Below are 115,343 nucleotides of genomic sequence, written 5' to 3' on the forward strand. Positions count from 1 at the left end.
ATCCCGACGGGCCTCGACCGCCAACCGGGTCGCACGCTCACGCAGCTCATCGTTGTACTTCTTCGGTGCAGGCATCGCTGGTGTTCCTCCCAGGTTTCGATGTCTCCATCAAACCCGGGGCGGGACAGAACACCCGACCCCGCCAAACGCTGGGCTGGGCCACCCCAGCCCAGCGACTAGCCGAACTCATCACGCCCTAACAATTGCACTCACCACTTGACGCCACCAGATCGAAAAGGCCGCCAACCTCATGATCAACGGGGTAGAGGGGGACGGGACCGGGGGACGGTCAGGCTACGTTTCGTTGGGCTGGGACCGTTGCCTTGTGGGGTCGGCCGAGCCGGGCTTCCAGCCGGGCCACGTCGACCCGGGTGTGGCGCCGGTCGGCCAGGTCCTCCCAGCCGATGGCGAGCAGCCGCAGCCGCTCGGACTCGCTGAAGCCACCCCACACGCCGTACGGCTCCCGGACCGAGAGGGCGTGCGCGGCGCACTCGGCCCGCACGGGGCAGGTACGGCAGACCGCCTTCGCTCCGGACTCCCGGCGCAGCCGGGAGGAGCCCCGCTCGCCGTCGGGGTGGAAGAACTGGGCGCTGTCCCGCCCTCGGCAGGCGCCGAGCCGCTGCCAGTCCCAGAGATCGACGATGGGTCCGGGCAGTCTACGTACGTTCGACATCAGCACCCCTCCTCCCGCGCGGCACCGCGAGATACTCATGGCCGGCCTCCGGGCGGCGGGCCGCACAGGCGCACCGATCCCGGCCTGGATCTCCCGGTACCCGGGTGCCGCGCGACTCACACGTGTGTGATCCAAAACCTCTGACGACTTGCGGCATATGCCCCATCTGTCGGAAAAGTTCGGAGGATTGCCGGGAACCTCCTCCCCGAGCGACCCCGTCGTGGTCTGCTCGTTGGCGGAGAGGAGACCACAGTGCGTACCGTTCTTGTGTGCGTCCGGACACCGCTCGCGGCGCAACATCTCACCTCCGCGGCGGCCCGGCTCGGACTGTCCGCGGTCGTCCGTACCGCCGTCTCCGATCCCGAGGTGATGCTGCGCCTCGCCGAGCGGCAACCGGACGTCGTACTCGCCGACACCGCGCTCACCCGCCCGGACAGCGCCGGCTTCGTCCGCCGGGTGCTGGCCCGCGCGCCGCAGGCCGCCGTGCTGCTGTTCGGGGCCGAGGAGTCCGAGGCGGCCGCGGCGACCATCAACGCCGGCGCCCGCGGGCTGATCCAGGGCGCCGACCACGACCTCACGAGCGCCGTCGCCAAGGCGCTGCTGCTGCTCTCGGCGCCCGGCCGGGCGGCCCGCCACCGGGTCACCGACCCGGCCCGCGACACCGCGGCGGTCGGCGGCCCGGCCCGCTCGACGCCGCCCGGCCGCAGCGGCGGGGACCCCGGTCCGGGCTGGTCCGCCGGCCCCGCCGAGGGACCGGGCGGCGCGCCGGCGGTGGTGCCGGTGCAGCGCGGCGACGACGGGGCCGAGGGCAACGGCGGCGAGCCGGAGGGTACGCCGCCCGACGGGCAGCGGCCGGCGGCGAACGTACGCGCCGCGCGGGCGTCGGTGGGGCTGACGGAGCGGGAACTCCAAGTGCTGCTCGGCATGGCCGAGGGCAAGAGCAACGCCGAGATCGGGCGGGAGCTGTTCGTCTCCGAGGACACCGTCAAGACGCACGCCCGCCGGCTCTTCCGCAAGCTGGGCGCGCGGGACCGGGCGCACGCCGTGGCCGCCGGCTTCCGGGCCGGACTGGTGGCCTGACCGAGGGTCCGCCGGGATCGGGCCGTCGCCTTCGACCCGGACACCGCCGGCACGAGCGAACGGTCAGGAGCGCTCGGCGGACTCCTCCTCGTCGCCGCCGTCGGTCAGCGTGTCGTGCACACCGTCCGCGTAGCCCCGGGCGTACTCCCAGGTGACGTAGTGGTCCGGATCCGGGTCGTACGCCGGCTCGTGCACTCGCGGCCGGCCGGAGCTGAGCAGGTGCCGGAGGTTGCCCCGAAGCAGGTCCCAGTCGAAGTAGTGCGGCTCGCGGCAGTCCTCGCACTCGATCACCAGCCCGCGGACCCCCACGGGAGCCAGCAGGGCCTGGTAGATCTCCAGGTCGGCGAGATCCTCCAGCACGTCCTGCCGCTCGACGTCGGTCAGCGGGTCCAGCTGTGCGTCGCCCGGGTCGTGCAGCCCCGCCGCCGGGTCGGCCGGGTCGCCGTTGAACGGGTCGATGGGCTCGTCGTGCACCCCCTCACCGTAGACCGAAGACCGCGCTCACGCCCGCCCCGCACGCGCGCCGACCGGCCCGGCGCGACGAGGGGCCGCCCACCTGCACGGGTACGATGGGAGGACGCGCCGCGTGCGGCGTTCCTCCGGTGCCCGCCGCGCCACCTCGCCGAAGCCCGTTCGACCAGCTCAGGGGAGCAATCGTGGAAATTTCGCCCAGCACCGATCTTCCGGCCGGCGCCGATCACGGCGAGCTGGGCGGCCACCTGCCGGAACTGCCGGCCGGTTCGGCCCGGGTGGTGCCGCTCGGCCTCACCTTCGACGACGTGCTCCTCCAGCCCGGCGAGTCGGACGTGGTGCCGAGCCGGGTGAACACCGTCACGCGGATGACCCGCAACGTCACCCTCTCCGTACCGCTGCTGTCCAGCGCCATGGACACGGTGACCGAGGCCCGGATGGCGATCGCCATGGCTCGCCAGGGCGGCATCGGCGTGCTGCACCGCAACCTCTCGGTGGAGGACCAGGCGCTCCAGGTCGACCTGGTGAAGCGCTCCGAGTCCGGCATGATCACCAACCCGGTGACCGCCAGCCCGGAGGACACGCTGCGCGACGTCGACGCGCTCTGCGGCCGCTACCGGATCTCCGGCGTCCCGGTGGTCGACGGCGACGGCCAGCTCGTGGGCATCGTGACCAACCGGGACATGCGGTTCGTCTCCGACCCGTCCACCCCGGTCCGCGAGATCATGACGCGGGCCCCGCTGATCACCGCGCCGGTCGGGGTGAGCAAGGACGAGGCGCTCACGCTGCTGCGCCAGCACAAGATCGAGAAGCTGCCGATCGTCGACGGCTCGGGCCGGCTGCGCGGCCTCATCACGGTGAAGGACTTCACCAAGAGCGAGCAGTACCCGAACGCCACCAAGGACGAGGCGGGCCGGCTCCGCGTCGCCGCCGCGATCGGTGTGGGCGAGGACGCGTACAAGCGCGCCCGGACGCTGGTCGACGCGGGCGTGGACGTGCTCGTCGTGGACACCGCGCACGGCCACCAGCGGGCCGTGCTGGACATGGTCCGCCGGCTCAAGAAGGACGTGGCCGTCGACGTGGTCGGCGGCAACATCGCCACGTACGCGGGCGCGAAGGCCCTCGTCGACGCGGGCGCCGACGGCGTGAAGGTCGGTGTCGGCCCGGGCGCCATCTGCACCACCCGGATCGTGGCCGGCGTCGGTGTGCCGCAGATCACCGCGATCATGGAGGCGGCCCGGGCCGCCCGTCCGGCCGGCGTGCCGGTGATCGGCGACGGCGGCATCCAGTACTCGGGCGACATCGCGAAGGCCCTCGTCGCCGGCGCCGACACGGTGATGCTCGGCAGCCTGCTGGCCGGCTGCGAGGAGAGCCCCGGCGAGCTGATCTTCGTGAACGGCAAGCAGTACAAGGCGTACCGGGGGATGGGCTCGCTCGGCGCCATGCAGTCCCGCGGGCAGGCCAAGTCGTACTCGAAGGACCGCTACTTCCAGCAGGACGTGACCAGCGACGAGAAGCTGGTCCCCGAGGGCGTCGAGGGCCAGGTGCCGTACCGGGGGCCGCTGTCCCGGGTCGCCCACCAGCTCGTCGGCGGCCTGCGGCTCGCGATGGGGTACGCCGGCGCGGAGAGCATCCCCGAACTCCACGAGCGCGGCCAGCTGATCCGGATCACCGCGGCCGGGCTCAAGGAGAGCCACCCGCACGACATCCAGATGACCGTCGAGGCGCCCAACTACCACACCCGGTGACCCCCCACCACCACCCCCGACACCAGCAGGAGTGAGCCATGCGTGACGTGGTCGAGATCGGGTTGGGCAAGACCGCGCAACGCGGCTACCACCTGGACGACATCGCGATCGTGCCGAGCCGCCGGACCAGGGACGTCGACGACGTCTCCACGGCCTGGCAGCTCGACGCGTACCAGTTCGGCATCCCGTGCGTCGGGCACCCCTCCGACGCCACGATGAGCCCGGCCTCCGCCGTGCGGCTGGGGCAGCTCGGCGGTCTCGGCGTCCTCAACGTCGAAGGGCTGTGGACCCGCTACGAGAACCCCACGAAGGTGCTGGAGGAGCTGGCCGGGCTCGACGAGGACGCCCGCGCCACCAAGCGGCTCCAGGAGGTGTACGCCGAGCCGATCCGCCCCGACCTCATTGCCGAGCGGGTGCGCGAGCTGCGGGCCGGCGGCGGCACGGTGGCCGTGCGGGTCTCCCCGCAGCACACCCTGGCGCTCGCCCCGGTGATCCTCGACGCCGGCGTGGACATCCTGGTCATCCAGGGCACGATCGTCTCCGCCGAGCACGTCTCGACCACCGACGAGCCGCTGAACCTCAAGGAGTTCATCGCCGACCTCGACCTGCCGGTCATCGTGGGCGGCTGCACCGACTACAAGACGGCGCTGCACCTCATGCGGACGGGCGCGGCCGGCGTCATCGTCGGCATCGGCGGCGACGACTGGTCGACCACCGAGTCGGTGCTCGGCATCCGGGTGCCGATGGCCACCGCCATCGCCGACGCCGCGGCGGCCCGCCGGGACTACCTGGACGAGACCGGCGGCCGGTACGTGCACCTGATCGCCGACGGCGACATCCGGACCTCCGGCGACATCGCGAAGGCGCTGGGCTGCGGTGCGGACGCCGTGATGCTCGGCGAGCCGCTCTCCCGGTGCACCGAGGCGCCCGCCGGCGGGGCCTGGTGGCACTCGGCGGCCAGCCACCCGTCGCTGCCCCGAGGCGCGTTCTCCGTCGCCAGCGAGCCGCTCGGCTCGATGGAGCAGGTCCTCTCCGGCCCGGCCGACGAGCCGGACGGCCAGCTGAACCTGTTCGGCGGGCTGCGCCGCGCGATGGCCAAGTGCGGCTACCGCGACCTCAAGGAGTTCCAGAAGGTCGGCCTGGTCCTGGACCGCTGACCTGCGCGAACCCGCCGTACCGCACCGGCCGCGCCGATAGGCTCGGCCGGTGCGACGTATCTACCGGCCCGTGCTCGCCGCCGCGTTGGTGGTGGTGCTCGCGGCCAGCGGGTGCACCCGGTCCGATGAGGACCACGCGTTCCGGCCGGGCGGCGCGGACGCGGGCGACCCGTACGTGCCGGGGCGCGGCAACGGCGGGTACGACGTGGCGCACTACGCCCTCGACGTGCGGTACGACCCGGCGAGCGACCGGCTGACCGGGAACGCCACGGTGACCGCCACCGCCACCCAGGGACTGTCCCGGTTCAACCTGGACCTCGCGGGGCTGGACGTCGCGCGGGTGACCGTCGACGGCGCCGCCGCCGCGCACCGGCGGACCGGGGAGGAACTGGTCGTCACCCCGGCCCGCGGGCTGCCGCGGGGCGCCCGCTTCACCGTCGAGGTGGCGTACGCCGGGGTGCCGGCCGCCGTCGCCGACGGCGCCCTGGGTTCCGGCGGTTTCCTCCACACCGACGACGGCGCGATCGCCCTCGGCCAGCCGGACTCGGCGGCGACCTGGTTCCCGGTCAACGACCACCCCTCGGACAAGGCCACCTACGACATCGCCGTCACCGTCCCGGATGGCCTGGCGGCGCTCAGCAACGGAGTTCCCGGGCCGCGGAGCAGCGCCGACGGGTGGACCACCTGGCGGTGGAGCGAGCGCGCACCGATGGCCAGCTACCTGACCACGTTGGTGATCGGCGACTACCGGGTCAGCACGGGCACGCACGCGGGTCGGCCCATGGTCACCGCGGTGCCCGCGGGCGAGCCGGCCACCGGGCCCGCCGCCGTCTCGCTCGCCCGCACCGGCGCGATCGCCGACTTCCTGGCCAGCCGCTTCGGGCCGTACCCCTTCGACTCGTACGGGGGGATCGCGGTCGCCGACGAGCGGATCGGGTACGCGCTGGAGACCCAGTCCCGACCCGTGTACGGGCCGGGGTTCTTCGCCGACGGCCGGCCCAACCCGACGGTGGTGGCGCACGAACTGGCCCACCAGTGGTTCGGGGACAGCGTCTCGCTGCACCGGTGGAGCGACATCTGGCTCAACGAGGGCTTCGCCACGTACGCCGAATGGCTCTGGGAGGAGCACGACGGCGGGCGGAGCGTGCAGCGCCAGTTCGAGGCGCAGTACGCGACCACCGACTGGTCGCAGCCCTCCGTGGACCCGGGCCGGGACGGCATGTTCGGCAACGCCGTCTACCGGCGCGGCGCGCTGGCCGTGCACGCCCTGCGCCGCACCGTCGGCGACGACGCGTTCTTCCGCATCCTCCGCGAGTGGACGGCGCAGCGGCGCGGCGGCAACGGCACGACCGCGGACCTGGTCGCCCTCGCCGAGCGGGTCTCCGGCCGGCAGGTGCGGCCGGTCCTCGACGCCTGGCTCGTCGGCGCCAGCCCACCGGCCCTGCCGTGACGGGCCCGTGATGGTCGCTCGGTAGGCTGCCGCGGACGGACCGGGCGGGGCGCCGGTGCGCTCGACCGGCGCGCCGGGGCGGGCGCGCGGCCCGTCGGCGACAGCGGGAGGGCGAGGCGATGAGGCAGCCACGGCGGTCTCTGGGTGCGGGTGTCGGTCTGCTGCTGGTCGGGGGACTGCTCGCCGCGTGCGGCTCGGCGCCCGACGACACCGGCGCCGATCCCGTGGCCGGCACGTCGTCGCCGGCCGAGCGGCGTTTCACCCCCGGTGCGGCGGGCGCGGGCGACCCGTACTTCCCCAGCTACGGCAACGGCGGCTACGACGTCGACCGCTACACCGTCAAGGTGCGGTACGACCCGGCGAAGGACCGGCTCACCGGCACCACCACCGTGCACGCCTCCGCGACCAGCGACCTGTCCGCGTTCAACCTGGACCTCGCGGGACTGACCGTGCGCTCGGTGACCGTCGACGGCGCCGCCGCGAAGCACGCCCGCAAGGGCGACGAGCTGGTGGTCACGCCGGCCCGCGGCCTCATCGCGGGCAACGGCTTCGTCGCCGAGATCGCGTACGAGGGTGAGCCCGAGCCGCTGGCGAACGAGGCGCTCGGCGAGGGCGGCTTCATCCACACCTCGGACGGCGCGATCGCGCTCGGCCAGCCCGAGTCCGCGAGCACCTGGTTCCCGGTCAACGACCACCCGTCGGACAAGGCCACGTACGACTTCGAGATCACCGTCCCGGAGGGACTGACGGCGGTCAGCAACGGGGTGCCGGGCGGAAAGTCGAGCGCGGACGGCTGGACCACCTGGAAGTGGTCCGAGCGGGCGCCCATGGCCAGCTACCTGAGCTTCGTGATGATCGGCGAGCTGCGCGTGACCACGGGGAAGCACAAGGGGCGGCCCGTCTACAGCGCGATCGACGCCGACGTGCCCGAGGGTGCGGCGGACGAGTCGATCGAGGACACCGTGGAGGTCGCCGACTACCTGGAGACCGTCTTCGGGCCGTACCCGTTCGAGGCGTACGGCGGGGTGGTGGTCTCCGACAGCCGGATCCGGTACGCGCTGGAGACGCAGTCCCGGCCGGTCTACTCGGTGAGCTTCTTCCGGCAGGGCGTCAACACGGAGGTGGTGGCGCACGAGCTCGCGCACCAGTGGTTCGGCGACAGCGTCTCGCTGAACCGGTGGGGCGACATCTGGCTCAACGAGGGCCTCGCCACGTACGCCGAGTGGCTCTGGACCGAGCACCGGGGCGGCCGGAGCGCGGAGGAGTCGTTCATCGACCGGTACCACGGATCGTCCACCCAGCTCTGGCGTACGCCGCCGGGCCGGCCGGGCGTGGAGAACCTGTTCAGCAACTCCGTCTACCAGCGGGGCGGGATGACCGTGCACGCCCTGCGGGTGGCCGTCGGCGACGACGCGTTCTTCAAGATCCTGAAGACCTGGGCGGCGGAGAAGCGCAACGGCAACGGCACCACGGCCGAGTTCGTGGCGCTCGCCGAGCGCGTCTCGGGCAAGAAGCTCGACGCCCTGTTCGACGCCTGGCTCTACGGCACCGAACGCCCCGCCGAGCCCAAACCCCTGTAACCCCGCGCGCCCCCGTCCCTCTTCCCCCGCGATCTTGCACTTTGTGCCCCGGCATTCCGGGCAAAAGCCACGAACGAGGGGCCGAAACTGCAAGATCGCGGGGGAGAGGGGGCGGGGGCGCGGGGAGGGGAGCGCGGGGAGGGTTAGGTTTTGACTTTCAGGGTTGGGTGTTTTGTCAGGTAGGCGTCGGCGCGGCCGGCGCGTAGTTCGGTGAGGAAGCGGCGGCCGACCGTGGTCAGCTGCTCGCCCCGGTAGGAGCCGCCCGAGCCCACCGACGAGCCGGGCAGGCCGACCAGCACGAACCTGTCGGCGGGCAGGCCGCCCAGGGCGTACGCGAACTCGACAAGCCGCCGCCCGCCCCCGGCGTAGACGAGCGTGTCGCCGAGGGCGTCGACGACCTGCTGCACCTGGTCGGGGTCGCGGGCCAACCCCTGGTCGAGGATCTTCCGAGCCAGCGCCCGGATCAGCTGCTGCTGATGGCGTTGCCGGCTGTAGTCACCGCCCGGGATGTAGCGCTGCCGCGCGTAGTCCAGCGCCTGCCAGCCGGTCAGGTGGCGCCGGCCCTTCTCGTACACCATCTGCGGCCCCGTGTAGCCGCCGGGCGCGCTCGCCCGGTGCCGGCCGTCGGGCTGCCGGTGCCGCGAGACGACCCGCTGGTCGACGTAGATGTCGACCCCGCCGAGGCTGTCGACCAGCCGGTCGAAGCCGTTGAAGGTGAGCACCGCCCCGGCGTCGATCCGCAGCCCCGTGTAGCCGCTCACCGTGCTCCGCAGCAGCTCGTACCCCTGGGCGGTGTCCGGCTGCTTCGGACGGCCCGGCACCCTGCTGCCGTAGCTCATGGCGTGGGTGAGCTTGGTGCGCCCGCCCCGGTAGCCCGCCTTCGGGAAGGCCGGGATGTCGACCACCAGGTCGCGGGGGAGGGAGAAGAGGTACGCCCTGCCCAGCCCGCGCGGCACGTGCAGGACGAGCACGGCGTCGGCGTGCGGCTCCCAGCCGGGGACGCTGACCCGGGTGTCCACGCCCACCAGCAGCAGGTTGAGCGGCCCGGTGATGTCGGCCCCCGGAGGCGGTGGCGGCGGGCTCGGTGTCGTGCTGGGCGAGGCCGGTGTGGACGGACCGGGCGTGAGCACGGGCGTCGCCCCGCGGTCCGTACGCGGTCCACCCACCAGTCGCGTGGCCACGACGCCGCCCGCCACGACGAGCACGACGGCCGCCAGCAGCGCCACGAGCAGCAACCGGCGGCGCGGCACGGCCGAACCGAGGACCATCTGGCCACCCCCTCCACCGTGGGACGACGGGTGCCTCCGGTTGCCTCCCGGTGGCGCCGGTACGGCCCGGTGCTGTGGATGATCGCGCGAAACTGACCCTGGCGCGACAGCTACCGACCGGTAATGATGCGGTGATGCGGTACGACGTGCTCGTCATCGGGTCGGGCTTCGGCGGTAGCGTCACCGCGCTCCGCCTGGCCGAGAAGGGCTACTCGGTCGGGGTCCTCGAAGCGGGCCGGCGTTTCGCCGACGACGAGTTCCCCGAGACGTCGTGGCGGGTGCGGCGGTTCCTCTGGGCGCCGAAGCTCGGCTGCTACGGCATCCAGCGGATCACGCTGTTGCGGGCGGCCGACCGGCGCGCGGGCGGCGGGGTGCTGGTGCTCTCCGGCGCGGGGGTGGGCGGCGGCTCGCTGGTCTACGCCAACACGCTCTACGAGCCCCTGCCCGCGTTCTACACCGACCCGCAGTGGCGGGACATCACCGACTGGCGCGACGAGCTGGCCCGCCACTACGACCAGGCCAAGCGGATGCTCGGCGTCACCACGTACCCGGTGGACACCGGCGCGGACCGGGTGATGCGGGCGGTGGCCGAGCGGATGGGCGTCGGCCACACCGTGCACGCCACCCCGGTCGGCGTGCACATCGGTCGCCCCGGCGAGCGGGTGGCCGACCCGTACTTCGGCGGCGCCGGCCCCGAGCGCACCGGCTGCACGCACTGCGGTTCGTGCATGACGGGCTGCCGGCACGGGGCGAAGAACACGCTGGTGAAGAACTACCTCTGGCTGGCCGAGCGGCTGGGGGCCCGGGTGCATCCGCTCACCACGGTGACCGCCGTGCGCCCGCATCCCGAGGGCGGCTACGAGGTGCACACCGTACGCACGGGCGCGTGGCTGCGCCGGCGGCGGCAGGTCTTCCGGGCCGACCAGGTCGTGTTCGCCGCGGGCGCGCTCGGCACCCAGCGGCTGCTGCACGAGATGAAGGCGACCGGAGCGCTGCCCGCGCTCTCGCCCCGGCTCGGGGAGCTGACCCGGACCAACTCGGAGGCGATCCTCGGCGCGTCGGTGCCCCGCCGGCAGGCCCGGGCCGCGGGACTCGACTTCACCGAGGGTGTGGCCATCACCAGCTCGTTCCACCCCGACCCGCAGACCCACATCGAGCCGGTGCGCTACGGGCGGGGCTCCAACGCCATGGGCCTGCTCCAGTCGCTGCTGGTCGAGGGCGGGCCGCACCGCGTCCGGCGCTGGTTCGGCACGCTGCTGCGCCAGCCCGGTCTCGCCGCGCGGATGGTGTCCGTACGCGGGTGGTCCGAGCGGACGGTCATCGCCCTGGTCATGCAGTCGGCCGACAACTCCCTCACCACCCGGTGGCACCGGGGGCCGCTGCGCCGGCGGCTGGTCAGCGGGCCGGGGCACGGCACACCGAACCCGACCTGGATCCCCGCCGGCCACACCGCGGCCCGGCTGCTCGCCGAGGAGATCGGTGGTACGCCGGGCGGCGCGATGACCGAGCCGTTCGACATCCCGATGACCGCGCACATCCTCGGCGGGGCGGTGATCGGCGCCACCCCCGACGACGGGGTGATCGACCCGTACCACCGGGTCTTCGGCCACCCCGGCCTGCACGTCGTGGACGGGGCGGCCGTCTCGGCGAACCTCGGGGTGAACCCGTCGCTGACGATCACCGCCCAGGCCGAGCGGGCCATGTCGTTCTGGCCCAACAAGGGTGAGGAGGATCCCCGGCCGCCGCTGGGCTCCCCGTACCGGCGGCTGGCCCCGGTGCCGCCCCGCAACCCGGCCGTGCCCGCCGGCGCCCCCGCTGCCCTGCGGTGACAGGACCCCTACCCGGTGCCCGGCGTGGAGCGCGGGCCCCCTGTTAACAGGCTCACCCCGCCCACGGCACGGGGCGCGGCCGGCGGGGCCGTGACAGTCGGTAGGCTTTGTGCGCATGAGCACGCCTCGCCCCGTCCTCGTGGTGGACTTCGGAGCCCAGTACGCCCAGCTCATCGCGCGCCGGGTACGCGAGGCGAAGGTCTACTCCGAGATCGTCCCGCACACCATGCCGGTCGCCGAGATGCTGGCGAAGGACCCGGCGGCGATCATCCTCTCCGGTGGCCCGGCCAGCGTCTACGCGCCCGGCGCGCCGCAGGTCGACGCCGGCATGTTCACGGCCGGGGTGCCCGTCTTCGGCATCTGCTACGGCTTCCAGGCCATGGCGCAGGCGCTCGGCGGCACGGTGGCCCACACCGGCAACCGCGAGTACGGCGGCACCCCGCTGCGCACCCGCCCGGACGCCGGGGTGCTGCTCCGGGACCTCCCCGACGACCTGCCGGTCTGGATGAGCCACGGCGACTGCGTCACCGAGGCCCCGGCCGGCTTCACGGTCACCGCCGAGTCGGCCGGCGCGCCGGTCGCCGCCTTCGAGGACCTGGCGGGCCGGCGGGCCGGCGTGCAGTTCCACCCGGAGGTGGGGCACACCGCCCACGGGCAGGAGATGCTCACCCGCTTCCTCTACGACGTCGCCGGCATCGAGCCCACCTGGACGCCGGAGAACATCATCGACGAGCAGGTGGCCCGGATCCGCGAGCAGGTCGGCGACAAGGAGGTCATCTGCGCCCTCTCCGGGGGTGTCGACTCCGCGGTGGCCGCCGCGCTGGTGCACAGGGCCGTCGGTGACCAGCTCACCTGCGTGTTCGTGGACCACGGCCTGCTGCGGGCCGGCGAGGCCGAGCAGGTGGAGAAGGACTACGTGGCGGCCACCGGCATCAAGCTCAAGGTGGTCGACGCCCGGGAGCGGTTCCTCGGCGCGCTCGCCGGGGTCACCGACCCGGAGCAGAAGCGCAAGATCATCGGTCGTGAGTTCATCCGGGTGTTCGAGGCGGCCGCCCGGGAGGTCGCCGCGCACGGTGACGTCGAGTTCCTGGTGCAGGGCACCCTCTACCCGGACGTCGTGGAGTCCGGCGGCGGCACCGGCACCGCCAACATCAAGAGCCACCACAACGTCGGCGGGCTCCCGGAGGACCTGAAGTTCTCCCTGGTCGAGCCGCTGCGCACGCTCTTCAAGGACGAGGTGCGGGCGCTCGGCCTGCAGCTCGGGCTGCCCGAGGCGATGGTCTGGCGGCACCCGTTCCCCGGCCCGGGCCTCGCCATCCGGATCATCGGCGCGGTCGACGAGGAGCGTCTCGCCGTGCTCCGCAAGGCGGATCTCATCGCCCGGCAGGAGCTGAGCGCCTCCGGCCTCGACCGGGGTGTCTGGCAGTTCCCGGTGGTGCTCCTGGCCGACGTACGCAGTGTCGGCGTGCAGGGTGACGGGCGCAGCTACGGGCATCCCGTGGTGCTGCGCCCGGTCTCGAGCGAGGACGCGATGACGGCCGACTGGTCCCGGCTCCCCTACGAGCTGATCGCGAAGATCTCGACGCGGATCACCAACGAGGTGGCCGAGGTGAACCGGGTGGTGCTGGACGTGACCAGCAAGCCGCCGGGCACCATCGAGTGGGAGTGATCCGGGCTCAGGCCGCCGTCGGCGGCTGAGGCCCGGCCGGCGGGACCGGCGCCGTCGGCGGAACCTGCCCGGTCGGCGGGACTGGTGCAATGGGTCCGGCCGGCGGGAACGGTCCGGCCGGCGGAGGTTGCGGCGCGGTGCCCGTCGGGCGCGGCCAGGCGGGCGCGCCGGCCGGCTCCTCGGGCATCAGGAACCACATGATCGGGTACGCGAGCAGCGCGAGCCCGCCGGTCAGCAGGCCGGCGACCGCGAAGATCACGCGTACCAGGGTCGGGTCGACGTCGAAGTAGCGGCCGAGGCCGCTGGCGACACCGGCCACCATGCGGTCGGTGGTGGGTCGCCGGAGCTGCTTGTACGGGGGCTGGGGAGGGACGGTCGCTGTCATGCCTCCACGGTCCGCGCCGGGCGCGTCCACGGCCTCGGTGAGTGCCCGGATCCCTACCCTGACCACCCCCTGAGGGGCGAGCGTTGAGTCAGCAATCCGACTCTTTTCGATGCCGGTAACCCGCCCGGGGGAGAATTTTGTCCCGTGACCACCACGCTGACGCCGCTTCGCAGGATCGCGGCATACGCAGTTTGTGCTGATTCCGCCGGCCGGGTGCTGCTCGTCCGCGCCTCGAAGCACTCCGGCACACCCGGCACATGGTCCCTGCCCGGCGGGGCGGTCGATCACGGTGAGGACCCGAACCACACGGTCGTCCGGGAGACCGCGGCCGAGACCGGGTTGTCGGTGGCCGTGACCGGGCTCCAGGACGTGCTGGCGGACATGCGGGCGTTGCCCGAGCGTGGCATCACGATCCACACCGACCGGCTCGTCTACCGGGTCTCCGTACGGGGCGGCACCCTCACCGACCGGGTCGACCGGCCGACCGACCTGGCCCGCTGGTTCACCCGCGAGGAAGCGGCCAGGCTGCCGCTGCGCTCGTTCACGGCGCGCGCCCTCGACCTGCCCGCGTCCTCTGCCGACGTGGTCCCCGACGAGCCTCCGGAGTTCCCCTCCTTCTACGCCGTGCCCGGTCCCGACGGGCTGCACCGGGCGCAGCGCTTCGCCGCGTACGCGGTCTGCACCGACCCGGACGGCCGGGTGCTGCTCACCCGGGTCGCCGACGGCTACCCGGGCGCCGGCTGCTGGCACCTGCCGGGTGGCGGCACCGACTACGGGGAGCAGCCCGGCGCGGCCCTGATCCGTGAGCTGGCCGAGGAGACCGGGCAGACGGGTCGGCTGGTCGGCCTCCTGGGGGTGGCGAGCCACCGGGACGCCGCCTCGCTCGGCCCCGAGGGCTACCCGATCGACTGGCACGGCGTGCGCGCGTTCTACCGGGTGGTGGTCGACAAGCCGGCCCCGCCGCGGGTGACCGACATCGGCGGCTCCACGTGCGAGGCCCGCTGGTTCGCTCGCGAGGAGCTGGGCGCCCTCCCGGCCGACCGCCTCACGGAGGTCACCGCCGAAGCCGTCCAAGCCGCCAACCTGACCTAACCCCGACCCCCACCCCCTCCCTCCCCTCCCGTCCCGCTCACCCCGCTCCGCTCCGAGCGGTGATCATGAAGTTATTGTCGGGACACGCCGGGATGGACGGCGATAACTTCATGATCGACCGGTGCAGGCGGATCGGCGGACGGCCGGCGGGCGGGGTGGGAGGGCACGGGATGCGGGAGCGGCGGCGGGTCGGTGCGTACGGGGTGTGCCGGCACGACGGGCGGGTGCTGCTGGCCCGCGGCTCCGCTGTCTCCCCGTTCCCCGGGGTCTGGCAGTTGCCGGGCGGCGGGGTGGAGCACGCCGAGCATCCGGCGCACGCGGTGGTGCGGACGTTCGCCGAGGAGACCGGCCTCGCCGTCGAGGTGACCGGGCTGCGGGCCGTACTCGCCGACGTGACCACCTTCCGCGACCCGGACGTCTCGATGCACACCGACCGGGTCGTCTTCGACGTCACGGCGTCCGACGCCGAGCCGCGGCCAGAGGCGGGCGGCGGCAGTGACCGCCTCGCCTGGTTCACTCCCGCCGAGGCGGCGGAGGTGCCGCTGATGCCGTTCACCGCCGAACTGCTCGGCCTCCCCGTCACGCCCCTGCCGCCGGGTGTGCCCCGGTCGCTGCCGGCCGACCAGGTCGCCCCGCCGCCGCCGGACCGCCGGCTGCGCTTCGGGGCGTACGGGCTGGTCACCGACCCGGACGGCCGGGTGCTGCTCACGATGATCGCCGACGGGTATCCCGGAGCGGGCCGGTGGCACCTGCCCGGGGGTGGCACGGACCACGGCGAGCAGCCGGTCCCCGCGCTCCTGCGGGAACTGGTTGAGGAGTCCGGCCAGCTGGGCCGGGTGACGGGGCTCATCGGGGTGGACAACCTGCACAACCCGGCCGCTCTCGGCCCCGAGGGCCGGCCGCTGGACTGGCACGGCGTACGCGTCATCTACCGGGTGGTGGTCGAGGCACCCACCGAGGCCCGCGTCACCGAGCTGGCCGGCGGCTCGACCGCCCGGGCCGCCTGGTTCACGCCGGACCAGGTGGCCGGCCTGCGGCTCACCGAGATCGCCGCCCGCGCCCTCGGCCGGCGGGGCGGGTGACACCCGCCCGGGAGACCGTCCTGGGGCGGCTGGGCTACAGTCGAGGTAGGGAATGATGGATAACGGGCGATGACGCCCGGGTTGCGAACGACAGCGCCGTTCGGGCGGTATATGGAGATATAAAGCCCGCCGACAGCTATCGCCAAGCGCCCTTCCCTGTGCAATGGTGTACTCCGCACAACGGCTGCCGGGCCGGGAAGGGTCCGGCACGAGACAGCCGGATGCCCCGCTTCGGTAAGCGGCGAGCCGTTCCGGTGATGGAGGAAGCGTGCCGAGAGCCCCATGGCGCCGGCGTCGTACGACTGACAGCCCGCGCCCCGCAGGCCCTCGTTGGGCCGGCCGACTGCGCCGTAGCGGCGCCTTCGCCCGGCAGGTGCTGCTGGTCCGGGTGGGCCGCCGCGACGGTGACCTCACCGTCGCCGCCGAGGCGGCGCTGGCCGAGCCCCGCTACGCCGACCGGCGCCGCCGCCGCTACGGGCTGGCGCGGACACGGCGGGCCGAGGTCGAGGCCGTCATGCCGGTCAGCCCGGCCCTGGCGCCGGTCGCCGCGCCGGACGACGACAGCGTGGCCGGGACGATCCCGCTGCTCCCCGGCGAGCGCAGCGCCAGCCGGCGGATGAAGTTCGCCGTGGTCAACGCGTGCACACTGAGCAGCCTGACGCTGGGCGTCCTGGCCATCTTCCTGGCCATGCAGGGCGAGGTACGCGTCGCTGCCATCTGCCTCATGGCCTGCGTCGCGTTCGACGGGCTCGACGGTGCGCTGGCCCGCAAGCTCGGCGTGGCGAGCCCGTTCGGCGCCCAGATGGACTCGCTGGCCGACATGTGCTCCTTCGGCCTCGCCGCCCCCGTGGTGGTCTACGCCTCGCTCGCCGGCTCCGTACCGACGGCGGCCGCCGCCGTGGCGTGCGCCCTCGTCGCGGCCTGCGCCGCGATCCGGCTCGCCCGGTTCAACGTCTCGCCGAAGGACGGCCGGTTCTTCTGCGGCGTACCCACCACGATGGCGGCCGCCGTGCTCGCGGTGACCGTCGCGATCGGCCTGCCGGTGCCCGGGCCGGTGCTGCTGGCAGGGGTGGCGCTGCTCGCCTTCGCGATGGTGTCCAGCTTCCCGTACGCGAAGCTCGCCCGGCTCGTGAAGCTGCCGCCGTGGCTGTGGCTGGCGCCCGTGGTCGGCGCGCTGATCGACGTCCGGCTCACGTTCGCGCTGATCGTGGCGGGCTACCTGGTCAGCGGGCCGGTGCTGTGGCTCCGCCAGCGCCGCGCCGCCTGATCCCGCGGCCGACACCGCCGTACGCGAAGGGGGGCGCCGCGAGTCCGCGGCGCCCCCCTTGGTGCCGGCTCAGCGCCAGCGGGCGATCACGGTGGCCCCGCCGACCACCTTGTCGCCGGGACCGACCAGCGGTTCCGCGGCGTCGGCCGGCAGGTAGACGTCGGTGCGCGAGCCGAACCGGATGAGCCCGAAGCGCTCGCCCCGCGCCAGCAGCGTGCCGACCGGCGCCCGCTGCACGATCCGCCGGGCGATCAGCCCCGTCCGCTGCGCGACCACCACCGTGCCGTGGACGGTGTCCAGCACCGTGTACGCGGCCACGTTGTGCTCGGCCTCCGGCTTCATGGCGTTGGCGAACCCGCCGTCGGCCACGAAGTAGTCCACCACCTTGCCGGCCACCGGTGCGCGGTTGACGTGCACGTCGAGCACCGACAGGAAGACCGCCACGCGCAGCCACTCCCCGTCGCCGAAACGCTCGTCGTGCAGGCGTTGCACCGACAGGACCTGGCCGTCCGCGGCGGCCACCACGGCCGACGGGTCCTCGGGCACGTCCCGTTCCGGGTCCCGGAAGAACGCGGCGACCGGTGCGGCGGCGAGCGCCGGCAGGAGCCAGAGCTTGGAGCCCGGCCGGGTCAGGCGGGCCAGCGCGGCCAGGCCGAGGCTGATGCCGGCCGCGGCCACGCCGTTGGAGTCGATGTGCATGGTCCGGGTCAGCGGCACGCTGGACGGCCGGTGAGCGGGGGCGAGCCGCACCGCCGTGGCCGGGTCCGCCGGGGTGAACCGGAGCCGGTACAGCCGCACCGGCGGGGAGTTGCGCAGCACCAGGTCGCGCCCGACGCCGTGCAGCGCGTCCTGCCGCTCCAACTCGGCCGCCGCGCCGGCGGTCCGGCCCGGTGCCGCGGCGGTCGCGACGCTGAGCACCCCTCCGTCGGCGAGGTACTTGGTGAGGGCCTCGATGGTCGTACGCGTCTCCTCGGCCGTCCCGAGCAGGGGCTCGGCGGCGATCACCACCTCGGCCGGGTCGGCCTCGGCGAGGGAGTCGACCACCCGCACCCGGTCGGCGACCCATCTGCCCTGTGCGGTGACGTGGTCGCGCAGCGCGGCGGCGGACCCGCCCTCCGCGGGCACCACGGTGAGCCGGTCACCGGGCAGCAACGCCTCGATCGCCGCGGCCAGCACCGCGGACTGCGAGGTCGCACCGGCCAGCAGCGCGGCCTTCGAGTCGTTGAGTCGAGCGAGTTCGGTGACGAGGGTGCGGGCGGCTCGCTCGCCGATGCGGACCGGACCGGGCCGGCCGGGGGTACGCACGGCGGGGGACTGGGTCATGTCGGACGGACTCCTGACGGGGTAGGCACGGCAAGCGCGACGGGGCCACCGCGAGGGCGCGGGATCGGCTCACGGGACGCGAACTCCATCGGCCAGCATAGGCGTCCCGGCTCCCGCCGGCACCGCCGCCGTCGGCCGTCGGGCACCCCGTGCCGTACGCGGTGAGCCGGCCGCCCCGGATCAGCGGCGGGGCCGCTCCTCGTCGTCGGAGGCCGCCGGCCACGGGTCCGCGCCGCCGCCCGGGCCGCTGCTCGGCCGCTCCTCCACGGCCTCGACCGGCGCGTCCGTGATCGCCTCGGTCGGCCGCTCGTCGCCCCCACCGGGCGCGGTGCCACCCACCCGTCCGAGGTCGCTCGTGTCCGCGTCCCGGAGGCCCGCGAGGTCGACCGTCGCGTCCGGCGTGCTCACCGGCTCGGTCCGCTCCGGCGTGGCCTCGGGTCGGTCCACCTGCCAGGCCGGGTGGATCCCGCCCGTCGACCCCGACTCCCACGACGGACGGGAGCCGCCGAGCGTCGCAGGCTCCGGCTCCCAGCCGGGGAGGATGCCGCCCGAGGTGGGCCGGTCCGGGTGCCAACCCGGGTCGCCGCCGGAGACCGGCGGGGCGGCGCCCCATCCGCCGCCGGACGCGGGCTCCTCCGGCGCGGTCGGGTGGGCCGGTCCGGCGGCCGGCCCGCCCGCCGCTGTCGCGTTCTGGTCGGCGTGCCGGCTGGAGCGCAGGGCGCCGACCAGGCCCAGCACGCCGATGAGGATCGCCGCGCCGGCCAGGAACCAGCCGACCGGGGGCAGCACGAGCCCGAGGATCTGGGCCGACAGCCACCAGGCGGAGAGCGCCAGGAAGAGCAGCCCGAAGGCGAACGAGACGAGGTCCGTACGATGAGCCTTCATCGGGTCACCACCAGGCTTCCGGCGTTGATGTGGGCGAAGAGGCGCAGCGTCCCGCCGCCGGCGCCGTCCGGGCCGAGGTCGGTGATCTCGCGGGACCGCCCGGCCGGCCCGGGCTGGTGCTGGCCGAAGACGGTGGCGTCGCCGGCGTTGACGTCCGCCACGGTGGTCACGTCGACGTTCGGCGGCACCACGATGGTGCCCGTGCCGAAGTTGACCGAGACCGTGATCTCCGTGTTCTTCCCGCGGAAGTCGACCGCGCGCAGGTCCAGCGTCGCGTCCCCGAAGCTGTTCTCGTACCGGGTGGCGAGGTCCTGGTAGCTCGCGGGAGCCCAGGTCACCGCCCCGTCCACACCCCGGAACCGGTCGTACGACTCGGCGACCGTCCCGACGGCCAACGCGGCGGCCGTCACGAGGCCGAGCGCGATGAGCCAGCGGGCCCGGCCGAACCAGGTGCCCACCAGCAGCCCGAGGCCGATGGTGGCCAACGCCGCGGCGAAGTACGCCGACGCGCCCACCTCGACGACGTTCATGAGGTCGAGGACGGCCACCACGCCCAGGGCGAGGAAGATCAGTGAGAACGTCACGGCACCGAGCGCGGACCGTTCCTTCGGCCGCTTGGGCGGCTTCGGCGGCTTCGGGGGGCGCGGCGGCGGGTACCCGCCCGACTGCTTCGCGTACGGGCCGTGCGGCGCGAACGGCGGCCGGTAGCCGGCCGGCGGCAGGGGCGCCGTCGGGGCGTACGCCGTCCCGCCCGGCTGCCCGGCCCCGGACGCGGGGGCCGACGGACCACCGGAACTCGCCGCCGGCCAGCCGGGCGCGGCGCTCGGGCCGGCGTACGCCGCGGGAGGCCAGGTGGGCTGCGCGGCGGTGCGCTCGGCGGGCTGGCCGGAGACCGGCGCGTAGCCGCCGGCCGGTGCGCCCGCGGAGACCGGAGTGTCGCCGTGCGGAGCGCTCCCCCCGTGCGGAGCGCTCACGACGGTCGCGGGCGGGTGGTACGCCGGGGCGGCCCCGGGCGCGGGCGCGCCGGGCGTGGCGGCCACGTCGACGGTGGGCGGCGCGGCGTAGCGGTCGGGCGCCGGGTAGGCGACCGGTGGCACCGGGCCGACCGGCCCGGCGGGCGGCGGCGCGGTCGCCGGGGCCGCGCCCGCGGCCCGGTGCTCGCGGTTGAGCAGCAGCGCGCCACCGATCAGGATGGCCGCGCCGAGCAGCACCGCCCGGAACGCGTCGGTGACGATGTAGCCGAAGCCCACCGCGGCCACGATGCTGAGCACGATCACCGTGACGGGAGACATGCTGGACCGGCCGCGGCCGAGCATCGACTCGATCGGCGAGGCGCTGTCGCCCTCGCCGGGGATGATCAGCCACGCGGCGATGTAGACGAGGATGCCCACCCCGCCGAAGAACCCGAGGACGGCGAGCAGCACCCGCCAGAGCACCGGGTCGGTGTTGGTGGCCCGGCCGATGGCCGCGCAGACCCCGGCGAGGTAGCGCCCGTCGCGAGGCCGGACCAGGCCGTACCGCGAGGTGAAGCCGGCCGCGCCGGGTGGCGGGCCGCCCGGCCCACCGGGCGGGGGCGTACCACCGCCCGTCGGCCCACCCGGCGGCGGCGTACCACCGCCACCGCCGCCCGTCGCGCCGTACCCGAAGGGTGGCGCGGCGGCGGGGTCCGGTCCCGGTCCGGCCGCCCGCGGGTCCGGCCCGTACCCGGCCGGGCCCGAGCCGAGATCCGGCCCGGCCGGGCGCGGCTCGGGCGCGGCGCTCCCGGGCCCGGCGGGGGCCGCCGGCGGCGGTGGTGCCCCACCCGGCGGTGCCGCGTCCGGGCGGGGCGACTGGGCAGCTTCCTCGGTCATGCTCCGATCCTGCTGCGTCACCCGCCGGAGCGACCTCAGGACCCGACCCTGACCCCACCCTGAGATCCGCGCCCCCGGAATGTCCGGGGCGTCCCCGTGGCCGCTGCGACGCGCAGCGTGTGACGATCGGACCGGTACCGGCGCCACCCCGCCGGCCACCCGACGTCACCCACCGCGACCAGGGAGCCACCGATCAGCATCCCCAGCCCGCCGCCGCGCCTCTACCGGGCCCCGGAGCACCGGATGGCCGCCGGCGTCGCCGCCGGCATCGCCGAGCACCTCGGCATCTCGGTCCTGCGCGTCCGGGTGGCCTTCATGGTCCTGCTCGGGCTGAGCGGGCTCGGCCTGCTGCTCTACGCGGCCTTCTGGGCGGTGGTGCCGCTGCGGCCCGGTGACACGAGCGTGCCGCCCCGCCGCGACGTCGGCCAGCTGCTGCCGTTCGTGGCGATAGGGCTCGGCGTCCTGCTCATGCAGGTGATCGTCTTCGACTCGATCGGTGCGGCGGGCACCGCCGGATGGCTCGTGGCGATCATCGCGGTCGGCGCCGGCGTCATCTGGCACCAGTCCGCACCGGAACGGCGCCGGCAGTGGGGCGAGTCCCTGGCGGTGCCGTGGCTCGGCGCGGTGGTCGAGGAGAGCGACCGGCGCGCCTTCGTGCTCCGCTTCATCGGCGGCGGGGTGCTCGTCGCCGTCGGGATCATCGGCGTGGCCGCGGTCTACTCGCCGGCGCAGAACCTCGACGCGGTGATCAACGGGATCATCTTCGCGTTCGTGGGCCTCGCCGGGGTGGGCGTGGTCGCCGCGCCGGTGCTGTGGCGGACGTACAACCAGCTCCGGTCGGAGCGCGAGGGGCGCATCCGCGAGCAGGAGCGGGCCGAGCTGGCCGCCATGGTGCACGACCAGGTGCTGCACACGCTGGCCCTGATCCAGCGCAACGCCAGCGACGTCAAGACCGTCCAGCGGCTCGCCCGGGGCCAGGAACGCTCGCTGCGCAACTGGCTCTACAAGCCCACCGCGTCGCCCACGGAACGGTTCGCCGCCGCCCTGGAGCAGGCCGCCGCCGAGGTCGAGGACACCTTCGCGATCACCGTGGAGGCGGTGGTGGTCGGCGACCGGGAGACGGACGAGAGGGTCGGCGCCCTGGTCGCGGCTGCGCGGGAGGCGCTGGTGAACGCGGCCCGGCACGCCGGGGTGCAGACCGTCTCGCTCTACGCCGAGGTGGAACCCGACCAGGTCAGCGTCTTCGTGCGGGACCGGGGGAAGGGATTCGACCCGGATACGGTGGAGGACCACCGGCACGGCGTCCGTGGTTCGATCATCGGGCGCATGAAGCGGCACGGCGGTCGGGCCGAGATCCGGTCCGGGCCGGGGGAGGGTACGGAGATCAGGTTGATCCTCCCGACCTCCCGGGACTCGTCAGCGGAAAGGGACAGATGACGATGGCCGACCAGTCGATGGAGCCGGTCGAGGGAGCGGGTGTCCGCGCCGAGCGGCTGCGCGTGTTCCTCGTGGACGACCACGCCATGTTCCGCGCCGGCGTACGGGCCGAGCTCGGCGCGCACGTCGAGGTGGTGGGCGAGGCGAGCACGGTGGCCGAGGCGGTCAATCGGATCGCCGCGACCGTGCCGGACGTGGTCCTGCTCGACGTCCACATGCCCGACGGCGGCGGCCGCGCGGTGCTGGAGGCGATGCGGCGTACGCACCCGCAGGTCAAGTTCCTGGCGCTGAGCGTCTCCGACGCCGCCGAGGACGTGATCGGGCTGATCCGGGCCGGCGCCCGCGGCTACGTCACCAAGACGATCTCGCCGGACGAGCTGACCGCGGCGATCCGCCGGGTGGCCGACGGCGACGCGGTGTTCAGCCCCCGCCTGGCCGGGTTCGTGCTGGACGCGTTCGCGGCCCGGCCGGACGCGCCGGTCGCCGACCCGGAGCTGGACCAGCTCACCAACCGGGAGCGTGAGGTGCTGCGGCTGCTCGCGCGCGGGTACGCGTACAAGGAGATCGCCAAGGAGCTGTTCATCTCGATCAAGACGGTCGAGACGCACGTGTCGAACGTGCTGCGCAAGCTCCAGATGTCCAACCGGTACGAGCTGTCCCGCTGGGCGGCCGACCGCCGGCTGGTCTGAACGTCTCACTCCGTCCGCAGCACCGTGAACGCCTCGGCCAGCCGTCCCGGCGGCAGGCCGGCGTTGTCGGCGACGGTGGTGAGCCGGTCCCGTACCCAGCCCTCCACGTCGAAGTGCCCGGTCTGTGAGCGGTGGGCCCGCATCGCGGCGACCTTCCGGTCGAAGCGCTCGGTGATGTCGACCGTGTGGTCCGGGGCGGGCCCGCCCGCGTACCAGACCTCCCGGACCACCCACGGCTCCAGCCCTTCGGCCAGCAGGTCGGGGTGGGCGAAGCGGTTGCGCGCGTCGGGGTAGATGGCGCAGGTGGTGGCCTCGCCGACGGCGAGGTGGTCGGGGTGGCTGGGCCCGGAGAGCTGTTCCCAGCGGCGCAGGGGCGAACTGGTCAGCACCCGGTCCGGCCGGAAGCGGCGGATGGCCGCGGTGATGTCGCGGCGCAGCGCCATGCTCGGGGTGAGCGCGCCGTCGGGGTAGCCGTCGAGGAAGTGCACCCGCCGGACGCCGACCGCCGCGGCGGCGGCCCGCTGCTCCGCCTCGCGCAGCCGGGGCATCTCCTCCCGGGCGGTCTCGTCGAATCCGCCCGCGTCCCCCCGGGTGGCGATGAGGTACGCGACTTCGATACCCTCATCCACCCAGCCGGCGATCGTGCCCGCACAGCCGAACTCGACATCGTCCGGATGGGCAAAAACTGCCAGCGCGCGGTGGACGTCGTCGAGGGCCGGGGCGGACGGGGGGAAGCTCACAGGCCCCGAGCGTACGCCGTCGGTCGCAACGGTGAGACGAGGTCTTACCTGGTCAGAGCGGCATGAGCTGCGTGTTTCATGATCTTTTCTCAAGTATCGGCAACGTGGCGGGCAACTAACGTCTTGATAACGGCACCTTCACGGAACCGGCTGGTCAGTGTCACAGTTGCTTGCACCTCGCCCCCCGTGTGAGGCACTCCGTACGGCCTGACGACCACGCCCGCCGCTGTCGGCTGCGGTCCGTGGAAGCGACGCCTGCGCGGTGTCGAGCGCGACCGGGCGGGGGCCCGGCGGATCGGTGCACCAGGGGGGTGTCCCGACCCCCAAGTGGTGTTCGGCGGTCGTGCTACCAGGGCCGCCGGTGACGTCACCCCCAGACGTGCGTGAAACCCACGACGGAACCAGGTTAGAAAGAGGAGGCCCCTCGGAATGAGAGTCTCGAAGCGGACGAGCAGCGCGGTCGCGCTGAGCGCGGCGGTCGCGCTCATCGCGTCCGGATGCTCGGGCAGCGACGACGGCGGCGACGCCGGCACCAGCACGGACGGCGCCATCGTCATCGACGGTACCCAGCCGGAGGTTCCCCTGGTTCCGGCGAACACCACCGAGACCGGTGGTGGCGCGATCATCGACTACCTGTGGACCGGGCTCGTCGAGTACCCGAACAACGGTGGCGCGCCGCAGAACGCCGTCGCGGAGTCGATCGAGACGACCGACTCCAAGGTCTACACCATCAAGATCAAGAAGGGCCTGAAGTTCCACGACGGCACCGAGGTGAAGGCCGCGAACTTCACCAAGGCCTGGAACTGGGCGGCCTACTCGCCGAACGGCGCGCAGAACTCCAGCTTCTTCGCCGACATCCAGGGCTTCGACCAGGTCCAGTCCGAGGACCCGGACGGCGACGGCCCGAAGCAGGCGCCGGAGCCGGCGGCCAAGGAGATGTCCGGCCTGAAGGTGATCGACGACTACACCTTCGAGGTCACCCTCGCCGCGCCGACCGCGGTGTTCCCGACCAAGCTCGGCTACAGCGCCTTCGTGCCGCTGCCGGACGTGTTCTTCACCCAGAAGCCGGACGACTTCGGCCGCAAGCCGATCGGTAACGGCCCGGTGAAGTTCGTGTCGTGGGAAGACGACGTCATGATCAAGCTGACGCGCTTCGACGACTACGCGCTGCGTGACAAGATGAAGATCAAGGACGTCGACGTCAAGCTCTACCAGGAGGACACGGCGGCCTACAACGACCTCCTCGCTGGCAACCTCGACTTCCAGCAGCAGGTCCCGGTCTCCGCGCTCGCCGGTGACAAGTGGAAGAACGACCTGGGCGACCGGGCCATCCAGTCGACCACGCCGTCCACGGGCATCATCGCGTTCCCGATCTACGACCCGAAGTACAAGAACCCCAAGCTGCGCAAGGCGGTCTCGCTCGCCATCAACCGGCAGGACATCACCGAGAAGATCTTCTTCGGTAACCGCACGCCGGCCGACAGCTGGGCCAACCCGCTGACCCCGGGCGCCAAGGCCGGCAACTGCACCGCCTGCCAGTACAACCCGGACGAGGCCAAGAAGCTCCTGGCCGAGGCCGGTGGCTTCCAGGGCGAGATGGTCTTCTACTACAACGCTGACGCCAGCCACAAGGAGTGGATGGAGGCCGTCGCGCAGAGCGTGAAGAACACGCTGGGCATCAACGCCCGCGCCGAGGGCATCCCGACCTTCGCGGTCTTCCGTCAGCAGATCAACGCCCACAAGATGACCGGCCCGTACCGTGCCGGCTGGCAGCAGGACTACCCGGACGTGGAGAACTGGGTCAACCCGCTCTACGTCACCGGTGGTTCCTCGAACGACGGCCTCTACAGCAACAAGGAGGTCGACGCCCTCGCCAAGCAGGCCAGCGGCGCGAAGAACCTGGACGAGGCGCACGCCAAGTTCGCCGAGGCCGTCGCCCTGATCGACCAGGACGTTCCCTCGATCCCGGTCTACTTCCAGGGCCAGCAGTCCGGCCACTCGGAGAAGATCAAGAAGGTGGAGCTGACCAACGTCGGCGAGATCGACATCACCTCCGTCGAGCTCTGATCCGCACGGTCTGACCCAGGTCGGGCTCACCTACAAGGTGAGCCCGACCTGGGGCCGTTCCGCGAGGGGTGCAAAATACCCCTCGACACGTCGTCACGCGTGTCGGTCGCCGACGCGCCCCCTGTCTGGAGGACCACCCCATGGGCCGTTATCTGCTGAGACGGCTGCTCCAACTCGTTCCTGTCTTCATCGGGACGACATTCATGATCTACTATCTGGTCTGGGTCATGGTGCCTGGCGACCCGTTCGCCGGCAAGTGCGGCGAGCGGCCGTGCCCGCCCGGCTTCGTCGCCATGATGACCGAGAAGTTCCAGTTGGATCAGCCGTGGTACGTGCAGTACGCCACGTACATGAAGAACCTCTTCCAGGGGGACTTCGGCACGACCTGGAGCGGCCGTTCGATCAACGAGATCATCGTCGCGGCGTACCCCAACACGCTGAAGCTGGCCCTGGTGGCCCTGGCGATCGAGGCGGTCATCGGTCTGACGGCGGGTGTGCTGAGCGGTCTGCGGCGTAACAGCTTCCTGGACAACCTGGTCCTGGTCTCCACGCTCTTCCTCATCGCGCTGCCGATCTTCGTCATCGGCTTCCTGCTCCAGTGGCTGTTCGGCGTGCAGTGGCACATCGTCGAGCCCACGGTGTCGAGCGAGATGCGGCTCTCGGAACTGATCGTTCCCGGCTTCGTCCTGGGTAGCGCCTCGATGGCGTACATCGCCCGGGTCGCCCGGACGAGCATCTCGGAGAACCGCCGCTCCGACTACGTCCGCACGGCGATCGCCAAGGGCCTGCCGATGCGCCGGGTGGTCGGCGTGCACCTGCTGCGCAACTCCCTGATCCCGGTCGTCACTCTCCTCGGCACCGACCTCGGCGCCCTCATGGGCGGCGCCATCGTGACCGAGGGCATCTTCAACATCAAGGGCATCGGCGGGACGGTCTACCGGGCGATCACCACCAAGGAGAGCGCCACGGTGGTCTCCATCGTGGTCATCCTGGTGGTCGTCTATCTCGTGATGAACCTGCTGGTGGACCTGCTCTACGCCGCCCTGGACCCGAGGATCCGCTATGAGTGACCCGACCGCTGCCTCCATCGTCAGCACGCCCCCCGCGCACCAGCCCACCGAGGTCGGCGGTCCCACCAACGCCGGCCTGCCGGAGAACGCCAAGCAGGACAAGCCGCGCGGCCTGCTCGGCGACGCCTGGCGGGACCTGCGGCGCAAGCCGCTCTTCTGGATCTCCGCGGCCTTCATCCTGCTCTTCGTGGTGATGGCCGCCTTCCCCTCGCTCTTCACCTCGGCCGACCCGACCGCCGGTGACCTGAGCCGCAGCCTGGAGAAGCCGTCCGGCCACGCCTGGTTCGGCTACGACATCCAGGGCCAGGACGTCTTCGCCCGCACGATCTACGGCGCCAACGCGTCCATCGTGGTGGCCCTGCTCTCGGTGCTCGGCGTACTGCTGATCGGCGGCACCATGGGCATCATCGCCGGCTACCGGGGCGGCTGGGTGGACGCCCTCCTCTCCCGCATCGCCGACGTCTTCTTCGGCCTCCCGTTCGTGCTCGGCGCCATCGTCATCCTCACGACGTTCAACGGCACCGGCACCAACAACAGCGAGTGGGAGGTCAAGGGCCTGGTCATCGCATCGCTGGTCGTGCTGAGCTGGCCGGTCGTGATGCGGCTCATGCGTTCCTCGGTGCTGGCCACCAAGGAGGCCGACTACATCGTGGCGGCCCGGGCGCTGGGTGCCGGCACCGGCCGGATCATCCTCAAGCACCTGCTGCCGAACTGCCTGGCCCCGATCCTGGTGTACGGCACGATCATGGTCGGCTCGTTCATCGGCGCCGAGGCGACGCTCTCCTTCCTGGGCGTCGGCCTGAAATCGCCGGTGGTCTCCTGGGGCATCATCATCAACGAGGCGCAGAACCTGGTCCGGGTGGCCCCGTACCTGCTCTTCTTCCCCGCCGCGTTCCTCGTCGCCGCCGTGCTGAGCTTCGTGATGCTCGGCGAGGCGGTCCGCGAGGCGCTCGACCCGAAACTCCGCTAGGGGAGATCCAGTTGTCCGACATTCTCGTGTCCGAGCAGTCCGCTGCCGGCGCCGCCGGGCGTCCGGCCGGCCGGCTGCTCGAGGTCGACGACCTCCGGGTGGAGTTCCGTACCCGCGACGGCGTCGCCAAGGTCATCAACGGGGTCACGTACCACGTCGACGCGGGGGAGACCCTCGCCGTGCTCGGCGAGTCCGGCTCCGGCAAGAGCGTCACCGCGCAGACGATCATGGGCATCCTCGACACCCCGCCCGGCCACGTCACCGGCGGGCAGGTGCGCTTCCACGGCAAGGACATGCTCAAGATGTCCTTCGAGGAGCGCCGCCGCATCCGTGGCGAGGGGATCGCCATGATCTTCCAGGATGCGCTCTCCGCGCTCAATCCGGTTTTCACCGTCGGGTTCCAGATCGCCGAGCAGTTCCGCGTCCGGCGCGGCATGAGCCGCTCGGACGCCAAGAAGCGCGCGATCGAGATGCTCGACCAGGTCAAGATCCCGAACGCCAAGGGCCGGTTCAACAACTACCCGCACCAGTTCTCCGGCGGCATGCGGCAGCGGGCGATGATCGCCATGTCGCTGGCGCTCGACCCGGAGGTGCTGATCGCGGACGAGCCGACCACGGCGCTCGACGTGACCGTGCAGGCCCAGATCATGGACCTGCTCGCCGAGCTGCAGCGCGAGCGGCAGATGGGCATGATCCTGATCACCCACGACCTCGGCGTGGTCGCCGACGTCGCGGACCGGATCGCGGTCATGTACGCCGGCCGGATCGTCGAGGAAGCCGACGTGTACGACCTGTACGCCAAGCCGGCGCACCCGTACACGCTCGGCCTGCTCAACTCGATCCCGCGGCTGGACGAGAAGGGGCAGCAGCTCCGCACCATCAAGGGCCTCCCGCCGAACCTCATGAACATCCCGCCGGGCTGCCCGTTCAACCCGCGCTGCCCCATGGCGCAGCCGGTCTGCCGGGAGAAGGTGCCGCCGCTGCTGCAGATCGGCACCGGCCGTGCCAGCGCCTGCCACTTCGCCGAGGAGCTGGTGAACCGTGACTGAGAACATCCTCGAGGTCCGTGACCTGGTCAAGCACTACCCGGTCACCCGGGGTGTGGTGTTCAAGAAGACCATCGGCCACGTCAAGGCGGTCGACGGCGTCTCCTTCGACCTGCGTCAGGGCGAGACCCTCGGTGTGGTGGGCGAGTCCGGCTGCGGCAAGTCGACGCTGGCCCGGGTGCTCATGAACCTGGAGAAGCCGACCGCCGGCACCGTGCACTACAAGGGCCAGGACATCTCCAAGCTCTCCGGTGGGGCGCTGCGCCGCCTGCGCCGGCAGATCCAGCTGGTGATGCAGGACCCGTACACCTCGCTGAACCCGCGGATGACCGTCGGCGACATCATCGGCGAGCCGTTCGAGATCCACCCGGACGCCGCTCCGCGGGGCAGCCGCCGCAAGCGGGTGCAGGAACTGCTCGACCTGGTGGGTCTCAACCCGGAGCACATCAACCGGTACCCGCACCAGTTCTCCGGCGGCCAGCGGCAGCGCATCGGCATCGCCCGGGCGCTCGCCCTGCGCCCGGAGATCATCGTCTGCGACGAGCCGGTGTCGGCGCTGGACGTGTCGATCCAGGCGCAGGTCATGAACCTGCTGGAGAAGCTCCAGGACGAGTTCGGCCTGGCGTACATCTTCATCGCGCACGACCTGTCCGTGGTGCGCCACCTGAGCGACCGGGTCGCCGTCATGTACCTCGGCAAGATCGTGGAGATCGGCACCGAGGACGAGATCTACGAGCGGCCGACGCACCCGTACACCCAGGCGCTGCTGTCGGCCGTGCCGGTGCCGGACCCGACCGTGCGGGAGCACAAGGCGATCATCCGGCTCACCGGTGACGTGCCGTCGCCGGCCGACCCGCCGTCGGGCTGCCGGTTCCGCACCCGGTGCTGGAAGGCGCAGGACGTCTGCGCCCAGGAGGTGCCGCTGCTCCAGATCCGGCAGGGCTCGGACCACCCGAGCGCGTGCCACTTCGCGGAGAAGCGGGAGATCGTGGCCACCCACGAGGCCGCCTGACACACTCCTTCGAACCGCCTGCCGGCGTCCCGACGACGCCGGCAGGCGGTTCCGCGTTCCCGGCACCGGTCGGCCCCGCGGCGCCCGCGCCGCCCGCGCCCCGCGCCCGCGTCCCGCGATGCACCGGTGATCATGAGGTTGGCGGGCTTTTCGATCTCCGAATCGCCCGCCAACCTCATGATCACGGGGGAGAGGTCGCCGGGGTGGGGGCGGGGAGGGGGGCAGGGGGCAGGGGGGGCAGGGGGGTGGGGGTTAGAGGGGGCCGCGGCCGGCGCGGAGCAGCAGCAGGGCCAGCTGCGTACCGTCGGAGCCCAGCGCCACCCGGAAGCGTTCCAGGATCTCCCGCTCGCGGGAGAGCACCAGCCGGGTGCCCCCCGAGGCCATGCGGGTCGCGCCGACCTCCTGGGAGAGCCGGGCCCGTTCCTGCCACAGGTCGATGATCGCCTGGTCGATCTGGTCGATCCGCTGCCGGATCTCCCGAATGCGGGCCGCCGCGGCGGGCTCCTGCGTACCGGCGTCCAGGACGTGCGGAACACCCGGCGTCCCGATGGCGGCCGTCGCGGGCGCGTCACCGGTCGATCCGCCGGCGGTGCCGTCAGCCCCGGCCGCCGAGCCGTTCACCGCGCCAGAGGCCCCTGGGCCGCCCGCTGCCGCACCGGAGTCCGCGGCCCCACCGGGGTTCACCGTCGCGCGAGAATCCCCGGCCGCGGAGGGCGCGGTCGCACCGGAGGGCGCGGTCGCACCGGAGGGCGCGGTCGCGCCGGAGGGCGCGGTCGCGCCGCCGGCTGCCCCCGCACCGGGCGTCGCCGCCCGCTGCTCACCGGGCGCGTCGGCCGCCTCGTCGCCGCGCGGCGCCGGGCCGCCGTTCTGCTGCGCCACGTCTGTCATCATCGCCGTACCCCTCGGACGTCGTGCCCGGAGCCCGGAACCCGGCACGAGAAAGCCCCGGGCTCCAGGAGCCCGGGGCTTCTTCGCAGGTCTGTCGATCAGGCGCGACCTACGGCAGCCGGACTCCCGGTGCCGTAGTAAAAGTAGTAACGCTGACCGAACACGCCGTCGAGTATGCCCACCCCAGGGGCCGGCGCGCAAGGAATCCCACGAACCGGGCGGACACCGGCCGGGAGCACGGCATCGGTGGGCGTCGAGGGGGCCCGTCCGCGGCCGGGACGCGTCAGAGAGGCGGCCTTCCCCGCCGGGTCGGGCGTGCGCGGTCCGGGAGTGTCCGGCCGGCGGCATAGACTCGCCGTGCGATGCATCCTCTCTTCGACATCCCCGCGTCCCCGCCCGCGCCCGAGCCTGCCCGCCCGCACCGGCCCGGCGGCGGTCGGAGCCGTCTCGACCCGCAGGAACTGCTGACGGGGTTGAACGGCCCGCAACGCGACGCCGTCACCCACGCCGGCTCGCCCCTGCTGATCGTCGCGGGCGCCGGCTCCGGCAAGACGCGGGTGCTCACCCACCGGATCGCCTACCTGCTCGCCGCGCGGGACGTGCACCCCGGGGAGATCATCGCGATCACGTTCACCAACAAGGCCGCCGGTGAGATGAAGGAGCGGGTCGCCGCGCTGGTCGGCCCGCGGGCGCGGCTCATGTGGGTGTCGACGTTCCACTCGGCGTGCGTACGCATCCTGCGGGCCGAGCACGAGCACGCCGGGCTGAAGTCCACGTTCTCGATCTACGACGCGGACGACTCGCGCCGGCTGATGCAGATGGTGGCCCGCGAGCTGGATCTCGACCCGAAGCGCTACCCGGCGCGGGGGCTCGCCGCCCAGGTCTCCAACCTGAAGAACGAGCTGGTCGATCCGGAGTCCTTCGCGGCCCGGGCGAAGGGCCCCAACGAGCGGGCGCTCGCCGAGGCGTACACGCTCTACCAGCGCCGGCTGCGCGAGGCCCACGCGCTGGACTTCGACGACCTCATCATGACGACGGTGCACCTGCTCCAGTCGCACCCGCACGTGGCCGAGACCTACCGCCGGCGGTTCCGGCACGTGCTGGTGGACGAGTACCAGGACACCAACCACGCCCAGTACGTCCTGATCAAGGAGCTGGTCTCCGGCACCGAGGGGCTGCCGCCAGCCGAGCTCTGCGTGGTGGGTGACGCGGACCAGTCGATCTACGCGTTCCGGGGCGCGACCATCCGCAACATCCTGGAGTTCGAGCGGGACTTCACCGACGCCCGGACGATCCTGCTGGAGCAGAACTACCGCTCCACCCAGACGATCCTCAACGCCGCCAACGCGGTGATCGACCGCAACACGTCGCGGAAGCCGAAGCGGCTGTGGAGCGACGCCGGGCCGGGCGAGCGGATCGTGGGCTACGTGGCCGACACCGAGCACGCCGAGGCGGACTGGGTGGCCCGCGAGATCGACCGGCTGGTCGACGACGGCGAGGCGCGTCCGGGTGACGTGGCGGTGTTCTACCGCACCAACGCCCAGTCGCGCGTCTTCGAGGAGGTGTTCATCCGGGTCGGCCTGCCGTACAAGGTGGTCGGCGGGGTGCGCTTCTACGAGCGCAAGGAGGTCCGGGACGCCCTGGCCTACCTGCGCGCCGTGGTCAACGACGACGACACGGTCAGCCTGCGCCGGATCCTCAACACGCCGCGCCGGGGGATCGGTGAGCGGGCGGAGGCGTGCGTCGAGGCCCTCGCCAGCCGGGAGCGGATCTCCTTCGGCGCGGCGCTGCGGCGGGCGAAGGAGGCGCCGGGCATCTCCACCCGTGCCGCGAACGGCATCGCCGACTTCGTGGCCCTGCTGGACGGCGCCCGCGAGCTGGCCGACACCGGCACGCCCGAGGAGGTGCTGGAGGCGCTGCTCACCCGCTCGGGCTACCTGAGCGAACTGGAGGAGAGCATCGACCCGCAGGACGCCGGGCGGGTCGACAACCTCCAGGAACTCGTGAGCGTGGCCCGGGAGTACACGGAGCGGATCGAGGCGACCGGGGCCGAGGGGGAGCGGGCCACCGTGGCGGGCTTCCTCGAACAGGTCGCCCTCGTCGCCGACGCCGACCAGGTGCCCACCGACGACCCGGAGCACCAGGGCGTGGTCACCCTCATGACCCTGCACACGGCGAAGGGCCTGGAGTTCCCGGTGGTATTCCTCACCGGTCTCGAGGACGGCGTGTTCCCGCACCTGCGGTCGCTCGGCGACACCCGCGAGCTGGAGGAGGAGCGGCGACTGGCGTACGTGGGGATCACCCGTGCCCGGCAGCGCCTCTACCTCTCCCGGGCGGTCACCCGCTCCGCGTGGGGGCAGCCGGCCTACAACCCGCCGTCGCGTTTCCTGGAGGAGCTGCCGCCGGAGCTGGTGCGCTGGGAGCGGACCGAGGGGTCGTACACCTCGTGGGCCGGCGGGGGAGGCGGCGTCGGCGGCCGCGCGGACCGCGCGCCCGGCGGGCGCGGCGGCTTCACCGGCGGTACGCCGAAGGCGGCCCAACTGGCCCGCCGGCTCGGTGTGGACGGCAGCCGCCTCACCACGGCCAGCGAGTTGCCGCAGGCGCCGAAGGTGGCCGCCGGCGACCGGGTGAACCACCAGCGCTACGGGCTGGGTCGGGTGCTCGTGGTGGAGGGGCACGGCCCGGGCGCCCGGGCCCAGATCGACTTCGGCGACCAGACCCTGTGGCTGGTGCTGCGGCACGCCCCGATCGACAAGCTCTGACGGTGCGGTCCCGGCGGTGACGGGCGGGCGCCTCGGGGCCGGCCGTCCGGCTCAGCTGACCGCGCCGGTCGCCGCCCGGGCGTAGCGGCGGGCCAGGCGCGCGAACGCGTCCCGCAGTTCGGCCGGCCCGACGACCTCGATGTCCGCGTCGAACCTGCCGATGGCGGCGGCCAGGCCCGCCCACGACCACGAGCCGAGGGTGAGCCGGCAGCGGTCCGTGCCGAGTTCCTCGACGATCCCGTCGCGGGTGTAGGTGGCGACGGTGGTGGCGGGAAGGTCGAGGATCACCTCGCCCCGGCACGGCCAGTCGCCCGAGCCGTCGGCGCCGCGGAACCTGCCGGTGACGAAGGCGGCCACGTCACCGGTGGGCAGCTCGCGCGGGGTGAAGCGGGGGCCGGTGGGGGTGCGCGGGGTGATCCGGTCGGCGCGGAAGGTACGCCAGTCCCGCCGGTCGAGGTCCCAGGCCACGAGGTACCACCGCCCGCCCCAGGTGACGAGGTGATGGGGCTCCACCCGTCTCGGCGGAGACCCGCCGTCGTCGGATCCCCGTGCGCGCGCGTAGTCGAAGCGCAGCACCTCGCGGGCGCGGACGGCGGCGCTGAGCGCCACCAGCACACCGCTGTCGGCCGGCGGATCCGGAGGGGCGGCGTCGACGGCGGTGACCTGGAGGGCGTCGACGCGGTGGCGCAGCCGTGCCGGCATGACCTGCCGGACGGTGGTGAGCGCGCGCGTCGCGGCCTCCTCGATGCCGGCGCCGGCGGTGGCGGCGGTCTGGAGGGCGATGGCGAGGGCCACTGCCTGCTCGTCGTCGAAGAGCAGTGGGGGCAGTCGCGTGCCGGCGCCGAGCCGGTACCCGCCGTCGGGGCCCCGGCTGGCCACGATCGGGTAGCCGAGTTCGCGCAGGCGGTCGACGTCGCGGCGCACCGTGCGGGGACTGACCTCCAGCCGCTCGGCGAGCAGGGCCCCCGGCCAGTCCCGGCGTGCCTGGAGCAGCGAGAGCAGTGAGAGCAGTCGGGCTGACGTCGTCGGCATCACTCCATGGTGCGCCGACAAGCGGCCACAATCTGACCGCTACTCCTGCGACGGTGGTCCGCGCCAACAACGGCGCACGTGAGGAGACACCATGTCGATCAAGTCCGTCACCCACCTGAACTTCCGGGGTGACGCCCGATCCGCGCTCGAGTTCTACCGGTCCGTGTTCGGTGGCGACCTCGCCGTCGTCACCTACCGGGACGCCGGCGCCGTGTCGGAGCCCGCCGAGGCCGACCAGGTGATGTGGGGCCAGGTGGCCGCCGACAACGGCTTCCAGGTGATGGCCTACGACGTCCCCTCGGCGATGCCCTGGGAGCGGGGTGAGAACTCCTTCTTCGTGTCCGTCCGTGGCGAGAGCGCGCAGGAGATCACCGCGTACTGGGAGGGGCTGTCCGGCGGAGCCACCGTCGTGCGGCCGCTCGGGCCGGCGCCGTGGGCGCCGCTCTACGGGATGCTCACGGACCGCTTCGGCGTCGTCTGGGTCCTGGACGTCGTGGGCGACCAGGGCCGGTGAGCACCGGGCGTGGTGCGGGAGGGTCGCCTCCCGCACCACGCGTGTCGGGTCGGGCCGTCAGCAGGCCACGTCGATGCCCCGGGCCCGCAGGAACGGTGCCGGGTCGATCTGGTTCCACATCTGGCCCTTGTGCACCTCGAAGTGCAGGTGCGGGCCCGTGGCGTCGCCGGTGGCGCCCTCGTACCCGATGACCTCGCCGGCGGTGACCTTGTCGCCGACGCTGACGGCGATCCGGCTCTGGTGGGCGTAGTGGGTCAGGTAGCCGTTGCCGTGGTCGATGAAGACCGAGTTGCCGTACCCGTCGCCGGCGTCACCGGCCTTCACCACCGTGCCGCCGAAGGCGGCGTGGATCGGGGTGCCGTCGGGCATGGCGAAGTCGATCCCCGCGTGCAGGGTGCCCCAGCGGGGGCCGTAGCAGGAGGTGATCGTCGCGCCCTTCATCGGGATGACCCAGGCCGGCTTCGGCTTCGTCGTCTTCTTCACCGTCGGCTTGGGCTTCGGCGTGGCCGACGTCGCCGAGGGCGACGGTTGGGCGCTGGTCGGGCTCGGGGTCGGGCTCAGCGGCGTGGCGGAGGGGGTGACCGGCGCGCTCGACTCGCGTGCGGAGCGGTCGGCCCGGGCGGCGGCGTCGGCACGTGCCTGGGCGTCGAGCGAGACGGGCGCGGGTGCGGAGTCGTGCCCGGTCGTGGCGATGGCGGCGCCGGCGACACCGATGCCCACCACGGCGACCGCTCCGACCACGAGGAGCCGGACGCGTCCGGCCGGCCGGCGGTGCCGCACCACCTCGGCGTCGGCGGGCTGCCCGTTCTGGATGCTGCTGTCTTCCTGCACGGTGGACCTTCACGTGTCGAGGGGCTGGACCCGACAGATCCTGGTGAACCGCGGGGCCGCGGCGATCGAGGGGGCGGGGTGGACGGACGGGGCGCGGGTCATCGGCCGCCCCGGTATGTCCCGTCGTGGCCGTTCTGACCCGCTAAGTGATCATGCCAAGGCGTGGCGGTGGTCACACTCGTCCGGGTGACGCAGGTTACCGGCGCACACAGAAAACCGCCCGGATCGGTTGATCCGGGCGGTCAACGGGCGATACGGAGCGTCAGGAGGCCGCTACGTCGTTGAAGTACGCCTCCACTTGCAGCTCGATGTCCACTCCGCGCTCGGAGAGCCAGGGCTTGGGGTCGATCGGCTCGCCCTTGACATGGATCTCGAGATGCAGGTGGGCGCCGTAGGAGTGGCCCGTGTTGCCGACCAGCCCGAGCTGGTCGCCGGCCTTGACCTGCTGCCCCTCGCGCACGCTCAGGACGGAGGAGTGCCCGTAGATCGCCTCGCTGCCGTCGGGGTGCTGGACGATCACGGCGTAGCCGTAGCCGCCGAACCAGCCGGCCTTCGTGACGGTGCCGGCGTGGATCGCGACGTACGGAGTGCCCTCGGGCGCGACCAGGTCGACGCCGGTGTGCATCTTGCCCCAGCGCTCGCCGTAGGACGACTTGAGGTCGTAACCCTGCAGGGGCAGAAGCCATGCGTCGGATTCGGCCGCCTCCTCGCCCCGGGCGCTGTCCCGGGAGGCGCGGTCGCCCGCCTTCTCGCGGGCCGCGGCGTCGGCGCTGGTGATCGACGACTGGCTGATCTCGTCGAGGGCCGCCGGGTTGAAGTCCTTCGCGTCGGGCAGCGCGCTCGCGCCGAGCGCCACGATGCCCGCGCCGACGAACGCGGTGGTGACGACGGCGGCGTAGCGGCTCCGCGGTGGGGTGGGTACGCGGCGGCGACCGCGATATCTATCGGGCTCAGACGACAGGCGCTGGCGCACGCACACCCTCCGTTGTCGGGGTTCCGAGTGGCCGGCGGACGTCGGTGACGCTCGGGTGAACCTCCGCTGACCACGTCGTCACCCGTCCATGGACCTGATGACAACCGTGGACACGTTAGCCAACTGCAACACGAGTCACAAGCCGGAGCGCCGAATTGGCGCGGCGATCTGTCCGTTTGCGTCCGAGATTGTCGCGCCTCGCGACGCCGATCGGCGCCCTGGTTACTGTCCGTTCGTCGCGGAGCGTGACCGATACGGCGGAGTCGTCCGGCTTGACGGCGCGCGCTGCACGGCCCACCACGCCGGTGGACCGCGCCGGGGCGCCGGTACGGCGCGGTGCGGGCCCACCACCCCACGCCGGTCGCGCCGCGCCGGGGCGCCGGTCGAGGGCGTCGCGTCGGGGCGGCCGGTCGAGGGCGTCGCGTCGGGGCGCCGGTCGGCACGGAGTTCCGGCCCGGATTTCCGACCCCCCGTCGCGCGGGTTACCGTTCGTTCAGGTGAATGGCCGCCGAGCCGGTGAAAGGTGTGCGCTGATGAGCTCTCGTATTCGGGTCGTCGTCGCGAAGCCCGGCCTGGACGGCCACGACCGCGGCGCGAAGGTGGTCGCCCGTGCCCTCCGCGACGCCGGTATGGAGGTCATCTACACCGGCCTGCACCAGACCCCTGAGCAGATCGTCGAGACGGCCATCCAGGAGGACGCCGACGCCGTGGGCCTATCCGTGCTCTCCGGCGCGCACATGACCCTCTTCCGCCGGGTGCTGGAACTGCTCGCCGAGCGCGACGCCCGGGACATCGTGGTCTTCGGCGGCGGCATCATCCCCGACGCCGACATCCCGGAGCTGGAGCGCCTGGGCGTCGCCAAGATCTTCACGCCGGGCGCCACGACCGCCTCGATCGTGGAGTGGGTGCGGCAGAACGTCGCGCAGCCGGTGAGCTGAGCCGACCGGACGTCGAACGCGCAGCCGGTGAGCTGCGCCGGCCCGACGGCGGAGCGCGCGTCCCGGGCGGGGGACACGGCCGACCTCCGGCGGGGAGCCCGCCGACCCCCGGACAGGGGGAGGGGCCGGACGCACCCCTCACACGTCCGGCCCCTCTATGCACGATGCCCCGCCGCCACCCCTCGACCGACAGGGCATCGGCCGTCTCCCGTCTTCGCGCTGACCAGCGCTCCGACACCTGACTCAACGACGCCCTCCCGGAGGGGTTACGCACCCACCGCAACATCGCCCGGACGGCTGATACGCGACCACGTCCGGAGGGTGGTTGTGCATTACCGCACACCGCGCACCCGCTCGGTTGCCGCCGGTGCCCACCTCGCTAGGCTGCGGCCAATGGCCTGTTTCAAGTGATGACAGGCGTCAAACTGTTTTCCAAACGCTGGTGGCGGCGCGACGGCGCGCCGCGGAGACGGGACGGGACGCGCAATCGTGGACCTGTACGAGTACCAGGGGCGGGACCTGTTCGAGCGGCACGGACTTCCCGTGCTCGCCGGCGGCGTCGCCACGACCCCGGAGGAGGCCCGCGCGATCGCCGAACGCCTCGGCGGCCGGGTGGTCGTCAAGGCTCAGGTGAAGGTCGGCGGCCGGGGCAAGGCCGGCGGCGTGAAGCTGGCCGAGGGCGCGGAGGAGACGGTGGCCCGGGCCACCGACATCCTCGGCATGGACATCAAGGGTCACACCGTCCACAAGGTCATGATCACCGTGACCGCGGACGTGGCCGAGGAGTACTACTTCTCCTACCTGCTCGACCGGGCGAACCGCACCTTCCTCTGCATCGCCAGCGTCGCCGGCGGCATGGACATCGAGCAGGTCGCCGCGGAGACCCCGGAGAAGGTCGTCAAGATGCCGATCGACGCGGTCGAGGGCGTGGACGAGGCGAAGGCGCGCGAGATCGTCGACGCCGCCGGCTTCCCGGCCGACGTCGCCGACCAGGTCGTCGAGGTGGCCGTCGGGCTCTGGAAGGCGTTCGTCGCCGAGGACGCGACCCTCGTCGAGGTGAACCCGCTCGCCAAGACCCGCGAGGGCAAGCTGCTGCTGCTCGACGCGAAGGTGAGCCTCGACGAGAACGCCGCGTTCCGCCACCCGGACCACGAGGCGCTCGTCGACCAGGCCGCGGTGGACCCGCTGGAGCAGGCCGCCAAGGAGAAGGACCTCAACTACGTCAAGCTCGACGGCGAGGTCGGCATCATCGGCAACGGCGCGGGCCTCGTCATGTCGACCCTCGACGTGGTCGCGTACGCCGGTGAGCGGCACGGCGGCGTCAAGCCGGCGAACTTCCTCGACATCGGCGGTGGCGCGAGCGCCGCCGTGATGGCGAACGGGCTGGAGATCGTCCTCTCCGACCCCTCGGTGAAGAGCGTCTTCGTCAACGTCTTCGGCGGCATCACCGCCTGCGACGCGGTCGCCAACGGCATCGTCCAGGCGCTCGCCCTGCTGGAGCAGCGCGGCGAGAAGGTCACGAAGCCGCTCGTCGTCCGGCTCGACGGCAACAACGCCGAGGAGGGCCGGGCGATCCTCGACGGCGCGAACAACCCGCTGATCCAGCGGGTGGACACCATGGATGGCGCGGCCGAGCGGGCCGCCGAGCTGGCCGCTGCGGGGGTCTGATCATGGCAATCTGGCTGACCAAGGACTCGAAGGTCATCGTGCAGGGGATGACCGGCTCCGAGGGTTCCAAGCACACCCGGCGGATGCTCGCCGCCGGCACCAACATCGTGGGCGGCACCAACCCGCGCAAGGCGGGGCAGACCGTCGACTTCGACGGCACGGCCCTTCCGGTCTTCGCCACCGTGGCCGACGCCATGAAGGAGACCGGGGCGAACGTCACGGTGATCTTCGTACCGCCGCAGTTCACCAAGGCCGCGGTGATCGAGGCGATCGACGCCGGGATCGAGCTGGCCGTGGTCATCACCGAGGGCGTGCCGGTGCACGACACCGCCGCGTTCTGGGCGTACAACGTGGCCAAGGGCGAGCGGACCCGCATCATCGGGCCGAACTGCCCCGGCATCGCCTCGCCGGGTGCCTCGAACGCCGGCATCATCCCGGCCGACATCACCGGCCCGGGCCGGATCGGCCTGGTCAGCAAGAGCGGCACGCTGACCTACCAGATGATGTACGAGCTGCGCGACATCGGCTTCTCGACCTGCGTCGGCATCGGTGGTGACCCGATCATCGGCACCACCCACATCGACGCCCTCGCGGCGTTCGAGGCCGACCCGGACACCGACGCGATCGTGATGATCGGCGAGATCGGCGGCGACGCCGAGGAGCGGGCCGCCGAGTTCATCAAGGCCAACGTCACCAAGCCGGTGGTCGGCTACATCGCCGGTTTCACCGCGCCGCCCGGCAAGACCATGGGCCACGCCGGTGCGATCATCTCCGGCTCCGCCGGCACCGCCGAGGCGAAGAAGGCGGCGCTGGAGGCGGTCGGCGTCAAGGTCGGCAAGACGCCGACCGAGACCGCCCGCCTGATGCGGGAGATCATGTCCGCTGGCTGAGTGGACGGTGCCTGCCGAGGGGGTCGACCGGAACCGGTCGGCCCCCTCCGCCTTCTCCGCCCGTGCGGTCGCGGCCCGGCCCGCGCACCCCGCGGGGGCGTGCCAGGGGCGGCGGCGCACGTCCCGGTGCGCACCGTGGAGATCGGAACTCGTGGCCGTGGCGCGGCGGTATCGGACTGCCGCCGGGGACACGGCGTGCCAGAGTAGACGCGATGTCCCCCGACACCCCTGAGCAGACCCGCCGCTCCGGTGCGATCACCGCCGACGGCCGGCCGGCGAGCCGTGCCGCCACCGGCGGGCGCGTGCCCGCCCCGCGTGCCGGTGGGTCGCCGCGCTCCCGGGCGCCGCTCGCGGTGGCCGCGGCGGTGGCCGCCCTCGGGGCCGGACTCACCTCGTACCTGCCGGTCGCGATCGTCCTCGGCCTCGCCCAGCTCAGCGAGGACGCCGGCTCGGTCGTCGGCGCCCTGCGGGCGGGGCTGGCGGGCTGGCTGCTCGGGCACGGCGTGCCGCTGCGGACCGACGCCGGGCCGCTCGGGCTCGCCCCGCTGGCCCTCACCGCGCTGGTGATCTGGCGTCTGACCCGCGCCGGGGTGCACGTCAGCCGGGCCATGGGCGCCCGCGGCGGCCGCTCACCGCGGCAGGCGCTCACCGCCGCCGGGGCGGTCGGCCTCGGGTACGCGCCGCTCGGCGTCCTCGCCGCCGTACTGTCCGACCTGGGCGGCCCGGCCGCGTCACCCGTCCGCGCCGGGGTGACCTTCGCGCTGGTCGGCGCGGGCGCCGCGCTCGCCGGCGCCGCGCGGATCACCGGGGTGGCCGCCCTGCTCGCCGAGCGCGCGCCGGCGCTCGCCCGGGACGGCGTCCGCACCGGCCTGGTCGCCGGCCTGCTGCTGCTCGCCGCCGGGGCCGGGGCCGCCGGGCTCGCCGTGGCCACCGGAGGCGGTGACGCGGCCGACATGATCGGCGCGTACCGGACCGGGGTGGCCGGGCAGGCCGGGATCATCCTGGTCAGTCTCGCGTACGCGCCGAACGCCACGATCTGGTCGGCCAGCTACCTGCTCGGTCCCGGGTTCGCCGTGGGCACCGACACGGCCGTGCGCACGAGCGAGGTCTCCGTGGGCGTGCTGCCGGCCGTACCGCTGCTGGCCGGCCTGCCGCGCGGCCCGATGGACGGGCTCGGCGCCGGGCTGCTCGCGGTGCCGGTGCTGGCCGGGATGACGGCCGGATGGCTGCTCGCCCGCCGGCTGATCCGGCTCGCCGCCGACGAGCGGACGCCGCTGGCCTGGGGGCCGCTGCTCGGCCCGGCGGCCGTCGCCGGCCCGGTGGCCGGTGTGCTGCTCGGGATCCTGGCGGCCGCCTCGGCCGGGCCGCTCGGCGGCGGTCGGCTGGCCCAGATGGGCCCGGTCGCCTGGCAGGTCGCCGCGGTGACCACCGCGGTGGTCGCGGCGGGAGCCCTGCTCGGCGCGGCCCTCACGCGCACGTTCACCCGCGCCCCCGCGGCCCGCTGAGCCCCCACCGAGGACGACGAAGGGGGCGCCCCGCCGGGGCGCCCCCTTCCACTCCGTCGCGGATCAGGGCTCGGTCGGCAGGCTCACGTTCGCCACGATGCCGAGGATGAGCACCACGATGCCGAGGCCGACACCGACGGCGCCGCAGATCAGACCGGCCTTCGCCTGCCCGGCGTTGTTGGCCTGCCCCTGGGCGACCTTCTGCTTGGCCAGGTAGCCGGTGATGATGCCGGCGATGCCCACCGGGATGCCCAGGTAGAGGCAGCACACCAGCGGGATCGACGCGATGCCGAGGATCATCGACACGAGGCCGAGGGTGTTGTTCTGCCCGGACTGCTGCGGGTAGCCGGCGTTCGGGTAGGTGGGGGCGGCGCCGTACGGCTGCTGCTGGGCGTACGGGTCCTGGTACGGCTGGCCGTAGGGCTGCCCGGAGGTGGGCTGCTGCCCGTACGGCGCCTGCGGCGGCTGGCCGTACGGCTGCCCCGAGGTGGGCTGCTGCCCGTACGGCTGGCCCGAGGTCGGCTGCTGGCCGTAGGGCGCGGCCGGCGGCGGGGCGTACGGGTCGTGGTGCGGCTGGGCGGTCGGATCCTGGTTCGGCTGCTGGCCGTACGGGTCCTGACCGGGGTTACCGGGCTGCATGCGACGAGGCTCCTTGGCTGTGTCCGTCAGTACGTGTCGCTATCCATGATCGCGCCGGCGCCACCGGCGCGCAGCACCCGCACCACGACGCCGCGAGCGGCGGCTCCCCGGCGTCGGCCGTGCGTGGGCGCTCCTGTCGACGCGGCGGTCCCGTCCCGCACCGATGCGGGACCGGGCACGCGCCGGCCCGAACGGGCGCAGCGTACCGGTTCGACGCCAGTCCGTCGTCGCCCGTCCGTGCGCCGCCCAGACGCTGGTCACTCCGACCTGCCCGGTAGGGTGGCCCGGTGACCGAGCCCGCGTCCGCCGCCCGCATCGTCGTCCTCGTCTCCGGATCGGGGAGCAACCTGCAGGCACTGCTGGACGCCGCGGCCGACCCGGCGTACGGCGCCCGGGTGGTCGCGGTCGGCGCCGACCGGGACGGGATCGGCGGGCTGGAGCGCGCCGCCGCGGCCGGGGTGCCGACGTTCGTGGTGCCGCTCAAGGCGTACGACACGCGCGAGGACTGGGATCGCGCGCTCACCGCGCAGGTCGCCGCGCACCGCCCGGACCTGGTCATCTCCGCGGGCTTCCTGAAGCTGGTCGGGCCGCACTTCCTCGCGGCCTTCGGCGACCGCTACCTGAACACGCACAACACCCTGTTGCCCGCGTTCCCCGGCATCCACGGCCCGCGTGACGCCCTCGCCTACGGGGTGAAGATCACCGGAGCCACCCTCTTCTTCGTCGACGCCGGAATGGACACCGGCCCGATCGTCGCGCAGGTGGCGGTGCCGGTGCTCGACGACGACGACGAGGAGACGCTCACCGAGCGCATCAAGTCGGCCGAGCGGCGCCAGCTCGTCGAGCAGGTCGGCCGCCTGGTCCGCAACGGCTGGACGATCACCGGAAGAAAGGTCACGATCCCGTGAGCTCCACTCAGGACGAGCGTCGCCCGATCAGGCGGGCGCTGGTCAGCGTCTACGACAAGACCGGCCTGGTCGAGCTGGCCCGGGCGCTGCACGCGGCCGGCGTGGAGATCGTCTCGACCGGCAGCACGGCGGCGACGATCGCCGGCGCCGGAGTGCCGGTCACGGCCGTGGAGACGGTCACCGGGTTCCCCGAGGTCCTCGACGGGCGGGTCAAGACGCTGCACCCGAAGGTGCACGCCGGCCTGCTGGCCGACCTGCGGAAGCAGTCGCACGCCGACCAGCTCGACGAGATGGGGGTGGCGCCGTTCGACCTGCTGGTGAGCAACCTCTACCCGTTCCAGGCGACGGTGGCCTCCGGCGCGAGCCTCGACGAGTGCGTGGAGCAGATCGACATCGGCGGCCCGGCGATGGTCCGCGCGGCGGCCAAGAACCACGCCTCGGTCGCCGTGGTGACGGACCCGTCGGCGTACCCGGCCGTACGGGAGGCGCTCGACGCGGGCGGGTTCACCCTCACGCAGCGCCGCGCCCTGGCGGCGCGGGCGTTCGCCGACATCGCCGAGTACGACGTGGCGGTCGCCAACTGGTGCGCGGTGCAGCTCGGCGGCGAGCCGGAGTGGCCGGCCTTCGCCGGGCTGGCGCTGCGGGCGGACCGGGCGCTGCGCTACGGCGAGAACCCGCACCAGGCGGCCGCGCTCTACACCGACCCGGACGCGCCGGCGGGGCTGGCCCAGGCCGAGCAGCTGCACGGCAAGGAGATGTCCTACAACAACTACGTCGACGCGGACGCCGCGTGGCGGGCCGCGAACGACTTCCCCGACCAGCCGGCGGTGGCGATCATCAAGCACGCCAACCCGTGCGGCATCGCCGTCGGCGCGGACGTGGCCGAGGCGCACCGCAAGGCGCACGCCTGCGACCCGGTCTCCGCGTACGGGGGCGTGATCGCGGTGAACCGGCCGGTGACCGTGGAGCTGGCCCGGCAGGTGGCCGACATCTTCACCGAGGTGGTGGTGGCGCCGGGGTACGAGGACGGCGCCGTCGAGATCCTCCAGGGCAAGAAGAACATCCGGCTGCTGCGCGCCCCGGCCTGGAACCCGCCGCCCGCGGAGTGGCGGCAGGTCAGCGGCGGTGTGCTGGTGCAGATGGCGGACCGCGTCGACGCGCCGGGCGACGACCCGGCCACCTGGCGGCTCGCGGCCGGCGACCCGGCCGACGAGGAGACGCTGCGCGATCTCGCGTTCGCCTGGCGGGCGGTCCGCGCCGTGAAGAGCAACGCCATCCTGCTGGCCCGCGACGGCGCGACCGTCGGCGTGGGCATGGGGCAGGTGAACCGGGTGGACTCGGCGCAGCTCGCGGTGCGCCGGGCCGGCGCCGACCGGGCGCGCGGCGCGGTCTGCGCCTCCGACGCGTTCTTCCCGTTCGCCGACGGTCCGAAGATCCTCATCGAGGCCGGCGTGCGGGCCATCGTGCAGCCCGGCGGGTCGATCCGCGACGAGGAGGTCATCGCGGCCGCCAAGGAGGCCGGCGTGACCATGTACCTCACGGGCACCCGCCACTTCTTCCACTGACCAGCCCGCCCCCCGCGCCCGGCCGGGCGCGGGGGGCGCGCCGGGTCAGGCGGCCGCCGGGCGGACCTCGGCGAAGTGGCAGGCCGAGGGGTGCGGGTCGGCGGCCCGCGCGACCGTGAGCGGCTCCTCGGTCGCGCAGACCTCCTGGGCCTTCCAGCAGCGCGTGCGGAACCGGCAGCCCGACGGCGGGTCGGCCGGCGACGGCACGTCACCGGTCAGCCGGATGATGTTCCGCTCGTGGCGCACCTCGGGGTCGGGCACCGGCACCGCCGACAGCAGCGCCTGGGTGTACGGGTGGGTGGCCCGCTCGTAGATTTCGTCCTCGGTGCCGATCTCCACGATCTTGCCGAGGTACATGACGGCGACCCGGTCGGAGATGTGCCGGACGACCGACAGGTCGTGCGCGATGAAGATGTAGGAGAGCCCGAACTCGTCCTGGAGCTGCTCCAGCAGGTTGATCACCTGGGCCTGGATGGAGACGTCGAGGGCCGACACCGGCTCGTCGCAGACGATGATCTCGGGGCGCAGGGCGAGCGCCCGGGCGATGCCGATGCGCTGCCGCTGGCCGCCGGAGAACTGGTGCGGGTACCGGTTGATGTGCTCCGGGTTCAGCCCGACGACGTCCAGCAGCTCCTGGACCCGCTTGCGGCGGCTGCCGCGCGGCGCGGCGTCCGGGTGGATCTCGAACGGCTCGCCGATGATGTCGCCGACGGTCATCCGCGGGTTCAGCGAGGTGTACGGGTCCTGCATGACCATCTGCATGTTGCGCCGCAGCCGGCGCAGCTCCGCGCCGGAGGCCTTGAACAGGTCCCGCCCCTCCAGAATCGCCCGCCCCGACGTCGGCGTCTCCAGCCGCATGAGCAGCCGGGCCAGCGTGGACTTCCCGCAGCCGGACTCGCCCACCACGCCGAGCGTCTCACCGCGGCGCAGCTCGAAGCTCACGCCGTCCACGGCCTTGACGGCGCCGACCTGCTTCTTGAACAGCACACCCTGCGAGATCGGGAAGTGCTTGACCACGTTGTCGACCGAGAGGATCGTCTCGCCCCGGACCTTGGTGGAGCTAGCGGGCGCTGTCATCACGCACCTCCTGCGCGAAGTGGCATGCACTGGTCCGGCCGTCGCCGAGGACCAGGTCGTGCGGCACCACGTCCACGCAGACCTGCTGCACGTACGGGCACCGCGGGTGGAAGGGGCAGCCGGACGGGATCCGCATGAGGTTCGGCGGCAGGCCCCTGATGGTCGCCAGTTCCTGGCCGCGCACGTCCAGGCGCGGGATCGACTCCAGCAACCCCTTCGTGTACGGGTGCGCCGGCGCCCGGTACAGCGACCGGACGTCGGCGTGCTCGACGATGCGGCCGGCGTACATCACGGCGATCCGGTCGGCGACGCCCGCGACCACGCCCAGGTCGTGGGTGATCAGGATCATGGCCATGCCGAGGTCCCGTCGCAGGTCGGCGAGGAGGTCCATGATCTGCGCCTGCACGGTGACGTCCAGCGCGGTGGTCGGCTCGTCGGCGATCAGCACCTTGGGGTTGAGCGCCAGCGCCATCGCGATCATGACGCGCTGCCGCATGCCGCCCGAGAACTGGTGCGGGTAGTCGCCGATGCGCCGCTCGGCGGCCGGGATCTTCACGAGGTCCATCAGCTCGATGGCGCGGCGGCGGGCGTCCGCCCGGGACATCCCCTCCCGCGTCCGCAGCGTCTCGCTGATCTGCCAGCCCACCGGGAATACCGGGTTCAGGGCCGAGAGCGCGTCCTGGAAGATCATCGCGATCTCCTTGCCGCGCACCTGCCGGCGCTGCTCCTCCGGCTGGGTGAGCAGGTCATGCCCCTGGTAGAGGATCTGGCCGGAGCGGACGTGCGCCGGCGGGCTGTCGAGGATGCCCATGATCGCCTGAGCGGTCACCGACTTGCCGGAGCCCGACTCGCCCAGCACGGCGAGCGTCTCGCCGGCGTCCAGGTGGTACGACACGCCGTTGATCACCTTGGCCACGCCCTCGCTGGTGCGGAACTCGACGTACAGGTCCCGGACCTCGAGCAGGTGGCCGCCCTCCGGCGTGGCGGAGGCCGGCGTGGGTTGGACGGTGGAGTTGGTCATCGCAGGATCACCGCAGCTTCGGGTCGAAGGCGTCACGGATCGCGTCGCCGAGCATGATGAACGCCAGCACGGTCAGCGCGAGGAAGGCCGACGGGACGATCAGCGGGGTCGACGACTCCCGCATGTGGATCCGGCCGGTGTCGATGTCCTGGCCCCAGGAGATGGTCGGGGCCTTGAGGCCGATGCCCAGGAACGAGAGCGTGGCCTCGGCGGCGATGAACGTGCCGAGCGCGATCGTCAGCACCACGATGGCGGGCGCCAGCGAGTTCGGCAGGATGTGCCGCCACATGATCCGGCCGTTGCCGGCGCCGAGCATCCGGGCCGCCGCCACGTAGTCCTGCTCCTTGGCGGTGATCACCGACGAGCGCACGACGCGCGCCGCCGTGGTCCACCCGAGGACGGCCAGCACGAAGATGACCGCGGTGATCCGGGCGTTCGGGCCGGCGGTGCTCACCCGCTTGAGCAGGACGATCGCGGCCAGCAGCAGCGGGATGCCGAGCACGATGTCGATCACCCGGGACAGCACCGCGTCCACCCAGCCGCCGAAGTAGCCGGCGAGCATCCCGACGACCAGCGCGATCACGCCGGTGAACAGCGCGGAGAGCGCGCCCACCAGCAGCGAGGCGCGGGAGCCGTAGACCGCGCGGGCGTACGTGTCGCAGCCCTGGAAGTCGTACCCGAAGATCGCCCCGCCGGACGGCCCGGCGTTCTGCCGCGAGAGCACGCAGTCCTGCGGGTCGTTCGCCGTGAACAGGCCCGGGACGATCGCCATCAGGGTGACGACCGTGACCAGGACCAGGGAGATCCAGAAGATCGGGTTGCGGCGCAGGTCGCGCCACGCGTCGCCGGCGAGGCTGCGCGGCTTCTGCACGCCCACCTGGTTCGGCGCGCCGGGCTCACCCGAGGGGCCACGCCGCGCGGCCTGGTTCTCGCTGGACGCGACGGTCTCAAAGTCACTCATGCCGGCACCTCGCTCCGCTCGGTGCCGGCATGAGTGCCCTGGCACGCTGCGTTGATCATTTGTTCGCTGCGCTCACTCGGCGCACCCCCTCGCTGCGCTCCGGGGCGCGCCGAGCCGCGGAACGCTGAGTTGATCATTCGTTCGCTGCGCTCACTCATAGCGGATCCTCGGGTCGAGTACGGCGTACAGAACGTCCACCAGCAGGTTCGAGACCAGGTAGACCACGACGAGCACGCTGACGAAGCCCACGACCAGGGGGCCGTCCTCGGTGCGGATGCCCCGGAAGAGGTTGAAGCCCACGCCGGGGATGTTGAACACGCCCTCCGTGATGATCGCGCCGCTCATCAGGTTGCCCAGCTCGACGCCGAGGAAGGTCACCACCGGGATGAGCGAGTTGCGCAGCACGTGGATGCCGACGATGCGCCGCTTCACGAGGCCCTTCGAGCGGGCGGTGCGCACGTAGTCGGCGCGCAGGTTCTCCGCCACCGAGGTGCGGGTGAGCCGTAGCGCGGTGGCCAGGGAGAGCGAGCCGAGCACGATGCCGGGCAGGAGCAGCGCGTAGAAGCTGGGTTCCGCGCCGGCGGTGGGTGGGAAGACCGGCCAGCGGACGCCGAGGAAGTACTGCGCGAGCGGCGCCAGCACGATGGTCGGGATGCCGAGCACCAGCAGCGTCAGCACCAGCGTCGCGTTGTCGAAGATGCTGGCGCGGCGGATGCCGGCGATCACCCCGGCGGTGACGCCGAAGATGACCGCCACGGCGAGCGCGATGAGGGCGAGCTTCACCGTGACCGGCCACGCCTGCTGGAGGATGTCACCGATCTGGCGTCCGGTCAGCGACTGGCCCAGGTCGCCCTGGAGCAGGCTGCGGACGTAGTCGAAGTAGCGGTAGAAGAAGCCGCCCACGCCGGTCTGGTCGAGGTGGTACTTCTCCGTCAGGTATGCCCGCTGCGCGGCGGTCACCGGGCGCTCGCCGGCGAGGGCCTGGATCGGGTCGGTCTGGCCGGCGAACATCAGCGCATAGACGATCAGCGTGGTCCCGAAGAACGCCAGGACCATCTGCAGGAGGCGGCGCAGGATGTAGCGGAACATACTTCCCAGTCTCTCTGGAAAAACGCGAAAGGGTCGCGAGACCGCATGTCTGGACGTACCGGAGATGCCCTTGACGCGGTCGTGGCCCGGCGGGGGCCCGGGCCGGGACCGGCCGGACGGCGAGCGACCTGGCCGGTCCGGGCGTGGCCGGGCCGCCCGGGGAAACTCCCGGACGGCCCGGCACCACGGTCAGCTCAGCTGGCCGCCTCGATCTTGACGAGGTTGACCCGCTGGAACAGGTCCATCTCGACGTTGCTGACCTTGCTCGAGTGCCCGAACACGTTCTCGCCGAAGCGGAGCGGGATCACCGGCATGTCCTTGGCCAGGATGTCCTCGGCCTGCTGGTACTTCTTGATGGCCTCGGCCTGGGTCGGCGCCGCCGAACCCTCCTTGACCAGCTTGTCGAACTCCGGGTTGCTGTAGCCGTAGTAGTTCGACGAGCCGTTGGTGCTGTACAGCGGGCCCAGGTAGTCCTCCATGGACGGGTAGTCCATGACCCAGCCCAGGCGGAACAGGCCGACCGGCTGCTTCTTCTCGACCTTGTTCAGCAGGTCGGAGAACTTCGGCTCGGCCGAGCCGACGCAGTCCACGCCGAGGTTGGCCTTCAGCTGGTTGCAGGTGGCGTCGACCCAGTCCTTGTGACCGCCGTCCCCGTTGTAGGAGATGGTGATCTTCGACGGGCCGCCCGCGGCCTGGTACAGCTTCTTGGCCTCGGTCGGGTTGAACTCACCCGCGGCACCCGTGGTGTTCTCCCGGTAGCCCGGCAGCACCGGCGAGACGAACGAACGGGCCGACGTCTGGGACTTCTTGAAGATCGAGTTGACGATCTCGTCCCGGTCGATCGCCATGGAGATCGCCTTGCGCACGTCCGGGTTGCTGTACTCCTTCTCGAAGGTCGGGAAGGCCAGGAACTGGAACGACGACATCGGGCTGGTCTGGTAACGGTCGCCCAGGTCGGTCGGCGCGGTGCTCAGGTTCTCGGTGGGGATCGTCGGCAGCACGTCGAGGTTGTCGGCCAGGACGTCCGCGTACGCCGCGGTCAGCTGCTGGTAGACGCGGAACTCGACGCTCTGCACCTTCGGCTTCTCCAGCGGGTACGCGTCGTACCGCTCGACCTCGATCTTGCTGTCGTGCTGCCAGGTGCCCTTCATCTTGAAGGGGCCCTGGCCGATCGGGGCCTGCTCGTAGCCGTCCTTCAACACGCCCGGAGCGGAGAACGCGGCCTCCGGCAGCGGGTAGAACGCGTTGTAGCCGAGCATCGTCTTGAAGTCGATGTACGGCTCGGAGAGCGTCACCTGGAAGGTGAGGTCGTCCAGCTTCTTGAGGCCGGACATCTCCTTGGCCTTCGGCTTCTCGCCCTGCAGGTCCTGGTAGCCGGCGATCTTCTCGAAGAAGTAGCTGCCACCCTGCCCGTTCGGGGCGTACGCGCCGTAGTTCCAGGCGTTGATGTAGTCGTCGGACGTGACCTTCTCACCGTTGTGGAAGGTGAAGCCGTCCTTCAGCTTGATCGTCCAGACCTTGTTGTCCGACGACGTGACCGACTCGGCCGCGACCTCGTACGGCTTGTTCTGCGCGTCGTAGTCGACGAGCGGGGCGAACAGGCCGGCGAGCACCTGCGAGCCGGACGTTTCGGTGGTGTTGGTCGGAACCAGGTGCTGCGGCTCGGCGATCTGGATGCTGACCGCCTCGGAGCCGCTGCCGCCGGACCCACCGTCGCCGCCGCTGCCGCAGGCCGCGAGGCCCAGCGTCACCGCGAGCGGGAGGGCGGTCCAGGCGGCGAGCCTACGAACTCGCATTGAGCCTCCTCATCTCCTCACACTGCGCAGTCAAGCCCGGCGCTGGGTAACGCTGCGCAACGATCGGCAACGGTAGGTCGGGAAGTTGGCTTCGGCAACGAGCTGGTTTCGACTCCGTAACGGAGTGAGCTGTCACCCCTTGCCCGCGGGCCCGCCGCGCTGGTAGGCCGAACCGGAGAATTGGGCTACGACGAGGCATTTTCCGGTCGAGGGCGGCCGGGCTCCACGGGGCCGACGTGCCCGTCCGGTCATGTCTGGTGTCGCTTCGCCGGATCGTCACCGACGCGGCCCCACCGTCCTTGTTCGGCAAGGATGGAACATAAGGGCGACACTGAGAGTGACTAATCTCATGTCACGGACAGTTACGATTTGCTGAACCGGAGGCGGGCCGCCGGACCCGGCCGCAACCCGGGTCGTCACGACCGGCGGCGGCCGGGCGTGAGACGATCTGCACGTGACGGCGACGCTTCTCGACGGCAAGGCGACCGCGGCGGAGATCAAGGACGAGCTGCGGGCACGGGTCAAGGCCCTGGCCGAACGCGGGATCACCCCGGGCCTCGGCACGGTCCTGGTCGGCTCCGACCCCGGATCCCAGGCGTACGTCAACGGCAAGCACCGCGACTGCGCCGAGGTGGGCATCGCCTCGATCCGCCGGGAGCTGCCCGACGACGCGACCCAGGAGCAGGTCGAGGAGGTGCTCGCCGAGCTGAACGCGGACCCGGCGTGCCACGGCTACATCGTCCAGCTGCCGCTGCCCGGCCACCTCGACACCCAGCGGGTCCTGGAACTGATCGACCCGGCGAAGGACGCCGACGGCCTGCACCCGGTCAACCTGGGGCGGCTCGTGCTCGGCTACCCCGGCCCCCTGCCGTGCACTCCGCGCGGCATCGTCGAACTGCTCCGCCGGTACGACGTCCCGCTGCGCGGCGCCACCGTCGCGGTGGTCGGCCGGGGCAACACCGTGGGCCGCCCGCTCGGCCTGCTGCTCACCCGGCGCAGCGAGAACGCGACCGTGACGCTCTGCCACACCGGCACCCTCGACCTGGCCGCCCACACCCGGGCCGCCGACATCGTCATCGTGGCCGCCGGTGTCCCCGGCCTGCTCACCGCCGACATGATCCGCCCCGGCGCGGTCGTCGTCGACGTGGGCATCACCCGCGTGATCGGGCCCGACGGCAAGGGTCGCTACACCGGCGACGTGGACTCCGGCGTGGTCGAGGTGGCCGGCGCGCTGGTGCCGATGCCGGGCGGCGTCGGCCCGATGACCCGGGCCATGCTGCTCACCAACGTGGTGGAGCGCGCCGAGCAGGGCTGAAAGGACCCGTCGACGACCCATTCGGCAGCGGAAGGGCCCCTTCTCGACCGGGTACGCCATAACCGTCCGCCCCTGGCCGGAAGGGTGCCAGGATGGCTGATACGGTCCGGAAAACCGACTGGTATCAGGGAGTGGACGACCATGGGTAAGAAGGTCACTGTCGTCGGGGCCGGCTTCTACGGCTCCACCACCGCACAGCGCCTGGCCGAGTACGACATCTTCGACACCGTCGTGATCACCGACATCGTCGAGGGGAAGCCGGCCGGCATCGCACTGGACCTGAACCAGTCGCGGTCGATCGAGGGCTTCGAGACCAAGGTCGTCGGTGTGACCACCGGCCCGAACGGCGAGGGCTACGAGGCCATCGAGGGCTCCGACGTCGTGGTGATCACGGCCGGCCTGCCCCGCAAGCCGGGCATGAGCCGGATGGACCTGCTGGAGACGAACGCCAAGATCGTCCGCCAGGTCTCCGAGAACGTGGCCAAGTACGCCCCGAACGCCGTGGTCATCGTCGTCTCCAACCCCCTCGACGAGATGACCGCGCTGGCGCAGATTGCTACCCAGTTCCCGCGCAACCGGGTGCTCGGCCAGGCCGGCATGCTCGACACCGCCCGCTTCACCAACTTCGTGGCCGAGGCGCTGAACGTACCGGTCGCGTCGGTGAAGACGCTCACGCTCGGCTCGCACGGCGACACCATGGTGCCGGTGCCGTCGCGGAGCACCGTCAACGGCAAGCCGCTGCGCGACGTGATGCCCGCCGAGCAGATCGAGGACCTGGTCGTCCGTACCCGTAACGGTGGCGCCGAGGTCGTCGCGCTGCTCAAGACCGGCTCGGCGTACTACGCGCCGTCGGCCGCCGCCGCCCGCATGGCCAAGGCGGTCGCCGAGGACTCCGGCGAGGTCATGCCGGTCTGCGCCTGGGTCGACGGCCAGTACGGCATCTCCGGCGTCTACCTGGGCGTCGAGGCCGAGATCGGTGCCGAGGGCGTCAAGCGCGTCGTCGAGACCGAGCTGGACGCCGACGAGCTGGCCAGCCTGAAGGAGGCCGCCGAGGCCGTCCGCGCCAAGCAGGCCGACATCGCCAACATGTGACCTGAGCTGCCACGGACGGGGCGCGCCGGCGAAACCGGCGCGCCCCGTCCGCGTCTCCACCCCCACCCACCCGCACCACCCCCCGGAGCCCGAGCCCGAGCCCCGTTGATCATGAGGTTATCGCCGCGACACGCCGACGCGGACGGCAGTAACCTCATGATCAACGGGGGCCGGGGGTGGCCCCTCGCCGTCAGGCGGGGTGGTGACGTGATAGACCGAGGGTGCGGCGGGTGGACGTCAACCGCCCCCTGCCGTGCACCCCGTCGACCCCGGCCGACGGAGGCGGGCCGCCCGCCGACCGAGGCCGGCTGGGGACCGCCGGCAAGTTTCCAGTACGCTCGTACTGCTTGAGCACGTGTCCCCCGAGAGGAGCGCCGGCCGATGGCGAAGATCAAGGTAAACAACCCGGTCGTGGAGCTCGACGGCGACGAGATGACCCGGATCATCTGGAAGCAGATCCGGGAGCAGCTGATCCTGCCCTACCTCGACGTCGACCTGCGGTACTACGACCTCTCGATCCAGCACCGCGACGAGACCGACGACCAGGTCACCGTCGACGCCGCCAACGCCATCAAGGAGCACGGCGTCGGCGTCAAGTGCGCGACGATCACCCCGGACGAGGCCCGGGTCGAGGAGTTCGGCCTCAAGAAGATGTGGCGGTCGCCGAACGGCACCATCCGCAACATCCTCGGCGGCGTCGTCTTCCGCGAGCCGATCATCATGTCGAACGTGCCGCGGCTGGTCCCTGGCTGGACCAAGCCGATCATCATCGGCCGGCACGCCCACGGCGACCAGTACAAGGCCACGGACTTCGTCGTCCCCGGCCCGGGCACGGTGACGATCACCTACACCCCGGCCGACGGCTCCGCCCCCATGGAGATGGAGGTCGCCAACTTCCCCGGCGGCGGCGTCGCCATGGGCATGTACAACTTCGACGACTCGATCCGCGACTTCGCCCGCGCCTCGATGCGCTACGGCCTGGACCGCGGCTACCCGGTCTACCTGTCCACCAAGAACACGATCCTCAAGGCGTACGACGGCCGGTTCAAGGACATCTTCGCCGAGGTCTTCGAGAACGAGTTCAAGGCGGAGTTCGAGGCGGCCGGCCTCACCTACGAGCACCGGCTGATCGACGACATGGTCGCCGCCGCGCTCAAGTGGGAGGGCGGCTTCGTCTGGGCCGCGAAGAACTACGACGGTGACGTGCAGTCCGACACCGTGGCCCAGGGCTTCGGCTCGCTCGGCCTCATGACCTCGGTGCTCATGACCCCGGACGGCCGCACGGTCGAGGCCGAGGCCGCCCACGGCACGGTCACCCGGCACTACCGGCAGTGGCAGAAGGGCGAGAAGACCTCGACCAACCCGATCGCGTCGATCTTCGCCTGGACCCGCGGCCTCGCCCACCGGGGCAAGCTGGACGGCACCCCGGCGGTCACCGAGTTCGCCAACACGCTGGAGCAGGTCTGCATCGAGACCGTCGAGGGCGGCCAGATGACCAAGGACCTGGCGCTGCTGATCTCGCGGGACGCCCCGTGGCTGACCACCGACGAGTTCATGAACGCGCTCGACGAGAACCTGGCGCGCAAGCTGGCGGCCTGATCCGCACCAGCGACCGTACGGAGCCCGCCGGCACGCGCCGGCGGGCTCCCGTCGTACGCGCGCGGGAGCGTTTCCGTCACTCACCCCGGCGCGCCTCGTTGACCAGGGTGGACGAGATGCCAGTCGCGTCCAGGAAGGTTGACCGCGGTAGCCGCGCGGCACGAGTGCCGATCAGCCAGCCTTCCCGGCTGTCGTGCACAGCCAGCCGTCCCTTCCCTGCGGGGGGCCCTGTCCCGGGCCCCCCGCGCCCTGTCCCGGGCACCCGACGCCCTGTCTCGGGCACCGACGCCCTGTCCGGGCCGAGGCCCCGCTACGCCGAGCGGAGCATCTCGGCGGCCCGCTCCGGGGCGATGTCGTTGATGAAGACGCCCATGCCGGATTCCGAACCGGCCAGGTACTTCAGCTTGTCCTTCGCCCGGCGGATGCTGAACAGCTGCAGGTGCAGGTGGCCGAGGTCGCGGTCGATCCGCACCGGCGCCTGGTGCCACGCCGCGATGTAGGGCATCGGCATGTCGAAGAGCGCGTCGAAGCGGCGCAGCACGTCCAGGTACAGCGGCGCGAACGCGTCCCGCTCGGCGTCGTCGAGCGCCGGGATGTCCGGCACCGGCCGGTGCGGGGCAACGTGCACCTCGAACGGCCAGCGGGCGGCCGCCGGGACGTACGCCGTCCAGTGCGCGTTGGACGCGACCACCCGCTCGCCGGCGGCGCGTTCCGCGGCGAGCACGTCGGCGTAGAGGTTGCCGCCGAGGGTGCGCTCGGCGTACCGGCGCGCGGCCGCGAGCATCGACCGGGTCCGCGGGGTGACGAACGGGTACGCGTAGATCTGGCCGTGCGGGTGGTGCAGTGTCACGCCGATCTCGACGCCCCGGTTCTCGAAGCAGAACACCTGCTCCACGCCGGGCAGCCCACCGAGCGCCACGGTCCGGTCGGCGAGCGCGTCGAGCACGGTACGCACCCGGGTGGGGGAGAGGCTCGCGAACGAGGCGTTGTGGTCGGAGGTGAAGCAGACCACCTCGCAGCGGCCGACCCCGGGCCGCAGCGGCGTGAACGGGGTGACCTCGCCGGGCGCGTCGACCACGTGGCCGCTCAGCGACGGGAACCGGTTCTCGAAGACCACCACGTCGTAGTCGGGGGCGGGGATCTCGGTGAGCCGGTCGCCGACGGACGGGTCGAGCGGGCACTCGTCCGGCGGGGGCAGGAAGGTGCGGGTCTGCCGGTGTACGGCCACCGCCACCCACTCCTCGGTCAGCGGGTCGTAGCGCAGTTGGGACGCGGGCGGCAGGGACGGCAGCTCCCGCCGGTCCGGCTGGTCCCGGACGGCGTCGTCCCGTTCGTCGAAGTAGATCAGTTCCCGGCCGTCGGCCAGCCGGATCGCGGTGCGCTTCACTCCGCAGCCCCTCCACTCGGCGGCGTGCCCGTCGCCGTCACGGTCACCAGTTCCCCCACACGCTCGCCGAGTACCCGCCGCGCCTCGCCCGGCAACCCGTCGTCGCTGATCAGCACGTGCGCGGCGGACAGCTCGACGATCGACGAGATGCCGACGGTGCCCCACTTGGTGTGGTCGGCGAGCACCACGAGCCGGTCCGCGGCCGCGACGAGGGCCCGGTCGGTCTCCGCCTCCATGAGGTTGGGGGTGGTGAACCCGGCCCGCTCGCTGATGCCGTGCACGCCGAGGAAGAGCAGGTCCAGGTGGAGCGTCCGGATGGCGCCGACGGCGAGCGGCCCGACGAGCGCGTCGGACGGCGTCCGGACGCCGCCGGTGAGCACCACCGTCTGGTCCGACCGGCCACCGGCGTGCAGGATCTCGGCCACCGGCAGCGAGTTGGTCACCACGGTCAGCCCGGGCACGTCCACCAGCCGGCGGGCGAGTTCGGCCGTCGTGGTGCCGGCCGAGAGGGCGACCGCCGCGCCGGGCCGCACGAGCTGGGCCGCCCGGGCGGCGATGGCCGCCTTCTCGGCGGGCTGCCGGACGGACTTCGCCCGGAAGCCGGGTTCGTCGGTCGATCCGGGGCCGGTGATGGTCGCGCCGCCGTGCACCTTGGCCAGCACGCCGCGCTCGTGCAGCGTCTCCAGGTCGCGCCGGATGGTCATGTCCGAGACGCCGAACTCGGCGGCCAGCTCGCTGACGCGCACGCCGCCCGTCGCCCGGACCCGCTCCAGGATGGCCGCCTGCCGCTGCTGGGCCAGCATCGCCACACCTCCGGGCCGCTCGGGTACTCACGTGGTCAAACGTGTTCCAACAAGAATGAACATTAGCGCGTGCCCGGAAGCCAGGGAAGGAAAGGGGTGGTCACCGCCCGGCCCGTTTCGTAGCGGGCCGGGGCGTGAGTGGGTGCGCCGCCGGTCAGACGGAGGGGAGCTTCGGCTCGACCCAGCCGGTCTCGGTGAGGTGGTGCAGCACCGCCTCGACCGCCTCGTCCACCGTGAGGTCGCTGGTGTCCACCACCAGGTCGGCGTCGGTCGGCTCCTCGTACGGGTCGTCGATGCCCGTCATCCCGGTGATCAGGCCGGCACGCGCGCGGGCGTACAGGCCCTTGCGGTCACGCCGCTCGCAGACCTCCAGCGGGGTCGCCACGTGCACGAGCAGGAATCCGGCCCCGGCGGCCAGCGCCATCTCCTTGGCGGTCGCCCGGGCCGCCGCGTACGGGGCGATCGGGCAGCAGATGGCGACCCCCCGGTGCCGCGCGATCTCGGCGGCCACCCAGCCGATCCGCCGGACGTTCATGTCTCGGTCGGCCTTGCTGAAGCCGAGCCCAGCCGAGAGTTCCCGCCGCACCACGTCGCCGTCGAGCAGCGTGACCGTCCGCTCCCCGCCCTCGCGCAGCGCGTCCGACACGCCCCGCGCGATGGTCGACTTCCCGGAGCCGGAGAGCCCGGTCAGGAAGACCACGAGCCCGCGGTGCCGGCGCGGCGGGCGGGCCCGGGCCAGTTCCCGGGCGACCGCCGGCGGGGTGTGCCACTCGGGCAGCGGGAAGCCCCGGTCCAGCAGGTCGTCGATCTCCTCCTGGGTCAGCGCGAGGCGCCGGTTGCGCGGCGGGATGTCCTCCCGCCAGCGCCACTGCCCGTCCCGGTTGTCGTACGCGAGCTCGCGGGGCACCAGCACCCGCAGCCCGGCGCCGGAGAGCATCTCGCCGGTGGAGAGCAGATGGGTGACGCCGTACGCGGCCGAGACCCGGGCCCGCAGCAACGCGTCGCTGATCTCGTCGGGGCGCCGGGAGAGGGGCACCGCCACGAGGGTGGCCGGCGGCATCCGGTCCCGGGCGGCGAACACGGCGCGCACCAGCGACTCGGGCGGAAGACCGCCGCCGGCGTCCTCGCCCACCGGGATGAGGACGAGCAGGTGGGCGCCGAGGGTGCGGGCCGCGTGCGCGATCTGCGCGAGCTGCGGCCGGTGCAGCGGACGGTCGGCGATGACCCCGAGCACCCGGCCCGGAGGCAGCAGCGCGCGTACCTCCTCGGGGCTGCGGCGCAGGCGCCGGAACGGCCCGTGGCCTCCGTCGCCCAGCCGGCGCACGGTGCCGCCCACCCCCGCGACGCCGTCGCGCACCGGCCACACGTCGGCCACGTCGAGCGCCGCCATGGGAGCGCCCTCGCCGTCGGTGAGCACCAGCGCGCGGCGCGCCGGGTCGCGCGGGTCGAGCACCCGGGCGAGGGCCGTCGGCACCTGGAGGGTCACCGCGACCTGCCACGGCGTGCCGTCGGCGAGCCGGGCACGGCGGCTGACCGACACCAGGTCGGCCCGGGTCATGAAGCCGGTCAGGGGGGCGTACGCCCCGATCAGCAGCAGCTCCAGATCGGCCAGTTCCTCCGGGCGCGGCGTGTATGCCGGCGCGTCGCGGAGCACCTCGTCGGGCAGCACCCACCCGTTGCTCATCACACCCCCACCTCGCTGGCCGGCCCACAGTTTCTCAACAGACCGGCGATCGGTCGAGAGTGCCACTCCACCCGGGCGCCCGCCCGCCGACCGGCGTTCCCCGGATGGGCGCGATCAGCCGCCCCGCCGCCCCGACGTCAGGAACGCGGCCAGGCCGACCGGCACGCGCTGGCGTACGGCCCGGCGCAGCCGGGGGAAGAACGCGTTCTCGTCCAGCAGCCGTGGCGGCGCGCCGTCGGCGGCGCACCGCACCAGTAGCGGGAGGGGGACGTCCCGCACCCAGCCCGCGCTGTTCACCCGCACCTTGAGCCGCCAGGTTCCGGCCGTACGGCCGCCGTTGACCGTCCGGAAGTCGACGGCGACCGCCGCCCGGTAGACGGCGTGGCTCGTCCCGTGCGGCCCCGCCACCCGCTCGCTCGTCGTGTCCGCCGGCAGGAAGACCTCGTCGTTGGAGCCCTGGCGGCGGGCGACGACGTCCAGCCGGCCGCGATCGAGGGCCGCCGTCACGTCGCGCAGGTCCGGGGGCACGTCCTCCACGGGCAGCACCAGCAGGTCCCGGTCGTCGCTGCGGCGGACGGCGACCGGTCGCCCGTCGGACTCCAACCAGCCCGCGACGGTCAGGTTCAGGGTCGCGCCGTCCAGCGCGCACCGCTCGACCCGGGCGGCGGCGGTGGTAGCCGCCTCCCAGCCGGCGAAGCGGCGCAGGTCGGCCATCCGGCCGCCCTCGGCGAAGTGGGCGACGACGCGGTACGTCGGCGGCAGCCCGGCGGCCACGCCCGGGCCGAACCGCTCCCGGAGGATGTCCCGAATCTCCGCGGCGACCTGCTCGATCCATTCCGGGGGCGCGTCCAGCATCCGCCGGCCGCGCAGCCGGTCGAGCATCTGGTGGCGCAGCCAGCGGCGGTACAGCCGATCCCGCAGCGGGCCGGGCTCCACGTGCGCGTCGACGATGTCGAGCGACTCCCGCAGGGCGGCGTAGTACTCGGTCGGGTCCAGCAGTCGGGCGGTCACGTTCCCGCCGTTGTCCCGGCGGGTGTGGTGGTAGCAGGTGTAGTCGGACAGCACGCACGTCTTCTTCGACAGCAGGTACGCCCGGACCACCATGCGGTGGTCCTCCAGCCGCCGCGGCCACTCCTCCGGGAACCGGAGGTCGTGCTCGTCGAGGAACGCGCGGCGGAACATCTTGTGGCACGTCAGGCTGTCGATCAGCGGCGAGTTCGCGAGGGTCGCGTCGAACCGGTTGCGCCGGAACAGCTCACGGGGCACTCCCCGCCCGTGCCCCGCCATCCGGCCGATCAGCACGTCGGCGCCGTGCGTGACCGCGCAGTCGTACATCCGCTCGAGGGCCTCGTCGCCGAGCCAGTCGTCGTCGTCCACGAACATCACGTACTCGCCCCGCGAATGGGCGACCCCGACGTTGCGCGGTCGCGACGGCCACCCGGAGTTCTCGATGTGCACGACCCGGAAGTGCGGGTGGGCGGCGGCCAGTGCGTCCAGCCGGGCGGGTGTGTCGTCGGTCGACCCGTCGTCGACGAACACGGCCTCGAACTGCGCCGCCGGCATCGACTGCCGGAGCAGCGAGTCGACGAGCTTCTCCATGTGGCTGCCGCAGTTGTACGCGGGCACCACCACGCTGACCTTCGGTGACGAACTCGTTCCGCCGTTCATGCTCTCCCCGTGTTCCGTGGCGCTCGACCGCTCCGCCGAATGATGCGCCGGCACAGGTTGGATGTTTCGAGGACGCGCCCGGTTGCGCGTGTGTTCACGCCACGTTCCCGAGGGAGGGTACGCATTCGCGCCACTCCTTAGGGGGACGGTCCGGCCAGGATCAGGGGAGCACCGGGGGCGCGGCGGGCCCCGCGACGGGTCCGTGCTGCCTACGCTGGTCGGCGTGACACTGATCGCGACCGAGTCGCTGACGAAGACGTACGGCGGTGGGGTCACGGCCCTGGCCGACCTCACCGTCGCGGTCGAGCCGGGGATCGTCGGGCTGGTCGGCGCGAACGGCGCCGGCAAGTCGACCCTCATCAAGATCCTGCTCGGCCTGCTCACTCCGACCAGCGGCCGCGTACGGGTGCTGGGTCTGGACCCGACCACCGACTCGGCCGCCGTCCGTGCCCGCGTCGGCTACATGCCCGAGCACGACGCCCTCCCGCCGGACCTCACCGCCGCCGAGCTGGTCACCCACCTGGGGCGCATCAGCGGGCTGCCGCGCACCGTCGCCCGCGAGCGCGCCTCCGAGGCGCTCCGGCACGTCGGGCTCTACGAGGAGCGGTACCGCCCGGTGGGCGGTTACTCGACCGGCATGAAGCAGCGGGTGAAGCTCGCCCAGGCGCTGGTCCACGACCCCGACCTGCTCCTGCTGGACGAGCCCACCAACGGCCTCGACCCGGTCGGCCGGGACGCGATGCTCGCGCTGGTGCACCGGATCGGCACCGAGTTCGGCATCTCCGTGCTGGTCTGCTCCCACCTGCTCGGCGAGGTGGAGCGGATCTGCGACACGCTCGTCGCCATCGACGGCGGGCGGCTGCTTCGGGCCGACCGCATCTCGGCCATGACGTCGGTCACCGACGTGCTCGCCGTCGAGGTCAGCGAGGGCACCGACGAACTCGCCGCCCGCCTCGCCGCGCTCCAGCTGCCGGTACGCCGCGACGGGCGGCTGCTGCTCGTCGAACTCGCCGACGACCACACCTACGACCTGATCCTCGGCGCGGTCGCCGAGCTGGACCTGCCGTTGCACCGGCTGGACCAGCGACGGCACCGGGTCGCCGAGCTGTTCGCCGCGAGGGAGCCCAGCCATGTCTGAGCCGACCGGTGTCATCCACGACATCGGCTACCAGCGCTACACCGGCCCCCGGCTGGGGCGCCGGCACGTCTTCGGCGCGCTCTACCTGCACGGGCTCCGTACGGCGTTCGGGCTGGGCCGCAGCGCCAAGGCCAAGATCTTCCCCTGGCTGGTGCTCGGCATCGTGACCGTGGTGGCCGCCGGTGTCACCGCCGTACGCAGCCAGATCGGCGAGGTGGTGATGACGTACGCGCAGTTCGCCGACAACATGAGCTGGCTCGTCATCTTCTTCGTGGCCGTGGTCGCCCCCGAGCTGGTCTCCCGCGACCTGCACAGCGGCGTGCTGCCGCTCTACTTCTCCCGCCCGCTGCCCCGCGGCGACTACGCCCTGGCCAAGCTGGCCGCGCTGGGCAGCGCGCTCTGGCTGCTGCTCGGGGCGCCGCAGCTCGTGATGTTCCTGGGCGCCGCGTTCACCACCACGGACGGGATGAGCGGTGTCTGGAACGAGCTGCTCGACCTGCTGCCCGGCCTGGTCTACGCCGCGCTGTGGGCGGTGGTCTTCGCCTCGGTCGGGCTGCTCATCGCCTCGCTCACCGGCAAGCGGGCCTTCGCGGCCGGCGGCATCGTGGCCGTGTTCCTGATGACCGCCCCGATCGTCGGCATCCTGTCGATCATGCCGTCCCGCACGGTCAACGAGTTGGCGATGCTCGGCTCGCCCACCGCCCTGGTCCATGCCGTCGGTCGATACACCCTCGGTGACCTGCTGATACCCGGTGGGCAGACCGAAGACCAGATCGGCGGCTTCGGGCCGGTCTACGTGGCCGCCGCCGTGCTGCTGGTGGCCGGCTGCGTCGCCCTGCTGTTGATGCGATACCGGAAGGTGGCGGCCCGATGACCACGATCAGCGCGGATCCGGCGGCCCCGGCCACCCCCGCCTCCACCCTCGACCTGGCCGGCGTCTCCCGCTGGTACGGCAACGTGGTGGCCGTCAACAACGTGAGCATGAGCCTCGGCCCGGGCGTGACCGGGCTGCTCGGGCCCAACGGCGCGGGCAAGACGACGCTGCTGCACATGATGGCCGGCTTCCTCGCGCCGTCCCGCGGCACGGTCACCCTCGACGGGTCGCCCACCTGGCGCAACCCGGACGTCTACCGCCGGTTGGGGCTGGTCAGCGAGCGGGAGGCCGTCCACACGTTCCTCACCGCGTACGAGTTCGTGCTGGCCAGCGCGAAGCTGCACCGGCTGCCGGACCCGCGCGAGGCGGCGCGCCGCGCGATCGCCCTGGTCGAGATGGAGGGCGCGCAGGACCGGCGGATCGGGACGTACTCCAAGGGCATGCGGCAGCGGACCCGGGTGGCCGCGGCGCTGGTGCACGACCCGCAGGTGCTGCTGCTCGACGAGCCGTTCAACGGCATGGACCCGCGCCAGCGGCTGCACATGATGGACCTGCTGCACCGCCTCGGCGCGGCGGGCCGGACGATCCTCTTCAGCTCGCACATCCTCGAGGAGGTCGAGCAGATCTCCGGCACCGTCCAGGTGATGGTCGCCGGCCGGCTCGCGGCCTCCGGCGACTTCCGTACCATCCGGCGGCTGATGACCAACCGCCCGCACGTCTTCGCGGTCCGCTCGACCGACGACCGCGCGCTGGCCGTCGCGCTGATGGCCGAGGCCTCGGTGACGGGGGTGGAGCTGGGCCGCGCCGGGCTGACCGTGCGGGCCGGCGACTACGGCGCCTTCACCCGGGCCCTGCCGCGGATCGCCCTCGCACAGGGCATCCGGGTCCGGCAGCTGGTGCCCGAGGACGAGTCCCTGGAGAGCGTCTTCTCCTACCTGGTGGAGGCCTGAGGCTGAGATGTCGACCGTTTCCTGGATCACCGCGCGGGGACTCTTCGGCCGCCGCCGGTTCCTGCTGCTCTTCCCGCTGCCGGCGGTGCTCGTGCTGCTCGCCGTCCTGTCCCGCGCGCTCGGGGTGGACCCGGGCGAGTGGGGCCCGCCCGTGCTCGTCGGGCTCGGCCTGGCCGTGGTGCTGCCGGTGGTGGCGCTGATCGTCGGCACCGGGGTGCTCGGCGCCGAGATCGACGACGGCACCGTCGTGCACATCCTCACCAAGCCGCTGCCGCGCTGGCAGATCGTGCTGCCGAAGCTCGCGGTGGCGACCGGCGTCACCGCGGTCACCGTCGCCGTGCCGCTCTACGTCGCGGGCGTGCTGGCCCATTCGGTACGCCTCGGACTGGCGCTCGCGGCCGCCGCGACGCTCGGCGCGCTGGCGTACTCGGCGCTGTTCCTCGCGCTCAGCCTGCTCACCCGGCGGCCCGTTCTGCTCGGCCTCGTGTACGTGCTGATCTGGGAGGGGCTGCTCGGCAACTTCGTGAGCGGCACGAAGGTGCTCTCCATCCAGCAGTACGTGATCGCGCTCGCCGACCGGATCGCCCCGACCGGGCTGCTGGAGACCACCGTCTCGGTGCCGGTGGCGGCGATCATGACGGCTCTCGTCAGCGTCGGCTTCACCGTGCTGGCCGTCGACCGGCTGCGGTCGTTCAGCGTGGCCGGCGAGACGAGCTGATCCCGCGGCACCGACGGTCGGGAAGGGCCCTCGTCGACGCCTCCGGCGCGGCGGGGGCCCTGTCAGCCGGTCCGAGGATGGTAGGGCTGGCCGGATGGACCGGGCGCAGGCGTTCGGAGAGGCTGGAGCCGTGAGTGCGGAAGCGGGACAGGTGATGGCGGGGCGGCCGTACGCGAGCGGTGCGCGGCACTGGCTGGTGAGCCTGGTGGTGGCGGGGGTGGCCGCGGCGGCGGTCACCACGGTCGCCCGCAGCGGCGGGCACTACCACTGGTGGGCGGGGTTCGTCCTGATCCCCGGTGCCCTGATCGGGGCCGCCGGAGGGCCGTTGCTGGCGCGGGGCGGCGGCCGGGCGTTCGCCGGGTACGTCATCGCCTGCGCCGGGGCGCTGGTCTTCGCGACGGGCGCGCTGCTGATGTTCGGCGTGATGGGACGGGGCTGGCCCGTCATGATCATGGTGCCGTGCCTCGCGGTGGCCGGCACCTACCTGTGGCGGCCGGCGCATCCGCTGGCCCGGGGGCTGCACCGGGTGGTGGCGCTGCTCGCGCTGACCGGCGTGCTGCTCGGGGCGACGTTCCAGCTCATCGAGGCCGGTCTCGTGGACTTCGGCGACACCGGGTGGTGGGGCGCGTTCCTCATGCTGGCCGGCGTGACCGTGCTCGGCAACGCCGTCGAGCTGACCCGGCACCGGATGCCGTACCGGCTCCAGGCGATCACCCTGCTGCTCGGCCCCGCCGTCGTCGCGTTCCTGCTCGGCCTGCGCTTCCTCCGCGGGTGGTGACCGGCCGCCGCCCGGATCGTCGACGGGGCCCCCTGCTCCGCGTGAGAAGGGGGCCCCGCCGTGACGCTCAGAACGCGGCGGCGATCACCAGCTCGGTCGTGCGGTCGGGAAGCAGGTCGAGCTTGCCGATCCGGCCCGCCGCGCGCACGTCGTCGGCGACCAGCGTCAGCTTCTCCAGCACCGCGGCCGGGCCGAGCGCCTCGGCCAGCGGCACCTCCGCCCGCATCGAGAGCTTCCGCTCGGACTTGGCCCGCCGCACCTGGCTGAGCGCGTCCCCGGCGACCCGGAGCAGCTCCGGGTCCCCTTCGCCCTCGACCGCGCGGCCCACCTCGTACGTCGTCGGCCAGGGTGCGCGGTGCACCGAGCCGTACCGCCACCAGGACCAGACCTCCTCGGTGACGAACGGCACCACCGGGGCGAAGAGCCGCAGCTGCACCGCGAGGGCGGTGGCCAGCGCGGCCCGCGCCGAGTCGGCGCCCGCCCCCGAGCCGTACGCGCGCTCCTTCACCAGCTCGATGTAGTCGTCGCAGAAGCGCCAGAAGAACGCCTCGGTCGCCAACAGGGCCGCCGTGTGGTCGTACGTCTCGAAGGCGCTCGTCGCGGCGGTGACCACGGTGGCGAGTTCGGCGAGCATGGCCCGGTCGAGCGGCTCGGTGGCGACGGCGCGCAACGCGTCGGCGGCGCCCAGCCCGAGCGCGAACTTCGACGCGTTGAGCAGCTTCGTGGCGAGCCGGCGCCCGACCTTGATCTGCGCCGGGTCGTACGCCAGGTCCATGCCGGGCTTGCCGTTCGCCGCCCAGTACCGCACGGCGTCGGACCCGCTCTGCTCCAGCAGCGCCATCGGGGTGACCACGTTCCCCTTGGACTTGGACATCTTCTTCCGGTCCGGGTCGAGGATCCAGCCGGAGAGTTCCGCGTCGCGCCAGGGGAGCACGCCGTGCTCCAGGTGGGAGCGGACGATCGTCGAGAACAGCCAGGTGCGGATGATGTCGTGCCCCTGCGGGCGCAGGTCCATGGGGAAGACCCGGGCGAACAGGTCGGGGTCGGTCTCCCAGCCGCCCACGATCTGCGGGCTCAGGGACGACGTGGCCCAGGTGTCCAGCACGTCCGGGTCGCCCACGAAGCCACCCGGTCGGCCGCGCTGGGACTCGTCGTAGCCGGGCGGCGCGTCGGTGGACGGGTCGACGGGGAGCGTGGACTCGTCCGGCGTGAGAGGGTGGGACCAGTCCGGCTCGCCAGCGTCGTCGAGCCGGTACCACACCGGCACCGGCACCCCGAAGTACCGCTGCCGGCTGACCAGCCAGTCGCCGGTGAGCCCGCCCACCCAGTGCTCGTAGCGGTGCCGCATGTGCTCCGGCACCCAGTGCAGCTCGCGGCCCCGGGCCAGCAGCTCCTCCCGCAGCCGCGGGTCGCGTCCACCGTTGCGCAGGTACCACTGCCGGGTGGAGACGATTTCGAGCGGGCGGTCGCCGCGTTCGTAGAACTTCACGGGGTGCGTGATCGGGCGTGGCTCCCCGACCAGGTCACCGGCGTCGGCGAGCATCCCGACGATCTCGCGGCGGGCGCCGTTGACGGTCTGCCCGGCCAGCGCCGCGTACGGCTCGGCCGGCACGCCGGCCGGCGGCTCCGGCAGCAGCCGTCCGTCCCGGCCGATGACCACCCGGGTGTCCAGCCGCAGCTCCCGCCACCAGGTCACGTCGGTGAGGTCGCCGAACGTGCAGACCATCACCATGCCGGTCCCCTTGGCGGGGTCGGCGAGCGGGTGCGCGTGCACCGGCACCTCGACCCCGAAGAGGGGGCTGCGCGCCGTGGCGCCCACCAGGTCCGCGTACCGCTCGTCGTCGGGGTGGCAGACCAGCGCCACACAGGCGGGCAGCAGCTCGGGGCGGGTCGTGTCGATCAGCACCTCCCGGCCGCCGGGGCCGGTGAACCGCAACCGGTGGTAGGCGCCGGGGCGCTCGCGGTCCTCCAGCTCGGCCTGGGCGACGGCCGTGCCGAAGCCGACGTCCCACAGCGTCGGCGCCTCGGCCTGGTACGCCTCGCCGCGGGCCAGGTTGCGCAGGAACGCCCGCTGGCTGGTGGCCCGGGCCACCCGGCCGATCGTGGTGTACGTGAGGGACCAGTCCACGGACAGCCCGAGCCGCCGCCACAGCGCCTCGAAGACCTGCTCGTCGGCGACGGTGAGCCGTTCGCAGAGTTCGATGAAGTTGCGCCGCGAGATCGGGGTCGGGTTCTTCCGCGCCTCGTCGGTGACCGGGGAGGCGGGCGGCCGCCAGGCCGGGTCGTACGGCAGGTCGGGGTCGCAGCGCACGCCGTAGACGTTCTGCACCCGGCGTTCGGTCGGCAGGCCGTTGTCGTCCCAGCCCATCGGGTAGAACACGGTCCGGCCGCGCATCCGCTGGAACCGCGCGACCATGTCGGTGTGCGTGTACGAGAACACGTGCCCCATGTGCAGCTCGCCCGATACGGTCGGCGGCGGGGTGTCGATCGCGTACACGTCCGAGCGCTGCTTCGAGCGGTCGAACGCGTACGTTCCCTCCTCCTGCCAGCGGCGCGCCCAGGTCTCCTCGATGCCGTCCAGCGTGGGACGCTCGGGGACGCCGGCGCGGGCCGTCCTCGCCGTATCAGTCATTCTGCGATCGTAGGCAGCGGCCAACGGCCGGACCACGGGATAACTGCCGTGCCACGATGGAATTCGTGCCGACGCTTCCGCTGAGCCCCGACGAGCTGCTCACCACCACGCGTACGGTCCGCCGTCGGCTGGACCTGACCCGGCCGGTGCCCCTGGAGCTGGTCCGCGAGTGCCTGGAGGTGGCGCTCCAGGCGCCCAGCGGCTCGAACCGGCAGGGCTGGCACTTCGTGGTCGTCACCGATCCGATGCTGCGGGCCGAGATCGGGCTGCTCTACCAGCGTGCGGTGCGCGCGTACCTCGCCTCGGAGTCCTCGGCAGGCCGCCTGTTCCCCGACGACCCGGCCCGGGCGGCCGTGCAGAGCCGGGTGGCCGACAGCGTGGCCTGGCTCGGCGACCGGATGGGGCAGGTGCCGGTGCTCATGGTCCCCTGCCTGCGGCTGGACGGCGGCGGCGAGCTGACCGCCGGCAACCAGGCCGGGCTGTGGGGCTCGCTGCTGCCGGCGGTGTGGAGCTACATGCTGGCCGCCCGCGCGCGCGGCCTCGGCACCGCCTGGACGACCCTGCACCTGACGTACGAGGCGGAGGTGGCCGAGCTGCTCGGCCTCCCCGAGGAGGTGCGCCAGGCGGCGCTCGTCCCGACCGCCTGGTACACGGGCGACGGCTTCCGGCCGGCGCGGCGGCAGCCGCTCGACGAGGTGCTGCACGTCGACCGCTGGTAGGCGGCCTCGGCTGTCCGGGCACGGCGACGCGCCTCGCGCGGCCGGCGGGCCGCGCTGCCGTGGTGCCGTGTGCCGGTGGGCCGCGCGGCGGTGGTGCCGTGTGCCGGTGGGTCGCGCTGCCGTGGTGCCGTGTGCCGGTGGGTCGCGCTGCCGTGGTGCCGTGTGCCGGTGGGCCGCGCGGCCGCGCGACCCACCGGCGGCCTCAGCTCCCCGCCAGCCGCCGCTCGTGATCGAGGAGCCACACCTTCACGTCGATGCCCCAGCGGTAGCCGCCCATCGTCCCGTCGGTGCGCAGCACCCGGTGGCAGGGCACGAACAGGGCGGCCGCGTTGCGGGCGCAGGCCGCCGCGGCGGCGCGTACCGCCAGCGGCCGGCCGGCCAGCCCCGCGAACCCGGTGTAGGTGACCGGCTCGCCGGGCTTCACCTCGCGCAGCACCTCCCAGGCGTGCGCCATGAACTCCCCGCCGGTGTGCTGCCGTACGGGCACGGTGTCGATGGCCGTGAGGTCGCCGTCCAGGTAGGACCGGACGGCCGCGGTCACCGGCCCGAGGTCGGCCCGCTCCCGCAGCGTGCCGCGCAGGGACGGGTGCACGAGGGGGAGCAGGGTCCCCGGCTCGGCGGTGAAGCCGGCGGCGCGGACGGCCCCGTCCGGCCCGGTCAGGATGCTCAGCGGTCCGGCCGGGGTGGCCAGCACCGCACCGTCGATCGTGGTCATAGCGCTCTCCAGAGTCGGATCACCGCGTACGAGCGCCAGGGGCGCCAACGGTCCGCGTACGCGGCGAGGGTGGTCGGGTCGTCGGGCAGGCCGAGCGCGGCCGCGCCGCGCCGGACCGCCAGGTCGGTGGGGAGCAGGACGTCCGGGTCGCCGAGCGCGCACATCGCCACGTACCCCGCCGTCCAGGCGCCGATGCCGGGCAGCGCGACGAGCCGGCGCACGGTCTCCTCGCGGTCACCGCCGGGTGCGAGGTCCAGTTCGCCGTCGGCGACGGCGCGGGCCAGCGTACGGATGGTCTCCCGGCGGCGGGCCGGCATCCGGAACGCGGAGTCGGGCAGCCCGGCGACCTCCTCGGCGCTGGGGAACGCCCGCAGCGCGTACCCGTCCCCGCCCTGTCGATCATGAGGTTGGCGGGGAGTTCGATCTCCGATCGCCCCGTCAACCTCATGATCGACGAGAGTGGTCGGGGTGGGCTCGGCCGCCGCGTACGTCAGGAGGCGGGTCAGGGTCGTGCGGGCCGCGGACACCGAGACCTGCTGGCCGACGACGGCGCGCACCGCCATCTCGAAGCCGTCCACCGAGCGGGGAAGGCGTACGCCCGGCTCGGCCGCCACCGCGGCGGCGAACGCCGGGTCGCCGGCGAGCGTGGCGTCGACGGCCACCGGGTCGGCGTCCAGGTCGAGCAGCCGGCGGCAGCGTGCCACGGCCGGCGACAGGTCGCGCATGTCGGCCAGCCGCAGCGTCGCCGACACGTGCCCGTCGACCGGGGTGAGCGCCACCTCGCCGGCGCCGTGCGGCAGCCGCAGCCCGCGCCGGTACGTGCCGTCCCGGACCTCCTCCACGCCCGGCAGCGCGCGCAGCGCGAGGAAGTCCAGCAACGCGGTGGCGTGCAGCGGCGGGCGGTACGCGAGGCGCAACGTGATCGTGCCCGCCCCGTCCGGCGCCCGTCGCTGACCCCGCGCCTGGCGCAGTTCGGTGGGCGGCACGCCGTACACCTCGCGGACGGTGTCGTTGAACTGCCGGACGCTGCCGAACCCCGCCGCGAACGCGATCTCCGCCATGCCGAGCCCGGTCGTCTCGACGAGGATCCGCGCGGTCTGCGCCCGCTGCGCCCGGGCCAGCGCCAGCGGCCCGGCGCCCACCTCGGCGCGGAGCATCCGGTGCAGGTGCCGTTCCGTGTAGCCGATCCGGGCCGCCAGCCCGGGGACGCCCTCCCGGTCGACCACCCCGTCGGCGATCAGCCGCATGGCCCGGCCGACCACGTCGGCACGTACGTCCCACTGCGGTGAGCCGGGTGCCGCGTCGGGCCGGCAGCGGCGGCAGGCGCGGAGGCCCGCGCCCTGCGCCGCCGCCGCGGACGGGAAGAAGCGGACGTTCTGCCGCTTCGGGGTGGTCGCCGGGCAGGACGGCCGGCAGTAGATGCCCGTCGAGGTCACGCCGGTGTAGAACCAGCCGTCGAACCGCTGGTCGCGGCTGTCGACGGCCCGGTAACACCGCTCGAAGTCCAGTTCCACGTCACCGATCATGCCCCCTTCCGGGAGTCGCGGCTGGCGGGAATCGGACGTGGCCGTGAGGGCGCCCCCGCCCGCCGTGAGGGCGCCCCGGCCCGCGGTGAGGATGCCCCGGCCCGCGGTGAGGGCGCACCGGCCGGGGCCAGCGCCGGCCGGAAGACGCCGTCCGGGTCGTACCGCCGCCACAGCTCGGCCACCCGCGCGCCGGTCGCACCCGGGTAGATCCGGTCGAACGCCGCCCGGTCAGGTCGGCCCTCGAAGTTGACGTACGCGCCGTCGGACCGCGTCGCGACCCTGCGCCAGGCGGCGTCCAGCGCGGCCCCGCCCTGCGGCGGGAACACCGTGCCGATCGCCAGCGTGTCCTGGTGCCGGTGCGCGTACGCCGTGTCGGCCGGGTCGACGTCGTTGACCGCCCCGCCCACCGACCGCAGCTGCACGAGGGCCCGGTTCGGCCCGGTCGCCGCCCGCATGAGCGCCCGCGCGGCGGCGTCGTCCATCGTGAGCAGGCTGTTCGTCGTGACGTTCGGCTGCTGGCCGACGTTCGCGTGCAGGTGCGCCGTCGACACCAGCGCCGGGTAGGGCACGAGGTCGGTCCGGTGATCCAGCAGCCGGCCGATGGCGAGCAGCGGCTCGATCATCGGGCGGGCCCGGCGCGCGCTCTCGGCGGCGACCACCGCGGTGATCTGCATGACGGCCGACGGCCCGTACGGGAGCAGCACGGCCGACGTGGTGAGCTCGCGCGGGGCCCGGGCCAGGTGCTCGGCCCACTGCCGCACCGTGGCGCCGTCGGCCGTGGCCTCCACGGCGATCTGCGCGAGCCCCACGTTGCGCACCTCCTCCGCCTCGATCTCGAACGCCACCACGATGCCGGCGCCGGCGCCGGCGCCGCGGACGACCCAGAACAGCTCGGGTTCGTGCTCGGCGTCGGCGCGGACGACCGTGCCGTCGGCCAGCACCACCTCGACGGCGCGGACGTGGTCGATGGTGAGGCCGTAGCTGCGGACCAGCCAGCCCACGCCGCCGCCGGTGGCGAGGCCGCCGACGCCCACGTTGCCGTGGTCGCCGGAGCTGATGGCGAGCCCGTACGGGGCCAGCGTCCGGGCCACCAGGGCCCAGCGCGCGCCCGCCTCGACCCGGACCCGCCGGGACCGCTCGTCGAGCACGTCGACCCGGTTCAGGGCGGACAGGTCGATGACGAGGCCCCCGTCGTTGGACGAGGTGCCCGCGAGGCCGTGCCCGCCGCTGCGGACCGCGATCGGCAGGCCCCGTTCCCGGGCGTAGCGCACGGCGTCGGCCACCTCCCGCGGAGTCTCGGGCAGCAGCACGCCGGCCGGGGAGTGGCGGGTGGTGTACGTCGAGCGCAGCATCGCGTACCGGCGGTCGCCGGGTGTGACGAGCTTGCCGTCCAGCGACGGCGGTAGGACGGTGTGGGTCATCGTTGCTCCCTGATCTCGCGCACGTGCTCGCGGACGGCCGGTACCACCCGGTCGGCGAACGCGCGCAGCTGGGCGCGGGGCGACATGATCGGCCAGAAGATGAACGTGTCGAAGCCGAGGTCGACGGCCCAGTGGGTCAGCGTGTCGACCCAGAGCTGGACGTCGCCCACGAGCCCGGTGCCGCCGCCCTGCGGGCCGATGGCACCGATGACGTTGTAGATCCGGCGGATGTCCGCCGGGGCGCGTCCCGCCGCGCGGGCCGCGTCGTCGATGATCCGCTGCCGGGCCGGCACCTCGTCCGGGGGCACGTAGATGTTCAGCGGCGAGATCCAGCCGTCGGCGTGCCGGCCGGCCACCCGCAGCATGCGGGGCCGCTGCCCGCCCAGCCAGAGCGGCACCGGCCTGGGCGGCACGGGCCCACCCTGGTACCCCTCGACGGTGTGCTGCTCGCCGAGGTGCCGGACCGTCTCGCCGGCCAGCGCCCGGCGCATGATCTGCAGCCCTTCGGCGGTGTAGGTGATCGTCTCGGCGCCGCCGCGCCGCGGGCCGCCCATGGCCGCGACGGCGTCGGCGCTCGGGCCGCCGCCGACCCCGAGGGCGACGCGACCGCCGGTGAGCACGCTCAGCGACGCGCCGGCCTTGGCGAGCATGGCCGGCGGACGCAGTTGCAGGTCGGCGACGTCGGTGAGGAAGGAGATCCGCTCGGTCTGCGTCGCGAGGTGGGTGATCATCGTCAGCGCGTCGAGGTGACCCGGTTGGTAGACGTGGTCCTGGACGGCGAGGTACTCCAGTCCGCTGTCGTCGGCGGCCCGGGCCAGATGTCGGGTTTCACCGATCCGGTCCGCCGTCGGATCGAGGCTCAGGCCGAATTCGATCGGGTGTTGGTAGTCGGTCATGGCTCCAGCGTGGGGACCGGCGACCGGGTGGGCAAACCCGAGGTTAGTAACTAACATTTGGTAAGTGACGAGTACGCAGATGGCCGCGCTGCGGCGCTTCCAGGGCATCGACGACACCGGCTGCCGCGTCTTCCAGGACTCGCTGGAGCTGGTCGGCCGGCGGTGGACCGGAGCGATCCTGCTGGCCGGTGTGCGCGGGGCACGCCGGTTCGGCGAGTACCGGGCCGCCGTGTCCGGGATCTCCGACCGCCTGCTCGCCCAGCGCCTCAAGGAACTGGAGTCCGACGGCCTGATCGAGCGGACGGTGATCCCGTCCTCGCCGGTGCAGATCCGGTACGCCCCGTCGTCCGACGGACAGGAGCTGATGTCGCTCCTCCAGCCGCTGATCGACTGGAGCCACCGCCGCCGGCGTGACGGATCGGTCGCGTCGCCGGAGGGGTCCGTGCCCGTCTGAGCGGTTCGGCCCCGCGCGGCCGAAAGTGTCGGTCGTGGGCGGTACGGTCCCGCCAACCAACTCAAGAAAGGGTGCGGTGATGGCGAGCGTGGCGGGTCGGGGAGCGACGCGGAGCGGGCACCCTCCGCTGGAGCGGGCCGTCCTCCAGGGCTTCTACCGGCGGATGCGGGCCGTGGCCCCGGCGGCCGTCGGTGCCATCGAGCGCGACCGCGCCGGCGATCCCGCCAGTCCCTTCGCCGACACCGCCTGTGGACGGCTGGTCCGCTCGCTCGACCACGACGGGTTGCGGGCCCTCGGCATGTGGGCGCACCACTGGTGCATGCGGTTCTACGACGACGACACCCGCGCCGGCCTCCGCCTCGTCCGGGAGATCGCCGCCCGCACCGGGCTGGGCTGGACGGCCGACGAGGTGCGCTGGATGCTCCGCGAGTCACGCGCCGCCGGCCCCGCGGCGCCGGCCCGCTTCCTCCTCCCGGCCGCCGCCGCACGCGAGCTGTCCCCGGACGCGCTGCCGCCCGCCGAGCTGCCGCCGCACGAGCCGGCGCCCGATCTCGCCGGCGAGCCCGCCGCCGTCGACCGGCCGCCCCTCACGGCACTCGTGCCCCGGCATCGGCGCGGCTGATCCGGCTGCGGCAGGATGGACGGCGGCCGATCACCCGACGGAAGGACGAGGCGTGCCCGCCAGCGAACCGACCATCCTCGCCACCAGCATGGGTTTCTTCAGCCGAGGGCGCGGGCCGTACGACCTGCGTCCCGGGCCGATCTTCGACCTGGGCGCGGAGCTGGCGCAGGCCGGGCCGGAGCCGCGCATCTGCTACCTGGGGCAGGCGGTCGGCGACCAGCCCACCAACCTCACGGCCCTGTACGGGGCGTTCGCCGGCACCCGCTTCCGCCTGTCGCACCTGGCCCTGTTCCCGATGCCGAACGTCGACGACATCCGCGCCCACCTGCTCGCCCAGGACGTGATCTGGGTCGGCGGCGGCAGCGTGGCCAACCTGGTGGCGGTCTGGCGGGTGCACGGCCTCGAGGAGATCCTGCACGAGTGCTGGCAGGCCGGAGTGGTGCTCGGCGGCGTCTCCGCCGGCTCGATCTGCTGGCACGTCGGCGGGGCCACCGACAGCTTCGGCCCGCGGCTGCGTCCGTTCACGGACGGGCTGGGCTGGCTGCCCTACGGCAACGGTGTGCACTACGACAGCGAGGAGCAGCGCCGGCCGCTCATCCACCGGATGGTCGGCGACGGCACGCTGCCGGTCACGCACTGCACCGACGACGGGGTCGGCCTGGTCTACCGGGGCGAGAAGCTCGTCGAGGCGGTCGCCGACCGGGAGGGTGTCTCGGCGTACGAGGTCAGTCGCACCGCCGACGGCACGGTCCGGGAGACGGTCATCACGCCCCGCCGGCTCGCGGGCTGAGCCTCCGCGGCGCCGCCGGGCGCTCCCGGCCGGGACCGACGCCGCGACACCGCACCGCGTTCCCGGTGGCGGGTCGCATCGGCGTAAGCTGGCTCGTCGTGAGTCTCACCATCGGCATCGTCGGCCTGCCCAACGTCGGCAAGAGCACCCTGTTCAACGCGCTCACCAAGAACGACGTGCTCGCGGCGAACTACCCGTTCGCCACCATCGAGCCCAACGTCGGTGTCGTCGGGCTGCCCGACGAGCGGCTGCACAAGCTCGCCGAGATCTTCAGCTCCCAGAAGGTGCTGCCCGCGCCCGTGTCGTTCGTCGACATCGCCGGCCTGGTGCGCGGCGCCTCGAAGGGCCAGGGCCGGGGCAACGCGTTCCTGGCGAACATCCGGGACGCGACGGCGATCTGCCAGGTCGTCCGGGCCTTCTCCGACCCGAACGTGGTGCACGTCGACGGCAAGGTCTCACCGGCCGACGACATCGAGACGATCAACACGGAGCTGATCCTGGCCGATCTCCAGACCCTGGAGAAGGCGGTGCCGCGGCTGGAGAAGGAGGCCAAGCTCCGCAAGGACCGGGCCGCCGCCCTGGCCGCCGCGAAGCAGGCCGTCGACCTGCTGGACAGCGGGGTGACCCTCTACGCCGGCGCCAAGGACGCGGGCATCGAGGTGGAGCACCTGCGCGAGCTGCACCTGCTCACCACCAAGCCGTTCCTCTACGTCTTCAACGTGGACGAGGCCGAGCTGGGCAACGCCGAGTTCCTCGACGAGATGCGCGCCCTCGTGGCGCCGGCCGAGGCGATCTTCATGGACGCGAAGATCGAGTCGGAACTCGTGGACCTGCCCGAGGACGAGGCCCGCGAGCTGCTGGAGTCGATCGGGCAGAGCGAGCCGGGGCTGGACCAGCTGGTCCGCGTCGGGTTCCGCACGCTCGGGCTCCAGACGTACCTCACGGCCGGCCCCAAGGAGGCCCGGGCCTGGACCATCCCGATCGGCGCGACCGCGCCGGAGGCCGCGGGCGTCATCCACTCCGACTTCCAGCGCGGCTTCATCAAGGCCGAGGTCGTCTCCTACGACGACCTGGTCGCGGCCGGCAGCATGGCCGCCGCCAAGGCGGCCGGCAAGGTCCGCATCGAGGGCAAGGAGTACGTCATGCAGGACGGCGACGTCGTGGAGTTCCGCTTCAACGTCTGAACCGCGCTCGTTCCCGCAGGTCAGGAGGGTGCACCCTCGCTCTGGGGCACACCGGGGGCACAACCCCACGCCTCATCGACCGCCCGGCGGGTGCGTTCCTCCGAGTCCGGCATCAGATACCCATACGTCGACAGGACCAGGTTCGCGTTCTCGTGCCCCAGCCGTTCGGCGACCACGATGACCGACTCGCCCTGCCTAGTCCCACCACATGCTTGACGATTGGTCTAGATGAGTGGTCGCTGCGCCCAGAAGAGGGTGTGTCCGCTGCTGCCCTCTGGGACGAAGCCCTCGGAGGTGATTTCGAGTCCCGCCTGTTGCAGCCAGGTCCGGTAGGTGGGGGCGTCGGCGTGGCTCCACCACATGGCGGCGGGGCCGTCGAGCCAGTTGTCCTCGGTGCCGGTCCAAGCGTCGTGGCCGGTGGTAGCAAGCAGCCAGCCTCCAGGGCGTAGCCAGGTGGCGACTTGGTCGATGAGACGTGGTTGGTCGACCAACGGCATGTGGATGAGCGCGTAGAGGCAGACCACGGCGTCGAACGACATCGGGGGCAGTTCGAGCTGAGTGGCGTCAGCGCGGAGGAAAGTGGCGGTCGGCACCAAGCGGCGGGCTCGCTCGATCTGCACGTCGCTGATGTCGACTCCGGTGACGTGGTGCCCCGCGTTCGTCAGGAAGCGAGCGGCCGGCACGCCGCAGCCGCAGCCGAGGTCGAGGACCGATGCTGCGGGCGGTAGACGCCGATGCAGGTCGGCCAGCCAGGGTGCGTATTGGCCATCGTCGGCGTCGTCCGCACGGTAGTGGTAGGAGAGGGCGTCGTAACCTCGTCGGACCAAGTCACGCTCGTCACTGTTGCTCACACCGCCTCACGTTACGAGTCTCGGCGTCGGTTGCCGAGTCGCTTTCCGGCGGAGAGCCCAGGGCCGGCAGCGAGCCGCCCCGTACAGCTACCGGCGCGGATCATGTCAAGCATCTGGTGGGACGCGACTGTCAAGCATGTCCCGTGACGGGACAGGCCGGCTGCCGGCGAAGTGGTTCAAAGTTTCTGTACGTCTTCAAGGCGGCCCGCAACGGGCCGCACGCGCCGCCGCCTGGGCGCGCGCCGGCCGCTGCCGCTGTCGCTCTGCGGCCGTCACGCCAGATGCCCGGCGGCTGGCGCGGAGGGCGGGAAGCCCGGGGCCGCCGCAGACGGACCGGTCTGGGAGTGGTTGAGGTTCGCGGGCCGGCAGCCGGCCGCGCCGCGTCCGAGCGACGCGGCGCAGGGGAGGGCACGCCGGGTCCACGCGGCGGGTCGAGGCGGCGAACCGGTCGCGGTCAGTGCGCCTCCGGCGGGGGCGCAACGACTCCAGGATGGCCGGGGCTCCGTCCGCGCGTTGCGGCCGTGGGTGGTTGCGCAGGGCCATCCCGCCAGCCGACGACCCAGGCGAGCCGAGCAGACCACCGCCCGACCCGCCAGCGTCCGAACGTGCGTCAAGGTCCGATTGACGTGGCGGGCCGGGCGGTGGCCCGCTCCCCAGGAGGGCGGGTCGGCGGCAGACGGGATGGCAAGATATTCCGGAAGGTGCTGTTGTGCTCGGGGTAAGGGTATTGCGCTGTCGACCGTTCGTAGGAGGGCAACCATGCCGACCCGGCACAGCCGCCACGGCCTGACGTTAAGTCCGGAGTACCGGATGGTCGTTCTACGCGACGTCTACTGCGACGCCGCCGTGAATTCATCGGCCGCGATCAGCGAGGCCAACAAGAATGTGGCAGCCAGCACCGGATACGATATCTACATCGTCGTGAGCCAGGACCTCATAAGGGTACGAGCCGACGTGGAGATCTGGGACGAGGCCCCCGATGATGACCTGTGCGCGCACGGGTGGGCGGGTCCCCTGACGTTCGACCTGGACTGTCCCACGGGGAATTTGCAGGTTGGCGACATCTTCGGCACGGTCATTACTGGCATTGACCCGCCCAAGGGGCCTGGGCGGTATGCGGTCGTGCTGTTTCATCGCGGGCGTGAGCAGGCCGAGAGGGCGCGCTACGAGATTCTGAAGGTGATGGGCACTGACGGCGACGATGAACGCATCGCCGACCTACAACGACAGCACTCCGGCATCGAGCAGTACCTGATGCGGATCTGGTGGCAGACCGACCTGCCACCAGACGAAGACGATGAAGACCTGTGACGACGCAGGAACCCGTCGCCTGAGTGACCAACTGGGTGACGACCGGGGCGACCGATGCCGGACGCCCACGGACGATGGTGGACTGTTCCGGCAGCTCGCCACGGTTGCTCGCCCAGCTCATCGGCCACTGATCATTCTTTCGGGACGAACGAGTCAAGTACCGGCCGGCCGTTCCAGTTGCCGACGAGCATCCCGCCACAGACGCTCGAACTCTTCGGAGGACAGGATTTCCAAGGCAGGTTCCAACGCGGAGCCGGGTGGAGGAAACGGGGCCCCCGGCACAACCCCGTACCGCCGTTCGTACTCGGCTACCGCGCTCACGGTCCCTGAGCCACGAGCGATGAGCACCTCTGAAAGCGACGCCGCCGCCAAGAAGATCCCGTCCGATCCGCGTTGCTCAACGTGGCGCAGCGCCCACCGGTCAGCATCCAGCTCGTCGTAGTTCCAAAGGTCGTCATCGGGCCAATACCAACGGACGTAGGTGAGCACGCGGCCATTGTCGCGAAGCCGGTGGTAGTTGCGCGGCCGAGGGGGGCTGGGGCACACAGGGGGCACAAGACAGCGTGAAATGACGTCAAGGAGCGACCAGCGATGCGAAGCTCCGGACGGTCCTGGCCAGCGCGGCAGGCACGTCCTCGCAGGTCATGGGAAGACCCCTCTTAGTTCCGCTTCAACGCCTGAATCCGACCCGAGTCGGGCTGTTGGGGATGGCACCTGCTCGCCTGGGACGATGGGCCGGTGAAGATCACTCGACTCATCAGCCCGGAGGATGCGCCGGTCCTGGCCCAGGTGCTCCGCGCCAACCGTGACTTCCTCGCGCCGTGGGAGCCGGTCCGGGGCGAGGACTACTTCACGGCGGACGGCCAGCAGGCCGTCATCGCTGCCGATCTCCAGCAGTACGAGCAGGGATCGAAGCTGCCCCACGTCATCCTCGCCGACGGCCACGTGATCGGCCGCATCACGCTGAACGGCATCGTGCGCGGCCCGTTCCAGTCGTGCTCCATGGGCTACTGGGTCAGCGCCAGCCACAACGGTCGAGGGTTCGCGACGAGGGCGGTGCGCGAGATCGTGCGGGTGGCCTTCGACGAGTTGGGGTTGCACCGGGTGCAGGCGGAGACCCTGTTGCACAACGTCAGGTCGCAGCGGGTGCTGGAGCGCAACGGGTTCGTACGGTTCGGCATGGCGCCGGAGTACCTCCACATCGCCGGCCGGTGGCAGGACCACGTCATGTTCCAGGTGGTGAAGCCCTCGCCGCCGGCCGGCTGAACCTCGTTGCCGCAGCGGGCGGGCGCGAACCACTGGCCCGCGCCCGCCCCGGTGTACGCGATCAGACGCCCTGCACCATGCCCGGCAGCGAGGTCCGGACGCCGGTCAGGCCGTCACGCCGGTTCGACGGGCAGCCACAGCTCGCAGGTCGCGGTGCTGAAGTCGTCCGCCCGGTCGAGGACCGAGACGATGGACGGTCCCGGCCGCAGCCGCCACGGGTTCGAGGGGAACCACTCGGTAGCGGTCGCGGCCCAGGTGTCCTGCAGGACCTGCGGGTGAGGCCCGGAGGTGCGGAAGACCGCCCACATGCCGGCCGGCACCTCGATGGCGTCGAGGTCGTCCGGGACGGGCGTGTCGCGGGAGGTCGCGACCCCGTGCAGGTAGGTCAGCTCGCTGCCCTCGGCGGCGTCGGGACCGAGGTCGTCACTGACCTGCAGCAGACCTCGGGGCTCGGCGTCGCTGAGAGCCTTCAACCGGGCGTGCTCCTCCGGCGGCAGCGCGGCGATGTGCCGCTGGATGTGCGGGTTGACCCCCCGGTGGATCAGGGGGACCCGGGCGGCGTGTCCGACGAGCCGGAACGCGGGGCGGTCGACGATGCGGGTGTCCATGGGGATGCTCCCTTCGACGGTCAGGTGGAACCTGAGGTGCGGTTGGGTGCGAAGGGGGCCCCCGTCGCGGCGTACGTCCCCGGGGCTGACCCCGTGGACCGCCCGGAACGCGCGTCCGAACGCCTCGGTCGAGCCGTATCCGTGCCGGACGGCGACGGTCAACAGGTCGTCCTCGCCCCGGATGACGTCGGCGGCGGCGACGGTCATGCGGCGTCGGCGTACGTACTCCGACAGCGGCATGCCGGCCAGCGACGAGAACATCCGGCGCAGGTGGTACTCGGTCGTGCCGAGCCTTCTGGCCAGGCCGTCGACGTCGAGCTCCTCGGTGAGGTGCTCCTCGACGAGGTCGACGAGCCGGTTGAGTGCCGAGATCACGAGGCCTCCCTTCGACGTCAAGCCTGGTCGAAGGATCGTAGGCCCCGCCCGACCGCTGTGGTCCGATCCGATCGGGCGTCCCGACCACCCCGCGAGACGGTGTCGCCCTCCCGGAGCGTTCCGGGAGGGCGACAGCGGTCGAACGGGCCGTGCCGGCCGGCCTCGGGAGCCGGTCAGGTGGCGGGTGCGGCGGCCTTGTCGGCGGCGGCCGCGGCGGCCTCGGCCTCGGCGATGACGCGGCGTTCCTCGTCCCGGTGCTTGCGGTACTGGTGGAACGACCACGCGAGGGCGGCCGCCCAGGCGACGTAGATGGCGGCGTAGAAGGTGTAGCGGACGCCGTCGGGGGCGTCGATCCAGTCGCTGCGCAGCAGGGTCCGGGTGTTGGTGAGGATGATGATGCCGCCCACGGCCGCACCGAGGACGCGGGGCGGGATGTGCCGGACGAGCCAGGCCGCGATCGGTGCGGCGATGATGCCGCCGATGAGCAGCGCCGCGACCCAGGCGTAGTTCACGCCTTCGGAGCCGATGCCGAGGATGAAGCCGATGCTGGCGGCGACGGCCACGAGGAACTCGCTGGTGTCGATCGAGCCGATGGTCTTGCGGGGTTCGAGCCGGCCGCTCGCGAGGATGGCCGGGGTGCCGACCGGACCCCACCCGCCGCCGCCGGTGGAGTCGACGAACCCGGCGACCACGCCGAGCGGGGCGAGGAACCGCTTGCGCAGGGGCTTGCCGAGGCGGTCCTTGGGCAGGCCGACCGCGGTGAAGCGGACCAGGATGTAGAGGCCGAGCGCGAGCAGGATGATCGACATCAGCGGCGCGGCCGTCTCCGTCGACAGGCTCGACAGGAACGTGGCTCCGGCGAACGCGCCGACGGCCCCCGGAATGCCGATCTTGGCGACGACCTTCCAGTCGACGTTGCCGAACCGCCAGTGCGCGGCGCCGGAGACGAGCGTCGTGCCGATCTCAGCGAGGTGCACGGTGGCGGACGCGGCGGCCGGGTTCGTGCCGATGGCCAGGAGCAGGGTGGTCGAGGTGACGCCGTACGCCATGCCGAGGCTGCCGTCGACGAGCTGGGCGCCGAGGCCGACCAGGGCGAGCAGGAGCAGTCTTCGCACGAGTACTCCAATCGGGGGTGCCGTGTCGGGCTACCGGTTCGGGCGTCGCTGCCCGGCCAGCGGGTCGGTGAGGTGGAACGGTCGAGGAGGCCGGCGAGGGTCTGCTCCTCAACTGGCTATTATTCCTACTTGTTTGGTGGAGAATACGACCCGCCGGCATCCCGGGCAAGACTCGGCTCGATCCGTAGGACTCGCGCCGCTCCCTCGGCCGGCGCGGGCGGCGCGAACGATCCCGGTGACTGCCGACAGGTCGTGCGACACCGCGACGAGTGTGCGCGGAGACTCGCGCCGGGCGGTGGTCACGGCGCGAGGGGGCGGCCCCGGCCTGGTCGGGCTACGCGCCGCCGGCGTTGCGGGCGGCCTGGTTGCCAACGATCGGAACGGTCGCGGAACCGCGGGCGGGCACGCCCGCCTGCGGGCGCGTGGCGGCGGGTCGACGGCGTACGCCGGAGGGGGAGAACGTGCGGCGGCCGCCGGTGGTCGTCGCGGCGCCGGGGGTGGTCAGGCCTCGGTGACGGCCCGGTACGCGTCCTCGATGCGGGCCGCGAGCAGCACCTCACCCTCCGTGAGGGGAGAATTGCCGTGGCCCACGCGGATCAGGGTCTCGTCGGCCCGGCGGCTGATCTCCGGGCGCAGGTGCAGCGCGTCCGCGACGACCTTCACCCGCTCGGTCAGCGCGGCGTGCTGGCTGTCGTCGATCACGAGGGTCCGTCGGATCTGCTCGCCCTCCCGGGTCCACCCCGAGAGCAGCGTGAGCGCATCGGAGAGGTAGTCCTGCTTCGCCCGGCTGTTGAACAGCGCGCGCATCACCGCACCTCCCAGGCGCCGTTGCCGGCTCGTGGCCAAATCGTCGCCATCCCGTGTCTTGTCGGTGGCCTCTAGTTTTGTCGCCTCACTACGCGTATGTCCACGCCCACACTTCCGGGTCTTCCTGACCTAGCGGTCGGTTACGGTACCCAAACCGCCGATTGATCTGGCACCCTGGACGGCCGTGCAGACCGAACGGGCGAGTGGCGGCGGGCAGAGCCCGCGACGGGAGCTCAAGGTGATCGTCGGCGCGGCGATCCTGCGGGACGGGCGGGTGCTCGCCTGCGCCCGCTCGGCCCCGCCGGAGGTGGCGGGCATGTGGGAGTTCCCCGGCGGCAAGGTCGAGCCGGGGGAGTCGGAGACCGACGCGCTGGTCCGCGAGTGCGCCGAGGAACTGGCCGTACGCGTGGAGATCGGCGACCGGGTCGGCCGCGACGTCAGGATGGCCCACGGCCGTTCGGTGCTCAAGGTGTACGCGGCGCGCCTCCTCGGCGACGCCCAGCCGCAGCCGCTGGAGCACTCGGCCCTGCGGTGGCTCTCCGCCGCCGAGCTGGACTCGGTGACGTGGCTGCCGGCCGACGCGCCCATCGTGGCGGCGCTGCGCCCCCTCCTCACCGCCGACGCGCCACCCGCCCCGACGCGCTGATCATGAGGTTGGCGGGCCGATCGGAGATCGGAAACCCCGCCAACCTCATGATCGACCGAGGCGACGACGGAGACGGGGGCCGGCGGCATCTGCCGCGGCCCCCGTCATCGTCGTCGACGTGCTCAGTGCTTGTCCTGCTCCGGGTGGGCGAAGTTCAGGTGCTCCGGAGGCAGCGGGAACGTGACGTCGTCGCCGAACGGCGACGGCGCGGCGGCCCGGTCGAAGGTGAGCTCGGTGAGCGGCAGCTTGCCCCGCTCGTCCACCGCGGGCGCCGTGGGGTGCGGCACCTCGCGGTGCCAGTTGACCCCGCTCTGCGCCTGGGCCTCGGCCTTCGGGTCGTGCGAGCCGCCCGCGTGCGAGTGCACACCGCCCCGGCTGGTGCTGGGCGTCGCCGGGCCCGCCGCACGGGCGCTGGTCACGCTGCTCTGGGGCGTCTCACCCCGACGGAAGATCTTGCTACCAAGCCACACAAGGGGATCGTACCTGCGGTCGACGACCCGCTCCTTCATGGGGATGATCCCGTTGTCCGTGATCTTGATGTGCTCCGGGCAGACCTCCGTGCAGCACTTGGTGATGTTGCAGTAGCCGAGGCCCATCTCCGCCTGCGCGTACTCCTTGCGGTCGGTCCGCGCGTCGAGCGGGTGCATGTCCAGCTCGGCGGCCCGGATGAAGAACCGCGGCCCGGAGAAGGCCGGCTTGTTCTCCTCGTGGTCCCGGATCACGTGGCACACGTTCTGGCACAGGAAGCACTCGATGCACTTGCGGAACTCCTGCGAGCGCTCCACGTCGACCTGCTGCATCCGGTAGTCACCGGGCGCCACGTCGGCCGGCGGCGCGAACGCCGGTGTCTCCCGGGCCTTCTCGTAGTTGAACGAGACGTCCGTGACCAGGTCCCGGATGACCGGGAACGTGCGCAGCGGCGTGACCGAGACCGTCTCGTCCGGCTCGAACGTCGACATCCGGGTCATGCAGGCCAGCCGCGGCTTGCCGTTGATCTCCATCGAGCACGAGCCGCACTTGCCGGCCTTGCAGTTCCACCGGCAGGCCAGGTCGGGCGCGTCGGTGGCCTGGAGGCGGTGGATGACGTCGAGGACGACCTCGCCCTCGTTCACCTCGACCATGTAGTCCTGCAGGTCGCCGCCGTTCTCGTCGCCCCGCCAGATGCGGAACTGCCTCTTCGCGGCCGCCTTCCCGGCCGTCGGGGAGCTCTGCTCTGCCATCGGTGTCAGCTCTCCTTCTCAGCGAGGGCGTCGAACTCCGCGAGTTCCTCGTCCGTCAGGTACTTGGCCAGCTCGGAGCGGTCGAACAAGGTGATCAGCTCCGGGCGCATCTTCGGCAGCGGCTTCCGCTCCAGCCGCACCGTGTCGCCCTGGAGCGAGCACACGAGGTTCACCCGGCGCCACTGCGGGTCCATCGTCGGGTAGTCCTCCCGGGTGTGGCCGCCGCGCGACTCCCGGCGCTCCAGCGCCGCCTTCGCGGTGCACTCCGACACCAGCAGCATGTTGCGCAGGTCGAGCGCGAGGTGCCAGCCCGGGTTGTAGCGCCGGCCGCCGGCCGCGCTCACCTTGGCCACCCGCTCGCGCAGCTCGGCGAGGCGTACCAGGGCGTCGGCCAGTTCGTGCTCGCGCCGGATGATCCCGACGAGGTCGCCCATCACCGCCTGGAGGTCCTGCTGGAGGGTGTACGGGCTCTCGCCCGTGTCCCGCTGCAACGGCGCCAGCGCGGTCTCCACCGCGGCCTCGACCGCCTGCACGGCGACCTTCGGGCGGCTGGCGAGGCTGTCGGCGTACGAGGCGGCGTGGCCGCCCGCCCGCTTGCCGAAGACCAGCAGGTCCGACAGGGAGTTGCCGCCGAGGCGGTTGGAGCCGTGCATGCCGCCGGAGACCTCGCCGGCGGCGAAGAGCCCCTGGACGTGGCCGATCGCCGCGCCCGTGTCCGGGTCCACCTCGACGCCACCCATCACGTAGTGGCAGGTCGGGCCGACCTCCATCGGCTCCTTGGTGATGTCGACGTCGGCCAGCTCCTTGAACTGGTGGTACATCGAGGGCAGCCGGCGGCGGATCTCCTCGGCCGGGAGGCGGCTCGCGATGTCGAGGTAGACGCCGCCGGCGGGGGTGCCCCGCCCGGCCTTGACCTCGCTGTTGATGGCCCGGGCCACCTCGTCGCGGGGCAGCAGCTCCGGCGGGCGGCGGTTGTTGTCCGGGTCGGTGTACCAGCGGTCCGCCTCCTCCTCGGTCTCCGCGTACTGCTTGCGGAAGACGTCGGGGACGTAGTCGAACATGAACCGCTTGCCCTCGGAGTTCCGCAGCACGCCACCGTCGCCGCGGACCGACTCGGTGACCAGGATGCCCTTCACCGAGGGCGGCCACACCATGCCGGTCGGGTGGAACTGGAGGAACTCCATGTTGATGAGGTTGGCCCCGGCGCGCAGCGCGAGCGCGTGGCCGTCCCCCGTGTACTCCCACGAGTTCGAGGTGACCTTGTAGGACCGGCCGACGCCGCCGGTGGCGAGCACCACGGCGGGCGCCTCGAACAGGATGAACTCGCCGGACTCCCGGTAGTAGCCGAACGCGCCGGCGACCCGGTCGCCGTCGAGCAGCAGCTCCGTGATCGTGGTCTCGGCGAACACACGGATCCGCGCGTCGTACGAGCCGAACTCGCGCTTGTCCTCCTGCTGGAGCGACACGATCTTCTGCTGGAGGGTGCGGATCAGCTCCAGGCCGGTCCGGTCGCCGACGTGCGCGAGCCGCGGGTACTCGTGGCCACCGAAGTTCCGCTGGGAGATCTTGCCGTCCTTGGTGCGGTCGAAGAGCGCACCGTACGTCTCCAGCTCCCAGATCCGCTGCGGCGACTCCTTGGCGTGCAGCTCGGCCATCCGGAAGTTGTTCAGGAACTTGCCGCCGCGCATGGTGTCGCGGAAGTGAACCTGCCAGTTGTCGCGCGGGTTCACGTTGCCCATGGCGGCCGCGGCGCCGCCCTCGGCCATCACCGTGTGGGCCTTGCCGAAGAGCGACTTCGAGATGATGGCGGTCTTCTTGCCGGCGAGCCGCGCCTCGATCGCCGCGCGCAGGCCGGCGCCGCCGGCCCCGATCACGACGACGTCGTAGTGGTGTCGTTCGATGCGAGTGGTTGTCGTCATGGCCAGGCCCTCTAGTTGATGAAGCGCAGGTCGGGGATCCAGTCGGCCGCCACCGCCATGATGTAGAAGTCGGTGAGCGCCAGGGTGCCGAGGGTGATCCACGCGAGCTGCATGTGCCGGACGTTCAGCCAGGACACGCCGGTCCAGGCCCGGTAGCGCAGCGGGTGCTTGGAGAAGTGCTTCAGCCGCCCGCCGATGATGTGCCGGCAGGAGTGGCAGGAGATGGTGTACGCCCAGAGCATCACCACGTTGCCGATCAGGATGAGGTTGCCCAGCCCGAACCCGAAGCCCTCGGGCGAGTGGAAGGCGAGGATCGCGTCCCACGTGTTGATCAGCGAGATGATCGCGGCGGCGTAGAAGAAGTAGCGGTGCAGGTTCTGGCCGAGCAGCGGGAAGCGCGTCTCACCGCTGTACGCCTTGTGCCCGTCCGGCACGGCGCAGGCCGGCGGCGAGAGCCAGAACGACCGGTAGTACGCCTTGCGGTAGTAGTAGCAGGTCAGGCGGAACAGCAGCAGGAACGGCAGGGTGAACGCCGCCTCCGGGATGATCCACCAGTCGGGCAGGACGCGTCCGAAGTGCGCGGAGCCCTCGACGCACCGTTCGGTGATGCAGGGGGAGTAGAACGGGGTCAGGTAGTGGAAGTCCTCGACCCAGTACCACTTGTGCATGAAGACCCGGACCGTCGCGTACGCGACCCAGGCGGTGAGCCCGACGACGGTGATCAGGGGGGCGAACCACCAGCGGTCGGTGCGCAACGTCCTCGCCGCGATGGCGGCGCGCGCCCGCGCTCCCCGCGGCATCGTTGCCGTTGATGTCATTCGTCGTCTCCTCGACGGGCCCGCACACGCGGGCGTCTCTGCTCCGGTCGGCACGCGGACCGGCGAAACCGCACCCGCTTGCCACGTCATGCGCACACCAACGACCGCGCCGAGGCTGTCGGCGCAGCTAAGTGACACACGTTACGCCGATCTTCGCGGGCCGTCCGCGCAAGGCAGTGTCCCGTGTGTCCGCCGCTCCGGGAAGTCTCGGCATGGCGATCGATGTGGCGATGTTAGGAAGTTCACTGCGTGGCCCTGACGCCGGGGTGGGTGAGCAGCGGGGAACGCGCCACCATCCGGAGCCCGCGGGCCGGCGGCTGTCCGCGGGCCGGCCGCTGTCCGCGGGCCGGCCGCTGTCCGCGGGCCGGCCGCTGCCGGCGGTGGCCTCGGGCCGGGGGAGTCGTCAGCCGGACGCGCCGCCGGTGAAGTGCCAGGAGGCCAGCCGGATCGGCGGAGCCTCCCACCACGCGCCGTCCACGCGGTCCGGTTGGCGCACCGGATGCCGGCCCAGCCCGAGCACCGCGCCCGGCGCCAGCGCCCGCGGGTACGACTCGGTGAACCGGAAGTCGCGGACCGCGGCGGTGACGACGCCGTCCTCGACGAGCCACACCCCGTTGCGGGTCAACCCCGTGATGACGAGGCTCTTCGGGTCGAGCACCCGGGTGTACCAGAGGTCGCTGACCAGCAGCCCCCGCCCGACCTGCGCGACGAGGGCCGCGGTGTCCACGTCGGCCACCGCGCCGGCCGTGCCTGCGGCGCGCGGCTCGGCCGCGTCCTGACCGCCCGCGGCGCCGAGCAGGCGCAGGTTGCGGGGTATCGGCCCGAAGCTCGCCCCGCCGGGGACCGCGTGGCCGGTCGACTCGGCGCCCGCCTGCGCGGCCGTACGCCGGTCGTGCGCCACGGTGCGGGTGGTGCCGGCGTCGACGAGCGTGACCCGTCGCCGTGGCGTGCCCTCCAGGTCGAAGGGCAGGTCGGCGGCGCCGAGCGGGTCGTCGACCAGGGTGACGGCCGGGTCGAACTGCGCGGCGCCCGGCTCGACGAAGGACTGCCGCTCGACGTGGCGTTTGCCGTTGAAGCCGTACCAGGACAGGTTCTCCAGCAGGTCCGCCACGGCGGCCGGCTCGAACACCACCTCGTAGCGGCCCGGCGCCAGCTCGACCGGGTCGGCCCCGGCACGCGCCTTCGCGGCCGCCCGGGCGCCCAGCTCGGCGCCGTCCAGGTCGGCCAGCCGGTCGACGCACAGCCGGGCCACACCGTCCGCCCCGCCGGTGCGGGCGATGCCGTCCATGGCGGCCTCGGCCGAGCGGCCCTCCGCGCTGTGCCCGGCCGTGTTGGCGAACGCCGACGAGCGGTGGGCCGTGCGGCAGTATCCCGCGGTCTCCAGCCCACCGGCCGCCGCCACGAACGCGCGGACCCGCTCAGCGCGCTCGTCCGGCTCGGCGTACGCGGTCGCCTCGTCGACCGTGGCGCCGGACGGCACCGGGGTGGGTGGGGTCAGCCCCGGCCAGGCCGGGTCGGGCGGGCACAGCCGGGCGGCGGCCAGGGTCCGCTCGACCAGCGCGCGGAGCCCGTCCGGGCTCACCACGCTGCCGCTGCCCGCGGCCGTACGCCCGTCGACGTGCACCCGCAGCCGCACCCCGACGGTCGACTCCGCGACGTTCTGGTGGATGAAGGAGTTCGCGAACCGGGTCAGCGCCAGGTCGGCCCGGGTCACCACGACCTCGGCCTGCGCGCCGGGGCCGCCGAGGCGGCGGACCAGGTCGACCACCTGACCGGCCAGTTCCCGCTCGCTCACGCGACGACCCCTTCCGCTCCTGACCGCGGCGCTCCCACGTTCCGTACGTTCACGCCCGCACCCCCACCCGGACGTTGCGGAACCGGGCCGGCGCGGCCGGGTGGCCCGTGTGCCCGACCTGGCCGGGCTGCCCCTTGCCGCAGTTCGGGGTGCCCCAGGCGACGGTCTCGGAGGAGAGCATGTCCATCGACCGCCAGAAGAGCGGACCGATGCCGGTGTAGGTGGGGTTGCGCAGCATCCGTCCCCGCCGGCCCTTGCGCACCTCCCAACCGATCTCGCAGCCGAACTGGAAGTTGAGCCGCTTGTCGTCGATCGACCAGGACCGGTTGACGTCCATGAGCACCCCGTCGTCGGTGGCCGCGATGATCTCCTCCAGCGTGTGCGGGCCGGGCTCCAGGCCCACGTTCGTCATCCGCACCATGGGCAGCCGGGCCCAGCCGTCGGCGCGTACGCTCCCGCCGTACGGCAGGCCGGCGACGGCGGCCGAGTCACGGCCGGCGAGCACGCCCACCCACCGTCCCTCGCGGACGGCGTCCCGCTTGACCGCCGGTGAGCCCTCGTCGTCGTACCCGAAGCTGCCGAGCGCGCCGGGGATGGTCGGGTCGATGGTCACGTTCATGAGGTCGGAGCCGTACCGCAGCGTGCCGAGCTGCGCGAGGTCGAGCCAGGACGTGCCGGCGAACGCGGCCTCCCAGCCGAGGATCCGGTCCAGTTCGATGGCGTGCCCGACCGACTCGTGGATCTGCAGGGCGAGCTGCTCGCCGCCGAGGATCAGGTCGGTCTCGCCGGCCGGGCACAGGGGCGCGGTCAGCAGCGCGCGGGACTCCTCGGCGATGCGCGCCGCGTGTGCCGCCAGGTCGAGCGAGGTGACCAGTTCCCAGCCGGTGGTGCCGTACTGGCCGCGGTAGCTGGGGTAGGAGCGGCGCTGGGTCTCGCCGTCGCCGATCGACGTGGCGGAGATGCCGGCGCCGCACTCCCGGATGCGCTGGTCGATCCGGTGGCCCTCGCTGGAGACGAACCACTTCGCCGTGTCCCAGATCTGGTAGAGCCCTTCGGCGACGTCGGCGCCGTGCGCCGCCATGGTCGCGGTCGCCTCGACCAGCAGGTCGCCCTTGTCGGAGAGCGCCACACCCAGCGGATCGACCTCGCACCCGGAGGCCCACGTCGCGGTCACGGGCTCCGCGGGGACCAGCTCGACGGGTGGCCCGGGGACGCGTCCGCTCGCCGCGGCGATCCGTGCGGCGCGGCGGCCGGCGTCGCGGGCCGCGGCGTCGGACAGATCAGGTACGGCGTGGAAGCCCCAGCTCGACCCGACCAGCGCCCGTACGCCCAGGCCGATGCTCTCGTCCTGGGTCAGCTCCTCGATCTCGCCGTTGCGCGCCGACATGGACTCGTAGCGCCGGTGCATCACCCGGGCGTCGGCGTAGCGGGCTCCGGCGTCGAGGGCGGCCTGCACGGCGGCGGTCGCCGCGTCGAACTCGCTCATGCGACCGACCCTAGGTGAGCCGGCCGACATCCGTCAGGTGACGACATCCTCCGGTCGGATAGCGGCCTGGACGGGCTCGGTGAGCGTCAGGGTCTCCCCGCGCTTGGCGGTCGAGTGCTCGACGTGGTGCCGGCCCTGGCGCCGATACAGGTGCAGCGCGCCGACCTCCTGGTCGACGAGCAGGTACCAGTCGATGCCGGCGGAAGCGTAGTAGTGCATCTTGAGCACCTTGTCGGTAGCGGCGTTGCTGCGTGACACGATCTCGCCGACCAGGCGCACACCCGCGGCCTCGACGTACAACTCGTCGAGATCCACCGGTGAGGTGATGACCAGGTCCGGGATCGGGACGCGACCCGGCCGGAGGCGGACGTTCACCGCCTCGAGCAGTTCGAGTCCCACCGCTTCGGCAGCCGGCTCGAGGATGTTCCCGAGCCTGCGGGAGATGCGTTGGTGCCGTGGGGTGGGCGCAGGGGTCACGTGGAGGCTCCCGTCGAAGAGTTCGACGCGTTGCCGCGTCTCGCCGAGGGCGAGGTACTCCTCTTCGGTCCACGGGCCTTCGTGGTCGAACACCGCCGCGGTCATGGTCACCTCCACCTCGTGCCGGCGGGAATCGTCACCGTGCCACGGCGACCATCGTCGCACCCGCCGTGCGACCGCGCGGCGCGGGAGACGGAGTTGCGGACGTGAATCTCCTGCTGAGGGCTGGTCAACCTCGAAACGCAGTCGTTACGCTCAGGCCGCTGACAGCCCACGTTTTGTAGCTTATTTTCGCCTCCAGAACTTTGCTGTAAGTTCTCTTCGTCACCGAGGGGAGGCGGTCGTGGGCAGGTCGGAGTCGGTGCCGTCCGGGAGACCGGACCGCCCCGCGGTGCCGGAGCAGCGCTCCGGTGAGGATCCCTATCTGCGGGTGCGCGACCTGCGGGTGCGTTTCGACACCGAGGACGGCGTGGTCCGCGCGGTGGACGGCGTGTCGTTCGCGGTGGAGCGCGGGCGGACGCTCGGCATCGTCGGCGAGTCCGGCTCGGGCAAGAGCGTGACCTCGCTGGCCGTCCTGGGCCTGCACAACCCCAAGCGCGCCACCATCACCGGCGAGATCTTCGTGGGCGGCCGCCAGCTGGTCGGTCTGCCGGAGGAAGAGGTACGCCGGCTGCGCGGCCGGGACATGGCGATGATCTTCCAGGATCCGCTCTCCGCGCTGCACCCGTACTACACGGTGGGGAAGCAGATCGCCGAGGCGTACCGGGTGCACCACCCGCGCGCCGGCAAGCGGGAGGCCCGGCAGCGGGCGGTCGACATGCTCGGCCGGGTCGGCATCCCGCAGCCCGCGCGCCGCTTCGACCAGTACCCGCACGAGTTCTCCGGCGGCATGCGCCAGCGGGCGATGATCGCGATGGCGCTGGTCAACGACCCGGACCTGCTGATCGCCGACGAGCCGACGACGGCGCTGGACGTCACGGTGCAGGCGCAGATCCTGGACCTGCTGGCCGACCTCCAGGCCGAGTTCCACTCGGCGATCATCATGATCACGCACGACCTGGGCGTGGTCAGCCAGGTGGCCGACGACGTGCTCGTGATGTACGGCGGGCGGGCGGTCGAGCACGGCAGCGTCGAGCAGGTGCTGCGCCGGCCGCAGCACCCGTACACCTGGGGGCTGCTCTCCAGCGTGCCGTCCCTGCACGGTGACGCGGACGCGGACCTCGTGCCGATCCGGGGCAATCCGCCGAGCCTCATCAACCTGCCGTCCGGCTGCGCCTTCCATCCACGCTGCCGGTACGCCGACCGCAACGGCGACCGCTCCCGCACGGAGGTGCCCGAGCTGCGCCCGGCCGGCGAGGACGGCCACCAGGTGGCCTGCCACCTGGCCGCCGAGGAGCGGACCCGGCTGTACCGGGAAGAGGTCGCACAGGTGGGAGTGGCCCGGTGAGTCCAGTGGAGGAGGCCGCGGCGCGTCCGGTGACCGAGACCGAGCCGTTGCTGCGGGTACGTGGCCTGACGAAGCACTTCCCGGTGCGGACCGGGTTCCGCGGCCGCAGCCTGGTGCGTGCGGTCGACGGGCTGGACTTCGACGTGCGACCGGGGGAGACGCTCGGCCTCGTGGGCGAGTCCGGCTGCGGCAAGACCACCACGGGCCGGATGCTGGTCCGCCTGCTGGAGCCCACCGTGGGCACCATCGAGTTCGATGGGCGGGACATCACCCACGCCGGCCGGCGCGAGCTGCGCCCGCTGCGCCAGGACCTCCAGATCATCTTCCAGGACCCGTACGCCTCGCTGAACCCCCGCCACACGGTCGGCCGGATCATCGCGATGCCCCTTCAGGTCAACGGCATCGAGCCGCCGGGCGGCGTCAAGGCGCGGGTGCAGGAGCTGCTGGAGATCGTCGGGCTCAACCCGGAGCACTACAACCGGTACCCGCACGAGTTCTCCGGCGGGCAGCGGCAGCGGATCGGCATCGCCCGGGCGCTCGCGCTGCGGCCGAAGCTCATCGTCGCCGACGAGCCGGTGTCCGCCCTGGACGTCTCGATCCAGGCGCAGGTCATCAACCTGCTCCGCGAGTTGCAGCGCGACCTCGGGCTGGCGTTCGTCTTCATCGCCCACGACCTGGCCGTGGTGCGGCACTTCTGCCAGCGGGTCGCCGTCATGTACCTCGGCAAGATCGTGGAGATCGGCGACCGGGACGACATCTACGAGCGGCCGCAGCACCCGTACACCCGGGCGCTCCTGTCGGCCATCCCGGACGTGACCCGGCTCGGCCCCGGCGGGCGGATCCGGCTGGCCGGCGACGTGCCCACCCCGCTCGACCCGCCGTCGGGCTGCCGGTTCCGCACCCGCTGCTGGAAGGCGCAGGACATCTGCGCGGCGGAGGAGCCGGCGCTCGTTCCCCGGGCCGGCGGCGGCCAGGCCACGGCGTGCCACTTCCCCGAGTCGGGGCCGGTCGCCGCCGCGACCGGTGCGCCGGCCGTGGCGGACGACGCCGGGCCGGTGGCGGACGACGGGACGGCCGGCGCGGGCGCCGCGGACGACGGTTCCGGCACGACGGTCGAGGAGGTGTCGAAGTGAGCCTGTCCCCGGTCGAGGGAGTGGCGCTGGCCGAGATCGAGTCCGGCGGCGACGCGGAGGCGCCGGAGCGCAAGGGCGTCGTCGGCCGCTCGCCCGGCCAGCTCGCGTGGGCCCGGCTGCGCCGCGACCGTACGGCGATGGTCAGCGGCGGGATGCTGGTCCTCTTCATGGTGCTGGCGCTCGCCGCGCCGCTCATCCAGATGGTGTACGGGATCGGCCCCCGGGAGCAGTTCCAGCACCTGCTGGACGGGTTCGGCATGCCGCTCGGCTACGCCGGAGGCGTCTCCGGCGACCACTGGTTCGGGCTGGAGCCGGGCCTCGGCCGGGACATCTTCATCCGGCTGATCTACGGCCTGCGTACCTCGCTGTTCATCGCGTTCGCCGCGGCGGTCATCACCGCGACCATCGGCATCGTGCTCGGCACGCTCGCCGGTTACCTCGGCGGCTGGCTGGACGCGGTGATCAACTGGATCACGGACCTGACCCTCGCCATGCCGTTCCTGGTCATCGCGCTGGCGCTCACGCCGACGCTCGTGCTGCGGTTCTACGGCGAGCGGGAGGCCGTCTCGCCGGCCTTCGGGGTCGGCGTGCTGATCGCCGTCTTCGCGATCTTCGGCTGGACGAGCACCGCCCGGCTGGTCCGCGGGCAGGTGATCGCGCTGCGCGAGCGGGAGTTCGTGGAGGCGGCCCGGGCCAGCGGCGCCGGGCTCGGGCACATGCTGTTCCGGCAGTTGCTGCCGAACATCTGGGCGCCGATCCTCGTGTCGTTCTCGCTGGCCGTGCCGCAGTTCATCACCAGCGAGGCGGCACTCTCCTTCATCGGTGTCGGGCTGAGCGACGAGACGCCCAGCTTCGGCCGGATGATCTACCGCAGCCTGGACTACCTCCAGACCGACCCGGCGTACGTGTTCTTCCCCGGCGTCATGATCTTCGCGCTCGTGTTCGCCTTCAACCTCTTCGGCGACGCGCTGCGCGACGCCCTCGACCCGAAGTCGTCCCGGTAGGGGTTTTGCCATGGCGCGATTCCTGATCAAGCGGATCTTCTCCGCCACGCTGACCCTGTTCGCGGTGAGCGTGCTGACCTTCCTGATGTTCTTCGCCCTGCCCCGCGACCCGGTCACCGGCATGTGCCCGAAGAACTGCAACCCGGAGCGGTTGGAGCGGGTCCGCGAGGAGCTGGGCCTCAACGACCCGCTGGTGGCCCAGTACGCCGGCTACATGAAGGGCATCTTCACCGGCCGCGACCTCGGCAGCGCCCAGGGCGGTCACTGCGACGCACCCTGCCTGGGCTGGTCGTACGTCACGAACGAGGCGGTCTCCGACACCATCGCCCGGGTGCTGCCCGTGACGCTGAGCATCGTGATCCCGGCGGCCGTCCTGTGGTTGCTGCTCGGGGTGGGGCTGGGCATGGTCTCGGCGCTGCGCCGCGGCACGTGGCTGGACCGGCTCGCCATCGGCTTCTCGCTCACCGGCGCGTCGTTGCAGCTCTACTTCGTCGGCGCGGTGCTGCTGCTGGTCTTCGTCTACAACCTGCGGCTCCTGCCGGTGCCGAGCTACACGTCGATCTTCGACAATCCGCTGAAGTGGGCGAGCGGGCTGGTGCTCGCCTGGGTGGCGCTGGCCTTCCTCTTCTCGGCCATCTACGCGCGGCTGTCCCGCGCGCAGATGCTGGAGACGCTCTCCGAGGACTTCGTGCGTACGGCGCGGGCCAAGGGGTTGGCCAAACCCAAGGTGTACGGGCGGCACGCGCTGCGCGCGGCCATCACCCCCGTGGTGACCATCGCGGGTCTCGACGTCGGCGGGGCGCTCGGCGGGACGGTCATCACCGAGACGACGTTCGGCATCCAGGGGCTGGGCCGGACGGCCGTGGACGCCGTACGCGCCGGTGACCTGCCCACCATCATGGCCACCGTGCTGATCGCCGCGGTGTTCGTGGTGCTCGCGAACATGCTGGTCGACCTGCTGTACGCGGCCATCGACCCCCGCGTGCGGCTGCGCTGAGACGGTCGCCGGTCGGGCCGGGTGGCCGGCGGGCGGGCGACGGTGAAATTTATCGACAACTGTTACACAACTCGAAGGTTTTCTTCTTTACGATCCTCGGGACGTCGGCGGTTCCACCTCCGGCGGACCGCACGGCAGATGGGTGGAGGAGGTAGGAGATGCGACCACGTGTGGCGGCCGCCGCGGGCGGCGCGATAGCACTGGTGGTGGCCCTGGGTGCGTGCTCGGAGAACACGGGTGAGGGCACCACCGTGGACACCAACCGTACGCAGACCGGGGTCATCGCGACCGACCCGAAGGACTCGCAGGGCCCGGCCCCCGAGGTGGAGGGTGCGCAGAAGGGCGGCACCTTCACCATCATCCGGGAGACGCCCATCTCCCACCTGGACCCGCAGCGGACGTACTCGTTCGCCGGCCTGATGGCGAGCCCGCTCTTCGCCCGGTACCTCACGACGTGGAAGGACGACGGCAAGGGCGGTCTCGTTCTCGTCGGCGACCTGGCCGAGACGCCCGGCACCAACGTCAACAACGACTGCAAGGTCTGGGAATTCAAGATCAAGGACGGGGTGAAGTTCGAGGACGGCCGGCCGATCACCTCGAAGGAGATCGCGTACGGCATCGCCCGGTCCTTCGACCCCGACCTGACGAGCGGCCCGACCTACATCCAGGAGTGGCTGGCCGACACCCCGCAGTTCGACACCAAGTGGGACTTCAAGAAGAACAAGGGCTCGCTGCCGCCCGGGCTGACCACCCCGGACGACAAGACCCTGCGCTTCGAGTTCGCGAAGCCCCGCTGCGACCTGCCGTTCGCGGCCTCGCTGCCGACCACCGCACCGCTGCCGCCCGACAAGGACACCGGCGTCAACCTCGACACCCGTCCGTTCTCGTCCGGCCCCTACAAGATCGCCGAGAACCAGGTCGGCGTGAAGCTGACCCTGGACCGGAACCCCAACTGGGACCCGAACACCGACCCGGTCCGGCACCAGTACCCGGACCAGTTCGTCTGGACGTTCGGCCCCACCCCGGACGCCGCCAACAACCGGGTGATCGCCGACAACGGCGCGGACCAGAGCGCGGTCGCCTTCAACTTCGTGCCGGCCTCGCTGGTCGCCAAGGTGGCCGGCGACGCGTCGCTGAAGTCCCGCACGATCCTCTCGCCGACCCCGAGCGCCAACCAGCTCGTCATCAACAACCAGCGGGTCACGGACCTGAAGATCCGCCAGGCGCTCAACTACGCGATCGACCGTGAGGGCCTCATCAAGGCGCTCGGCGGGCAGACCGTCGCCGCGCCGCTGACGACGCTGATGCCGCCGTCGACCATCGGCTACAAGCAGTACGACGCCTACCCGGCCGGCGCCACCGGCAACATGGAGAAGGCCAAGGAGCTGCTCGGCGGCCAGACCCCGGAGCTGGTCCTCGGCGTCTCCGACGGCGCGACCGAGCAGCAGATGGGCACCCAGCTCAAGGCCAACCTCGAGCGGGCCGGCTTCAAGATCACGCTGCGGAACATCCCGGACGACGCGAAGCTCGACGAGATCAAGAAGAAGGACAACCCCTGGGACCTGTACATCGGTAACTGGGCGGCGGACTGGCCGAGCGGCGCGTCGATCCTGCCGGTGCTCTACGACGGGCGCAGCATCAAGCCCGAGGGCAACAGCAACCAGGCGTACTTCAACGACCCGGCGATCAACGCCGAGTTCGACCGGATCCTGGCCATGCCGCCGGCCGAGCAGGGCCCGGAGTGGGGCAAGCTCGACGAGCGGATCATGAAGGAGCACGCCCCGGTCGTGCCGCTCTTCGTCGACGTGGCGTACGTGGTGCACGGCTCGAAGGCGGGCGGGGTCTTCATCTCCAGCGTCTTCGGCTACCCGTCGTTCGTGAACGCGTTCGTCAAGCAGTAGACCCACCACACGGACGGGCCCCCGGTCGACAGCGTCGTCGACCGGGGGCCGCCGTGCGTCACGGGGCGCCCTCGCTCAGAGCACGTGCGTACGGAGGAAGTCCAGCTCCAGCCGGAGCAGGCGCTCGGCCGTGCCGCCGGCGGCCATGTGCGTCGCGCCGGTGAGCGGCAGCACCGAGTGGGGGCGGCCGGCGGAGAGCAGCGCTGCCGACAGGCGCAGCGTGTGCGCGGCCACCACGTTGTCGTCGACGAGGCCGTGCACGAGCAGCAGCGGCCGGGCCCGCTCCGGCCCGGTCACCGGCTCGGCCGCCAGGTCGACGAGCGAGTGGTGGGCGTACACGTCCGCGCCGTCCTCCGGCATCCCCAGGTAGCGCTCGGTGTAGGCCGTGTCGTAGAGCGCCCAGTCGGTGACCGGGGCGCCGGCGATGCCGCAGCGGAACAGCTCGGGGTGGCGCAGCACCGCGAGCGCGGCGAGCCAGCCGCCGAACGACCAGCCGCGTACCGCCACCCGGCCCAGGTCGAGGTCCGGATGCTTGTCGGCGAGCGCGGTCAGCGCGTCCACCTGGTCGGACAGGATCACGTCGGCCACCCGCCGGTGGATCGCCTTCTCGAACGACGGCGCGACCCCGGGGGTGCCCCGGTTGTCGACGACCACCACGGCGAAGCCGGCGTCGGCCCACCACTGCCGTTCCAGCCAGGCGGCCCGCGCGGCGACCACCTCCTGGTGGCCGGGCCCGCCGTAGACGTCCAGCAGCACGGGCAGGCGGCGGCCGGTGACGTAGCTGTTCGGGTAGAGCACCGCGCTGGGCAGCCGCCGGTCGGTCACGCGCTCCAGCAGCGGCAGCGGCGAGTACGGCGGGGTCGCGGCGTGCGAACCGAGCACGGCCACCTCCTCGTCGCCCCGCCACACCGTCCAGCGCGTCCCCGCGTGGTCGAGCGTGGCGACACCCACCACGAGCACGTCACCCCCGACCGCCGCGGTGTGCCAGCCCGAGTCGGTGGTGAGCCGCCGGGCGTCCACCCCGCCGCCGATCGTGGTGCGTACGCGGAACAGGTGCCGCTCGCTCGGCTCGCCGTCGCTCGCCTCGACGATCAGGTCGGCGGGCCCCTGCCCGGCGGCGGGCAGCCGGCCCACCACCCGGCGTACGTACAGCGAGGGCGGGGTGAGCAGGGTGCCGTCGGCGAACAGGCAGCGGGCGTCGTACCCGTCGTGGGCCAGCTCGCCCCCGACGAGCACGCGGCCGTCGGGCAGGTGGGCCGGGGTGCCCGCGATCGGCTCGACCCAGCGCGGGTCGGCCAGTTCGGCGTGCACCTGCGTCTCGCCGGTGCGCGGGTCGACGGCCAGCACCAGGCCGTGCTGCTGGGACCGGCGCAGCACGGTGATCAGCGGGCCGCCCTCGGCCCAGCTCACCGCGGTCAGGTACGGGTACGTCTCCCGGTCCCAGTGCACGTCGACCCAACCGCCGTCGAGGTCGAGCAGGTGCAGGCTGACCTCGGCGTTCGGCCCTCCCGCCCGCGGGTACGCGACAGTGGTCGGCGGGCTCGCCGGGTCGGCCGGGTCGTGCAGGTGCCACCGCTCCAGCCGGGACTCGTCGACCCGGGCGGCGAGCACCGCGCGGCCGTCCGGCGCCCACCAGTAGCCCCGGAACCGGCCGAACTCCTCGGCCGCGATGTGCTCGGCCAGCCCCCAGGTCACCCCGGCGTCCTCGCCGGCCAGCAGGGTGTCGGCGCCGTCGGGGTCGATCACCCGCAGCTCGCCCCGGCGGACCCCCTGGGCGGCGTCCGTGACGTACGCCAGCCGTTCACCGGACGGGTCCGGACGCGGATCGAGGACGGGCCCGACCGTGGCCACCTCGACGACGTCGCCGTGCACCAGGTCGGCGCGGAACAGGCGGCCGGCCAGCGGGAAGGCGGCCACCCGGCCGGCGGCGTCCAGGGCGTACGAGCCGATGCCGGCCGCGCTGAGCCGCTGCCGCTCGCGTAGCGCGCGCTCGCCCGGGGAGAGCGCCGCCGGGTCGGCGTCCGCGCCGAGCAGGGTGGCCGGGTCGGCGACCAGCCGCTCCTCGCCGGTGGCGACGTCCAGGAGCCAGAGCGCGTCGGCCGGGTCCTCGGGACCGGCCGAGCGCAGGAAGACCACCCGGGAGCCGTCGTCGGCCACGGAGACGGCACGCGGCGCCCCGTGGCTGAACCGACGGGTACGCGCGGCCAGCTCCGGATAGTCCACGGCCAGATCGTAAGGCGGCCGTCGGGGTGATGTGGCCGACCTGCGTGGACGCGTCGGGGCCGGCCCGGCAGAACCGCCGGTTAGAGTGACGGGCGTGACGACGCTGCCCGACCGCCGGCTGCTGCTGGTCCACGCGCACCCCGACGACGAGTCCATCGGCACCGGCTCGACGATGGCCCACTACGCCGCCACCGGCGCGCACGTGACGCTGGTGACCTGCACGCTCGGCGAGGAGGGCGAGATCCACGTGCCGGCGCTGGCCCAGCTCGCCGCCGACCAGGCCGACCAGCTCGGCGGCTACCGGATCGCCGAGCTGGATGCCGCCTGCGCCGCGCTCGGCGTCACCGACCACCGCTTCCTCGGCGGCGCCGGCCGCTACCGCGACTCCGGGATGATGGGCCTGCCGACCAACGAGCACCCGCGCGCGTTCTGGCAGGCCGACCTCGACGAGGCCGCCGGGTACCTGCTGGAGGTCATCCGGGAGATCCGGCCGCAGGTCATGGTCACGTACGACGAGAACGGCTTCTACGGGCACCCGGACCACATCCAGGCGCACCGGGTGGCGATGCGGGCGTACGACCTCGCGGCCGCCGAGGGGATCGCCCCCGCCAAGGTCTACTGGACGGCCATGCCGCTGAGCGTGCTGGCGGCCGGCATGGACCAGTTCGTCGAGTCGTCCGACAACCCGTTCGCCGGCATCGAGGACGTCTCCGAGCTGCCCTTCGCGACCCCCGACGAGCAGATCGCCGCCCGGATCGACGCCACCGACCAGCACGCCGCGAAGCAGGCGGCGCTGCGTGCCCACGCCACCCAGATCCCGCCGACGTCGTGGCTCTACACGATCGCCGGCAGCTTCGGCGGCGAGTTCATGGGCGTGGAGTACTACACCCTCGCCAAGGGCGAGAAGGGGCCGGGCAGCGGCCCGTACGGCTGGGAGGACGACCTCTTCGCCGGGATCGCCGACCTCGGCCCGGACCGGGCCCCGGCTGCGGCGGCCGGCCTGCGGTGACGCTGCCCGCCGCCCCGATGTCACTCGCCCCGGACGAGCCCACCCCGCCGCCGGCGGGGCCGCCGTCGCGCCTGCCGGACCTCGGGCTGCGGGCCGCGGGAGGTCTCGTGTCGGTCGTGGCCGGCGTGGTCACCGGGCTGGTGGAGCTGATGCTCGCCACGGTCCGGGTGGCCGGCCAGCTGATCGGCGTGTCCGTGCTGGTGGCGATCGGCGCCAACATCGTGCTCAGCTGGTTCGCCCACGAGACCGTCGGCCGCCGCTGGTCGGTGGCGCTGCCCGCCGTGCCGTGGTTCCTGCTGATGGCGGTCGCGGCGATCCGTACGAACGAGGGGGACCTGCTCCTCGCCGGGAACAACTGGGTCGGCCTCGTCATGATCATGGCTGGCGCCATGACCTTCGCAGTGATGGGCTTCCGGCAGATCCTGGCCGTACCACGCACCCCACGCGGGTGATGACGCCACTCAGGTACGGGTGGTAGATATTCCTGCCAGGAACCGCCCCGGGTGTGGGCGGTAGGGCGGGAGGTCGTGCGATGGACAAGCGCTGGCGCGACATCGGGGTGCTCGCCGGGGCGCTCTTCGCGGTCAATGTGGTCGCCCGGCTGGTCAACCACTTCGGCTTCGACGGCGACGACGCCGCGGCCGACCGGGTGTCGCTGGGCATGTTCGGCGTGATCGGGCTGATCCTGGCCGTGCTCGCGTTCGTCTGGGGGCGGCGTCGTCCGCTCGGCGACTGGGCGGCGGACATCGGTGGCGCCGTGGTGGTCGCGATGCTGCTCACCGTGCTGGTGGGCCCGCTGCTGGTGGGCGACAGCCCGTTCGCCGGCGGCGCGGGCACCTTCTTCGCCCAGATCTGGTTCTACCTGGGCGCCACGCTCGTCGGGTCGCTGATCGGTTACCTGGTGGCCACCGCGCTGGGCCTCGACCACCGTTCGCAGAGCCTCAAGCGGTTCGCCGAGCTGAAGACCACCAAGCCGCGCAGGGTCGTCCGTCGCTGACCCGGCCGCCCGCACGGGTCAGCGTGGCGCCACCCGCGTCCGGTAGGTGTGGTGGGTCGTGAAGCCGAGCCGCTGGTAGAGCGCCACGGCGCCGGTGTTGTGCTGCTCCACCTGGAGGAAGGCGTGGGTGGCCCCGGCCGCCGCACCCCAGTCGGCGAGCGCCCGGATCATCCGGCGCGCCAGCCCCTGCCGGCGCGCGGCCGGCAGCACCTCGATGAGGCTCAGCCCCAGCCAGCGGCCCCCGCCGGTCACCGTGCCCCGGCCGATGCCGACCAGCGTGCCGTCGGCGTACGCGTGGGCGAAGCGGACCTGGTCCACGGCGGTGAGCACGTGCCGGGCGGCGTCCGGCAGCCCGCCCTTGCGGCCCGACGCGACGGCCAGCCACTCCCGCGTCGGCGCGGCGGCCAGCTCCACCACGGCCGCCGAGCCCGGCGGGGGCGGCGGCGACCCGCCCGCCGCGAGGGGCAGCGGGGCGGTCTGCACGAGCACCGGCGGGCGGGCGGACCAGCCGCGGGCGTCGAGTTCCGCGCCCACCGGCGCGGCCAGCGGCAGCGGGGTGTTGACCATCGGGGTGAGGTCGTGCCCGGCGTACCAGCGCTCGACGGCGTCCACCGCGGCCGGCAACGGCCGGTCCGGGTCACCGACGGGCAGCGCCGAGTTGGCCCGGCCGGTCCACCCGTCGGCGGCCCGTAGCAGCCAGCTTCCGAGCCGGTCCCGTGTCGGCGCCGGCCACGCCTCGTCGGCCGCCAGCTCCAGCTCGACCACGGCGGCGGCGGTCGGGCGGCGCGTCGGCGGCACCCGCTTGGCCCGGTGCACCTCGTCCCGGGGCACCCGCAGCGGGCCCTGCGCCGTGGCCAGCGTGAGATGCGTGTCACTCAGCTCGACCAGCTCGCCCAGGGCGTCGGAGAAGAGGGGGCGGCCGTCGCGCTCGCCCACCATCCGGCGGACCACTATCCGGTGTCCCACATCCTGCTGACCCAGCACGATCGACCCCCTCCCCGGCGAGATACTAGGCTCTTACCGTCGCGGGAGATCGCGGCGCGTCTTGCGGAGGAGAAGACCGGTGACCTACATCATCGCCGAGCCGTGCGTGGATGTGCTCGACAAGGCATGCATCGAGGAGTGCCCGGTCGACTGCATTTACGAGGGCAACCGGATGCTCTACATCCACCCCGACGAGTGCGTCGACTGTGGTGCCTGTGAGCCCGTCTGCCCCGTCGAGGCGATCTTCTACGAGGACGACGTCCCGGAGCAGTGGAAGGAATACACCGGCGCCAACTACGAGTTCTTCGAGGATCTCGGATCGCCCGGTGGCGCCTCGAAGATCGGCAAGGTGGACAAGGACGCGGCCTTCGTGGCCGCCCAGCCGCCGCGCGGTGAGGGCCACTGAACCGGCCCTCGCCGGTCTCGGCACGGCTGCCCGAGTTCACCTGGGACACCCTGGACGCCGCGGCCACCCTGGCCGCGGCGCATCCGGGAGGCCTCATCAACCTCTCCATGGGTACGCCGGTCGACCCGGTGCCCCCGGTGATCCGGCAGGCGCTGGCTGACGCCTCCGACGCCCCCGGCTACCCGCTGACGGCCGGCACGCCGGCGCTGCGGGCCGCCATCAGCGCCTGGGTCGCCCGGGCCTGCGGCGCCGGGGTCGACGGTCTCGGTGTGCTGCCGAGCATCGGCTCCAAGGAGCTGGTCGCCTGGCTGCCCACCCTGCTCGGCGTCGGGCCGGACGACGTGGTGGTGGTGCCGTCCGTCTGCTACCCCACCTACGAGGACGGGGCGCGGCTGGCCGGTGCCACGGTCGTCCGCACCGACTCGCTGACCTCGGTCGGCCCGACCTCGCGGGTACGGCTCGTCTGGGTCAACTCGCCCGGCAACCCGACCGGCCGGGTGCTGCCCGCGGCCCACCTGCGCAAGGTGGTCGACTGGGCGCGCGAGCGGGGCGCGGTGGTCGCCAGCGACGAGTGCTACCTGCCGCTGGGCTGGTCCGCCGAGCCGGTCTCGGTGCTCTCGCCCGAGGTCTGCGGCGGCTCGTACGACAACGTGCTGGCGCTGCACTCGCTCTCCAAGCGCTCGAACCTGGCCGGCTACCGGGCGGGCTTCGTGGCCGGTGACCCGGCGCTCGTGGCGGAGCTGCTGAAGGTGCGCAAGCACGCCGGCATGATCGTGCCCGCGCCCGTGCAGGCGGCCATGGTGGCCGCGCTCCAGGACGAGCGGCACGCCGAGGAGCAGCGGGAGCGGTACCGGGCGCGGCGCGAGACGCTGTACCGGGCGTTCACCGAAGCCGGATTCACGGTCGAGCACTCGGAGGCGGGCCTCTACCTGTGGATGACCCGGGGCGAGGACTGCTGGCGGACGGTCGACTGGCTGGCCCGCCGGGGCATCCTGGTCGCCGCGGGCGTCTTCTACGGCCCGGCCGGCGGCCAGCACGTGCGGGTGGCGCTGACCGAGACCGACGAGCACGTCGCGGCCGTCGCCGACCGGCTCGCCGAGGGCTGAGCCCGCAGCGTCGCGGGCACGACCGAGACGCCGAGGTGGGTGGATGGTGGACAGACCCGGTGGGCGGCCGAGGGTCGCCGTCGTGGGCACGGGGCTCATCGGCGGTTCGATCCTGCTCCGCCTGCACGAGGCGTACCCGGACGTGACCGGCTGGGACCCGGACCCGGCGACGCGGGCCGAGGGCCGCGCGCGCGGCGTACGCGTACCCGACGACCTCGCCGAGGCGGTCGGCGACCGGGACGTGGTGTTCCTCGCCGGGCCGCTGCCGAGCCTGCCGGAGACCCTGCTGACCGTCGCCGCGCACACCGGTGACCGCTGCGTCGTCACCGACGTCGGCAGCACGAAGGCCGGGATCGCCGGCTTCGCGGCCGAGCACGGCCTGACGGGCCGGTTCGTGCCCGGTCACCCGATGGCGGGCACCGAGCGGTCCGGCCTGACGGCCGCCGTGCCGACGCTGTTCGACGGTGCGGCGTGGGTGCTCTGCCCCGCGCCCGAGGGGATCGTGGCCTTCCGGACGCTGGTCGGCCTCCTCGTGGACGTCTTCGCGGCCCGGGTGGTCCCGATGGACCCGGCGGTGCACGACTCGGTGGTCGCCCTGTCGTCCCACCTTCCCCACGTGCTCGCGGGGAGCCTCGCGGGGGCGGTGGCCGACTCGCCGCTGCGCGACGCCGTGCTCGGCCTGGCCGCCGGGAGCTTCCGGGACGGCACCCGGGTGGCCGGCACCCCCGCCCAACGGACGGCCGACATGCTCTTCCAGAACCGGGACGAGGTGCTCCGCCAGGTGGAGCGGGTGCGTGCCGCCCTCGACGAGCTGACCGCCGCCCTCGACCGGGGCGACCTGGACGCGCTCGTCGCGCGGTACCGGCGGGCGCGGGAGCTGCGTCACGCGCTGCCCGACCGGGTGCTCCACGAGCACCGGCGGGAGTTCCCGACGGACGGCGACCACGCGGCCGAGGTGGCGTACCTGCGCGACCTGGGCGCCGCCGGCGGCCACCTGACCGGGTGCCGCGCCGGCGCGGACGTCGTGACGTACGCCGGGTGCCGCCCGCCCGCCGAGGGCTGACCACCGGCTCGGGGCAGGGCCGGGCGCGCGGGCGCGGCCGCGACTAGGGTGAGGGCATGGTGGACGCGCCGGTGGTGACCGTACGCGGCGAGGCGTACCGGGAGGTGCCTCCGGAGCTGGCCCGGTTCACGGTCACCGCCACGGCGCGCGACCGGGACCGGGAGGCCACCCTCACCCGGCTGGCCGAGCGGGCCGCCGCCGTCCGGGTGCTGCTCGACGCGGAGGGCCCGGCGATCGACCGCCGCGAGACCGGCGACCTGCGGGTGCGGCCCGAGACGGCACGCAGCAGCGAGCGGGTGGTCGCCTGGCACGGCAGCGTCACGACCACGGTGGCGGTCACCGACTTCACGGCCCTCGGCGAGCTGATGCTCCGGCTGGCCGACCAGGACCAGGTCGAGGTGGCCGGGCCGTGGTGGTCGCTGCGCCCCGACAGCCCCGTCCACCGGGAGGTCCGGCACGCCGCCATCGCCGACGCCCTCGCCCGGGCCCGGGAGTACGCCGAGGCGCTCGGCGCCCGGGTGACGGCGCTCGTCGAGCTGGCCGACGCGGGTGTGGAGCGGCCGATGATGGCCCGGATGGCGTACGCCGCCGGCCCCGGGGCGGGCGACGGCCCGCCGGAGCTGGACCTGGATCCGCAGCAGCAGACCGTGCAGGCCGCCGTGCAGGCGCGCTTCGCCATCAGCACGCCGGTTCTCGGCTGATGGCGGCGCCGCGGGTGCTTCCCGTCGCGGAGCTGGTGGACCGGGCGCGCGCCCTGGCCGAGGCCGGCCCGCGACAGTTGCTCGGCATCGCCGGCGCGCCCGGTGCCGGCAAGTCGACCCTGGCCGAGCGGATCGTCGCCGAGGTCGGGCCGGCGGCGCGGCTGGTGCCGATGGACGGCTTCCACCTCGCCCAGTCCGAACTGGAGCGGCTGGGCCGCGCCGACCGCAAGGGGGCGGTCGACACGTTCGACGCCAACGGGTACGTGTCGCTGCTGCGCCGGCTGCACCTGCTCGAACCGACCCCGGTCTACGCGCCGCTGTTCCGCCGGGACCTGGAGGAGCCGATCGCCGGCGCCATCGAGGTGCCGCCCGAGGTGCGCCTCGTGGTGACCGAGGGCAACTACCTGCTGCTGCCGACGCCGCCGTGGGACGAGGTGCGGTCCCTGCTGCACGAGGCCTGGTTCCTCGACCTGGACGCGGAGCTGCGGCTGCGCCGGCTCACGGCCCGGCACGTGGCGTACGGGCGGTCACCGGCCCAGGCGCGGGCCTGGGCGCTGGGCAGCGACGAACGCAACGCCGCGCTGGTGTCGGGCACCGCCGACCGGGCGGACCTGGTGGTCCGGCTAGCCGGAGCCCCGGCGGGGTAGCGGCACCCCGCGCCGCAGCAGCCGGGCGACGTGCGCCCGCTCGTGCTGGAACTCCGGCGCCTCCGGATAGGCGCTGTGGTTGCGGATCGGCGGGTCGGCCACCTCGCCGCCCTGGGGGTGCAGCGCCTCGGGGTCGCGTACGGCCACGTCGTGCTGGCCCGCGTTGACCGGCCAGCCGAGCGGGTCGGTGTCCCGCCAGAAGTTCGTCCAGCCGGTCCAGCCGGGCGGTGTGGTGAGCGCCGCGGTGAGGGTGGGCAGCCGGTCCGGTCCGAAGTACGCCGGGAAGACGCGCCCGTACAGGCGGGTCAGCTGGCAGCCGTACGAGAAGAACCAGAGCCGCCACCGCCAGCGGGCCGGCAGTTGGAGGATCACGGCCGTGCAGATCACCGTGCCCTGGCTGTGCCCGGACAGGATGATGCCGTCCATCCGGCGCGGGTCGTGCTCGGTCAGCGCGAGCAGCCCGGCGATCCGGGTCTGCAACTCGGGCACGGCCCGCTCGGCGTAGCTCGGCGGGGCGAGCGGGTGGGCGGCCCGTGGCCAGAACGTGCCGACGTCCCAGATCACGCCGACGGTGCGCCGCACGGCCTCGTTGCGGTAGACGAGCGCGCCGATCGCGGCGACCAGCACCGGCAGCCACCCGAGCATGGAGTCGCCGACGCTGGCGACGACCTTGACCACCGCCGCGCCGTCGGTGGCGTCCACGGGGTGCGGGCGGGTACGCGACAGCGCCGCCGCGCTGCCGAGGGCGGCCAGCACGGCCGCCACCACGGTGAAGCACCCGACCAGCCGGATGGCGTGTTCGCCGACCAGCCGGTGCAGGGCCCGGAAGGTGCTGACGTCCCGGCACCGGCGCAGGTCGTGCAGGGACAGGCGGTGCCCGGGCAGGACCAGTTCGGCGTACGCCCGGCGGCGTAGCCCTTGGAAGAGCAGGCCGGCCCGGACGAGGGTGGCGGCGAGTGCGAGGAGCACGACGGCGAACGCGAGGCCGGTCCACATCACCGGGATCGGCGGGGTGATCGTGGAGCGGCCGTTCGGGGTGCCCCCGTTGTTGAGCCGGTCGGTCACCCAGTAGAGCAGGCCGGCGCAGTTGGCGACGCAGAGGAGCCAGCCGAGGCCCGCGATGACGGCCGGCCCCCGCCCGCCCCACGCGACGTCGGTGTGCGGTGCCAGCGGCTGCACGCAGGCGGCGGCGCGGGTGCGGGGGAGCACGAGCCCGACGGCGGCGAGCCCGACGGCCGGCACGGCGAGCATCCACACCGCGAGCGCCTCCGGTGCCGGCGGCGCCAGCGGCAGCCAGCCGTCGATCCAGGACACGCCGTGGGCCAGCAGCAGCCCGGCGGCCACCGGCGGCACGAGCGCCCGGCGTCCGGACCGGGCCACCGCGCCGATGGCGATGAGCAACAGCAGTTGGCCGGTGCCGAGCCAGGCGACGATCCAGTCGTACCCGGGCAGGGAGCGGTCGGCGTGACAGCCGGCCACGGCGGGGTCGCGCGTGCAGCCGCCGGGCGGTCGCAGGTCGGCCAGCGGTACGCCGGCCGGCCCGTCCGGCAGCAGCAGCACCGTGATGCTGCCGGCCACGGTGAGAGCCGTGAGGGCGGCGACGGCCGCGCTCCAGCGTCCGAGCGGGCTGGGGCCCGTACGCCGGGTGAGGTACGGCCGGCCGAGCGCGACGACGGTGATGACCAGGACGGCGCTGCCCGCCGCGACGGCCGGCCAGGCGACCAGGGCACGGAGGCCCCGGGGCGGGTCCATGGCGAGCACCATCCCCAGCGGCGCCGCGGTGGCGACGACCGCGCCGGTGCACAGGTGCAGCACCGCGGCGCGGCGCAGTTGACCCTCGCCGCACCAGAAGGTGCGGTCCTCCAGGGGATTCGTCGGGTCCGGCTCCGGCGGCTCGGGCTCCGGCGGCGGCTCCTGCGGGGGCTGGTCGACGAGGGGCCTCGCGTCCGCGGGCACCGCGACGGTCCGGCGCGGGAAGAGGCCGGTGCCGGGTCCGGCGGGCATCTCGGCCTCGTACTGGTAGGTGCGCCAGGAGACGAGCCCGAGCAGCGCGAGCAGGCTCAGCGGGACGAGCAGGCCGACGGCGAGCGCGCGGGCGCCCTCGCTCCACCAGCCGTGGCCGAGGAACTCCCACGGTCCGGGGATCCGGCCGAGGCAGTCGTCGTCGACGCACTGCCAGCCGATGAGGTCGACGCCGATCCCGGTCAGCGTGAGGACGACGGAGCAGGTGAGGCTCAGGCAGAAGAGCCGGATGAGCCAGGCCGTGAGGCCGGAGCGGCTGAACCACCGCTCCTGGTCGGGGTCGGGCGGGATGCCGGGCCGGGCGTGCAACGCGACGTTGGCGAGCGTGAACGGCAGCAGCAGCGTCCACAGGGCCCGCTCCACGTCCCGCGCGGTCCGCGCCCCGGAGGTCAGCTGCCCCCAGCTGTACGCCTCGACGACGAGCGGGTCGTCGGCCGCGGTGCCGGGGGCGCGGTAGAAGCCGGTGACCGTGCCGCCGGCGACCCGTCGCGGCTGGGGCGGGTCCCCGCCGGGCCCGGGCTGCATGCCGAGGGTCTGCGCCGGAGGCGTGTTGGACACCCCGTGGACACGAAGCTCGAGGACCCGACCGCTCATCCCGCCTCCTGGTGAAGACGTCACTACCCACAGTGCCGGGTGGTGGGCCGGGCCGCAAGTGGCCGGATGAGCTGTTAGCGCAGGTGAGAGGCTTGATCGCGTTTAGTCGAGGGTCCGCGTCGGCCGCGCGGGGTTGCCGAGCGCGACGACGTTCGGGGGTAGGTCGCGGGTCACCACGGCGCCCGCCCCCACGACCGTGTTCGCCCCGACGCTCACCCCGCCGAGCACGATGGCGCCGCCGCCGAGCCAGACGTTGTCGCCGATCGTGATGGGCTTGGCGGACTCCCACTTCGCCCGCCGCGCCTCGGGTTCCACGGGGTGCGTGGGCGTGAGCAGTTGCACGTTCGGTCCCACCTGGACGTCGGCGCCCAGGGTGATCGGTGCGACGTCCAGGAAGACGGCATGGTAGTTGACGAAGCAGCGTGGTCCGACGCGGATCTGCCAGCCGTAGTCGCAGTAGAAGGGTGGGCGTACCCAGGTGTCCTCGCCGACCTCGCCGAGCAGGTCCCGCAGGGCGGCGAGGCGGGCCCGCGGGTCGTCGGCGGGGCTGGTGTTGAAGCGCTCCATCAGCTGGGCGGCGCGGGCCATGTCGGCGGCGATCTCGGGGTCGTCGGGCCGGTACGCCTCGCCGGCGAGCATGCGTTCCTTCATGGACGTCACCGGCCGATCATCCCGGCCGGGCGGTGGTGCCCGCAGGGAACTCCGTCAACTTTCCGACTCGTCCGTGCATACCGGGTATGCGATGCTGACGTTCGTCAATGTCTCCATCGGTTACGACGCTCCACGAGGAGGATCCGTTGCACCGAATCAGGAAGTTGACCGGAACCGCTCTCACACTCGCCCTCGTGCTCGCCGCGCCGGCCGTCGCCGTCGCCGCACCCCCCACGGTGGCGACCGACCCCGCCACCGCGCCGGCGGCCCCCACGGCCGACCGGCCGACCACCGTCACCCTGCTGACCGGCGACCGGGTGACCGTCACCGCGTCCGGCGGCGTCAGCGTCCGGCCCGCAGCCGGACGCGAACACGTCCGCTTCCTCACCCGCCGCGACCGCGGACACCTCTCGGTCGTCCCGCACGACGCGCTGCCGCTGATCGCGGCCGGCCGGGTCGACCGGAGGCTGTTCGACGTCACCGGGCTCGTCGCGGCCGGCTACGACGACGCCCGGCGCGACGACCTGCCCGTCCTGCTGCGCACCCGGGCGGGAGCCGAGCGGCGCACCGCCGCCCCGGCGGGCGTCACGGTGACCCGCGACCTGCCCGCCATCGGCGGGGTCGCCGCCTCGGCCGACAAGGCCCGGGCCGGCGAGGTCTGGGCGGCGGTCACCGGTCGGGCCAACGGACGGGTCGACATGGCGGGGGATGTCGACCGCGTCTGGCTCGACGGCCGGCGGCAGGTCACGCTCGACCACAGCGTGCCGCAGATCGGCGCGCCCGCCGCCCACGAGGCCGGCTTCACCGGCCGGGGCGTCCGCGTCGCCGTGCTGGACACCGGCGTCGACACCGGGCACCCCGACCTGGCCGGCCGGGTGGCCGATGCGCGCAACTTCACCGAGGACCCGGCACCGGGCGACCTCGTGGGGCACGGCACCCACGTCGCCTCGATCATCGCGGGCAGCGGTGCCGCCTCCGGCGGCCGCTACCGTGGCGTCGCGCCCGACGCGACGCTGCTCGCCGGCAAGGTCTGCGAGACCAGCTTCTGCACCGATTCGGCCATCCTCGCCGGCATGCAGTGGGCCGCCGTCGAGCAGCGCGCCGACGTCGTGAACATGAGCCTCACCGGCCCGGACACGCCCGAGACCGACCCGCTCGAGGAAGCGGTGGCGCGCCTCACGGCGGAGACGGGCGCGCTGTTCGTGGTGTCCGCCGGCAACGACGGGGACTTCGCCCCGGTCGGCTCGCCCGGCACCGCGGACGCCGCACTCTCCGTCGGCGCGGTCGACCGTGACGACGACCTCGCCGACTTCTCCAGCCGCGGCCCGCGCGTCGGCGACGACGCGGTGAAGCCGGACCTCACGGCGCCGGGCGTGGAGATCGTCGCGGCGCGCGCCGCGGACGGTGTCATCGGCGACCCGGCGGGCGAGGGGTACGTCTCGCTCTCCGGCACGTCGATGGCCGCGCCGCACGTCACCGGCGCCGTGGCGCTCCTCGCCCAGCAGCACTCCGGGTGGACGGCCGGGCAGCTCAAGGCGACCCTCATGGCGTCGGCGAGGCCCCACCCCGGGCTGAGCGCGTACGCGCAGGGCGCCGGCCGGGTCGACGTGGCCCGGGCGATCGGCCAGACCGTGACCAGCGACCCGGCGAGCGTCTCGTTCGGGCGGGCGTACTGGCCGCACGACGACGACACCCCGGTCAGCCGGCAGGTGACCTGGCGCAACGACGGCCCCGCCCCGCTCACCCTGGACCTCACCGTCGAGGCCACCGGCCCGGACGGCGCCGCCGCGCCGGCGGGGATGTTCACGCTGAGCACGAGCCGGGTCACCGTGCCGGCCGGCGGCACGGCGACCGCCACCGTCACGGCCGACACGCGCGTCGGCGCCACGGACGGGCACCACACCGGGCGGATCGTCGCCCGGTCCGGCGACACGGTGGCGGTCACCCCGTTCGCCGTGCACCGGGAGGTGGAGAGCTACACGCTGACCGTCCGGCACCTGGACGACACGGGCGCCCCCGCCGCCGACCACGCCACCACCCTCGTCGACCAGGCCGACAGCACCAGCATCGACCTGTACGACCCGGACGGCACCGTGCGGGCGCGCGTGCCGAAGGGACGGTACAGCCTCGTCAGCCTCCTGTTCAGCGGCGAGGGCGAGGACGCGCGGGTGGCGCTGACGGCCCGTCCCGAGCTGACCGTCGACCGGGACACGGAGGTCACCGTCGACGGACGGACGGCCAAGCCCGTACGGATGACGGTGCCCGACCGGGAGGCCACGCCGCAGCTCGTCGACATCGGGGCGACCGTCCTCGCGGAGAACGGCAACTCGTACGGCTTCGGGCTGCTCGGCTTCGACTTCACCGGGCTCCGGACGGCCCAGTTCGGGCCGGACGGCGACGCCGACCGCTTCGTCGGCACGCTGGGCAGCCAGTGGGCGGACGGTGAGGCGGCCAGCAGCCCGTACCTGTACGCGCTCAGCGAGGGGTTCCCCGGCCGGCTGCCGACCGGGTTCGAACGGCACTACCGGGCACGCGACCTGACGACCGTCACCCACCGGTTCCGCGGCGGCTACGCCGGCATGGAGGCGGAGCGGGCCGTCTTTCCCGAGGTGGCGGGCGTCGGCGGCTGGGCCGTCGTGCTGCCGACGGCGGTGCCGGGCCAGCGGGTCGAGCACTACAGCGCCCGCGGCGTGCGCTGGAACTCGGAACTGACCTTCGGCGTACGGGCCGAGGAGGGGTGGCTCGAGCCCAGGGCCGTCCTCGCCAGCGACCCGCGGACCTACCGGCCCGGCCAGCACCTGCGGGAGACCTGGAACACGGCCCCGTACGGGCCGTCCTTCCCGGCGCCGCGCTGGCCGGGGCAGGGCATCACCCGCCAGGGTGACCTGATCCTCGTGGACGTGCCGCTGCACAGCGACGCGAACGGGCACGCCGGAGGCTCGCTTCCGGACAGTGCCCGGACCGCCCTCTACCGCGACGGGAAGCTGGTGGGGGAGAGCGCCGACCCGGGCTTCGGCCAGTTCGAGGTGCCGCCGGCCGCCGCCGGCTACCGGCTGGAGACCACGACGAGGCGGAGCTTCACCGACCTGAGCACCGAGGTCGGCGTGTCCTGGACCTTCCGGTCCCGGCACGTGCCCGGCGACGGCTTCGCGGCGCTGCCCGCCATGGCGGTCCGCTTCGCGCCCCCGCTCGACGCGGCGAACACCGCGCCGGCCGGGCGGAGCTTCGCGATCCCGGTCACGGTGCAGCGGCAACCGGGTGCGCCGGGTGCGCGGGTCGCGGCGCTCACGGTGGAGGTCTCGTACGACGGCGGGGCGACCTGGCAGCGGGCGCGGACCCACCGGACCGGCGGCGGCTGGACGGCCACGGTCCGGCACCCGGCCGGTCCCGGGTACGCCTCGCTGCGGGCCACCGCCCGCGACACCGCCGGCAACACGGTGAGCCAGCACGTCATCCAGGCGTACCGGCTGCGCTGAGCGGGTGTGCTCCTCCGGGTCCGCTGGTCGCGGGCCCGGAGGGGCCACTCAGTCGTTGGCGTGCAGCGCGGCGTTCAGCTCGATGCCCCGGCCCGTCCGCGGCCGGGCCTCCAGCGCGCCGGTCACCGAGTTGCGCCAGAACAGGAGCCCGTTCACACCGGACAGCTCACGGGCCTTCACGACCCGGCCGTCCGGCAGGGTGATCTTCGAAGCGGCCGTGATGTAGCAGCCGGCCTCGACGACGCAGTCGTCGCCGAGCGAGATGCCCACACCGGCGTTCGCGCCGACGAGGCTGCGCTCGCCGATGCGCACCTTCTCGGTGCCGCCACCGGAGAGCGTCCCCATGATCGAGGCGCCGCCGCCGATGTCGGACCCGTCGCCGACCACGACACCCTGCACGATCCGCCCCTCGACCATCGAGGTGCCGAGCGTGCCGGCGTTGAAGTTCACGAAGCCCTCGTGCATCACCGTCGTGCCGGGGGCCAGATGCGCGCCGAGCCGGACCCGGTCGGCGTCGGCGATCCGCACCCCGGACGGGACCACGTAGTCGGTCATCCGGGGGAACTTGTCGACCCCGTACACGGCGAGGTGCCGGCCCGCGGCCCGCTCGATCACCCGCAGCTCGTCCACCCGCTCCGGCGGGCACGGCCCCGCCGAGGTCCAGGCGACGTTGGCCAGCTTGCCGAAGATGCCGTCCAGGTTGACCTCGCCGGGACGCACCAGGCGGTGGGAGAGCAGGTGCAGCCGGAGGTACGCGTCCGGGGCGTCCTTGATCGGGTCGTCCAGCGAGCCGATGACGGTGACCACCTCGACCGCGCGCAGGCCGGGCAGCGCCCGATCGCCGACGGCCGCCGGCGGCAGATCCAGGACGTCCGCCTTCTCCTCGCCGGGCACCAGCGGAAGCTCGCCGAGGCCCAGCTTCCCCGTCGGGTACCAGGTGTCGAGCACCTGGTCGTCAGCGGTCACGGTGGCCAGGCCGATGCCCCAGGCGGACTGCGCGGACGTCACTGCTTCACCTCTCGTTCGCTTCTCGCGGGGCGGACGCTCGCTCCTCGCCCTCACCGGCTCTGACGGTACCGTGCGAACCATGGAGAACCCGCTGACCCCCGAGGTCCTCGCCGATCCGGTGGCACTGACCCGTGCCCTCGTCGACATCGAGTCCGTCTCCCGCAACGAGAAGGCGATCGCCGACTGCGTCGAGGAGGTCCTGCGGGGTGTGCCGCACCTGACCACCTACCGGCACGGCAACACCGTGATGGCGCGTACCGACCTGGGCCGGGCGCAGCGGGTGGTGCTGGCCGGGCACCTGGACACCGTGCCGCTCAACAACAACTTCCCGTCCACGATGCGCGGCGACCTCATCTACGGCTGCGGCACCTCGGACATGAAGTCGGGTGTGGCGTACGCCCTGCACCTGGCGGTGACGCTGCCCGACCCGCGCTACGACGTCACGTACTTCTTCTACGAGGCGGAGGAGATCGAGTCGACGTACAACGGGCTGCGCCTCGTCGGGGAGGCGCACCCGGAGTGGCTCCGGGCGGACTTCGCGCTGCTGCTGGAGCCGACGTACGGCATCGTCGAGGCCGGCTGCCAGGGGACCATGCGGGCGATGGTCACCACCACCGGGGTACGCGCGCACTCGGCGCGCTCCTGGCACGGGGTGAACGCCATCCACGCCGCCGGCGAGGTGCTCCGCCGGCTCCAGGCGTACGAGGCGCGGCGGGTGACGATCGACGGCTGCGAGTACCGCGAGGGCATGAACGCCGTCCGGATCCACGGCGGGGTGGCCGGCAACGTGGTGCCCGACCGGTGCGACATCGAGGTCAACTACCGGTTCGCCCCGGACCGTACGCCGGCCGAGGCGGAGGCGCACCTGCGTGAGGTGTTCGAGGGATTCGACCTTGCCGTGACCGACGTGGCGGCGGGCGCGCTGCCCGGGCTCGAGGCCGCCCCGGCGAAGGAGTTCCTGGCGGCGGTCGGCGCGGCGCCGATCGGGAAGCTCGGCTGGACGGACGTGGCCCGGTTCGCGGCGCTGGGGATCCCGGCGCTGAACTTCGGCCCGGGGGATCCCAACCTCGCGCACCACCCGGACGAGCACGTCGAGATCAGCAAGATCCGGGACGGCGCCGCCACCCTGCACCGGTGGCTGGCCGCCCACTGAGACCCGTACGCACGATCATGAGGTTCGCGTCGGCCCCCGGTACGCGAACCTCATGATCGACGACGGCCGGGTGCGGCCGGGACGGTCAGAGCTGGGCGGTGAGGGACGGGTCGACGGGCGGCCGGACGTCGGCGCCGTCGCCGGACATCTCGCCGCCGGCCGGCTCCATCTGGCGGGCGCGGCGGCGCTCGGCCACCACGTCGCGGATGCGCCGCTGCATCTGACGCCGGATCCGGATCATCTCGCTGTTGCTGATCACGCTGGC

General features: G+C 72.9%; 98 protein-coding genes and 2 pseudogenes. 56 read left to right on the forward strand and 44 right to left on the reverse strand.

Going from position 1 to position 115,343, the window contains the following annotated elements:
* Positions 1-289: 289 nt before the first annotated feature.
* Positions 290-673 carry a WhiB family transcriptional regulator gene (locus D7I43_RS13915; protein WP_120329113.1) on the reverse strand — a complete coding sequence of 128 codons (384 nt, stop codon included), beginning with the start codon at positions 671-673 and terminating at the stop codon, positions 290-292.
* Positions 674-925: 252 nt separating this feature from the next.
* Between D7I43_RS13915 and D7I43_RS13920 the strand changes: the two genes are divergently transcribed.
* Entirely contained in the window at positions 926-1,753 is an 828-nt protein-coding gene (locus D7I43_RS13920) for a response regulator transcription factor (RefSeq protein WP_120328916.1), read from the forward strand.
* A gap of 63 nt (positions 1,754-1,816) precedes the next feature.
* Here the strand turns inward: D7I43_RS13920 and D7I43_RS13925 are convergent, their stop codons facing one another.
* Positions 1,817-2,227 carry a DUF5319 domain-containing protein gene (locus D7I43_RS13925; protein WP_120328917.1) on the reverse strand — a complete coding sequence of 137 codons (411 nt, stop codon included), beginning with the start codon at positions 2,225-2,227 and terminating at the stop codon, positions 1,817-1,819.
* 182 nt (positions 2,228-2,409) lie between these two features.
* Between D7I43_RS13925 and guaB the strand changes: the two genes are divergently transcribed.
* From guaB to D7I43_RS13945, 4 genes are all read left to right on the forward strand, one after another.
* Positions 2,410-3,972: an IMP dehydrogenase gene (gene guaB / locus D7I43_RS13930; RefSeq protein ID WP_120328918.1), complete on the forward strand. Its 1,563-nt coding sequence runs from the start codon at positions 2,410-2,412 to the stop codon at positions 3,970-3,972.
* Between the two features lie 38 nt (positions 3,973-4,010).
* Positions 4,011-5,129: a GuaB3 family IMP dehydrogenase-related protein gene (locus tag D7I43_RS13935; RefSeq protein WP_120328919.1), complete on the forward strand. Its 1,119-nt coding sequence runs from the start codon at positions 4,011-4,013 to the stop codon at positions 5,127-5,129.
* Between the two features lie 49 nt (positions 5,130-5,178).
* Positions 5,179-6,579, forward strand: a complete 1,401-nt coding sequence (locus tag D7I43_RS13940) for a M1 family metallopeptidase (protein WP_240032952.1) — start codon at positions 5,179-5,181, stop codon at positions 6,577-6,579.
* Between the two features lie 119 nt (positions 6,580-6,698).
* A complete protein-coding gene (locus D7I43_RS13945; protein WP_120328920.1) occupies positions 6,699-8,159 on the forward strand; it encodes a M1 family metallopeptidase in 1,461 nt (486 codons plus the stop codon).
* Positions 8,160-8,302: 143 nt separating this feature from the next.
* On the opposite strand, the gene D7I43_RS13950 is transcribed toward D7I43_RS13945, so the two are convergent.
* The gene (locus tag D7I43_RS13950; protein ID WP_192902153.1) at positions 8,303-9,427 is read right to left on the reverse strand and encodes an LCP family protein; all 1,125 of its coding nucleotides are present in this window, start codon (positions 9,425-9,427) and stop codon (positions 8,303-8,305) included.
* A gap of 134 nt (positions 9,428-9,561) precedes the next feature.
* Here D7I43_RS13950 and D7I43_RS13955 point away from each other — a divergent pair, with 134 nt between their 5' ends.
* The gene (locus D7I43_RS13955) at positions 9,562-11,256 is read left to right on the forward strand and encodes an FAD-dependent oxidoreductase (protein WP_120328921.1); all 1,695 of its coding nucleotides are present in this window, start codon (positions 9,562-9,564) and stop codon (positions 11,254-11,256) included.
* A gap of 115 nt (positions 11,257-11,371) precedes the next feature.
* A complete protein-coding gene (guaA, locus tag D7I43_RS13960) occupies positions 11,372-12,925 on the forward strand; it encodes a glutamine-hydrolyzing GMP synthase (protein WP_120328922.1) in 1,554 nt (517 codons plus the stop codon).
* Between the two features lie 94 nt (positions 12,926-13,019).
* Here guaA and D7I43_RS13965 read toward each other — a convergent pair.
* Positions 13,020-13,310: pseudogene (locus D7I43_RS13965) on the reverse strand (PspC domain-containing protein); the annotation flags it as partial.
* A gap of 144 nt (positions 13,311-13,454) precedes the next feature.
* Here D7I43_RS13965 and D7I43_RS13970 point away from each other — a divergent pair.
* The 3 genes from D7I43_RS13970 (at position 13,455) to D7I43_RS13980 (ending at position 16,751) form a co-directional block, all read left to right on the forward strand.
* Positions 13,455-14,402 carry an NUDIX hydrolase gene (locus tag D7I43_RS13970; protein ID WP_120328924.1) on the forward strand — a complete coding sequence of 316 codons (948 nt, stop codon included), beginning with the start codon at positions 13,455-13,457 and terminating at the stop codon, positions 14,400-14,402.
* Positions 14,403-14,572: 170 nt separating this feature from the next.
* On the forward strand, positions 14,573-15,484 hold the full coding sequence (locus D7I43_RS13975; RefSeq protein WP_120329116.1) for an NUDIX hydrolase: 912 nt from the start codon (positions 14,573-14,575) through the stop codon (positions 15,482-15,484).
* Between the two features lie 343 nt (positions 15,485-15,827).
* Positions 15,828-16,751, forward strand: a complete 924-nt coding sequence (locus D7I43_RS13980) for a CDP-alcohol phosphatidyltransferase family protein (RefSeq protein ID WP_120329117.1) — start codon at positions 15,828-15,830, stop codon at positions 16,749-16,751.
* A 69-nt stretch (positions 16,752-16,820) separates the two neighbouring features.
* On the opposite strand, the gene D7I43_RS13985 is transcribed toward D7I43_RS13980, so the two are convergent.
* The 3 genes and pseudogenes from D7I43_RS13985 to D7I43_RS13995 form a co-directional block, all read right to left on the reverse strand.
* A complete protein-coding gene (locus D7I43_RS13985) occupies positions 16,821-18,074 on the reverse strand; it encodes a phosphatidylserine decarboxylase (RefSeq protein WP_120328925.1) in 1,254 nt (417 codons plus the stop codon).
* A 701-nt stretch (positions 18,075-18,775) separates the two neighbouring features.
* Positions 18,776-18,959: pseudogene (locus D7I43_RS13990) on the reverse strand (hypothetical protein); the annotation flags it as partial.
* Entirely contained in the window at positions 18,956-20,809 is a 1,854-nt protein-coding gene (locus tag D7I43_RS13995; RefSeq protein WP_120328926.1) for a PspC domain-containing protein, read from the reverse strand. The gene D7I43_RS13995 and the pseudogene D7I43_RS13990, both read right to left, overlap by 4 nt.
* Positions 20,810-21,007: 198 nt before the next feature.
* On the opposite strand from D7I43_RS13995, the gene D7I43_RS14000 reads away from it, so the two are divergent.
* Together D7I43_RS14000 and D7I43_RS14005 are read left to right on the forward strand one after the other, a co-directional pair.
* On the forward strand, positions 21,008-22,246 hold the full coding sequence (locus D7I43_RS14000; protein WP_120328927.1) for an ATP-binding protein: 1,239 nt from the start codon (positions 21,008-21,010) through the stop codon (positions 22,244-22,246).
* A gap of 2 nt (positions 22,247-22,248) precedes the next feature.
* The gene (locus D7I43_RS14005; protein ID WP_120328928.1) at positions 22,249-22,935 is read left to right on the forward strand and encodes a response regulator; all 687 of its coding nucleotides are present in this window, start codon (positions 22,249-22,251) and stop codon (positions 22,933-22,935) included.
* A gap of 5 nt (positions 22,936-22,940) precedes the next feature.
* On the opposite strand, the gene D7I43_RS14010 is transcribed toward D7I43_RS14005, so the two are convergent.
* Complete coding sequence (locus D7I43_RS14010) at positions 22,941-23,675, reverse strand: PIG-L deacetylase family protein (protein ID WP_204985187.1); 735 nt, start codon at positions 23,673-23,675, stop codon at positions 22,941-22,943.
* A 429-nt stretch (positions 23,676-24,104) separates the two neighbouring features.
* On the opposite strand from D7I43_RS14010, the gene D7I43_RS14015 reads away from it, so the two are divergent.
* From D7I43_RS14015 to D7I43_RS14035, 5 genes are all read left to right on the forward strand, one after another.
* Positions 24,105-25,742, forward strand: coding sequence for a peptide ABC transporter substrate-binding protein (locus D7I43_RS14015; RefSeq protein WP_120328929.1), 1,638 nt, complete (start codon positions 24,105-24,107; stop codon positions 25,740-25,742).
* A 140-nt stretch (positions 25,743-25,882) separates the two neighbouring features.
* On the forward strand, positions 25,883-26,812 hold the full coding sequence (locus D7I43_RS14020; RefSeq protein WP_120328930.1) for an ABC transporter permease: 930 nt from the start codon (positions 25,883-25,885) through the stop codon (positions 26,810-26,812).
* Entirely contained in the window at positions 26,805-27,782 is a 978-nt protein-coding gene (locus D7I43_RS14025; protein WP_120328931.1) for an ABC transporter permease, read from the forward strand. The genes D7I43_RS14020 and D7I43_RS14025 overlap by 8 nt, the downstream gene beginning before the upstream one ends.
* Before the next feature lie 26 nt (positions 27,783-27,808).
* A complete protein-coding gene (locus tag D7I43_RS14030; protein WP_120328932.1) occupies positions 27,809-28,831 on the forward strand; it encodes an ABC transporter ATP-binding protein in 1,023 nt (340 codons plus the stop codon).
* A complete protein-coding gene (locus D7I43_RS14035; RefSeq protein ID WP_120328933.1) occupies positions 28,824-29,840 on the forward strand; it encodes an ABC transporter ATP-binding protein in 1,017 nt (338 codons plus the stop codon). Before D7I43_RS14030 ends, D7I43_RS14035 begins: the two co-directional genes overlap by 8 nt.
* Positions 29,841-30,092: 252 nt before the next feature.
* Here the strand turns inward: D7I43_RS14035 and D7I43_RS14040 are convergent, their stop codons facing one another.
* The gene (locus D7I43_RS14040; protein ID WP_420870213.1) at positions 30,093-30,461 is read right to left on the reverse strand and encodes a chorismate mutase; all 369 of its coding nucleotides are present in this window, start codon (positions 30,459-30,461) and stop codon (positions 30,093-30,095) included.
* Positions 30,462-31,090: 629 nt separating this feature from the next.
* Between D7I43_RS14040 and pcrA the strand changes: the two genes are divergently transcribed.
* Positions 31,091-33,490: a DNA helicase PcrA gene (gene pcrA / locus D7I43_RS14045; RefSeq protein ID WP_120328934.1), complete on the forward strand. Its 2,400-nt coding sequence runs from the start codon at positions 31,091-31,093 to the stop codon at positions 33,488-33,490.
* A gap of 51 nt (positions 33,491-33,541) precedes the next feature.
* Here pcrA and D7I43_RS14050 read toward each other — a convergent pair whose 3' ends face one another.
* Positions 33,542-34,522, reverse strand: coding sequence for a helix-turn-helix transcriptional regulator (locus D7I43_RS14050; RefSeq protein WP_120328935.1), 981 nt, complete (start codon positions 34,520-34,522; stop codon positions 33,542-33,544).
* A 91-nt stretch (positions 34,523-34,613) separates the two neighbouring features.
* Here D7I43_RS14050 and D7I43_RS14055 point away from each other — a divergent pair, with 91 nt between their 5' ends.
* A complete protein-coding gene (locus D7I43_RS14055; RefSeq protein WP_120328936.1) occupies positions 34,614-35,036 on the forward strand; it encodes a VOC family protein in 423 nt (140 codons plus the stop codon).
* Between the two features lie 57 nt (positions 35,037-35,093).
* Here the strand turns inward: D7I43_RS14055 and D7I43_RS14060 are convergent, their stop codons facing one another.
* Positions 35,094-35,849, reverse strand: a complete 756-nt coding sequence (locus tag D7I43_RS14060) for a peptidoglycan DD-metalloendopeptidase family protein (RefSeq protein ID WP_406109292.1) — start codon at positions 35,847-35,849, stop codon at positions 35,094-35,096.
* A 280-nt stretch (positions 35,850-36,129) separates the two neighbouring features.
* Entirely contained in the window at positions 36,130-36,840 is a 711-nt protein-coding gene (locus D7I43_RS14065) for a M23 family metallopeptidase (RefSeq protein WP_120328938.1), read from the reverse strand.
* 533 nt (positions 36,841-37,373) lie between these two features.
* Here D7I43_RS14065 and D7I43_RS14070 point away from each other — a divergent pair.
* The 4 genes from D7I43_RS14070 to D7I43_RS14085 all read left to right on the forward strand — a co-directional run bounded on the left by D7I43_RS14070 (position 37,374) and on the right by D7I43_RS14085 (position 41,841).
* Entirely contained in the window at positions 37,374-37,778 is a 405-nt protein-coding gene (locus D7I43_RS14070; protein ID WP_120328939.1) for a coenzyme B12-dependent isobutyryl CoA mutase small subunit, read from the forward strand.
* 489 nt (positions 37,779-38,267) lie between these two features.
* Positions 38,268-39,446: an ADP-forming succinate--CoA ligase subunit beta gene (gene sucC, locus D7I43_RS14075; RefSeq protein WP_120328940.1), complete on the forward strand. Its 1,179-nt coding sequence runs from the start codon at positions 38,268-38,270 to the stop codon at positions 39,444-39,446.
* Between the two features lie 2 nt (positions 39,447-39,448).
* Positions 39,449-40,336 (forward strand): succinate--CoA ligase subunit alpha, encoded by an 888-nt coding sequence (gene sucD / locus D7I43_RS14080; RefSeq protein ID WP_120328941.1) that lies wholly within the window; start codon positions 39,449-39,451, stop codon positions 40,334-40,336.
* A gap of 212 nt (positions 40,337-40,548) precedes the next feature.
* Positions 40,549-41,841 (forward strand): cell division protein PerM, encoded by a 1,293-nt coding sequence (locus D7I43_RS14085; RefSeq protein WP_120328942.1) that lies wholly within the window; start codon positions 40,549-40,551, stop codon positions 41,839-41,841.
* Between the two features lie 63 nt (positions 41,842-41,904).
* Here the strand turns inward: D7I43_RS14085 and D7I43_RS14090 are convergent, their stop codons facing one another.
* Complete coding sequence (locus D7I43_RS14090) at positions 41,905-42,480, reverse strand: DUF4190 domain-containing protein (protein WP_120328943.1); 576 nt, start codon at positions 42,478-42,480, stop codon at positions 41,905-41,907.
* A gap of 287 nt (positions 42,481-42,767) precedes the next feature.
* On the opposite strand from D7I43_RS14090, the gene purN reads away from it, so the two are divergent.
* Both purN and purH read left to right on the forward strand, forming a co-directional pair.
* Complete coding sequence (purN, locus tag D7I43_RS14095; RefSeq protein ID WP_120328944.1) at positions 42,768-43,388, forward strand: phosphoribosylglycinamide formyltransferase; 621 nt, start codon at positions 42,768-42,770, stop codon at positions 43,386-43,388.
* Entirely contained in the window at positions 43,385-44,953 is a 1,569-nt protein-coding gene (gene purH, locus D7I43_RS14100; protein ID WP_120328945.1) for a bifunctional phosphoribosylaminoimidazolecarboxamide formyltransferase/IMP cyclohydrolase, read from the forward strand. The genes purN and purH overlap by 4 nt, the downstream gene beginning before the upstream one ends.
* A gap of 45 nt (positions 44,954-44,998) precedes the next feature.
* Here purH and D7I43_RS14105 read toward each other — a convergent pair whose 3' ends face one another.
* From D7I43_RS14105 to D7I43_RS14125, 5 genes are all read right to left on the reverse strand, one after another.
* Positions 44,999-46,030, reverse strand: coding sequence for an ABC transporter ATP-binding protein (locus D7I43_RS14105; RefSeq protein ID WP_120328946.1), 1,032 nt, complete (start codon positions 46,028-46,030; stop codon positions 44,999-45,001).
* Complete coding sequence (locus tag D7I43_RS14110) at positions 46,014-47,051, reverse strand: ABC transporter ATP-binding protein (RefSeq protein WP_120328947.1); 1,038 nt, start codon at positions 47,049-47,051, stop codon at positions 46,014-46,016. Before D7I43_RS14110 ends, D7I43_RS14105 begins: the two co-directional genes overlap by 17 nt.
* Before the next feature lie 7 nt (positions 47,052-47,058).
* Positions 47,059-48,012, reverse strand: a complete 954-nt coding sequence (locus D7I43_RS14115; RefSeq protein ID WP_120328948.1) for an ABC transporter permease — start codon at positions 48,010-48,012, stop codon at positions 47,059-47,061.
* A 150-nt stretch (positions 48,013-48,162) separates the two neighbouring features.
* On the reverse strand, positions 48,163-49,101 hold the full coding sequence (locus D7I43_RS14120) for an ABC transporter permease (RefSeq protein ID WP_120328949.1): 939 nt from the start codon (positions 49,099-49,101) through the stop codon (positions 48,163-48,165).
* Between the two features lie 194 nt (positions 49,102-49,295).
* Complete coding sequence (locus tag D7I43_RS14125; protein ID WP_120328950.1) at positions 49,296-50,897, reverse strand: peptide ABC transporter substrate-binding protein; 1,602 nt, start codon at positions 50,895-50,897, stop codon at positions 49,296-49,298.
* Between the two features lie 454 nt (positions 50,898-51,351).
* On the opposite strand from D7I43_RS14125, the gene D7I43_RS14130 reads away from it, so the two are divergent.
* The 3 genes from D7I43_RS14130 to D7I43_RS14140 all read left to right on the forward strand — a co-directional run bounded on the left by D7I43_RS14130 (position 51,352) and on the right by D7I43_RS14140 (position 54,903).
* A complete protein-coding gene (locus D7I43_RS14130) occupies positions 51,352-52,212 on the forward strand; it encodes a bifunctional methylenetetrahydrofolate dehydrogenase/methenyltetrahydrofolate cyclohydrolase (RefSeq protein WP_120328951.1) in 861 nt (286 codons plus the stop codon).
* Positions 52,213-52,353: 141 nt separating this feature from the next.
* Positions 52,354-53,304: a malate dehydrogenase gene (mdh, locus tag D7I43_RS14135; protein ID WP_120328952.1), complete on the forward strand. Its 951-nt coding sequence runs from the start codon at positions 52,354-52,356 to the stop codon at positions 53,302-53,304.
* A gap of 381 nt (positions 53,305-53,685) precedes the next feature.
* Positions 53,686-54,903, forward strand: coding sequence for an NADP-dependent isocitrate dehydrogenase (locus D7I43_RS14140; RefSeq protein ID WP_120328953.1), 1,218 nt, complete (start codon positions 53,686-53,688; stop codon positions 54,901-54,903).
* 310 nt (positions 54,904-55,213) lie between these two features.
* On the opposite strand, the gene galT is transcribed toward D7I43_RS14140, so the two are convergent.
* The 4 genes from galT to D7I43_RS14160 form a co-directional block, all read right to left on the reverse strand.
* On the reverse strand, positions 55,214-56,290 hold the full coding sequence (galT, locus tag D7I43_RS14145) for a galactose-1-phosphate uridylyltransferase (RefSeq protein WP_120328954.1): 1,077 nt from the start codon (positions 56,288-56,290) through the stop codon (positions 55,214-55,216).
* Positions 56,287-57,093 carry a DeoR/GlpR family DNA-binding transcription regulator gene (locus D7I43_RS14150; RefSeq protein ID WP_120328955.1) on the reverse strand — a complete coding sequence of 269 codons (807 nt, stop codon included), beginning with the start codon at positions 57,091-57,093 and terminating at the stop codon, positions 56,287-56,289. Before D7I43_RS14150 ends, galT begins: the two co-directional genes overlap by 4 nt.
* Before the next feature lie 154 nt (positions 57,094-57,247).
* On the reverse strand, positions 57,248-58,777 hold the full coding sequence (gene cysC / locus D7I43_RS14155; RefSeq protein WP_120328956.1) for an adenylyl-sulfate kinase: 1,530 nt from the start codon (positions 58,775-58,777) through the stop codon (positions 57,248-57,250).
* A 114-nt stretch (positions 58,778-58,891) separates the two neighbouring features.
* Entirely contained in the window at positions 58,892-60,445 is a 1,554-nt protein-coding gene (locus tag D7I43_RS14160; protein WP_120328957.1) for a glycosyltransferase family 2 protein, read from the reverse strand.
* Positions 60,446-60,668: 223 nt separating this feature from the next.
* On the opposite strand from D7I43_RS14160, the gene D7I43_RS14165 reads away from it, so the two are divergent.
* From D7I43_RS14165 to D7I43_RS14185, 5 genes are all read left to right on the forward strand, one after another.
* Positions 60,669-61,583, forward strand: a complete 915-nt coding sequence (locus D7I43_RS14165) for an ABC transporter ATP-binding protein (protein WP_120329120.1) — start codon at positions 60,669-60,671, stop codon at positions 61,581-61,583.
* A complete protein-coding gene (locus D7I43_RS14170; RefSeq protein ID WP_120328958.1) occupies positions 61,576-62,457 on the forward strand; it encodes an ABC transporter permease in 882 nt (293 codons plus the stop codon). Before D7I43_RS14165 ends, D7I43_RS14170 begins: the two co-directional genes overlap by 8 nt.
* Positions 62,454-63,407 carry an ABC transporter ATP-binding protein gene (locus D7I43_RS14175; protein ID WP_120328959.1) on the forward strand — a complete coding sequence of 318 codons (954 nt, stop codon included), beginning with the start codon at positions 62,454-62,456 and terminating at the stop codon, positions 63,405-63,407. The genes D7I43_RS14170 and D7I43_RS14175 overlap by 4 nt, the downstream gene beginning before the upstream one ends.
* A gap of 7 nt (positions 63,408-63,414) precedes the next feature.
* Entirely contained in the window at positions 63,415-64,125 is a 711-nt protein-coding gene (locus D7I43_RS14180; protein WP_120328960.1) for an ABC transporter permease, read from the forward strand.
* Positions 64,126-64,255: 130 nt separating this feature from the next.
* The gene (locus tag D7I43_RS14185; RefSeq protein ID WP_240032953.1) at positions 64,256-64,903 is read left to right on the forward strand and encodes a hypothetical protein; all 648 of its coding nucleotides are present in this window, start codon (positions 64,256-64,258) and stop codon (positions 64,901-64,903) included.
* Between the two features lie 67 nt (positions 64,904-64,970).
* On the opposite strand, the gene valS is transcribed toward D7I43_RS14185, so the two are convergent.
* Complete coding sequence (gene valS, locus D7I43_RS14190) at positions 64,971-67,535, reverse strand: valine--tRNA ligase (RefSeq protein ID WP_120328962.1); 2,565 nt, start codon at positions 67,533-67,535, stop codon at positions 64,971-64,973.
* A gap of 65 nt (positions 67,536-67,600) precedes the next feature.
* Between valS and D7I43_RS14195 the strand changes: the two genes are divergently transcribed.
* Positions 67,601-68,254: a nitroreductase family protein gene (locus tag D7I43_RS14195; protein WP_240032954.1), complete on the forward strand. Its 654-nt coding sequence runs from the start codon at positions 67,601-67,603 to the stop codon at positions 68,252-68,254.
* A 202-nt stretch (positions 68,255-68,456) separates the two neighbouring features.
* On the opposite strand, the gene D7I43_RS14200 is transcribed toward D7I43_RS14195, so the two are convergent.
* Genes D7I43_RS14200 through D7I43_RS14215 form a run of 4 tightly spaced genes read right to left on the reverse strand, consistent with a single transcriptional unit; the run spans position 68,457 to position 72,812 of the window.
* Entirely contained in the window at positions 68,457-68,969 is a 513-nt protein-coding gene (locus tag D7I43_RS14200; protein WP_120328964.1) for a methylated-DNA--[protein]-cysteine S-methyltransferase, read from the reverse strand.
* Complete coding sequence (locus tag D7I43_RS14205) at positions 68,966-70,483, reverse strand: DNA-3-methyladenine glycosylase 2 family protein (RefSeq protein WP_120329121.1); 1,518 nt, start codon at positions 70,481-70,483, stop codon at positions 68,966-68,968. Before D7I43_RS14205 ends, D7I43_RS14200 begins: the two co-directional genes overlap by 4 nt.
* Positions 70,484-70,491: 8 nt before the next feature.
* Positions 70,492-71,916, reverse strand: coding sequence for an FAD-binding oxidoreductase (locus tag D7I43_RS14210; RefSeq protein WP_120328965.1), 1,425 nt, complete (start codon positions 71,914-71,916; stop codon positions 70,492-70,494).
* Entirely contained in the window at positions 71,913-72,812 is a 900-nt protein-coding gene (locus D7I43_RS14215) for an LLM class flavin-dependent oxidoreductase (RefSeq protein ID WP_158610098.1), read from the reverse strand. The genes D7I43_RS14210 and D7I43_RS14215 overlap by 4 nt, the downstream gene beginning before the upstream one ends.
* A gap of 64 nt (positions 72,813-72,876) precedes the next feature.
* Here D7I43_RS14215 and D7I43_RS14220 point away from each other — a divergent pair, with 64 nt between their 5' ends.
* The 4 genes from D7I43_RS14220 (at position 72,877) to ychF (ending at position 75,862) form a co-directional block, all read left to right on the forward strand.
* Positions 72,877-73,266, forward strand: a complete 390-nt coding sequence (locus tag D7I43_RS14220) for a winged helix-turn-helix transcriptional regulator (protein WP_204985188.1) — start codon at positions 72,877-72,879, stop codon at positions 73,264-73,266.
* A gap of 79 nt (positions 73,267-73,345) precedes the next feature.
* Positions 73,346-73,888: a hypothetical protein gene (locus tag D7I43_RS14225; protein WP_240032955.1), complete on the forward strand. Its 543-nt coding sequence runs from the start codon at positions 73,346-73,348 to the stop codon at positions 73,886-73,888.
* A 52-nt stretch (positions 73,889-73,940) separates the two neighbouring features.
* Positions 73,941-74,678, forward strand: coding sequence for a Type 1 glutamine amidotransferase-like domain-containing protein (locus D7I43_RS14230; RefSeq protein ID WP_120328968.1), 738 nt, complete (start codon positions 73,941-73,943; stop codon positions 74,676-74,678).
* A gap of 98 nt (positions 74,679-74,776) precedes the next feature.
* Complete coding sequence (gene ychF, locus D7I43_RS14235; protein ID WP_120329122.1) at positions 74,777-75,862, forward strand: redox-regulated ATPase YchF; 1,086 nt, start codon at positions 74,777-74,779, stop codon at positions 75,860-75,862.
* A gap of 224 nt (positions 75,863-76,086) precedes the next feature.
* Here the strand turns inward: ychF and D7I43_RS14245 are convergent, their stop codons facing one another.
* Complete coding sequence (locus tag D7I43_RS14245) at positions 76,087-76,689, reverse strand: class I SAM-dependent methyltransferase (protein WP_204985189.1); 603 nt, start codon at positions 76,687-76,689, stop codon at positions 76,087-76,089.
* Positions 76,690-77,472: 783 nt separating this feature from the next.
* On the opposite strand from D7I43_RS14245, the gene D7I43_RS14250 reads away from it, so the two are divergent.
* Positions 77,473-78,024: a hypothetical protein gene (locus tag D7I43_RS14250; protein WP_120328970.1), complete on the forward strand. Its 552-nt coding sequence runs from the start codon at positions 77,473-77,475 to the stop codon at positions 78,022-78,024.
* A 153-nt stretch (positions 78,025-78,177) separates the two neighbouring features.
* On the opposite strand, the gene D7I43_RS32485 is transcribed toward D7I43_RS14250, so the two are convergent.
* The gene (locus tag D7I43_RS32485) at positions 78,178-78,513 is read right to left on the reverse strand and encodes a hypothetical protein (RefSeq protein ID WP_147427251.1); all 336 of its coding nucleotides are present in this window, start codon (positions 78,511-78,513) and stop codon (positions 78,178-78,180) included.
* Between the two features lie 249 nt (positions 78,514-78,762).
* On the opposite strand from D7I43_RS32485, the gene D7I43_RS14255 reads away from it, so the two are divergent.
* A complete protein-coding gene (locus D7I43_RS14255; RefSeq protein WP_120328971.1) occupies positions 78,763-79,290 on the forward strand; it encodes a GNAT family N-acetyltransferase in 528 nt (175 codons plus the stop codon).
* A 113-nt stretch (positions 79,291-79,403) separates the two neighbouring features.
* On the opposite strand, the gene D7I43_RS14260 is transcribed toward D7I43_RS14255, so the two are convergent.
* The 3 genes from D7I43_RS14260 to D7I43_RS14270 form a co-directional block, all read right to left on the reverse strand.
* Entirely contained in the window at positions 79,404-80,273 is an 870-nt protein-coding gene (locus D7I43_RS14260; protein WP_120328972.1) for an AraC family transcriptional regulator, read from the reverse strand.
* A 173-nt stretch (positions 80,274-80,446) separates the two neighbouring features.
* A complete protein-coding gene (locus tag D7I43_RS14265) occupies positions 80,447-81,388 on the reverse strand; it encodes a sulfite exporter TauE/SafE family protein (protein WP_120328973.1) in 942 nt (313 codons plus the stop codon).
* A 501-nt stretch (positions 81,389-81,889) separates the two neighbouring features.
* Positions 81,890-82,195: a 4a-hydroxytetrahydrobiopterin dehydratase gene (locus tag D7I43_RS14270; RefSeq protein WP_120328974.1), complete on the reverse strand. Its 306-nt coding sequence runs from the start codon at positions 82,193-82,195 to the stop codon at positions 81,890-81,892.
* 184 nt (positions 82,196-82,379) lie between these two features.
* On the opposite strand from D7I43_RS14270, the gene D7I43_RS14275 reads away from it, so the two are divergent.
* Complete coding sequence (locus D7I43_RS14275; RefSeq protein WP_120328975.1) at positions 82,380-82,841, forward strand: (deoxy)nucleoside triphosphate pyrophosphohydrolase; 462 nt, start codon at positions 82,380-82,382, stop codon at positions 82,839-82,841.
* Between the two features lie 122 nt (positions 82,842-82,963).
* On the opposite strand, the gene D7I43_RS14280 is transcribed toward D7I43_RS14275, so the two are convergent.
* The 6 genes from D7I43_RS14280 to D7I43_RS14305 all read right to left on the reverse strand — a co-directional run bounded on the left by D7I43_RS14280 (position 82,964) and on the right by D7I43_RS14305 (position 90,661).
* The gene (locus D7I43_RS14280; protein ID WP_120328976.1) at positions 82,964-84,061 is read right to left on the reverse strand and encodes a succinate dehydrogenase/fumarate reductase iron-sulfur subunit; all 1,098 of its coding nucleotides are present in this window, start codon (positions 84,059-84,061) and stop codon (positions 82,964-82,966) included.
* Positions 84,062-84,066: 5 nt separating this feature from the next.
* The gene (locus D7I43_RS14285; RefSeq protein WP_120328977.1) at positions 84,067-85,980 is read right to left on the reverse strand and encodes a fumarate reductase/succinate dehydrogenase flavoprotein subunit; all 1,914 of its coding nucleotides are present in this window, start codon (positions 85,978-85,980) and stop codon (positions 84,067-84,069) included.
* 11 nt (positions 85,981-85,991) lie between these two features.
* Positions 85,992-86,798 carry a hypothetical protein gene (locus tag D7I43_RS14290; RefSeq protein ID WP_120328978.1) on the reverse strand — a complete coding sequence of 269 codons (807 nt, stop codon included), beginning with the start codon at positions 86,796-86,798 and terminating at the stop codon, positions 85,992-85,994.
* Positions 86,799-87,201: 403 nt separating this feature from the next.
* Positions 87,202-88,593: a TldD/PmbA family protein gene (locus D7I43_RS14295; RefSeq protein WP_240032956.1), complete on the reverse strand. Its 1,392-nt coding sequence runs from the start codon at positions 88,591-88,593 to the stop codon at positions 87,202-87,204.
* A gap of 49 nt (positions 88,594-88,642) precedes the next feature.
* The gene (locus D7I43_RS14300) at positions 88,643-90,079 is read right to left on the reverse strand and encodes a TldD/PmbA family protein (RefSeq protein WP_120328979.1); all 1,437 of its coding nucleotides are present in this window, start codon (positions 90,077-90,079) and stop codon (positions 88,643-88,645) included.
* A 33-nt stretch (positions 90,080-90,112) separates the two neighbouring features.
* A complete protein-coding gene (locus D7I43_RS14305) occupies positions 90,113-90,661 on the reverse strand; it encodes a Uma2 family endonuclease (RefSeq protein WP_120329124.1) in 549 nt (182 codons plus the stop codon).
* Positions 90,662-90,899: 238 nt separating this feature from the next.
* On the opposite strand from D7I43_RS14305, the gene D7I43_RS14310 reads away from it, so the two are divergent.
* From D7I43_RS14310 to D7I43_RS14330, 5 genes are all read left to right on the forward strand, one after another.
* Complete coding sequence (locus D7I43_RS14310) at positions 90,900-92,003, forward strand: ABC transporter ATP-binding protein (RefSeq protein ID WP_120328980.1); 1,104 nt, start codon at positions 90,900-90,902, stop codon at positions 92,001-92,003.
* Positions 92,000-93,136 carry an ABC transporter ATP-binding protein gene (locus D7I43_RS14315; protein WP_240032957.1) on the forward strand — a complete coding sequence of 379 codons (1,137 nt, stop codon included), beginning with the start codon at positions 92,000-92,002 and terminating at the stop codon, positions 93,134-93,136. The genes D7I43_RS14310 and D7I43_RS14315 overlap by 4 nt, the downstream gene beginning before the upstream one ends.
* Positions 93,133-94,140 carry an ABC transporter permease gene (locus D7I43_RS14320; protein ID WP_120328981.1) on the forward strand — a complete coding sequence of 336 codons (1,008 nt, stop codon included), beginning with the start codon at positions 93,133-93,135 and terminating at the stop codon, positions 94,138-94,140. Before D7I43_RS14315 ends, D7I43_RS14320 begins: the two co-directional genes overlap by 4 nt.
* 10 nt (positions 94,141-94,150) lie before the next feature.
* Positions 94,151-95,137, forward strand: a complete 987-nt coding sequence (locus D7I43_RS14325) for an ABC transporter permease (RefSeq protein ID WP_120328982.1) — start codon at positions 94,151-94,153, stop codon at positions 95,135-95,137.
* A gap of 158 nt (positions 95,138-95,295) precedes the next feature.
* Positions 95,296-97,038 (forward strand): ABC transporter substrate-binding protein, encoded by a 1,743-nt coding sequence (locus D7I43_RS14330; RefSeq protein ID WP_120328983.1) that lies wholly within the window; start codon positions 95,296-95,298, stop codon positions 97,036-97,038.
* Positions 97,039-97,113: 75 nt separating this feature from the next.
* On the opposite strand, the gene D7I43_RS14335 is transcribed toward D7I43_RS14330, so the two are convergent.
* The gene (locus tag D7I43_RS14335) at positions 97,114-99,261 is read right to left on the reverse strand and encodes a S9 family peptidase (RefSeq protein WP_120328984.1); all 2,148 of its coding nucleotides are present in this window, start codon (positions 99,259-99,261) and stop codon (positions 97,114-97,116) included.
* Between the two features lie 85 nt (positions 99,262-99,346).
* Between D7I43_RS14335 and mshB the strand changes: the two genes are divergently transcribed.
* The 3 genes from mshB (at position 99,347) to D7I43_RS14350 (ending at position 101,267) form a co-directional block, all read left to right on the forward strand.
* Entirely contained in the window at positions 99,347-100,270 is a 924-nt protein-coding gene (gene mshB / locus D7I43_RS14340) for an N-acetyl-1-D-myo-inositol-2-amino-2-deoxy-alpha-D-glucopyranoside deacetylase (RefSeq protein ID WP_120328985.1), read from the forward strand.
* 17 nt (positions 100,271-100,287) lie between these two features.
* Complete coding sequence (locus D7I43_RS14345; protein ID WP_120329126.1) at positions 100,288-100,722, forward strand: hypothetical protein; 435 nt, start codon at positions 100,288-100,290, stop codon at positions 100,720-100,722.
* A gap of 80 nt (positions 100,723-100,802) precedes the next feature.
* A complete protein-coding gene (locus D7I43_RS14350; RefSeq protein ID WP_120328986.1) occupies positions 100,803-101,267 on the forward strand; it encodes a hypothetical protein in 465 nt (154 codons plus the stop codon).
* Between the two features lie 18 nt (positions 101,268-101,285).
* Here D7I43_RS14350 and D7I43_RS14355 read toward each other — a convergent pair whose 3' ends face one another.
* Entirely contained in the window at positions 101,286-102,251 is a 966-nt protein-coding gene (locus tag D7I43_RS14355; RefSeq protein WP_120328987.1) for a GNAT family N-acetyltransferase, read from the reverse strand.
* A gap of 79 nt (positions 102,252-102,330) precedes the next feature.
* Here D7I43_RS14355 and fdxA point away from each other — a divergent pair, with 79 nt between their 5' ends.
* From fdxA to D7I43_RS14380, 5 genes are read left to right on the forward strand one after another with little or no spacing between them, the layout of a single operon-like run.
* Positions 102,331-102,657, forward strand: coding sequence for a ferredoxin (gene fdxA / locus D7I43_RS14360; RefSeq protein WP_120328988.1), 327 nt, complete (start codon positions 102,331-102,333; stop codon positions 102,655-102,657).
* Positions 102,654-103,763: a succinyldiaminopimelate transaminase gene (gene dapC, locus D7I43_RS14365; RefSeq protein WP_120328989.1), complete on the forward strand. Its 1,110-nt coding sequence runs from the start codon at positions 102,654-102,656 to the stop codon at positions 103,761-103,763. Before fdxA ends, dapC begins: the two co-directional genes overlap by 4 nt.
* Before the next feature lie 43 nt (positions 103,764-103,806).
* Positions 103,807-104,826 carry a prephenate dehydrogenase gene (locus D7I43_RS14370; RefSeq protein WP_120328990.1) on the forward strand — a complete coding sequence of 340 codons (1,020 nt, stop codon included), beginning with the start codon at positions 103,807-103,809 and terminating at the stop codon, positions 104,824-104,826.
* Between the two features lie 56 nt (positions 104,827-104,882).
* A complete protein-coding gene (locus D7I43_RS14375) occupies positions 104,883-105,527 on the forward strand; it encodes an SIMPL domain-containing protein (protein ID WP_120328991.1) in 645 nt (214 codons plus the stop codon).
* Positions 105,527-106,174, forward strand: a complete 648-nt coding sequence (locus tag D7I43_RS14380) for a nucleoside/nucleotide kinase family protein (protein WP_120328992.1) — start codon at positions 105,527-105,529, stop codon at positions 106,172-106,174. The genes D7I43_RS14375 and D7I43_RS14380 overlap by 1 nt, the downstream gene beginning before the upstream one ends.
* Here the strand turns inward: D7I43_RS14380 and D7I43_RS14385 are convergent.
* Together D7I43_RS14385 and D7I43_RS14390 are read right to left on the reverse strand one after the other, a co-directional pair.
* Positions 106,151-108,790, reverse strand: a complete 2,640-nt coding sequence (locus D7I43_RS14385) for a hypothetical protein (protein WP_120328993.1) — start codon at positions 108,788-108,790, stop codon at positions 106,151-106,153. The two genes, D7I43_RS14380 and D7I43_RS14385, sit on opposite strands and share 24 nt — an antisense overlap.
* Before the next feature lie 102 nt (positions 108,791-108,892).
* Positions 108,893-109,450: a sugar O-acetyltransferase gene (locus D7I43_RS14390; protein ID WP_120328994.1), complete on the reverse strand. Its 558-nt coding sequence runs from the start codon at positions 109,448-109,450 to the stop codon at positions 108,893-108,895.
* A 155-nt stretch (positions 109,451-109,605) separates the two neighbouring features.
* On the opposite strand from D7I43_RS14390, the gene D7I43_RS14395 reads away from it, so the two are divergent.
* A complete protein-coding gene (locus tag D7I43_RS14395) occupies positions 109,606-112,917 on the forward strand; it encodes a S8 family serine peptidase (RefSeq protein WP_338041999.1) in 3,312 nt (1,103 codons plus the stop codon).
* A gap of 48 nt (positions 112,918-112,965) precedes the next feature.
* On the opposite strand, the gene dapD is transcribed toward D7I43_RS14395, so the two are convergent.
* Positions 112,966-113,925 carry a 2,3,4,5-tetrahydropyridine-2,6-dicarboxylate N-succinyltransferase gene (dapD, locus tag D7I43_RS14400; protein ID WP_120328996.1) on the reverse strand — a complete coding sequence of 320 codons (960 nt, stop codon included), beginning with the start codon at positions 113,923-113,925 and terminating at the stop codon, positions 112,966-112,968.
* A 79-nt stretch (positions 113,926-114,004) separates the two neighbouring features.
* Here dapD and dapE point away from each other — a divergent pair, with 79 nt between their 5' ends.
* Complete coding sequence (dapE, locus tag D7I43_RS14405) at positions 114,005-115,078, forward strand: succinyl-diaminopimelate desuccinylase (RefSeq protein ID WP_120328997.1); 1,074 nt, start codon at positions 114,005-114,007, stop codon at positions 115,076-115,078.
* A gap of 85 nt (positions 115,079-115,163) precedes the next feature.
* On the opposite strand, the gene D7I43_RS33035 is transcribed toward dapE, so the two are convergent.
* The gene (locus tag D7I43_RS33035; RefSeq protein WP_192902154.1) at positions 115,164-115,337 is read right to left on the reverse strand and encodes a hypothetical protein; all 174 of its coding nucleotides are present in this window, start codon (positions 115,335-115,337) and stop codon (positions 115,164-115,166) included.
* Positions 115,338-115,343: the final 6 nt, after the last annotated feature.

Origin of the sequence: Micromonospora globbae (genome assembly GCF_003610785.1) — a bacterium.
In the GTDB taxonomy this organism is placed as follows: domain Bacteria; phylum Actinomycetota; class Actinomycetes; order Mycobacteriales; family Micromonosporaceae; genus Micromonospora; species Micromonospora globbae.

What these genes read in the sequence shown, in the direction of transcription:
- D7I43_RS13915 (WP_120329113.1), bottom strand. Translation starts at nt 673, where the DNA reads ATGTCGAACGTACGTAGACTGCCCGGACCCATCGTCGATCTCTGGGAC.
- D7I43_RS13935 (WP_120328919.1), top strand. Translation starts at nt 4,011, where the DNA reads ATGCGTGACGTGGTCGAGATCGGGTTGGGCAAGACCGCGCAACGCGGC.
- D7I43_RS13945 (WP_120328920.1), top strand. Translation starts at nt 6,699, where the DNA reads ATGAGGCAGCCACGGCGGTCTCTGGGTGCGGGTGTCGGTCTGCTGCTG.
- D7I43_RS13950 (WP_192902153.1), bottom strand. Translation starts at nt 9,427, where the DNA reads ATGGTCCTCGGTTCGGCCGTGCCGCGCCGCCGGTTGCTGCTCGTGGCG.
- D7I43_RS13955 (WP_120328921.1), top strand. Translation starts at nt 9,562, where the DNA reads ATGCGGTACGACGTGCTCGTCATCGGGTCGGGCTTCGGCGGTAGCGTC.
- guaA (WP_120328922.1), top strand. Translation starts at nt 11,372, where the DNA reads ATGAGCACGCCTCGCCCCGTCCTCGTGGTGGACTTCGGAGCCCAGTAC.
- D7I43_RS13975 (WP_120329116.1), top strand. Translation starts at nt 14,573, where the DNA reads ATGCGGGAGCGGCGGCGGGTCGGTGCGTACGGGGTGTGCCGGCACGAC.
- D7I43_RS13985 (WP_120328925.1), bottom strand. Translation starts at nt 18,074, where the DNA reads ATGACCCAGTCCCCCGCCGTGCGTACCCCCGGCCGGCCCGGTCCGGTC.
- D7I43_RS13995 (WP_120328926.1), bottom strand. Translation starts at nt 20,809, where the DNA reads ATGACCGAGGAAGCTGCCCAGTCGCCCCGCCCGGACGCGGCACCGCCG.
- D7I43_RS14005 (WP_120328928.1), top strand. Translation starts at nt 22,249, where the DNA reads ATGGCCGACCAGTCGATGGAGCCGGTCGAGGGAGCGGGTGTCCGCGCC.
- D7I43_RS14015 (WP_120328929.1), top strand. Translation starts at nt 24,105, where the DNA reads ATGAGAGTCTCGAAGCGGACGAGCAGCGCGGTCGCGCTGAGCGCGGCG.
- D7I43_RS14020 (WP_120328930.1), top strand. Translation starts at nt 25,883, where the DNA reads ATGGGCCGTTATCTGCTGAGACGGCTGCTCCAACTCGTTCCTGTCTTC.
- D7I43_RS14025 (WP_120328931.1), top strand. Translation starts at nt 26,805, where the DNA reads ATGAGTGACCCGACCGCTGCCTCCATCGTCAGCACGCCCCCCGCGCAC.
- pcrA (WP_120328934.1), top strand. Translation starts at nt 31,091, where the DNA reads ATGCATCCTCTCTTCGACATCCCCGCGTCCCCGCCCGCGCCCGAGCCT.
- D7I43_RS14050 (WP_120328935.1), bottom strand. Translation starts at nt 34,522, where the DNA reads ATGCCGACGACGTCAGCCCGACTGCTCTCACTGCTCTCGCTGCTCCAG.
- D7I43_RS14055 (WP_120328936.1), top strand. Translation starts at nt 34,614, where the DNA reads ATGTCGATCAAGTCCGTCACCCACCTGAACTTCCGGGGTGACGCCCGA.
- D7I43_RS14070 (WP_120328939.1), top strand. Translation starts at nt 37,374, where the DNA reads ATGAGCTCTCGTATTCGGGTCGTCGTCGCGAAGCCCGGCCTGGACGGC.
- sucD (WP_120328941.1), top strand. Translation starts at nt 39,449, where the DNA reads ATGGCAATCTGGCTGACCAAGGACTCGAAGGTCATCGTGCAGGGGATG.
- D7I43_RS14085 (WP_120328942.1), top strand. Translation starts at nt 40,549, where the DNA reads ATGTCCCCCGACACCCCTGAGCAGACCCGCCGCTCCGGTGCGATCACC.
- D7I43_RS14090 (WP_120328943.1), bottom strand. Translation starts at nt 42,480, where the DNA reads ATGCAGCCCGGTAACCCCGGTCAGGACCCGTACGGCCAGCAGCCGAAC.
- D7I43_RS14105 (WP_120328946.1), bottom strand. Translation starts at nt 46,030, where the DNA reads ATGACAGCGCCCGCTAGCTCCACCAAGGTCCGGGGCGAGACGATCCTC.
- D7I43_RS14110 (WP_120328947.1), bottom strand. Translation starts at nt 47,051, where the DNA reads ATGACCAACTCCACCGTCCAACCCACGCCGGCCTCCGCCACGCCGGAG.
- D7I43_RS14115 (WP_120328948.1), bottom strand. Translation starts at nt 48,012, where the DNA reads ATGAGTGACTTTGAGACCGTCGCGTCCAGCGAGAACCAGGCCGCGCGG.
- D7I43_RS14120 (WP_120328949.1), bottom strand. Translation starts at nt 49,101, where the DNA reads ATGTTCCGCTACATCCTGCGCCGCCTCCTGCAGATGGTCCTGGCGTTC.
- D7I43_RS14125 (WP_120328950.1), bottom strand. Translation starts at nt 50,897, where the DNA reads ATGCGAGTTCGTAGGCTCGCCGCCTGGACCGCCCTCCCGCTCGCGGTG.
- mdh (WP_120328952.1), top strand. Translation starts at nt 52,354, where the DNA reads ATGGGTAAGAAGGTCACTGTCGTCGGGGCCGGCTTCTACGGCTCCACC.
- D7I43_RS14140 (WP_120328953.1), top strand. Translation starts at nt 53,686, where the DNA reads ATGGCGAAGATCAAGGTAAACAACCCGGTCGTGGAGCTCGACGGCGAC.
- D7I43_RS14150 (WP_120328955.1), bottom strand. Translation starts at nt 57,093, where the DNA reads ATGCTGGCCCAGCAGCGGCAGGCGGCCATCCTGGAGCGGGTCCGGGCG.
- cysC (WP_120328956.1), bottom strand. Translation starts at nt 58,777, where the DNA reads ATGAGCAACGGGTGGGTGCTGCCCGACGAGGTGCTCCGCGACGCGCCG.
- D7I43_RS14160 (WP_120328957.1), bottom strand. Translation starts at nt 60,445, where the DNA reads ATGAACGGCGGAACGAGTTCGTCACCGAAGGTCAGCGTGGTGGTGCCC.
- D7I43_RS14170 (WP_120328958.1), top strand. Translation starts at nt 61,576, where the DNA reads ATGTCTGAGCCGACCGGTGTCATCCACGACATCGGCTACCAGCGCTAC.
- D7I43_RS14175 (WP_120328959.1), top strand. Translation starts at nt 62,454, where the DNA reads ATGACCACGATCAGCGCGGATCCGGCGGCCCCGGCCACCCCCGCCTCC.
- D7I43_RS14180 (WP_120328960.1), top strand. Translation starts at nt 63,415, where the DNA reads ATGTCGACCGTTTCCTGGATCACCGCGCGGGGACTCTTCGGCCGCCGC.
- valS (WP_120328962.1), bottom strand. Translation starts at nt 67,535, where the DNA reads ATGACTGATACGGCGAGGACGGCCCGCGCCGGCGTCCCCGAGCGTCCC.
- D7I43_RS14200 (WP_120328964.1), bottom strand. Translation starts at nt 68,969, where the DNA reads ATGACCACGATCGACGGTGCGGTGCTGGCCACCCCGGCCGGACCGCTG.
- D7I43_RS14210 (WP_120328965.1), bottom strand. Translation starts at nt 71,916, where the DNA reads ATGACCCACACCGTCCTACCGCCGTCGCTGGACGGCAAGCTCGTCACA.
- D7I43_RS14215 (WP_158610098.1), bottom strand. Translation starts at nt 72,812, where the DNA reads ATGACCGACTACCAACACCCGATCGAATTCGGCCTGAGCCTCGATCCG.
- D7I43_RS14225 (WP_240032955.1), top strand. Translation starts at nt 73,346, where the DNA reads ATGGCGAGCGTGGCGGGTCGGGGAGCGACGCGGAGCGGGCACCCTCCG.
- D7I43_RS14250 (WP_120328970.1), top strand. Translation starts at nt 77,473, where the DNA reads ATGCCGACCCGGCACAGCCGCCACGGCCTGACGTTAAGTCCGGAGTAC.
- D7I43_RS14270 (WP_120328974.1), bottom strand. Translation starts at nt 82,195, where the DNA reads ATGCGCGCGCTGTTCAACAGCCGGGCGAAGCAGGACTACCTCTCCGAT.
- D7I43_RS14280 (WP_120328976.1), bottom strand. Translation starts at nt 84,061, where the DNA reads ATGGCAGAGCAGAGCTCCCCGACGGCCGGGAAGGCGGCCGCGAAGAGG.
- D7I43_RS14285 (WP_120328977.1), bottom strand. Translation starts at nt 85,980, where the DNA reads ATGACGACAACCACTCGCATCGAACGACACCACTACGACGTCGTCGTG.
- D7I43_RS14290 (WP_120328978.1), bottom strand. Translation starts at nt 86,798, where the DNA reads ATGACATCAACGGCAACGATGCCGCGGGGAGCGCGGGCGCGCGCCGCC.
- D7I43_RS14300 (WP_120328979.1), bottom strand. Translation starts at nt 90,079, where the DNA reads ATGAGCGAGTTCGACGCGGCGACCGCCGCCGTGCAGGCCGCCCTCGAC.
- D7I43_RS14305 (WP_120329124.1), bottom strand. Translation starts at nt 90,661, where the DNA reads ATGACCGCGGCGGTGTTCGACCACGAAGGCCCGTGGACCGAAGAGGAG.
- D7I43_RS14325 (WP_120328982.1), top strand. Translation starts at nt 94,151, where the DNA reads ATGGCGCGATTCCTGATCAAGCGGATCTTCTCCGCCACGCTGACCCTG.
- D7I43_RS14330 (WP_120328983.1), top strand. Translation starts at nt 95,296, where the DNA reads ATGCGACCACGTGTGGCGGCCGCCGCGGGCGGCGCGATAGCACTGGTG.
- D7I43_RS14345 (WP_120329126.1), top strand. Translation starts at nt 100,288, where the DNA reads ATGTCACTCGCCCCGGACGAGCCCACCCCGCCGCCGGCGGGGCCGCCG.
- D7I43_RS14350 (WP_120328986.1), top strand. Translation starts at nt 100,803, where the DNA reads ATGGACAAGCGCTGGCGCGACATCGGGGTGCTCGCCGGGGCGCTCTTC.
- D7I43_RS14370 (WP_120328990.1), top strand. Translation starts at nt 103,807, where the DNA reads ATGGTGGACAGACCCGGTGGGCGGCCGAGGGTCGCCGTCGTGGGCACG.
- D7I43_RS14375 (WP_120328991.1), top strand. Translation starts at nt 104,883, where the DNA reads ATGGTGGACGCGCCGGTGGTGACCGTACGCGGCGAGGCGTACCGGGAG.
- D7I43_RS14380 (WP_120328992.1), top strand. Translation starts at nt 105,527, where the DNA reads ATGGCGGCGCCGCGGGTGCTTCCCGTCGCGGAGCTGGTGGACCGGGCG.
- D7I43_RS14385 (WP_120328993.1), bottom strand. Translation starts at nt 108,790, where the DNA reads ATGAGCGGTCGGGTCCTCGAGCTTCGTGTCCACGGGGTGTCCAACACG.
- dapE (WP_120328997.1), top strand. Translation starts at nt 114,005, where the DNA reads ATGGAGAACCCGCTGACCCCCGAGGTCCTCGCCGATCCGGTGGCACTG.